112 protein-coding genes and 1 pseudogene (1 of these 113 only partly in view) are annotated in these 115,343 nt (G+C 43.6%); 53 read left to right on the top strand and 60 right to left on the bottom strand.

Annotated elements, in window-relative coordinates:
- Nucleotides 1–45: 45 nt before the first annotated feature.
- Nucleotides 46–552, bottom strand: coding sequence for a DUF4442 domain-containing protein (locus OCV36_RS04335; RefSeq protein ID WP_017073150.1), 507 nt, complete (start codon nucleotides 550–552; stop codon nucleotides 46–48).
- A 207-nt stretch (nucleotides 553–759) separates the two neighbouring features.
- On the opposite strand from OCV36_RS04335, the gene fcrX reads away from it, so the two are divergent.
- Both fcrX and OCV36_RS04325 read left to right on the top strand, forming a co-directional pair.
- The gene (gene fcrX / locus OCV36_RS04330; RefSeq protein WP_017073151.1) at nucleotides 760–1,209 is read left to right on the top strand and encodes a ferric iron uptake transcriptional regulator FcrX; all 450 of its coding nucleotides are present in this window, start codon (nucleotides 760–762) and stop codon (nucleotides 1,207–1,209) included.
- 43 nt (nucleotides 1,210–1,252) lie between these two features.
- A complete protein-coding gene (locus tag OCV36_RS04325) occupies nucleotides 1,253–1,879 on the top strand; it encodes a type II secretion system protein (RefSeq protein ID WP_135458050.1) in 627 nt (208 codons plus the stop codon).
- 112 nt (nucleotides 1,880–1,991) lie between these two features.
- Here the strand turns inward: OCV36_RS04325 and glnS are convergent, their stop codons facing one another.
- Both glnS and nagE read right to left on the bottom strand, forming a co-directional pair.
- Nucleotides 1,992–3,659, bottom strand: a complete 1,668-nt coding sequence (gene glnS / locus OCV36_RS04320) for a glutamine--tRNA ligase (RefSeq protein ID WP_135458048.1) — start codon at nucleotides 3,657–3,659, stop codon at nucleotides 1,992–1,994.
- Between the two features lie 302 nt (nucleotides 3,660–3,961).
- Nucleotides 3,962–5,479, bottom strand: coding sequence for an N-acetylglucosamine-specific PTS transporter subunit IIBC (nagE, locus tag OCV36_RS04315; RefSeq protein ID WP_029224793.1), 1,518 nt, complete (start codon nucleotides 5,477–5,479; stop codon nucleotides 3,962–3,964).
- A 515-nt stretch (nucleotides 5,480–5,994) separates the two neighbouring features.
- On the opposite strand from nagE, the gene nagA reads away from it, so the two are divergent.
- From nagA to asnB, 4 genes are all read left to right on the top strand, one after another.
- Complete coding sequence (gene nagA, locus OCV36_RS04310; RefSeq protein WP_135458046.1) at nucleotides 5,995–7,131, top strand: N-acetylglucosamine-6-phosphate deacetylase; 1,137 nt, start codon at nucleotides 5,995–5,997, stop codon at nucleotides 7,129–7,131.
- A 2-nt stretch (nucleotides 7,132–7,133) separates the two neighbouring features.
- Nucleotides 7,134–8,348, top strand: coding sequence for a DNA-binding transcriptional regulator NagC (gene nagC / locus OCV36_RS04305; RefSeq protein WP_135458044.1), 1,215 nt, complete (start codon nucleotides 7,134–7,136; stop codon nucleotides 8,346–8,348).
- Nucleotides 8,349–8,431: 83 nt separating this feature from the next.
- Entirely contained in the window at nucleotides 8,432–10,018 is a 1,587-nt protein-coding gene (locus OCV36_RS04300; RefSeq protein WP_135458042.1) for a cation:proton antiporter family protein, read from the top strand.
- A gap of 232 nt (nucleotides 10,019–10,250) precedes the next feature.
- Entirely contained in the window at nucleotides 10,251–11,915 is a 1,665-nt protein-coding gene (asnB, locus tag OCV36_RS04295) for an asparagine synthase B (protein WP_135458040.1), read from the top strand.
- A 104-nt stretch (nucleotides 11,916–12,019) separates the two neighbouring features.
- Here the strand turns inward: asnB and rfaH are convergent, their stop codons facing one another.
- On the bottom strand, nucleotides 12,020–12,526 hold the full coding sequence (rfaH, locus tag OCV36_RS04290; protein WP_135458038.1) for a transcription/translation regulatory transformer protein RfaH: 507 nt from the start codon (nucleotides 12,524–12,526) through the stop codon (nucleotides 12,020–12,022).
- Between the two features lie 502 nt (nucleotides 12,527–13,028).
- Between rfaH and OCV36_RS04285 the strand changes: the two genes are divergently transcribed.
- Complete coding sequence (locus OCV36_RS04285; RefSeq protein ID WP_135458036.1) at nucleotides 13,029–14,414, top strand: peptide MFS transporter; 1,386 nt, start codon at nucleotides 13,029–13,031, stop codon at nucleotides 14,412–14,414.
- 90 nt (nucleotides 14,415–14,504) lie between these two features.
- On the opposite strand, the gene hemH is transcribed toward OCV36_RS04285, so the two are convergent.
- The 3 genes from hemH to htpG form a co-directional block, all read right to left on the bottom strand.
- The gene (gene hemH / locus OCV36_RS04280; RefSeq protein WP_017073161.1) at nucleotides 14,505–15,467 is read right to left on the bottom strand and encodes a ferrochelatase; all 963 of its coding nucleotides are present in this window, start codon (nucleotides 15,465–15,467) and stop codon (nucleotides 14,505–14,507) included.
- Nucleotides 15,468–15,737: 270 nt separating this feature from the next.
- Nucleotides 15,738–16,382, bottom strand: coding sequence for an adenylate kinase (gene adk / locus OCV36_RS04275; protein ID WP_017073162.1), 645 nt, complete (start codon nucleotides 16,380–16,382; stop codon nucleotides 15,738–15,740).
- A 388-nt stretch (nucleotides 16,383–16,770) separates the two neighbouring features.
- Nucleotides 16,771–18,675: a molecular chaperone HtpG gene (htpG, locus tag OCV36_RS04270; RefSeq protein ID WP_135458034.1), complete on the bottom strand. Its 1,905-nt coding sequence runs from the start codon at nucleotides 18,673–18,675 to the stop codon at nucleotides 16,771–16,773.
- 269 nt (nucleotides 18,676–18,944) lie between these two features.
- Between htpG and OCV36_RS04265 the strand changes: the two genes are divergently transcribed.
- The 3 genes from OCV36_RS04265 (at nucleotide 18,945) to OCV36_RS04255 (ending at nucleotide 20,851) form a co-directional block, all read left to right on the top strand.
- Nucleotides 18,945–19,859 (top strand): winged helix-turn-helix domain-containing protein, encoded by a 915-nt coding sequence (locus tag OCV36_RS04265; protein WP_135458032.1) that lies wholly within the window; start codon nucleotides 18,945–18,947, stop codon nucleotides 19,857–19,859.
- Between the two features lies 1 nt (nucleotide 19,860).
- The gene (locus OCV36_RS04260; protein ID WP_029224794.1) at nucleotides 19,861–20,376 is read left to right on the top strand and encodes a regulatory protein ToxS; all 516 of its coding nucleotides are present in this window, start codon (nucleotides 19,861–19,863) and stop codon (nucleotides 20,374–20,376) included.
- A gap of 163 nt (nucleotides 20,377–20,539) precedes the next feature.
- Nucleotides 20,540–20,851 carry a SelT/SelW/SelH family protein gene (locus OCV36_RS04255; RefSeq protein WP_135458030.1) on the top strand — a complete coding sequence of 104 codons (312 nt, stop codon included), beginning with the start codon at nucleotides 20,540–20,542 and terminating at the stop codon, nucleotides 20,849–20,851.
- 43 nt (nucleotides 20,852–20,894) lie between these two features.
- Here OCV36_RS04255 and yfcE read toward each other — a convergent pair whose 3' ends face one another.
- Genes yfcE through OCV36_RS04230 form a run of 5 tightly spaced genes read right to left on the bottom strand, consistent with a single transcriptional unit; the run spans nucleotide 20,895 to nucleotide 23,757 of the window.
- Nucleotides 20,895–21,440, bottom strand: coding sequence for a phosphodiesterase (yfcE, locus tag OCV36_RS04250; RefSeq protein ID WP_135458028.1), 546 nt, complete (start codon nucleotides 21,438–21,440; stop codon nucleotides 20,895–20,897).
- Nucleotides 21,441–21,487: 47 nt separating this feature from the next.
- A complete protein-coding gene (locus OCV36_RS04245) occupies nucleotides 21,488–21,895 on the bottom strand; it encodes a CBS domain-containing protein (RefSeq protein ID WP_017073168.1) in 408 nt (135 codons plus the stop codon).
- Entirely contained in the window at nucleotides 21,892–22,242 is a 351-nt protein-coding gene (locus OCV36_RS04240) for a P-II family nitrogen regulator (RefSeq protein WP_017073169.1), read from the bottom strand. Before OCV36_RS04240 ends, OCV36_RS04245 begins: the two co-directional genes overlap by 4 nt.
- Nucleotides 22,232–23,026, bottom strand: coding sequence for a DUF1538 domain-containing protein (locus OCV36_RS04235; protein ID WP_017073170.1), 795 nt, complete (start codon nucleotides 23,024–23,026; stop codon nucleotides 22,232–22,234). The genes OCV36_RS04240 and OCV36_RS04235 overlap by 11 nt, the downstream gene beginning before the upstream one ends.
- The gene (locus tag OCV36_RS04230; RefSeq protein ID WP_102552192.1) at nucleotides 23,023–23,757 is read right to left on the bottom strand and encodes a DUF1538 domain-containing protein; all 735 of its coding nucleotides are present in this window, start codon (nucleotides 23,755–23,757) and stop codon (nucleotides 23,023–23,025) included. Before OCV36_RS04230 ends, OCV36_RS04235 begins: the two co-directional genes overlap by 4 nt.
- 297 nt (nucleotides 23,758–24,054) lie before the next feature.
- Between OCV36_RS04230 and OCV36_RS04225 the strand changes: the two genes are divergently transcribed.
- From OCV36_RS04225 to OCV36_RS04190, 7 genes and pseudogenes are all read left to right on the top strand, one after another.
- Nucleotides 24,055–24,969, top strand: coding sequence for a TIGR01777 family oxidoreductase (locus tag OCV36_RS04225; RefSeq protein WP_135458026.1), 915 nt, complete (start codon nucleotides 24,055–24,057; stop codon nucleotides 24,967–24,969).
- 43 nt (nucleotides 24,970–25,012) lie between these two features.
- Entirely contained in the window at nucleotides 25,013–25,840 is an 828-nt protein-coding gene (locus OCV36_RS04220; RefSeq protein ID WP_135458024.1) for an SDR family oxidoreductase, read from the top strand.
- A gap of 393 nt (nucleotides 25,841–26,233) precedes the next feature.
- On the top strand, nucleotides 26,234–27,088 hold the full coding sequence (locus OCV36_RS04215; protein WP_135458022.1) for a co-chaperone YbbN: 855 nt from the start codon (nucleotides 26,234–26,236) through the stop codon (nucleotides 27,086–27,088).
- 196 nt (nucleotides 27,089–27,284) lie between these two features.
- Nucleotides 27,285–28,109: pseudogene (locus tag OCV36_RS04210) on the top strand (SPFH domain-containing protein); the annotation flags it as partial.
- A gap of 231 nt (nucleotides 28,110–28,340) precedes the next feature.
- The gene (istA, locus tag OCV36_RS04205) at nucleotides 28,341–29,873 is read left to right on the top strand and encodes an IS21 family transposase (protein WP_135459315.1); all 1,533 of its coding nucleotides are present in this window, start codon (nucleotides 28,341–28,343) and stop codon (nucleotides 29,871–29,873) included.
- 10 nt (nucleotides 29,874–29,883) lie between these two features.
- On the top strand, nucleotides 29,884–30,624 hold the full coding sequence (istB, locus tag OCV36_RS04200; RefSeq protein ID WP_135459317.1) for an IS21-like element ISVch3 family helper ATPase IstB: 741 nt from the start codon (nucleotides 29,884–29,886) through the stop codon (nucleotides 30,622–30,624).
- A 191-nt stretch (nucleotides 30,625–30,815) separates the two neighbouring features.
- Nucleotides 30,816–31,265 (top strand): NfeD family protein, encoded by a 450-nt coding sequence (locus tag OCV36_RS04190; protein ID WP_135459287.1) that lies wholly within the window; start codon nucleotides 30,816–30,818, stop codon nucleotides 31,263–31,265.
- A 564-nt stretch (nucleotides 31,266–31,829) separates the two neighbouring features.
- Here the strand turns inward: OCV36_RS04190 and cueR are convergent.
- The 5 genes from cueR to zipA form a co-directional block, all read right to left on the bottom strand.
- Nucleotides 31,830–32,222, bottom strand: coding sequence for a Cu(I)-responsive transcriptional regulator (gene cueR, locus OCV36_RS04185; RefSeq protein ID WP_017073177.1), 393 nt, complete (start codon nucleotides 32,220–32,222; stop codon nucleotides 31,830–31,832).
- Between the two features lie 123 nt (nucleotides 32,223–32,345).
- Nucleotides 32,346–33,149 (bottom strand): DUF2057 family protein, encoded by an 804-nt coding sequence (locus OCV36_RS04180; RefSeq protein WP_017073178.1) that lies wholly within the window; start codon nucleotides 33,147–33,149, stop codon nucleotides 32,346–32,348.
- A 98-nt stretch (nucleotides 33,150–33,247) separates the two neighbouring features.
- The gene (locus tag OCV36_RS04175) at nucleotides 33,248–34,384 is read right to left on the bottom strand and encodes a porin (protein ID WP_135459286.1); all 1,137 of its coding nucleotides are present in this window, start codon (nucleotides 34,382–34,384) and stop codon (nucleotides 33,248–33,250) included.
- A gap of 535 nt (nucleotides 34,385–34,919) precedes the next feature.
- Nucleotides 34,920–36,932, bottom strand: a complete 2,013-nt coding sequence (ligA, locus tag OCV36_RS04170) for an NAD-dependent DNA ligase LigA (protein WP_135459284.1) — start codon at nucleotides 36,930–36,932, stop codon at nucleotides 34,920–34,922.
- Nucleotides 36,933–37,024: 92 nt separating this feature from the next.
- Nucleotides 37,025–38,065 (bottom strand): cell division protein ZipA, encoded by a 1,041-nt coding sequence (gene zipA / locus OCV36_RS04165; RefSeq protein ID WP_135459282.1) that lies wholly within the window; start codon nucleotides 38,063–38,065, stop codon nucleotides 37,025–37,027.
- Between the two features lie 229 nt (nucleotides 38,066–38,294).
- Between zipA and cysZ the strand changes: the two genes are divergently transcribed.
- The 5 genes from cysZ to crr all read left to right on the top strand — a co-directional run bounded on the left by cysZ (nucleotide 38,295) and on the right by crr (nucleotide 43,282).
- Nucleotides 38,295–39,053 carry a sulfate transporter CysZ gene (gene cysZ / locus OCV36_RS04160; RefSeq protein WP_017073182.1) on the top strand — a complete coding sequence of 253 codons (759 nt, stop codon included), beginning with the start codon at nucleotides 38,295–38,297 and terminating at the stop codon, nucleotides 39,051–39,053.
- Between the two features lie 223 nt (nucleotides 39,054–39,276).
- On the top strand, nucleotides 39,277–40,245 hold the full coding sequence (cysK, locus tag OCV36_RS04155) for a cysteine synthase A (RefSeq protein ID WP_135459280.1): 969 nt from the start codon (nucleotides 39,277–39,279) through the stop codon (nucleotides 40,243–40,245).
- A 302-nt stretch (nucleotides 40,246–40,547) separates the two neighbouring features.
- Nucleotides 40,548–40,805 carry an HPr family phosphocarrier protein gene (locus OCV36_RS04150; protein WP_004734263.1) on the top strand — a complete coding sequence of 86 codons (258 nt, stop codon included), beginning with the start codon at nucleotides 40,548–40,550 and terminating at the stop codon, nucleotides 40,803–40,805.
- Nucleotides 40,806–40,941: 136 nt separating this feature from the next.
- Nucleotides 40,942–42,666 carry a phosphoenolpyruvate-protein phosphotransferase PtsI gene (gene ptsI / locus OCV36_RS04145; RefSeq protein WP_017073184.1) on the top strand — a complete coding sequence of 575 codons (1,725 nt, stop codon included), beginning with the start codon at nucleotides 40,942–40,944 and terminating at the stop codon, nucleotides 42,664–42,666.
- Nucleotides 42,667–42,772: 106 nt separating this feature from the next.
- Nucleotides 42,773–43,282: a PTS glucose transporter subunit IIA gene (gene crr / locus OCV36_RS04140; RefSeq protein WP_004737851.1), complete on the top strand. Its 510-nt coding sequence runs from the start codon at nucleotides 42,773–42,775 to the stop codon at nucleotides 43,280–43,282.
- Between the two features lie 414 nt (nucleotides 43,283–43,696).
- On the opposite strand, the gene OCV36_RS04135 is transcribed toward crr, so the two are convergent.
- The 4 genes from OCV36_RS04135 to OCV36_RS04120 all read right to left on the bottom strand — a co-directional run bounded on the left by OCV36_RS04135 (nucleotide 43,697) and on the right by OCV36_RS04120 (nucleotide 47,833).
- On the bottom strand, nucleotides 43,697–44,830 hold the full coding sequence (locus OCV36_RS04135; RefSeq protein WP_132969903.1) for a flagellin: 1,134 nt from the start codon (nucleotides 44,828–44,830) through the stop codon (nucleotides 43,697–43,699).
- Nucleotides 44,831–45,127: 297 nt separating this feature from the next.
- Nucleotides 45,128–46,261, bottom strand: coding sequence for a flagellin (locus OCV36_RS04130; RefSeq protein WP_017073787.1), 1,134 nt, complete (start codon nucleotides 46,259–46,261; stop codon nucleotides 45,128–45,130).
- Between the two features lie 120 nt (nucleotides 46,262–46,381).
- A complete protein-coding gene (locus tag OCV36_RS04125) occupies nucleotides 46,382–47,305 on the bottom strand; it encodes a Dyp-type peroxidase (protein ID WP_135456096.1) in 924 nt (307 codons plus the stop codon).
- 66 nt (nucleotides 47,306–47,371) lie between these two features.
- Nucleotides 47,372–47,833, bottom strand: coding sequence for a DUF2919 domain-containing protein (locus OCV36_RS04120; protein ID WP_029224891.1), 462 nt, complete (start codon nucleotides 47,831–47,833; stop codon nucleotides 47,372–47,374).
- 109 nt (nucleotides 47,834–47,942) lie between these two features.
- Here OCV36_RS04120 and OCV36_RS04115 point away from each other — a divergent pair, with 109 nt between their 5' ends.
- Both OCV36_RS04115 and OCV36_RS04110 read left to right on the top strand, forming a co-directional pair.
- The gene (locus OCV36_RS04115; protein ID WP_017073790.1) at nucleotides 47,943–48,287 is read left to right on the top strand and encodes a DUF2956 domain-containing protein; all 345 of its coding nucleotides are present in this window, start codon (nucleotides 47,943–47,945) and stop codon (nucleotides 48,285–48,287) included.
- A 12-nt stretch (nucleotides 48,288–48,299) separates the two neighbouring features.
- Entirely contained in the window at nucleotides 48,300–48,632 is a 333-nt protein-coding gene (locus tag OCV36_RS04110) for a DUF4156 domain-containing protein (protein WP_017073791.1), read from the top strand.
- Nucleotides 48,633–48,728: 96 nt separating this feature from the next.
- Here OCV36_RS04110 and OCV36_RS04105 read toward each other — a convergent pair whose 3' ends face one another.
- Entirely contained in the window at nucleotides 48,729–49,016 is a 288-nt protein-coding gene (locus tag OCV36_RS04105) for a winged helix-turn-helix domain-containing protein (RefSeq protein ID WP_029223467.1), read from the bottom strand.
- Nucleotides 49,017–49,221: 205 nt separating this feature from the next.
- On the opposite strand from OCV36_RS04105, the gene OCV36_RS04100 reads away from it, so the two are divergent.
- The 4 genes from OCV36_RS04100 (at nucleotide 49,222) to OCV36_RS04085 (ending at nucleotide 51,803) form a co-directional block, all read left to right on the top strand.
- Nucleotides 49,222–49,569: an ArsC family reductase gene (locus tag OCV36_RS04100; RefSeq protein ID WP_135456094.1), complete on the top strand. Its 348-nt coding sequence runs from the start codon at nucleotides 49,222–49,224 to the stop codon at nucleotides 49,567–49,569.
- 158 nt (nucleotides 49,570–49,727) lie between these two features.
- Complete coding sequence (gene dapE / locus OCV36_RS04095) at nucleotides 49,728–50,864, top strand: succinyl-diaminopimelate desuccinylase (protein WP_135456092.1); 1,137 nt, start codon at nucleotides 49,728–49,730, stop codon at nucleotides 50,862–50,864.
- 46 nt (nucleotides 50,865–50,910) lie between these two features.
- Nucleotides 50,911–51,585, top strand: a complete 675-nt coding sequence (locus tag OCV36_RS04090) for a M15 family metallopeptidase (RefSeq protein ID WP_135456090.1) — start codon at nucleotides 50,911–50,913, stop codon at nucleotides 51,583–51,585.
- An 8-nt stretch (nucleotides 51,586–51,593) separates the two neighbouring features.
- Nucleotides 51,594–51,803 (top strand): DUF2897 family protein, encoded by a 210-nt coding sequence (locus OCV36_RS04085; RefSeq protein ID WP_004734277.1) that lies wholly within the window; start codon nucleotides 51,594–51,596, stop codon nucleotides 51,801–51,803.
- A 167-nt stretch (nucleotides 51,804–51,970) separates the two neighbouring features.
- Here OCV36_RS04085 and bamC read toward each other — a convergent pair whose 3' ends face one another.
- The gene (bamC, locus tag OCV36_RS04080) at nucleotides 51,971–53,017 is read right to left on the bottom strand and encodes an outer membrane protein assembly factor BamC (protein WP_135456088.1); all 1,047 of its coding nucleotides are present in this window, start codon (nucleotides 53,015–53,017) and stop codon (nucleotides 51,971–51,973) included.
- Between the two features lie 49 nt (nucleotides 53,018–53,066).
- The gene (gene dapA, locus OCV36_RS04075; RefSeq protein WP_135456086.1) at nucleotides 53,067–53,945 is read right to left on the bottom strand and encodes a 4-hydroxy-tetrahydrodipicolinate synthase; all 879 of its coding nucleotides are present in this window, start codon (nucleotides 53,943–53,945) and stop codon (nucleotides 53,067–53,069) included.
- Nucleotides 53,946–54,318: 373 nt separating this feature from the next.
- Between dapA and OCV36_RS04070 the strand changes: the two genes are divergently transcribed.
- Both OCV36_RS04070 and bcp read left to right on the top strand, forming a co-directional pair.
- Nucleotides 54,319–54,861: a glycine cleavage system protein R gene (locus OCV36_RS04070; protein ID WP_017073798.1), complete on the top strand. Its 543-nt coding sequence runs from the start codon at nucleotides 54,319–54,321 to the stop codon at nucleotides 54,859–54,861.
- A 12-nt stretch (nucleotides 54,862–54,873) separates the two neighbouring features.
- Nucleotides 54,874–55,344, top strand: coding sequence for a thioredoxin-dependent thiol peroxidase (gene bcp, locus OCV36_RS04065; protein WP_135456084.1), 471 nt, complete (start codon nucleotides 54,874–54,876; stop codon nucleotides 55,342–55,344).
- A gap of 148 nt (nucleotides 55,345–55,492) precedes the next feature.
- Here bcp and OCV36_RS04060 read toward each other — a convergent pair whose 3' ends face one another.
- Nucleotides 55,493–56,569: an AI-2E family transporter gene (locus OCV36_RS04060; RefSeq protein ID WP_017072633.1), complete on the bottom strand. Its 1,077-nt coding sequence runs from the start codon at nucleotides 56,567–56,569 to the stop codon at nucleotides 55,493–55,495.
- Nucleotides 56,562–56,801, bottom strand: a complete 240-nt coding sequence (locus OCV36_RS04055; RefSeq protein ID WP_017072634.1) for a sulfurtransferase TusA family protein — start codon at nucleotides 56,799–56,801, stop codon at nucleotides 56,562–56,564. Before OCV36_RS04055 ends, OCV36_RS04060 begins: the two co-directional genes overlap by 8 nt.
- Nucleotides 56,802–56,979: 178 nt before the next feature.
- Here OCV36_RS04055 and bepA point away from each other — a divergent pair, with 178 nt between their 5' ends.
- The 4 genes from bepA (at nucleotide 56,980) to OCV36_RS04035 (ending at nucleotide 59,943) form a co-directional block, all read left to right on the top strand.
- Complete coding sequence (gene bepA, locus OCV36_RS04050; RefSeq protein ID WP_102553616.1) at nucleotides 56,980–58,434, top strand: beta-barrel assembly-enhancing protease; 1,455 nt, start codon at nucleotides 56,980–56,982, stop codon at nucleotides 58,432–58,434.
- 124 nt (nucleotides 58,435–58,558) lie between these two features.
- Entirely contained in the window at nucleotides 58,559–58,909 is a 351-nt protein-coding gene (arsC, locus tag OCV36_RS04045) for an arsenate reductase (glutaredoxin) (RefSeq protein ID WP_135456082.1), read from the top strand.
- Between the two features lie 6 nt (nucleotides 58,910–58,915).
- Nucleotides 58,916–59,509, top strand: coding sequence for an NAD(P)H:quinone oxidoreductase (gene wrbA / locus OCV36_RS04040; RefSeq protein WP_135456080.1), 594 nt, complete (start codon nucleotides 58,916–58,918; stop codon nucleotides 59,507–59,509).
- Nucleotides 59,506–59,943: a DUF2069 domain-containing protein gene (locus OCV36_RS04035; RefSeq protein WP_135456078.1), complete on the top strand. Its 438-nt coding sequence runs from the start codon at nucleotides 59,506–59,508 to the stop codon at nucleotides 59,941–59,943. Before wrbA ends, OCV36_RS04035 begins: the two co-directional genes overlap by 4 nt.
- Nucleotides 59,944–60,072: 129 nt before the next feature.
- On the opposite strand, the gene OCV36_RS04030 is transcribed toward OCV36_RS04035, so the two are convergent.
- The gene (locus OCV36_RS04030) at nucleotides 60,073–61,359 is read right to left on the bottom strand and encodes a DUF2066 domain-containing protein (RefSeq protein ID WP_135456076.1); all 1,287 of its coding nucleotides are present in this window, start codon (nucleotides 61,357–61,359) and stop codon (nucleotides 60,073–60,075) included.
- Between the two features lie 278 nt (nucleotides 61,360–61,637).
- Between OCV36_RS04030 and OCV36_RS04025 the strand changes: the two genes are divergently transcribed.
- Complete coding sequence (locus OCV36_RS04025; protein ID WP_017072639.1) at nucleotides 61,638–62,876, top strand: uracil-xanthine permease family protein; 1,239 nt, start codon at nucleotides 61,638–61,640, stop codon at nucleotides 62,874–62,876.
- Nucleotides 62,877–63,022: 146 nt separating this feature from the next.
- Here the strand turns inward: OCV36_RS04025 and upp are convergent, their stop codons facing one another.
- Nucleotides 63,023–63,649, bottom strand: a complete 627-nt coding sequence (upp, locus tag OCV36_RS04020) for a uracil phosphoribosyltransferase (protein ID WP_004734318.1) — start codon at nucleotides 63,647–63,649, stop codon at nucleotides 63,023–63,025.
- A 169-nt stretch (nucleotides 63,650–63,818) separates the two neighbouring features.
- Here upp and purM point away from each other — a divergent pair, with 169 nt between their 5' ends.
- Nucleotides 63,819–64,859, top strand: a complete 1,041-nt coding sequence (gene purM, locus OCV36_RS04015; protein ID WP_017072641.1) for a phosphoribosylformylglycinamidine cyclo-ligase — start codon at nucleotides 63,819–63,821, stop codon at nucleotides 64,857–64,859.
- A 132-nt stretch (nucleotides 64,860–64,991) separates the two neighbouring features.
- Nucleotides 64,992–65,666 carry a phosphoribosylglycinamide formyltransferase gene (purN, locus tag OCV36_RS04010; protein ID WP_135456075.1) on the top strand — a complete coding sequence of 225 codons (675 nt, stop codon included), beginning with the start codon at nucleotides 64,992–64,994 and terminating at the stop codon, nucleotides 65,664–65,666.
- Between the two features lie 148 nt (nucleotides 65,667–65,814).
- On the opposite strand, the gene OCV36_RS04005 is transcribed toward purN, so the two are convergent.
- Together OCV36_RS04005 and lpcA are read right to left on the bottom strand one after the other, a co-directional pair.
- The gene (locus OCV36_RS04005; RefSeq protein ID WP_017072643.1) at nucleotides 65,815–66,660 is read right to left on the bottom strand and encodes a class II glutamine amidotransferase; all 846 of its coding nucleotides are present in this window, start codon (nucleotides 66,658–66,660) and stop codon (nucleotides 65,815–65,817) included.
- A 62-nt stretch (nucleotides 66,661–66,722) separates the two neighbouring features.
- Entirely contained in the window at nucleotides 66,723–67,301 is a 579-nt protein-coding gene (gene lpcA / locus OCV36_RS04000) for a D-sedoheptulose 7-phosphate isomerase (RefSeq protein WP_017072644.1), read from the bottom strand.
- A gap of 325 nt (nucleotides 67,302–67,626) precedes the next feature.
- On the opposite strand from lpcA, the gene fadE reads away from it, so the two are divergent.
- Nucleotides 67,627–70,092: an acyl-CoA dehydrogenase FadE gene (fadE, locus tag OCV36_RS03995; protein ID WP_135456074.1), complete on the top strand. Its 2,466-nt coding sequence runs from the start codon at nucleotides 67,627–67,629 to the stop codon at nucleotides 70,090–70,092.
- A 132-nt stretch (nucleotides 70,093–70,224) separates the two neighbouring features.
- Here fadE and OCV36_RS03990 read toward each other — a convergent pair whose 3' ends face one another.
- Both OCV36_RS03990 and dnaQ read right to left on the bottom strand, forming a co-directional pair.
- Nucleotides 70,225–71,472 (bottom strand): TIGR03503 family protein, encoded by a 1,248-nt coding sequence (locus OCV36_RS03990; RefSeq protein WP_135456072.1) that lies wholly within the window; start codon nucleotides 71,470–71,472, stop codon nucleotides 70,225–70,227.
- Between the two features lie 9 nt (nucleotides 71,473–71,481).
- Entirely contained in the window at nucleotides 71,482–72,270 is a 789-nt protein-coding gene (dnaQ, locus tag OCV36_RS03985) for a DNA polymerase III subunit epsilon (RefSeq protein ID WP_210114717.1), read from the bottom strand.
- A 56-nt stretch (nucleotides 72,271–72,326) separates the two neighbouring features.
- Between dnaQ and rnhA the strand changes: the two genes are divergently transcribed.
- Nucleotides 72,327–72,791: a ribonuclease HI gene (gene rnhA / locus OCV36_RS03980; RefSeq protein WP_135456070.1), complete on the top strand. Its 465-nt coding sequence runs from the start codon at nucleotides 72,327–72,329 to the stop codon at nucleotides 72,789–72,791.
- Between the two features lie 112 nt (nucleotides 72,792–72,903).
- Here rnhA and OCV36_RS03975 read toward each other — a convergent pair whose 3' ends face one another.
- The gene (locus tag OCV36_RS03975; protein WP_102553626.1) at nucleotides 72,904–73,686 is read right to left on the bottom strand and encodes a class I SAM-dependent methyltransferase; all 783 of its coding nucleotides are present in this window, start codon (nucleotides 73,684–73,686) and stop codon (nucleotides 72,904–72,906) included.
- Nucleotides 73,687–73,739: 53 nt separating this feature from the next.
- Between OCV36_RS03975 and gloB the strand changes: the two genes are divergently transcribed.
- The 3 genes from gloB to OCV36_RS03960 all read left to right on the top strand — a co-directional run bounded on the left by gloB (nucleotide 73,740) and on the right by OCV36_RS03960 (nucleotide 76,823).
- Nucleotides 73,740–74,498 (top strand): hydroxyacylglutathione hydrolase, encoded by a 759-nt coding sequence (gloB, locus tag OCV36_RS03970; RefSeq protein ID WP_017072649.1) that lies wholly within the window; start codon nucleotides 73,740–73,742, stop codon nucleotides 74,496–74,498.
- 70 nt (nucleotides 74,499–74,568) lie between these two features.
- On the top strand, nucleotides 74,569–76,140 hold the full coding sequence (locus OCV36_RS03965; RefSeq protein WP_135456068.1) for a LysM peptidoglycan-binding domain-containing protein: 1,572 nt from the start codon (nucleotides 74,569–74,571) through the stop codon (nucleotides 76,138–76,140).
- Nucleotides 76,137–76,823 carry a YIP1 family protein gene (locus OCV36_RS03960; RefSeq protein WP_017072651.1) on the top strand — a complete coding sequence of 229 codons (687 nt, stop codon included), beginning with the start codon at nucleotides 76,137–76,139 and terminating at the stop codon, nucleotides 76,821–76,823. Before OCV36_RS03965 ends, OCV36_RS03960 begins: the two co-directional genes overlap by 4 nt.
- A gap of 97 nt (nucleotides 76,824–76,920) precedes the next feature.
- Here OCV36_RS03960 and OCV36_RS03955 read toward each other — a convergent pair whose 3' ends face one another.
- The 21 genes from OCV36_RS03955 to rpsB all read right to left on the bottom strand — a co-directional run bounded on the left by OCV36_RS03955 (nucleotide 76,921) and on the right by rpsB (nucleotide 99,703).
- Nucleotides 76,921–77,763 (bottom strand): endonuclease/exonuclease/phosphatase family protein, encoded by an 843-nt coding sequence (locus tag OCV36_RS03955; RefSeq protein WP_135456066.1) that lies wholly within the window; start codon nucleotides 77,761–77,763, stop codon nucleotides 76,921–76,923.
- A gap of 61 nt (nucleotides 77,764–77,824) precedes the next feature.
- On the bottom strand, nucleotides 77,825–78,163 hold the full coding sequence (gene glnB / locus OCV36_RS03950; RefSeq protein ID WP_004738609.1) for a nitrogen regulatory protein P-II: 339 nt from the start codon (nucleotides 78,161–78,163) through the stop codon (nucleotides 77,825–77,827).
- Nucleotides 78,164–78,293: 130 nt separating this feature from the next.
- Entirely contained in the window at nucleotides 78,294–78,605 is a 312-nt protein-coding gene (locus tag OCV36_RS03945; protein WP_135456064.1) for a c-type cytochrome, read from the bottom strand.
- Between the two features lie 57 nt (nucleotides 78,606–78,662).
- Entirely contained in the window at nucleotides 78,663–80,009 is a 1,347-nt protein-coding gene (gene tilS / locus OCV36_RS03940) for a tRNA lysidine(34) synthetase TilS (protein ID WP_135456062.1), read from the bottom strand.
- Nucleotides 80,010–80,132: 123 nt separating this feature from the next.
- Complete coding sequence (accA, locus tag OCV36_RS03935) at nucleotides 80,133–81,092, bottom strand: acetyl-CoA carboxylase carboxyl transferase subunit alpha (protein WP_102553632.1); 960 nt, start codon at nucleotides 81,090–81,092, stop codon at nucleotides 80,133–80,135.
- A 45-nt stretch (nucleotides 81,093–81,137) separates the two neighbouring features.
- Nucleotides 81,138–84,617 (bottom strand): DNA polymerase III subunit alpha, encoded by a 3,480-nt coding sequence (gene dnaE / locus OCV36_RS03930; protein WP_135456060.1) that lies wholly within the window; start codon nucleotides 84,615–84,617, stop codon nucleotides 81,138–81,140.
- A gap of 159 nt (nucleotides 84,618–84,776) precedes the next feature.
- The gene (rnhB, locus tag OCV36_RS03925; protein ID WP_135456059.1) at nucleotides 84,777–85,397 is read right to left on the bottom strand and encodes a ribonuclease HII; all 621 of its coding nucleotides are present in this window, start codon (nucleotides 85,395–85,397) and stop codon (nucleotides 84,777–84,779) included.
- A 39-nt stretch (nucleotides 85,398–85,436) separates the two neighbouring features.
- Nucleotides 85,437–86,633 carry a lipid-A-disaccharide synthase gene (gene lpxB / locus OCV36_RS03920; RefSeq protein WP_135456057.1) on the bottom strand — a complete coding sequence of 399 codons (1,197 nt, stop codon included), beginning with the start codon at nucleotides 86,631–86,633 and terminating at the stop codon, nucleotides 85,437–85,439.
- Between the two features lie 130 nt (nucleotides 86,634–86,763).
- Nucleotides 86,764–87,552, bottom strand: a complete 789-nt coding sequence (gene lpxA, locus OCV36_RS03915; RefSeq protein ID WP_017072659.1) for an acyl-ACP--UDP-N-acetylglucosamine O-acyltransferase — start codon at nucleotides 87,550–87,552, stop codon at nucleotides 86,764–86,766.
- Between the two features lies 1 nt (nucleotide 87,553).
- Nucleotides 87,554–88,006 (bottom strand): 3-hydroxyacyl-ACP dehydratase FabZ, encoded by a 453-nt coding sequence (gene fabZ / locus OCV36_RS03910; protein ID WP_017072660.1) that lies wholly within the window; start codon nucleotides 88,004–88,006, stop codon nucleotides 87,554–87,556.
- 93 nt (nucleotides 88,007–88,099) lie between these two features.
- A complete protein-coding gene (lpxD, locus tag OCV36_RS03905) occupies nucleotides 88,100–89,131 on the bottom strand; it encodes a UDP-3-O-(3-hydroxymyristoyl)glucosamine N-acyltransferase (RefSeq protein WP_135456056.1) in 1,032 nt (343 codons plus the stop codon).
- A gap of 5 nt (nucleotides 89,132–89,136) precedes the next feature.
- Nucleotides 89,137–89,637: an OmpH family outer membrane protein gene (locus tag OCV36_RS03900; protein ID WP_029224713.1), complete on the bottom strand. Its 501-nt coding sequence runs from the start codon at nucleotides 89,635–89,637 to the stop codon at nucleotides 89,137–89,139.
- Nucleotides 89,638–89,664: 27 nt separating this feature from the next.
- A complete protein-coding gene (gene bamA / locus OCV36_RS03895) occupies nucleotides 89,665–92,070 on the bottom strand; it encodes an outer membrane protein assembly factor BamA (RefSeq protein ID WP_135456053.1) in 2,406 nt (801 codons plus the stop codon).
- A gap of 48 nt (nucleotides 92,071–92,118) precedes the next feature.
- Nucleotides 92,119–93,477 (bottom strand): sigma E protease regulator RseP, encoded by a 1,359-nt coding sequence (rseP, locus tag OCV36_RS03890; protein WP_017072664.1) that lies wholly within the window; start codon nucleotides 93,475–93,477, stop codon nucleotides 92,119–92,121.
- A complete protein-coding gene (ispC, locus tag OCV36_RS03885; RefSeq protein WP_017072665.1) occupies nucleotides 93,474–94,682 on the bottom strand; it encodes a 1-deoxy-D-xylulose-5-phosphate reductoisomerase in 1,209 nt (402 codons plus the stop codon). The genes rseP and ispC overlap by 4 nt, the downstream gene beginning before the upstream one ends.
- A 50-nt stretch (nucleotides 94,683–94,732) precedes the next feature.
- Nucleotides 94,733–95,575 carry a phosphatidate cytidylyltransferase gene (locus tag OCV36_RS03880; RefSeq protein ID WP_135456051.1) on the bottom strand — a complete coding sequence of 281 codons (843 nt, stop codon included), beginning with the start codon at nucleotides 95,573–95,575 and terminating at the stop codon, nucleotides 94,733–94,735.
- A gap of 15 nt (nucleotides 95,576–95,590) precedes the next feature.
- On the bottom strand, nucleotides 95,591–96,343 hold the full coding sequence (locus OCV36_RS03875) for an isoprenyl transferase (protein WP_029224714.1): 753 nt from the start codon (nucleotides 96,341–96,343) through the stop codon (nucleotides 95,591–95,593).
- A 98-nt stretch (nucleotides 96,344–96,441) separates the two neighbouring features.
- The gene (gene frr / locus OCV36_RS03870) at nucleotides 96,442–96,999 is read right to left on the bottom strand and encodes a ribosome recycling factor (protein WP_029224715.1); all 558 of its coding nucleotides are present in this window, start codon (nucleotides 96,997–96,999) and stop codon (nucleotides 96,442–96,444) included.
- A gap of 98 nt (nucleotides 97,000–97,097) precedes the next feature.
- On the bottom strand, nucleotides 97,098–97,829 hold the full coding sequence (gene pyrH / locus OCV36_RS03865) for a UMP kinase (RefSeq protein ID WP_017072669.1): 732 nt from the start codon (nucleotides 97,827–97,829) through the stop codon (nucleotides 97,098–97,100).
- 155 nt (nucleotides 97,830–97,984) lie between these two features.
- Nucleotides 97,985–98,830, bottom strand: coding sequence for a translation elongation factor Ts (gene tsf / locus OCV36_RS03860; protein WP_017072670.1), 846 nt, complete (start codon nucleotides 98,828–98,830; stop codon nucleotides 97,985–97,987).
- Between the two features lie 138 nt (nucleotides 98,831–98,968).
- Nucleotides 98,969–99,703, bottom strand: a complete 735-nt coding sequence (gene rpsB / locus OCV36_RS03855) for a 30S ribosomal protein S2 (RefSeq protein WP_004734351.1) — start codon at nucleotides 99,701–99,703, stop codon at nucleotides 98,969–98,971.
- A gap of 458 nt (nucleotides 99,704–100,161) precedes the next feature.
- Here rpsB and map point away from each other — a divergent pair, with 458 nt between their 5' ends.
- The 3 genes from map to OCV36_RS03840 all read left to right on the top strand — a co-directional run bounded on the left by map (nucleotide 100,162) and on the right by OCV36_RS03840 (nucleotide 104,424).
- The gene (gene map / locus OCV36_RS03850) at nucleotides 100,162–101,040 is read left to right on the top strand and encodes a type I methionyl aminopeptidase (protein WP_017072672.1); all 879 of its coding nucleotides are present in this window, start codon (nucleotides 100,162–100,164) and stop codon (nucleotides 101,038–101,040) included.
- Nucleotides 101,041–101,179: 139 nt separating this feature from the next.
- Nucleotides 101,180–103,801 carry a bifunctional uridylyltransferase/uridylyl-removing protein GlnD gene (glnD, locus tag OCV36_RS03845; RefSeq protein ID WP_102553642.1) on the top strand — a complete coding sequence of 874 codons (2,622 nt, stop codon included), beginning with the start codon at nucleotides 101,180–101,182 and terminating at the stop codon, nucleotides 103,799–103,801.
- Between the two features lie 239 nt (nucleotides 103,802–104,040).
- The gene (locus OCV36_RS03840; RefSeq protein ID WP_017072674.1) at nucleotides 104,041–104,424 is read left to right on the top strand and encodes a DUF3461 family protein; all 384 of its coding nucleotides are present in this window, start codon (nucleotides 104,041–104,043) and stop codon (nucleotides 104,422–104,424) included.
- 121 nt (nucleotides 104,425–104,545) lie between these two features.
- Here the strand turns inward: OCV36_RS03840 and truC are convergent, their stop codons facing one another.
- Both truC and OCV36_RS03830 read right to left on the bottom strand, forming a co-directional pair.
- Nucleotides 104,546–105,295 carry a tRNA pseudouridine(65) synthase TruC gene (truC, locus tag OCV36_RS03835; RefSeq protein WP_135456049.1) on the bottom strand — a complete coding sequence of 250 codons (750 nt, stop codon included), beginning with the start codon at nucleotides 105,293–105,295 and terminating at the stop codon, nucleotides 104,546–104,548.
- Nucleotides 105,295–105,609 carry a YqcC family protein gene (locus tag OCV36_RS03830; RefSeq protein ID WP_135456047.1) on the bottom strand — a complete coding sequence of 105 codons (315 nt, stop codon included), beginning with the start codon at nucleotides 105,607–105,609 and terminating at the stop codon, nucleotides 105,295–105,297. Before OCV36_RS03830 ends, truC begins: the two co-directional genes overlap by 1 nt.
- 86 nt (nucleotides 105,610–105,695) lie before the next feature.
- Here OCV36_RS03830 and OCV36_RS03825 point away from each other — a divergent pair, with 86 nt between their 5' ends.
- Entirely contained in the window at nucleotides 105,696–106,736 is a 1,041-nt protein-coding gene (locus OCV36_RS03825) for a DUF3549 family protein (RefSeq protein WP_135456045.1), read from the top strand.
- A gap of 57 nt (nucleotides 106,737–106,793) precedes the next feature.
- Nucleotides 106,794–107,102, top strand: a complete 309-nt coding sequence (locus OCV36_RS03820) for a DUF3301 domain-containing protein (protein WP_017072678.1) — start codon at nucleotides 106,794–106,796, stop codon at nucleotides 107,100–107,102.
- Here the strand turns inward: OCV36_RS03820 and OCV36_RS03815 are convergent.
- Nucleotides 107,068–107,586, bottom strand: a complete 519-nt coding sequence (locus OCV36_RS03815; protein WP_017072679.1) for a GNAT family N-acetyltransferase — start codon at nucleotides 107,584–107,586, stop codon at nucleotides 107,068–107,070. The genes OCV36_RS03820 and OCV36_RS03815 overlap by 35 nt on opposite strands.
- A 764-nt stretch (nucleotides 107,587–108,350) precedes the next feature.
- On the opposite strand from OCV36_RS03815, the gene OCV36_RS03810 reads away from it, so the two are divergent.
- From OCV36_RS03810 to OCV36_RS03800, 3 genes are all read left to right on the top strand, one after another.
- Entirely contained in the window at nucleotides 108,351–108,638 is a 288-nt protein-coding gene (locus tag OCV36_RS03810; RefSeq protein ID WP_102553645.1) for a hypothetical protein, read from the top strand.
- An 85-nt stretch (nucleotides 108,639–108,723) separates the two neighbouring features.
- Complete coding sequence (locus OCV36_RS03805; RefSeq protein ID WP_004734361.1) at nucleotides 108,724–109,167, top strand: YaiI/YqxD family protein; 444 nt, start codon at nucleotides 108,724–108,726, stop codon at nucleotides 109,165–109,167.
- 118 nt (nucleotides 109,168–109,285) lie between these two features.
- Entirely contained in the window at nucleotides 109,286–110,026 is a 741-nt protein-coding gene (locus OCV36_RS03800; RefSeq protein WP_135456043.1) for a MipA/OmpV family protein, read from the top strand.
- Nucleotides 110,027–110,131: 105 nt separating this feature from the next.
- Here OCV36_RS03800 and OCV36_RS03795 read toward each other — a convergent pair whose 3' ends face one another.
- From OCV36_RS03795 to OCV36_RS03785, 3 genes are all read right to left on the bottom strand, one after another.
- Nucleotides 110,132–111,718, bottom strand: coding sequence for an AbgT family transporter (locus OCV36_RS03795; RefSeq protein WP_016800687.1), 1,587 nt, complete (start codon nucleotides 111,716–111,718; stop codon nucleotides 110,132–110,134).
- A gap of 388 nt (nucleotides 111,719–112,106) precedes the next feature.
- The gene (gene ykgO, locus OCV36_RS03790; RefSeq protein ID WP_010436457.1) at nucleotides 112,107–112,232 is read right to left on the bottom strand and encodes a type B 50S ribosomal protein L36; all 126 of its coding nucleotides are present in this window, start codon (nucleotides 112,230–112,232) and stop codon (nucleotides 112,107–112,109) included.
- The gene (locus tag OCV36_RS03785; RefSeq protein WP_004734366.1) at nucleotides 112,232–112,492 is read right to left on the bottom strand and encodes a type B 50S ribosomal protein L31; all 261 of its coding nucleotides are present in this window, start codon (nucleotides 112,490–112,492) and stop codon (nucleotides 112,232–112,234) included. The genes ykgO and OCV36_RS03785 overlap by 1 nt, the downstream gene beginning before the upstream one ends.
- Before the next feature lie 124 nt (nucleotides 112,493–112,616).
- On the opposite strand from OCV36_RS03785, the gene tsaA reads away from it, so the two are divergent.
- The 3 genes from tsaA to OCV36_RS03770 form a co-directional block, all read left to right on the top strand.
- The gene (gene tsaA / locus OCV36_RS03780) at nucleotides 112,617–113,312 is read left to right on the top strand and encodes a tRNA (N6-threonylcarbamoyladenosine(37)-N6)-methyltransferase TrmO (RefSeq protein ID WP_102553647.1); all 696 of its coding nucleotides are present in this window, start codon (nucleotides 112,617–112,619) and stop codon (nucleotides 113,310–113,312) included.
- Nucleotides 113,313–113,413: 101 nt separating this feature from the next.
- A complete protein-coding gene (locus OCV36_RS03775; RefSeq protein WP_135456041.1) occupies nucleotides 113,414–115,132 on the top strand; it encodes a proline--tRNA ligase in 1,719 nt (572 codons plus the stop codon).
- Between the two features lie 202 nt (nucleotides 115,133–115,334).
- A protein-coding gene (locus tag OCV36_RS03770; protein ID WP_017072684.1) for a tellurite resistance TerB family protein crosses the window boundary here: on the top strand, nucleotides 115,335–115,343 show its 5' end (the start). It continues 687 nt past the right edge of the window; the window shows 9 of its 696 coding nt (coding positions 1–9); it begins with the start codon at nucleotides 115,335–115,337; its stop codon lies beyond the right edge, outside the window.

Below are 115,343 nucleotides of genomic sequence, written 5' to 3'. Positions count from 1 at the left end.
AAAAACCTCCTTATGGGAGGTTTTTTGCCATTTAATGTCTATCAATCAACATTCAGCTTCTAATACTTCGTCATCATCTCTAAATTGTGGCTTCTTTCTAACATACAGAGTTCGCTGAATTTCTGACACCACATTCCCCTGATTATCTTTTACGTGGATAATAAATTCTGGGAAACACTTTTCACCAAGCTGTGTCTGACGATAGATTTCATCAAGCTGCCCCTGACTTATTTCAAAATCCGCATACAAGTCAGACTGACCCGGTTTAATAAAATTAATACTCGCTTCTTTATCCCAAACATAATACCTCTCACCTAAGATCCCCATGAGCATCAGAGAATAAACAGGGTCAGTTAAGGAAAATATGCTGCCACCATATTGAGTACGATTGGCATTTTTGTTCCACCAACGTAGTTTCAGTATCGTTTTAACGACCCTAAAATCAGCGCTAATATGGGCAATTCTAATACCGGCTCCCCAGAAAGGAGGCCAAATATTGAGAGCGAATTTTACAATGTTCGGTTTATAGATTTTTGCGAGTTGCTTATTCATAACAACATTCCATGTTTATATCAGAAACACCACCACCTTGACTGGTCGTACCTCCACTATAAGTGAGATACCTCCATTTTACAAAACAGATTGTGATGTCGGTGAGTAACCCTTTGAAGTTCGTGGTTTATTGTTATGCCTGACTAAACTATAATGGTATTAATATTGAATTCTGTTAATTGCGGCAGATCATCAACAGGAAAGTATATGTCAGACAATAATCAAGCGCTAAAAGATGCTGGTCTTAAAGTGACCCTTCCACGGCTCAAAATTTTAGAAGTATTACAACAGCCAGACTGCCAACATATTAGTGCTGAAGATTTATATAAGAAGCTGATCGACTTAGGTGAAGAAATTGGTCTTGCGACCGTTTATCGAGTGCTTAACCAATTCGATGACGCTGGCATTGTTACTCGTCACCACTTTGAAGGCGGTAAATCTGTATTTGAACTTTCAACTCAGCACCACCATGACCATCTTGTGTGCCTAGACTGTGGTGAAGTTATTGAATTCTCTGATGACCTTATCGAAGAAAGACAGAACGAAATCGCGGAACGTTACAACGTGAAACTGACAAACCACAGTTTATACTTGTACGGAAAAAGCATCACTGGGGATTGCAAAGGCAACCCAGACGCACATAAAGCGAAGAAGTAACACAGAACGCTGGCTTAGGCCGGCGTTTTTTATGTGAGGCTCTATGAGTTACCCAAACAGAAAGATACAGACAATAAACGCTTTTACCCTAATAGAGCTGCTAGTCGTGATTGTGATTATTGCTGTACTTGCTGTTGTTGCCCTCCCCCGATTTTTGAACATCCAGAATGACAGCCGAATAGCTCTATTTGAAGGCGCCCAATCTCAATTCCAAAGTGCAATAACATTTGCTCATAGTAAATGGTTAGTCAGTGGTGGTGGGAATTCAGAAATGAACGATCTGCCTGGCTTTGGTGAAGATATTAATGGTGATCCACAACTCGACATCAATGATGTTGGCTATCCTTTAGGTGTAGATAAAGGTAATCCAATGGGTCAGCCCTATAATATAGGCCAAGGCGACCAAGGATGCGTTTCAATTTGGAACGCTATTATGAGTACTGATTTAACCGCCACGACAGATCCTAATCAATCAGATTCCTTTGATTTTATTACGCGCCGTCAGAATCATCAATTTGTAGCCAAAGATGGCAGCCCTCAAACAAAATTGGCCGTGTGTTACTACATATTTACTGGTATCGATTACAACAGTGATCCTGATGATGCTGGGTATGTATTCTGGTACAACTCACGAACAGGTGAAGTCACACAGCAAGATCCTAACTTATAAAATCGTTTCAGAAGCAAATGTCTATAAATACAGATAAAGCTCAGATACAAAAAAACCGGCTCAAAGCCGGTTTTTTATTGGGTTGCTTTTAACAAGCCAAGCACTTCAGCTATTAAGCCTCAGTTTTACCCCAAGTATCACGTAGACCAACCGTGCGGTTGAATACTAGTGCATCTGATTTAGAGTCTTTTGAATCTACACAGAAGTAACCAGTACGTTCAAACTGATACGCTTGCTCAGCCACACCGTCCACTAAGCTTGGTTCAACGAAACCGTTTAGCGTAACAAGCGATTCTGGGTTAAGTGTCGCAGTGAAGTCATCAGCAGCAGCTGGGTTTGCCACTGTGAATAGGCGATCGTATAAACGAATCTCAGCAGGCAGTGCTTTATCAGCCGATACCCAGTGGATAACGCCTTTCACTTTACGGCCATCTGCAGGGTTCTTACCTAGTGTTTCGTTATCATAAGAACAGAAGATAGTCGTAATATTGCCTTCTGCATCTTTCTCAATGCGTTCAGCTTTGATCACGTAAGCACCACGTAGGCGAACTTCTTTACCTAGAACCAAACGCTTGTATTTCTTGTTTGCTTCTTCACGGAAATCATCACGCTCAATCCAAACTTCGCGTGTAAACGGTACTTCACGAGTCCCCATTTCTAGCTTGTTTGGATGGTTTGCTACGGTTAGCGTTTCTACTGCGTCTGCATCGTAGTTTTCAATCACAACTTTAACTGGATCCAGAACAGCCATAGCACGCGGTGCATTTTCGTTCAGATCGTCACGAATGCAAGATTCAAGTGAACCGAACTCAATCATGTTCTCTTGCTTCGTTACACCAATACGCTTACAGAATTCGCGAATTGAGCTAGAAGTAAAGCCGCGACGACGTAAACCAGAAATAGTAGGCATACGCGGGTCGTCCCAACCTTGAACTAGGTTTTCAACCACAAGTTGGTTCAGCTTACGCTTAGACATTACTGTGTATTCAAGATTTAGACGGCTAAATTCATATTGACGAGGTTGGCAATCAATAGTGATGTTGTCTAGAACCCAATCGTACAAACGACGGTTATCTTGGAATTCAAGCGTACAGATCGAGTGCGTAATACCTTCCAATGCATCAGAGATACAATGAGTGAAGTCGTACATTGGGTAAATGCACCACTTATCAGCAGTCTGATGGTGATGAGCAAAACGAACACGGTAGATCACAGGATCGCGCATCACCATGAATGAAGAGCTCATGTCGATCTTAGCACGTAGACACACTTTGCCTTCTTCAAAGCCACCATCGCGCATTTTTTCAAACAGCGCTAGGTTTTCTTCTGGGCTACGGTCGCGGTACGGGCTCGCTTTACCTGGCTCTTTTAACGTGCCACGGTATTCACGGATCTGCTCAGGACTTAGCTCGTCAACATACGCTAAGCCTTTATTAATTAATTCCACAGCATAAGCGTAAAGCGTATCGAAGTAGTTTGATGAATAACAAATATCACCAGACCATTCGAAGCCTAACCAGCTTACATCATTCTTAATTGACTCAACGTATTCAACGTCTTCTTTTTCAGGGTTTGTATCATCGAAACGAAGATTACATTGTCCCTGGTAGTCCTGAGCAATACCAAAGTTCAAGCAAATAGATTTAGCGTGACCAATGTGCAGGTAGCCATTCGGCTCCGGCGGGAAACGAGTATGCACGCTACTGTGTGTACCATCCGCTAAATCTTTATCGATAATTTGGCGAATGAAATTCGATGGACGAGCCTCAGCTTCACTCATCTATAGCACCTCTATGTATTTAGTATTGTCAGAGAAAGTTATCTTTCATCTTTAAGGAAAAGGCCGCTTTCACTGCCAGTCAAAGATAGAAAGATCATTGTTGCTAATCATCCACAATTCTTCCCCTTTGCACAATAAGAACCATCAGTTAATTGTGATTATTTATGTTATTCGATGAAGAATAGAACGAACCTTGTTCACTGACCTTAAACGGTAAGCACAAAAAAGCCTCCCATGTGGGAGGCTTTCAATCTAAAACTTAGTTAAGAGCAGTTGTTACGTCTTAATAAGTACTTCCCTTACTATGGAAGTTTTACATCAGATAGGTCTTCACCGGCACCGATAGCTTTCATTTCGCCAGCTACGATTTCAGCAAGAGGGCCTAGAATAACTTGAAGGTTGTTCTCACCTAGTTTAACCACACCTTTAGCGCCAAGTTTCTTAAGAACAACTTCATCAGCGATAGAGCGGTCTTTAAGAGTTAGACGTAGACGAGTGATACAAGCATCAATTGAAGTCAGGTTTTCGTGACCGCCTAGTGCTTTTAGGTATTGGCGTGCAACATCACCTTTAGGTGCGTCGCCTGCAGGAGCAGTTACTGCTTCGTCATCATCTTCACGACCTGGCGACTTCAAGTTGAAAGCGCGGATTGCGAAAGAGAAAGTGAAGAAGTATAGAGCACCGAATGCTAAGCCAATCAATAGTAGAGTGAATGGTTTAGTTGCTAGACCCCAGTTCAAAACGAAGTCGATAAGACCAGCAGAGAAACCGAAACCGTGCAGAGTACCAAACATGTTAGCAACAACTAGAGACAGACCAGTAAATACAGCGTGCATTGCGTATAGCGCAGGAGCTAGGAATACGAACATGAATTCTAGCGGCTCTGTGATACCTGTTAGGAATGAACAGAATGCAACAGAGAACAGTGCGCCACCAACTTGGCTACGTTTTTCAGCAGGAGCAGCTAGGTACATTGCAAGTGCAGCACCTGGTAGACCGAACATCATTACTGGGAAGAAACCGTTCATGAATACGCCAGCGCCTTTATCGCCACCGAAGAAACGGTGTAGGTCGCCAGATTTAACTGTTTCAGTCACTTCTTTAACAACAGTAGTAATTTCTGGAGTTACTGAGTTAGCGAATGTGAATGTATGTTCTTGACCAACAACTAAAGTTTTAGCCAATGCAGGGTCAACACAAAGTTGAGTGATGTTAGCGAATGCGCCTTGACCAGCAACGATGATTTCTTGACACGTACCCATACCGAACCAGAAGTATGAGTTCAACACGTGGTGTAGACCTACAGGGATAAGTGCACGGTTAAGAGTACCGTAAACGAATTGGCCAACAGCACCAGACGTTGATACCGCGTGAGCTAATGCATCTAGACCAGATTGAATACCAGGCCAAACCACACCAGACACAGCACCTGCAACAAGTGCAAATAGACCGGCCATTATAGGTACTAAACGTTTACCCGCGAAGAAAGCCAGCCACTCAGGAAGGCGTGTTGCATGGAAAGCGTTGTAAGAGTGACCCGCGATGATACCTGCAAAGATACCGCCGAAGAATGACATGTTAACGTCAGCGTTGATTGTCGTTGCTGTCGCTGTTAGTACGAAGTAAGCAACTGCACCAGCAAGACCCGCTGCGCCGTTACCGTCTTTAGAAAGACCAATCGCGATACCTAGACCAAATAGCAGTGGTAGGTTACCGAAGATAGCACCACCAGCTTCTGCCATGAATGGAATATCAAGTAGATCGCCTTGACCTAAACGTAAAAGAAGCGCCGCAATCGGAAGCGTTGCGATTGGTAGCATTAACGCCTTACCAAGCTTCTGTGCATATCCTAGAATATTCACCAGTTGTTTCCCCCTATAGGATTTTTTAGAATTCGTTTGAGAAACTTATTTTAGTCGCTCAATTTAGTCCTATTCAGTGTATTCAATTAATTTTGCTCCGCAAATTAAAACCTTATCATTTGTGATCATAATCACCAGTTTTTACCAAATACAGAGGTTTTTGCTAGCGAGATCATAAAACTTATTTTATCATTCAAAAAAATGAACATTTATAGATAATATTCAAACCTAACTATTGGACTAATACACGATTATTTTAGTCGAAAAGACCGACAAATAATCGGTAATACTTAGCCTATACTTATATAAAAAACGAACTGTTCACATATTTTTCAAACACTTAAACTCGCTTCCCTTTTTGAAGCCGTTTGCCCATAAAAGATAAATCGTTACGTAAATGATGCTCGCAAACTAAGTCCACATTTAGGTAACGAAAAATTTAAAAGATCTCACGAAATAAGGATTAGCTGACTATGTACGCGCTAAGTAACTGTAAAATTTACACTGGTAGTGATGTTCTAACCGATCATGCTGTTGTAATCAAAAACGAATTGATCAAAAAAGTCTGTCCTATCTCTGAATTACCAGAAGGAATCGAGGTCCGTGACCTAGATGGAGCAAACCTAAGCCCGGGTTTCATTGACCTACAACTGAACGGTTGTGGCGGTGTAATGCTAAACGATGAGATCACTGCAGACACAATGCAGATCATGCACAAAGCAAACCTTAAATCTGGCTGCACGAGCTTCTTACCAACGCTAATCACATCTTCAGACGAAGATATGCGTGCGGTTATTACAGCAGCTCGTGAATACCACAACCAATTCCAAAACCAATCTTTAGGTTTACACCTAGAGGGTCCGTACCTAAACGTTGCAAAAAAAGGTATCCATAGCGTCAATCACATTCGTAAATCAGACAGCGAAATGATTGAGCTTATTTGTGAGAACAGTGACCTTGTTGCAAAAGTGACATTGGCTCCTGAGCTTAACGACCCAGAACATATCGAACGTCTACATAAGGCTGGCGTAGTGGTTTCTATCGGCCATACCAACGCCACTTACGCAGAAGCGCGTCAAGGTTTTGAGTCAGGTATTACCTTCGCGACTCACTTATTCAATGCAATGACACCTATGGTTGGTCGTGAGCCTGGCGTTGTTGGCGCGATTTACGACACCCCAGAAGTTTATGCAGGCATCATTGCCGACGGCTTTCACGTTGATTACGCAAACATACGAATTGCGCACAAAATCAAGGGAGAAAAGTTGGTATTAGTGACGGATGCCACAGCTCCTGCAGGTGCTGACATGGAATACTTTATTTTTGTCGGTAAGAAAGTATATTACCGAGATGGTAAGTGTGTTGATGAAAACGGCACACTGGGCGGCTCAGCTCTGACTATGATTGAAGCAGTTCAGAATACAGTTGAGCACGCTGGTATCGCTTTAGACGAAGCTCTTCGCATGGCTACACTATACCCAGCTACGGCTATCGGTGTAGAAAGCAAGCTAGGTCGAATCAAAAAAGGCATGGTTGCAAACCTCGCTGTATTTGACCGAGATTTTAACGTTAAAGCGACTGTTGTTAACGGACAATACGAGCACAATTAAGTATGAATGGCGGACAAATAGGTAACGTAGACTTAGTTAAACAACTAAACAGTGCGGCAGTATATCGACTAATAGACCAGCAAGGGCCTATCAGTCGTATACAAGTGGCTGATGTAAGTCAACTCGCACCGGCAAGTGTTACAAAAATTACCCGCCAACTTTTAGAGCGCGGCCTAATTAAAGAGGTTGCGCAGCAAGCGTCTACTGGCGGTAGACGCGCTATCTCCCTAACCACAGAAGTAGAACCTTTTCATTCTATTGCTGTACGCTTAGGACGAGACTACATTCAAATAAGTCTTCATGACCTAGGCGGTCATGAGTTGGCTTTCCAACAGCAAGATCTTAATTATTCGGACCAATCAGACCTTACTCAAGGCTTGGTCAATAACATGAAGACTTTCATTGCTGAGCACCAACCAAAGATCGACCAATTAATTGCCATTGGTGTCACCCTTCCAGGCTTGGTGAACCCTACGACAGGCGTCGTTGAGTACATGCCAAATACGGATATCGATAACCTGGCATTAAGCGACATTATTCGCGACACATTCCATGTTGCTTGTTTTGTGGGTAATGATGTTAGAGGAATGGCGCTTGCTGAGCATTACTTCGGTGCAAGTAAAGATAGCCAAGACTCTATTTTGGTCAGTGTTCACCGCGGTACCGGTGCTGGTATTATCGTTAATGGACAAGTTTTCCTTGGCCATAACCGCAACGTCGGTGAAATTGGTCATATCCAAATAGATCCACTGGGCGAACAATGCCAATGTGGTAACTTCGGTTGTCTTGAAACCGTAGCGGCAAACCCTGCTATCGTTGAACGAGTGCAAAAGCTGATTAAACAAGGCTACGAGTCTTCTTTAACAGAGCTTGAGCATATTACGATTCAAGACGTTTGTGACCATGCAATCAATGGTGACGAATTAGCGAAACAGAGCTTGGTTCGAGTAGGAAACCAGTTAGGTAAAGCTATCGCAATGACGATTAACTTATTTAACCCTCAAAAAGTCATCATTGCTGGTGAGATTACCAAGGCACAAGAGATTGTTTTCCCTGCAATTAAGCGCAATGTAGAGAATCAGTCGTTAACGGCTTTCCATAGTGGCCTGCCTATTGTAGCATCCCAGATCGATAAACATCCTACGATGGGAGCTTTTGCCATGATTAAGCGTGCCATGCTCAACGGTGTGTTACTTCAAAAGTTACTCGAAGACTAAAGAAAACAATTCTGATTTTCCGCGGGCCGTGTTTGTATGAACACGGCCCGTTTTTTTAAGCTAGGGAACTACAACAACAAGTTATGGAACTTATATTAATATCAACTGCGTTTATCGCAGGATTTATTGCTTTAAAGTGTCACCTTCCCCCACTCGTTGGCTTTTTGGTCGCAGGGTTTGGGCTATATGCTCTAGGCTTTGAAACTAATGACACCATCATTACCCTGGCTGACCTCGGCGTCACCCTGCTCCTGTTTACTATTGGCTTAAAGCTTGACATCAAAACCCTACTCTCTAAAGAGATCTGGGCTGGTGCTACAATCCACAACCTTTTATCAACTCTGTTTTTTGCAGCCGCCTTATTTGGTTTTAAGCTCCTAGGTATTTCATCGCTGGCAGCCATGTCGATGGAACAGATCGTTTTGCTCGGCTTTGCTCTCTCTTTCTCGAGTACCGTATTCGCGGTTAAGTCTCTGCAAGAGAAAGGGGAAATGAATGCGACCTATGGAACATTAGCGATTGGTATTCTGATCATGCAGGATATCTTTGCTGTGGTCTTTTTAACCGCATCCACCGGTAAAATGCCAGAATGGTATGCCATCGCATTATTTGCTTTGCCATTCTGTCGTCCAATATTCTACAAAGTCCTCGATTGGGTTGGTCACGGTGAGATGTTGGTTTTGTTCGGCATCTTCTTTGCGTTAGTGGTCGGTGCCGGTTTGTTCCAGTTTGTAGGTATGAAGCCAGACCTAGGTGCACTTATCCTAGGTATGTTACTAGCAGGTCACCCAAAAGCTTCAGAGCTATCGAAATCACTGTTTAATCTCAAAGAACTGTTCCTTGTATGTTTCTTCTTGAATATTGGCCTTTCCGAGCAACCAACCATTCAAGGCTTTATGCTTGCGATCTTATTCTTGTTGTTGCTACCCGTTAAAGGCATCCTTTATTTCTTGGTTCTCAATCGTTTCAAGTTCCGTGTTCGAACGTCTCTTCTCGCTTCTTTATCACTCTTTAACTACAGTGAATTTGGCCTCATCGTCGGCGGTCTTGCCTTTAAGATGGGTTGGATGTCTGGTGACATACTGGTTGCCGTGGCTATTGCAGTCTCGTTGTCGTTCTTAATTGCCGCACCTCTCAATCGAATTGGCCACAAACTGTATCAACAATCAGGAAAATGGTTAAAAGAGCACGCGGCAGAGAAGCTTCACCAACGAGATCAACTTATCGACCCGGGCCGTGCACAAGTACTCATTCTTGGAATGGGACGAATTGGTACAGGTGCATACGACGAATTACGCTCACGCTACGGGAAAGTCAGTTTGGGTGTAGAAGTTCGTGAAGAAGCGGCACACAACCACAGAAGCCATGGAAGAAACGTAATTTCCGGCGATGCAACTGACCCAGATTTCTGGGAAAGAATCTTAGATACAGCAAACGTAAAATTGGTTATTTTGGCGATGCCTCACCATCAAGGTAACCAAACTACTTTAGAACAATTAAAATCACGTAATTTCAAGGGTCAAATAGCAGCCATTGCTGAATATACAGATCAGTTAGAAACACTAAAAGAAAACGGCGTCGATGCGGCGTTTAACATTTACAGCGAAGCGGGTAGTGGTTTTGCTCGACACGTATGTGAGCAGTTAAACCCAAACATCAATAAAATTTAGTCTAAACACCCTCTTATAAGCCTCTTAAAATTGCTTGTTTTGGCACTTTTGAGAGGCTTTTGTATAAAAACCCAACGGCAATTAGATATCAATCACTAAAATAGAGTAATAATTAGATAATTTCTAACATAACACCCTTTATATTATTTTTTTGCTCACATCTGGTTGCTTTTTTTAGCCAGAATGGCAAATTGAATGCAGTTGATTTAGAAATTATTTAAAAGGAAGTTCTATGTGTTCAGTATTTGGCATTCTCGACATTAAAAGTGATGCCGCAACACTTCGCCCTATTGCTTTAGAAATGTCTAAAAAGCTTCGTCACCGCGGCCCAGACTGGTCTGGTATCTATGCTGGTGAAAAAGCAATCCTTGCTCACGAACGTTTAGCTATCGTTGGCCTTAACAGTGGTGCACAACCATTATACAGCCAAGACAAAAAGCACATTCTTGCAGTAAACGGTGAAATTTATAACCACAAAGAACTTCGTGCACGCTATGAAGACAAATACCAATTTCAGACAGATTCTGACTGTGAAGTCATCCTAGCGTTATACCAAGAGATGGGCGCGGACCTTTTAGAAGAACTTAACGGTATTTTCGCATTCGTTTTATACGACGAAGAGAAAGGCGAATACCTAGTAGGCCGTGACCACATTGGTATCATCCCGCTTTACCAAGGTTACGATGCCCACGGAAACTACTACGTAGCTTCAGAGATGAAAGCGCTAGTTCCTGTATGTAAAACAATCAGTGAATTTCCTCCAGGCAGCTTCTACTCTTCAAAAGATGCAGAACCTCAACGCTACTACATACGTGATTGGAACGAGTATGCAGCAGTTCAAGGCAACAGTACGAGCAAAGAAGAGCTGACTGAAGCGCTTGAAGCGGCGGTTAAACGCCAACTAATGACTGACGTACCTTATGGTGTGCTTTTATCTGGTGGTCTTGATTCATCAATCACTTCAGCGGTCGCTAAACGCTTTGCTGCAATGCGTATCGAAGATGATGAGCAATCAGAAGCTTGGTGGCCACAACTGCACTCATTCGCAGTTGGCCTAGAAAATGCGCCAGACCTCATCGCGGCTCGTGAAGTTGCTGATAAGATCGGTACTGTGCACCACGAGATGACTTACACCATTCAGGAAGGCCTAGACGCAATCCGTGATGTTATCTACCACATCGAAACTTATGATGTAACGACTATCCGCGCTTCAACACCGATGTACTTGCTAGCTCGTAAGATCAAAGCAATGGGCATCAAAATGGTATTGTCTGGCGAAGGTGCTGATGAGATCTTTGGTGGTTACCTGTACTTCCATAAAGCGCCAAACGCAAAAGAGTTCCACGAAGAGACAGTACGTAAACTTCTTGCTCTAAGCATGTTCGATTGTGCTCGTGCAAACAAATCATTGGCAGCATGGGGCGTCGAAGGCCGTGTACCATTCTTAGATAAAGAGTTCATCGATGTAGCTATGCGTCTGAACCCTGAAGATAAGATGTGTGGTAACGGTAAGATGGAAAAACACATCCTACGTGAGTGTTTTGAAGACTACCTGCCAGATTCAATTGCTTGGCGTCAAAAAGAACAGTTCTCAGATGGTGTTGGTTACGATTGGATTGATACGTTGAAATCGACAGCTGAAGAAAAAGTAACGGATCAACAAATGGAAGCTGCTAAGTTCCGTTTCCCTTACAACACGCCAACAACGAAAGAAGGTTACGCTTACCGCGAAATCTTTGAAGAGCTATTCCCTCTAGAATCAGCGGCGGAATGTGTACCTGGCGGTCCATCGGTTGCGTGCTCATCAGCAAAAGCGATTGAATGGGATGAATCATTCAAAAACTGTGTAGACCCTTCAGGTCGTGCTGTACAAACAGTTCATAACGACTCTTACTAAGAAATATCGAATCATAGCGTTTGAATAAATGCTAAAGACTAAAAAAGGCGCATAATGCGCCTTTTTATTTTTAAGCCTGTTTTTATTGCTTTTTATTACTGCACTTATGCGTGAGCTTGAAGCGCTTCGTTCTCAATACTGATCGGAACAACTTGGCTGATCATCTTAACCAGCATAATAGAGCGAGCTTCACCATCTTTTTGATGGTAAATAGCTTCAACACCAGCAAACTGGCCACTATTGATTTTTACTACCTGCCCTGATTCAAACTCAATACAGCAATCTTCGGCTTCGTTACTACAACATTTCTCAAACTCTTTAAGCTCATACACCAAGTCACCTTGGACTTCATGTGGCCTAGCGCCGAACTTAATAAAATCCACAACACCACGAGTTGAGCGAACAGTCGTAAAGCTAGGGCCCAGTTCGTAATCAAAGCGAACAAAGATGTAAGAAGGGAATAGCGGCTCTTTGACCTGCTTCTCTTTCCCTCGAACCACTTTTTCGACTTCTATTTGGGGGTAAAAGCACTCCACCCCTTGATTTTCTAAGTGCAACTGCGCGCGTTTTTGATCACCACGCTTACAGTAAAGTAAATACCAACGTTTCATTTTACTAGCCATTTTATATTTTTAGATATTTTACCACATGCCTAAACTGGTTGAATCGCCATTAATAAAATGAACCGTTGCAGCAAGAAATAATGCGTAGCAGACCAATTTATCAACAAAAAGTTATAGGTACCAACAGTGGTTAAGCATTGTACAGGGATCATTTTCAGATCAAAAGGCGCATTATTGTAAACGAGTGTATGCAACGATCATCATTCATGACATACCCTTTAAAATTCAAAACAATACACCCTAACAATGCATAATAACAAAATCATTAAAATTCACTCTTAAATTGCTCATTCCATGTTCAGCTCAAATCTGAAAAATTAGTTTGCAGCACGTATTACCAGGGTAACATTACAAATAAAAGTCATCAGTTTCATAAACTTATACAAAATAAGTTATCGTGACCATAAAAGACACCTATTGCAGATGGTTATTCCACTCTGTATACATAAGTAACTATAAAATCTTTTAATACCTAAAATTAGTAAAACTTATGCCAAGCAATCACAACATCTTTGGCCACCCTAGAGGCCTATTTCTACTTTTTAGCACAGAGCTATGGGAACGTTTCTCCTATTATGCAATGCGTGCAATCCTTGTTTTATTCTTAACTGACACCACACTCAGCGGTGGACTTGGTTGGTCAACGAAAGACGCACTTGATCTGTACGGTATTTACACCGGTTTAGTCTACATCACACCATTAATCGGTGGTTGGATTGCCGATAATTACCTAGGACAGCGTAAGTCGATCCTGATTGGTGGCCTACTAATGGCGCTAGGACAATTTACACTTGCTCTACCTAACGGTTTCATTGGATTAGACCAAGTGAATGCACTGTATCTTGGTTTAGCTCTGCTTATCAGTGGTAACGGTATGTTTAAACCTAACATCTCGACCATGGTTGGCGATCTTTACCAAGAAGGTGATAACCGACGTGATGGTGCTTTCACCATTTTCTACATGGGTATCAACTTAGGCGCACTATTGGGAGGCTTAATTTCAGGTGCTGCCGTCGATTCTTTCGGCTGGAAAGCAGGCTTCCTAGCCGCTGGTATTGGTATGGTGATTAGCCTGATTATGCAACTAACGATGGCTCAATCTTGGTTAGGTAACATCGGTTCAGTACCAGCTGCAGCGCGAGCAAGGGCACTGAACAAATCTAAAGAGAAAGCACCACTGACAAAAGAAGAGTTCGACAGACTAAAAGTTATTCTGGTTATGGGTCTTTTCGTGATTGTTTTCTGGGCTGGCTTTGAACAAGCTGGCGGCTTAATGAACATCTACACTCAGCAATACACTGACCGCATGATTGGTGGTTTTGAAGTTCCTGCTGCGTGGTTCCAATCTCTGAACCCATTCTTCATCATTACTCTTGCACCAATCATTGCTGCATTTTGGGTCAAGCTTGGTAAGCGCGAACCAAATTCTCCAGTAAAATTTGCCATGGCATTATTCTTCTTAGCTCTTGGCTTTGTGTGCATGATGGGCGCGGTAATGGAGCAAGGTGGTGACCTAACAGTGAAAACATCAATGCTGTGGCTAGTCGGTGCTTTCTTCTTCCACACTCTTGGTGAGCTTTGTCTATCTCCTATTGGCCTGTCGTTGGTCACTAAGTTAGCTCCGCTTCGTCTAGCATCGTTAATGATGGGTGCATGGTTTGGCTTCAATGCCGTTGCAAACTACGTAGCTGGCCTTGTGGGCTCTCACGTTGGTGAGCTTGGCGCGATGTCTATCTTCGGTGGTATCGCAATTACAGCGACAATCAGTGGCGTCTTACTGCTTCTTTGTGCTGGCAAACTTGTATCATGGATGCATGGTGTAGAAACCAACATGACGCTTGAAGCAGAACCAAAAGCAGAAACTTCGGTTGCTTAATAACTAGATCTACCTCAAGAAGAAACATCAAGATCAAAAAGGGCTGCTCAATGAGCAGCCCTTTTGCTATCTATTCAATCGACATATCAGTTAGCGATGAAGCGCCACTAGTTCAGCCATCATGTCGATGTGTGAGTCTCTGTCGTTGAGACACATAATGTAGCTAAAGTCAGAACCACCAGCCTCAATGAACGTCTCTTTACACTGGTCTGAAATCTCTTCTAACGTTTCTAAACAATCCACTGAGAATGCGGGCGCCATAATATCGATCTTCTTGATGCCTTTGCTTGGAAGCGTTTCAAGCGTTTCGTCGGTATAAGGCTTCAACCACTCCTCGCGGCCAAATCGAGATTGGTATGTCATGGTGATGTCTTCCGAGGATAACCCTAACTCCGCAGCAAGCAATTTGGTCGTCGCTTCACAATGTTGAGGGTAGATATCGCCTTCATCGGCTAACCTTTTAGGGATGCCGTGGAATGAACACACCAAGTGATCGCCTCTGCCATTTTCTTCCCAATGGCTACGAACACTTTCAGCCAATGCTTTCGCATAGCTAGGGTGAGAGTAATAATCTCGAATAAAGCGATAGCTCGGGATAACAGGCATTTGCTTGAAGGCTTTAGTTAAACCATCAGAAACAGCTGCTGTCGTTGTGCCTGAGTACTGGGGGTATAAAGGCAATACGATGATATCTTCAACACCCTGCTCCATCAATTGCTCAATACCTGTTTTAAGGCTTGGGCTACCATAGGTCATTCCCAAAGCAACAGGCAACTGTAATTTTTTCTGTAGCTTTTGCGCTTGTCTTTGCGAGTACACAAGCAGCGGTGATCCATCGTCCATCCAAACAGATTGGTACAGTTTAGCCACTTTCGGTGCTCGAATCGGTAAGATCACCCCATGTAAAATAGGGCACCAAAGCCAACGAGTTAGATTAACGACTCGCTTGTCGTGTAAGAATTCACTCAAAAATCGACGAACGCCAGCCGGGGTCGCCGAATCTGGAGTCCCTAAGTTCACCAGTAAAACGCCCTGCTTTTTATTATTTTCCATAGATACCTGAGACCAATGTGTGATTTTCTGGAAAGTAATATACTAATCTGAGTAAGTTGAAGATCATTACGCCTACCAAATGTTTGAATAATCATTCTGCACATTAGGTACCTCAAACTCTAAACTGCTACCCATCATCAAAGCTTAACAACCTTGAATTTTGCGCAATCAAACTTATTTAGATTGGTATCGTACTAAAAATTGAAACAAAAAAAGCGACCTATAAGGTCGCTTCTAATATATCAAATTCTAAAACTGGCTGTTAGCCAATTATGCTAATGCTTTCTCAAGTTCTGCACTAACTTCAGCAACTTGCTTAGTACCATCAAATTGAAGGTACTTAGTGTTGCCTGCTTCCGCTTCTTTACCGTAGTAAGAGATAAGCGGAGCTGTTTGATCGTGGTATACGCCTAGACGTGCACGAACTGTTTCTTCTTTGTCGTCATCACGTACAACTAGCTCTTCGCCAGTGATGTCATCTTTACCTTCTTCTTTAGGCGGGTTGTACACACTGTGGTATGTACGGCCAGAAGGAAGGTGAGCACGACGACCAGCCATACGCTCAACAATCACATCGTCAGCTACGTCGAATTCAACAACGTAATCAACAGCAATGCCCATTTCTTTTAGGCCATCCGCTTGTGGGATGGTGCGAGGGAAACCGTCTAGTAGGAAACCTTTCTCACAGTCATCTTGAGCGATACGCTCTTTGATTAGACCAAGGATAATTTCATCAGAAACTAGCTGACCAGCGTCGATTACTGATTTTGCTTGCTTACCAAGCTCAGTACCCGCTTTGATAGCAGCACGTAGCATGTCACCAGTTGAAATTTGAGGGATACCAAATTTGTTCATGATGAAGTTAGCTTGAGTACCTTTACCCGCGCCAGGAGCACCTAGAAGAATGATGCGCATGTTTAATCCTCTTATAAAAATTATGATTTATACCGAAGCTCACTATCCCGCCTTTCTGGTTTAATTTAGGTCAAACAAGAGAGGTTAGGTAACAACTGAGGCTAAGCACAACTGTAAACAGAAGCAAAACGGTAAGTTTCGGTATAACGTTTAAAAATCATACAACTGGAGACGATAGGTTCATAGTACCAGCTGATTAGGTCGAGCATTCTATCACATTAATATTCAATTTGGCTGAAATTAAGACTAAAGAATGTATCGACAGCGTTTGCGTTCGTCTTGTTAGCGACTTTAGCTACATTTCGATGAAGTTAAGCGACGTTCATAAAAAAAGCCCGCATTAGCGAGCTTTTATTTATAATTATGAGCTTAGCCCAAAGTCGAAAGACTAACGTTTTGTCAGTAGTTCGTTGATTGCACCTAAGAATTGTGACGGATCTTCCATTGAGCCTTTTTCAGCCAGCATAGCTTGGCCAAGTAGTAACTCAACCCAACGACCGAACGCTTGTTCGTCCGCTTCATCTGCCATTTGTTTAACCAGAGCATGTTCTGGGTTAATCTCAAAGATGTACTTAACTTCAGGAGCTGCTTGACCCGCAGCTTCTAGAAGTTTAGCCATTTGCGTGCCCATTTCGAAGTCGTCAGTGACTACAACCGCTGGCGTTGTCGCTAGCTTGAAAGTAGTACGAACTTCTTTAACACGATCACCTAGGTAAGATTGAGTGCGCTCAACAACAGATTTGAACTCTTCTTCTGTCTCTTTTTGCTTCTCTTTCTCTTCTTCGCCTTCAAACTTGCTCAAGTCCAAGCCAGCTTTGGTGATTGATTGGAATTGTTTACCGTCGAAATCCGTTAGGTAGTTCATTACGTACTCGTCAATACGATCGTACATTAGAACTACTTCGATGCCTTTCGCTTTAAACTGCTCTAAGTGAGGGCTGTTCTTAGCGGCTGCATAGCTATCAGCGGTTAGGTAGTAAATCTTGTCTTGGCCTCCCTTCATACGTTCAACGTAAGAAGCTAGGCTGATAGTTTGCTCAACAGAATCTACTTCCGTTGATGAGAAACGAAGTAGACCAGCGATTTTTTCTTTGTTCGCCATGTCTTCAGCCGGGCCTTCTTTCAGTACGAGGCCGAACTCATTCCAAAACTCTAGGTACTTATCATTGTCATTCTTCGCCATGCGCTCAAGCATAGTCAGAACACGCTTGGTACATGCACCACGAAGAGACTGAGTCACCTTGTTGTCTTGAAGAATTTCACGAGATACGTTGAGTGGCAGATCATTTGAGTCAATCAAACCACGAACGAAACGCATGTAAGATGGCATGAACTGTTCAGCATCATCCATGATGAAGACGCGCTGCACGTACAGTTTTAGGCCGCTTTTGTGGTCACGATTCATCATGTCCCAAGGTGCTTTAGCTGGGATATAAAGCAGACTTGTGTAGTCGTTCTTACCTTCAACTTTATTGTGGCTCCACGTTAGTGGATCAGCAAAGTCGTGAGATACATGCTTATAAAACTCTTGATACTCTTCTTTCTCGATATCAGATTTGTTGCGAGTCCAAAGCGCTTGGGCTTTATTGATCTGTTCCCAATGCTTCTCTTCGGTGTCTTTACCTTCGTCATCTTTAACAGCAGTGAAGATAGAAACAGGGATACCGATGTGATCAGAGTATTTACCAATCACTTCACGCAGACGCCATTCATTTAAGAACTCTTTGCCGTCTTCACGCATATGAAGAATGATGTCAGTACCACGAGACTCTTTTGTAACGTCTTCAATGGTGTAATCGCCTTCACCTGCCGAGTGCCATTGCACGGCTTCATTACTCGCTAGGCCAGCCGCACGAGTGCGAACGGTTACAGCATCGGCAACGATGAAAGCAGAATAGAAGCCAACACCAAATTGACCAATCAATTGAGAGTCTTTGCTTTGGTCATCAGACAGTTTTGAGAAAAAGTCTGCGGTACCTGATTTTGCAATTGTACCTAAATGCTCAATAACGTTATCGCGGCTCATGCCGATACCGTTGTCTGAAATCGTTAAAGTATTAGCTTCTGCGTTAAACGACAGTTTAACACCTAGATCAGCGTCACCTTGGTAAAGGTCGCCATTTGATAACGCTTGAAAACGAAGCTTATCAGCTGCATCAGATGCGTTAGAGATCAGCTCACGTAGGAAAATTTCTTTATTTGAATAGAGAGAGTGAATCATTAAGTGAAGTAGTTGTTTTACTTCAGATTGAAAGCCACGAGTCTCTTTATTTTGCGTTGCTGTTTCGCTCATTTTTACTCCAAAACATCTATACTTTATGTTGAATAACGACAGGGCGGAATACTGAATGCCACTCTTATGTTCATTAACATGAGGATGACAAATGTAAATTCAAGGTCAAAAATCATAAAAACACTGTTTTTTTTATCTGTTTTTATTATCCTTGAGCCTGATAAATATAAAAGAACATAAAAGAAGCCATAATTTGGTGAAGAATCAGCTGAACTTCACCTCTGATTTGTCTATTTCGCACCCAAAATCATCCAAAATAGAAGAATTCAATGAGCAATATCGGCACAAAGTTTATTCTCGCACAGCGGTTCGTCTTCGATCCAAATAGCAATTCACTTGTTGATCAACTGAGCGACGACGAAGTCGTGCGCCTTGGCAGCAATGAAAGCCGCATTCTCCTAATGCTGTCAGAAAGGCCCAATGAAGTTATCACTCGTAATGAATTGCACGAATATGTTTGGCGAGACCAAGGCTTTGAAGTCGATGACTCAAGCTTGACGCAAGCAGTATCAACACTAAGAAAGATGCTGAAAGACTCGACCAAATCTCCAGAATTCGTTAAGACTGTTCCAAAGCGTGGTTACCAGTTTATTGCCACTGTAGAGCGCTCTGCACCACTTTCTTCAAATGATCAATCGGTGACGGCTGAAATTGCAGAAATTGACGTAGAACCTATTTTAACGTTTGCCACTGCTACAACTACAACCAGTGAAGACGCTATTTCTGAAACTGTCGACCTTGCAGCAATCACAAAAGTTCAAGAGACTAGAGTTGAAGTAGAACCAACGACAACTTCTGTTTCAGCTCCAGTCAACAATACTAAATGGTTAACATTTGGGTTGTTGCTTGCCGCTATCATCATGCCAATCCTTGTTTTGACGTTTACTAATCCAGCTGAATCAGAGTTTCGTACTTTAGCAGAAGTTGATGGCGTGAAAGTGCAATCACCAATCAATCACCCTGACCTCACCAGTTGGCTGCCAGCGATAGAGAAATGTGTATTGCGTTATAACACCAATCACACAGGCATGTTAAAGCCGACTGAAGTGATTGCAACGGGTGGACAAACCAACAACCTTGCCCTCAACTACATTCACCCTCAAGAATATTCGAGCGAGAATGTAACCCTAAGAATTTATGCAAACCAGTCGGATGTAAACGACATTTGTAAAGGCGATGAGTAACATGAAATTAAAAGTATCCATTATTTTACTGGTTCTCTCTGCTTTCTTAAGTGGTTGGTTGTATTGGGGCAGCGATGCAAAAGTAGAGCGCTTGCTCACTCAGCATGAATGGCAATCGAAAATGGTGACTCTGATTAGCGATAACAAGCAAGCTGATTCAATCGGCCCACTTCGTAAAGTTGAATTGTCGTCAAATGCAAAATACCTACCAAACGGCACCTATCTAAGAATGTCGGTAGTTAGGTTATACAGCACCCAAACTGCGCCAGCGAATGTGATCAACATTTCTGAAACAGGCCAATGGGATATCAACGATAACTACTTACTCGTTTCTCCGACTGAGTTTAAAGATGTGACTTCGGCTCAACGCCAAGACTTCTCTGAAGAGCAATTAGACCTTATCACTCAGGTTATCAAGATGGATGCAGAACAGAGCCGTCGAATTGATATTGTGAATCCGAAAGCACTGCTGCTCACAAGCTTGAATCACGGTTCTACAGTGTTGTTTTCAAACTAAGACTGAATAGTAATTTACCGTATATCAATCGCGGTACAGCCTTAAACGAAATACCAATAGAAAAAGGAGCATGATGCTCCTTTTTTATTACCCGCAACATCGGTGTTGTTATTGAAACCGTGATATTGGGACTAGGAATTTACTCGCGCTTAAAGGATTACCCATGAGCAAAGAATCAGAGCAAACCGCTTCATCATTCACTAAAGCGTCTATATCCATACACTATTGCCGTCAATGCAATTGGATGCTTCGTTCTAGCTGGTTATGCCAAGAGTTACTGCATACTTTCAGTGAAGAAATAGAGCAAGTAAGTTTGCACCCCGATACGGGTGGGCGATTTGAAATCTTTTGTAATGGTGTGCAAATTTGGGAAAGAAAAGCCGATGGAGGCTTTCCTGAGGCGAAAGTTCTGAAGCAAAGAGTTCGAAACATCATTGCTCCAGATAGAGATCTTGGCCACGTAGACTCAAAGTAAGCCTTATCTGAAGGCTTTGATCTATTTACTTAAGACGACCAGTTTATAACTTGCCACTCACAAGCAACTCACCTTCCAAGCTAATTACTTTGAATGTGTTATTTTCATAGAGGCCATAGCTAGCGGCATGGCCATTTCTTGGAAATGTAACTGAGCTTGGATTGAAAATAAACACACCATCTTGGTATTCGGCAACAGGGATATGAGTATGCCCATGCGCAATAACATCACCCGCTTTTAATACAGGTCGCTTAGTCGTGTTATAAAGGTGACCATGAGTTAAGAAAATACGCGCACCTGACTCTAACAGTACCCACGAATAATCCATCATCATCGGGAAAAACAGCAGCATCTGATCCACTTCGCTATCGCAATTACCGCGAACCGCGATGATCTCTTGAGAGAGCTCATTTAACTTCTCTGCGACCGCTGGCGGATTATATCCTTCAGGAATCGGGTTTCTCGGACCGTGATTCAGAATATCACCCAGTAGAACTAAATATTGCGCACCGGACGCTTGATAGAGTTCTAATACCTTTTCTGTTGCTGGCAGCGATCCGTGTAGATCGGAAGCAAAAAATAATTTCACACGTACTTCTCCATAAAACTTATGTGTCTATTGTACGTATCGAAAGGCTACACGTCATCTCTCGCCATGCCGTTGATCACGATATTATTGTAACTAACCATACCGACGATTTGATTATTACTGACCACCGGAGCACGACTGATACCAAACCGCTCAAACAGTCGAGCGCAATACTTAACGTTCATATCTGCCGACACACTTAAGGCTGGTTTTGTCATGATTTCATAAACATTGGTTCGCTTTGGAGAACGGTTCTTAGCAAGCACTTTCTTAGCAATGTCATTCATCAATACAATGCCGTACTCATCATCCTCATGACGTTTATCTACGATAATGGCTTTTACCTTGTGTTTTCTTGCCATCTCAATCGCTTCTAACACGGTGGTCAACCCATCGATAATGACATAGGTATTGGCCATTACATCACTCACTCGGATTCTTTCACTGCTACTCATAGCTCATCCTCTACAATTTTAGTCAACGTCTCTACTTGGTGCGCAACCCCTACGGCATCTTCTACATCTATCTGTACCGCAATACCTTGCCCCGATTCTTGGTCAAACTCCCCCACCTCACTGATCCTTTCGAGAATATGTCTAGCTAAATGCTCTTCGACAACAAACAACAACACGTCTTTTTGAACCTCTAGCGTCAAGCCAAAGAAAGTGCGTTTCTGGTTTAAGCCCTGTCCTCTGGCATTATTAATCACCGTCGCTCCGGTTGCGCCAGCATCACGCGCGGCGTCAAGCACGATGTCTGTCTTGCTCTCTTCGACAAACGCTAAGATAAGTTTAAAGCGCATCTTTACTCTCCTTAGAGGTGTGTAAACGATTTAACCAATGTGTTATTTGGGCATAGCCCATTACAGAGATGATTGGAAATAAGCTGGCAAACGCAATCAAGCCAAAACCATCGATCACGGGATTACGTCCAGGTACGGTTGAAGCAAGCCCTAACCCAAGAGCCGTCACCAAGGGCACCGTCACCGTTGATGTGGTTACGCCACCCGAATCGTAAGCTAACGGAATAATTAGTTTGGGCGCGTAGAAGGTTTGAATCACGACGATGACATAACCAAAAATGATGTAGTAGTGGATAGGGTCACCTGCAACGATGCGATAACTCCCAAGGGAGATACCAATCGCGACACCGAGTGCGACAGCAATTCTTAAACCGTTGATCCTAATGCTGCCACCAGAAACTTGGTTCGCCTTAATTGCGACAGCAATCAAAGAAGGTTCGGCTATCGTAGTACTAAAACCAATAAAGAATGCAAACAGATAGACCCAGTAATAGTCAAACCACACCAATTCATGTCCTGAGCTGATCTTAAATTCCGACAAAAAACTTGGCTCGGTTAATTGCATCGCCATCGTCTCCCCTAAAGGAAACAATGCCAATTCAAGCCCCATCAAAAATAGAGAGAGACCTAAGATCACGTAGAAAAAGCCAAGTAGTACTTTGGCTAAATTAGTGACAGGCTTACGTAACACCGCTAACTGAAAACCAAAGATAATGACACCAATAGGAATAACATCAGTCACGGTACCAAGAAAAGTATCTATAAATTGCTGGAAGCTGATCATGTCACCACCATTCCATAAACCATCACAAACATCATCGGCAATAGTGAGGCAAACGCGATCAAGCCAAATCCATCAATCATAGGATTACGTCCCTTAATCGCAGAAGCCAAACCAACCCCTAAAGCAGTAACGAGAGGAACGGTGATGGTTGAAGTCGTCACGCCTCCAGAGTCATATGCGATACCGATGATATTTTCAGGAGCAAATGCTGTCAGCACCACAACACCAATATAACCACCGATAATCATGTATTGAATTGGCCAGCCTTTCAGGATTCGTAACACGCCAAGTAAAATCGCGATACCAACAGAAAGCGCCACAGTAAGCCTGAGACCATCAGCGTATTGTTCCATCTCATCTAAAGAGTTGGGGATAACGCCGCCTTCTGCCGCCACTTCAGCGGCCTCGGCAGCAACCGCAGTTAATGCGGGTTCTGCGATGGTGGTACCAAAGCCTAAACAAAAAGCAAAGGTCAGTAACCAGAACACACTCCCCTTGCGAGCAAATGCTTGAGCCATCGACTCTCCAATCGGGAAAAGTCCCATTTCGAGTCCGAAGATGAAAAAAGTGAGGCCTAAAACCACCAGCATCAGGCCAAACAAAATAGAAAATAGATGAGGAAGCGGCTCTTGGAGAACCGCGAGTTGGAAGAAAGCAATCACCGCGACAATCGGTAATAAGTCTCTCAGGCTACCTAACATAGCTCGAAACAAAGCAAGCACTGCTGTCATCGTGACTCCTTTTGTTTACGATTACGCTCGGTTATCAATTACTAATAATCATGGCAAATCATTATCGTTGCTTATGTGATAAATATTACGCAGTTGGTAACCTATCCGAGTAAAGTTCATAAGTGTGATAAAGGTATACATTCCGCTATCAACGATTAAATTCATATGTCTATTTATTAAGGGCATAATTTGGCTATCACACGATTGAAATCAACTGATCGTTATAGTGACTTTTTCGTATTGGTTGGATATTAAAAACAAGCCATGTCTATAATTATGTTTAATAGGGAGATTGGTATGAAGATATTGTTAACTGGTGGTACTGGATTTATTGGCTCTGAATTGATCAAGAGTTGGAACACTGACGACGTGACATTACTGACGCGGAGCCCAGAAAAAGCAAAGCAAAGCCTGAACCATCTCAACCAAAACAATCTTCACTACATACAGTCTCTTGATGATCTCGACGACCTCAATAATTTCGACGCAGTGGTCAACCTCGCGGGAGAACCCATTGCCGACAAACGTTGGAGTGCAGAACAAAAAGAGAGGATTTGTCTTAGCCGCTGGAATATCACAGAAAAAATCGTCGAGCTAATCCACACCAGTACAAATCCACCACAGACTTTTATCAGTGGCTCAGCCGTCGGTTACTATGGTGATCAACAACAAAGACCGTTTGATGAATCATTACAAGTAGAGGATGAAAGCTTTCCTCACAAAGTCTGTGCTCATTGGGAAGACATCGCTAAACGAGCTCAATCAGATAACACTCGCGTTATATTGCTCCGGACAGGTATTGTTCTTGGCGAAAATGGTGGAGCGCTAAAGAAGATGCTGATGCCATACAAACTTGGTGTAGGTGGACCACTAGGCTCAGGAAAGCAATACATGCCATGGATTCATATGCTTGATATGGTTAGGGCCATCAACCACTTATTATCGATCCCTCACGCTCAGGGGGAATTTAATCTATGCGCCCCTCATCCCGTCACCAACAAACAATTTAGTAGCACATTAGCCAAACAGTTACGACGTCCGCATATTCTCTTCACACCCAAATGGGCGATGTCGCTGCTCATGGGCGAATCTTCTTGTCTACTATTCGATAGCATTCGTTCTAAGCCAAAGAAATTGACCGAGATGGGTTTTATATTCAGTTACTCAAGAATCGAACCTGCTCTGAAAAACTTGTTACAACATCAAGACTAATTCTTTACTCTAGAGAGATAGAGACTCTAATAAAGGATTAAGTGTGAACAAGTCGATTCTTATCACTGGCTGCTCAACGGGTATAGGCTATACATGTGCTCATGCACTGCAAAAACGTGGTTTTAATGTCATTGCATCCTGTCGCCACCCACGAGATGTAAAACGCCTTCAAGACGAAGGACTCACTTGTATTCAGTTAGACCTTTCCAATCAAGAAAGCATCGAGCAAGGGGCGAAGCGAGCGATAGAGCTCGCGCCTAACGGGTTGTATGGTTTATTCAATAATGGGGCTTATGGTCAAGCTGGCGCGCTAGAGGATTTGCCAACCCAAGGGCTCAGAGAGCAATTTGAAACCAATTTCTTTGGTTGGCATCACTTAGTTTGCCAAATCCTTCCGCACATGCGTGAACGCGGTGAAGGACGCATTGTACAAAACAGCTCAGTATTAGGTTTTGCCGCCATGAAATATCGTGGCGCATATAATGCGTCGAAGTTCGCTCTCGAAGGGTGGACAGACACATTACGCTTAGAGCTTCACGGTAGTGGTATACACATATCATTATTACAGCCGGGGCCAATTGAGACTCAATTCAGAACCAATGCCCTCAAAGCATTCAATAAATGGATATCCATTTCAGGCAGTGCTCATCAAGAAGCTTACCAACAACAAAAAGACCGTCTCGAAAAAGAATCATCGAACAACGCTTTTGTTTTGCCACCTGAAAGCTGTATTGAGCCGGTTTTCCATGCTCTCACTGCTGGTAAACCTAGGTTGAGATACCGTGTGACTACCCCGACCAAGGTATTTGCTGTATTGAAAAGAATTCTACCTAGTCGTTTGCTAGACCCTATTTTACGAAAAGCTGCATAAATTACTAACTTTGCATGAACAGTCTCAAACTTTAATGTAACGATGTAATTTATTCGTAACAATAAGGTGTCATGATTTAGCCTATCTCATCAGTTATTCCCAATTGATGAATATACTTTGGAAATTTCATGACTTTAAATCGCCTTAATTGGGTAGGTGTAAGTCTGGCTATTACGTTGTTTATTCTGTTTTGAATACCTCTCGCAACGCCTCACTGACCACTGAAATGATAACGCTATGCCTTCTATGTTGAGATAAACATCCTAACAACATCGAAGCATGGCGTTTTTATTTGTCTCTTTTTATCTGAGATAACCCAGTTAGATCTTGAAGTTACCGACTTATCCCCCCATATTTGCAACGTATCCATAAAACAAACCTCAAGGAACGTAAATGCAATCTCCGCATATTGTTGAACTTAATGAGCAGAACTTTCGTCAAGTATTAGAAGGTTCGATGCAGACACCTGTACTCATCCATTTTTGGGCACCAATGAGCCAAGAGAGCGCCCAAGTCATTCCTGAACTACAAACACTAACTCAGCAATACAATGGCGCTTTCACCCTAGCCCTGTTGAATTGCGAGCAAGAGCAAGCCATTGCTAGCCAATTTGGGGTTCAAGCACTGCCGACTATTGCACTTTTTGTTAACGGTCAGCCTGTCGATGGGCTTGGTGGCCCTCAGAGCTTAGAAGCGATTGTTGAAATGCTAAGCAAGCACCTTCCTAGCCAAGATGAACTTGCATTACGTCAAGCTCTGGAGCAAATGCAAGCAGGTGAGCACACGCAAGCACTGGCAGCAATGCAACAACTTCCAGCTACGCTAACAAGCAAAGGCGAAATAAAACTGGCGATCGCAGAGTGTTTGTTAGAAACGCAACAGTTTGATCTTGCTGAAACTCAGCTAGCCACCATTCCTCTAGAGTACCAAGACAACTACTACAAAGGCTTAGTCGCGAAACTGGAGCTTCACAAGCAAGCAGCAGACAGCCCTGAAATACAGGCATTAGAAACCGCTCTGCAGCAAGACCCAAATGACGCTAAGACTGCCTCTGAGTTAGCATTGCAATATCACCAAGTGAACCGCAACGAAGAAGCGATGGAGCTATTGTGGTCTTTCCTAGCAAAAGATCTAAATGCTTGCGATGGCGACATGAAAAAAGAGTTCATGGACATCTTAAGTGCGCTTGGGCAAGGAAACCCTGTTGCCAGTAAGTACCGTCGACAACTGTACTCTCTGCTTTACTAACAAAAGCCTAAAATCGTTAGATTAAACATCGAAAACTGACAATTCAATCAATTAGCTTATCGAATGAATAATATAAAATGGGCCATAAAATCAATATTTTATGGCCCATTTCTCGTTTATAAATTTGCTCAGGATTTAAATATGAGCCAGTATCAATAGTGAACTATCAAAAACTTAAACTTGCAAAGGATTTTGTATGGCTATTGATACATTGATTACTATTGGCGTCTTTACTGTCGTCGCACTACTGTTCATTTTCGCTGGTGTCAAAACCGTTCCACAGGGCAACAACTGGACTGTCGAACGCTTTGGTCGCTATACGCAGACCCTCAAACCAGGCTTGAACCTGATTATTCCATTTATTGATAAAGTCGGACAGCGAATCAGCATGATGGAGCGTGTACTCGACGTCCCTGCTCAAGAAGTCATCTCTAAAGATAATGCTAATGTCATGATTGACGCAGTCTGCTTCGTACAAGTTATCGATGCTCCGAAAGCGGCTTATGAAGTAAATGACCTTGAGCATGCGATCCGTAATTTAACCCTAACTAACATCCGTACCGTACTTGGCTCTATGGAACTGGATGAGATGCTTAGCCAACGAGACATGATCAATACTAAGCTGCTAAATATCGTGGATGAAGCAACAAACCCTTGGGGTGTAAAAGTTACTCGTATCGAGATCAAAGACGTGCAACCGCCAGCCGATCTGACCGCTGCAATGAATGCCCAGATGAAAGCTGAGCGAAACAAACGTGCCGACATTTTATCGGCTGAAGGGGTAAGACAAGCTGAGATCCTAAAAGCGGAAGGTCATAAGCAATCAGAAATCTTAAAAGCGGAAGGTCAAAAGCAAGCAGCAATTCTGCAAGCAGAAGCTCGTGAGCGTGCAGCAGAAGCAGAAGCTAAAGCGACAGAAATGGTATCGACAGCCATCGCTCAAGGTGACATGCAGGCGGTAAATTACTTTATAGCACAAGGTTATACCGACGCATTGAAGTCTATTGGCCAAGCTGAAAACGTGCATATTTCGGAGCATTCCGATCAGTCATTTCGGGATTATCCGATCACCCATTTCGGTTTAAACCGATCACTGATTCCGCGATTATCCGATCACTTTTAGTCAAACTCCGAAATCGGTGATCGGAATAGCGAAAACCGCGATCGTAATGGCCGAAATCCTTCCTTTTTCTCTTTTAAATCAATAGCTCGCTATTCTTTACTTCTTAAACAAGAAGGAAAGGAAGCGACAATGGCCAAAAAGAGAACTCCAATGAACAAAATCAAAGAGGTATTACGCCTTAAATACGACTGCGGTCTCTCAAATCGTGGTATCGCTTCTTGCCTTAAACTCGGCCCGTCCACCGTATCAGAACTCCTTACTCGCTTTAAACAAAGCCAACTTGGTTGGCCTCTACCCGACAGTTGCAGCGATGCAGATCTCACACAGACGCTGTATCACGGCAAGAAAGTCAGTCGAGATAAAGTTATGCCAGACTTCACTCAATACGCAGTCGAACTCAGGCGTAAAGGTATGACAAAGATGCTGCTCTGGCAGGAGTATCATGAGCAATATCAAGAGCAAGCTTACGCTTACACTCAGTTCTGCGAGCACTTCACTCGTTGGTTCAAAACCCAAAAACGCAGCATGCGCCAGCTTCATGTTGCAGGTGATAAACTGTTTATCGATTACTGTGGGCCTCGGCTTCAGGTGGTCAACCCTGACACAGGCGAAGTGCGCGAAGCGGAGGTGTTCGTCGCGACTTTAGGCGCGTCCAATTACACTTATGTTGAAGCCTTCCCCAGCCAAGGGAAGCCCTACTGGTTAGAGGCGCATGCGAATGCGTTCGAACACTTCGGTGGCGTACCACAACTCTTAGTTCCCGATAACCTACGCAGCGCAGTCACCAAAGCCAATCGTTATGAGCCGAGACTGAACGACAGCTATCAAAAGCTGGCTAATCACTATCAAACAGCCGTGATGCCTGCTCGCCCCTACAAACCGAAAGACAAAGCCAAGGCAGAGAATGCCGTGCTCCTAGTAGAACGCTGGATCATGATGCGGTTGCGACACCAAGCCTTCCACACTTTTAAAGAGTTGAATCTCGCCATCCGTGAACTCATGAATGAGTTAAATCAGCGTGAGATGAAACAGTATGGCGCCAGCCGCCAAGCGCTGTTCGATAAACTCGACAAACCTGCATTAAAGCCACTGCCTAGGCAGCGTTACCTGTATACCGAAACTAAACGAGCCAAAGTTGGCCCTGACTATCACATCGAATATCGCCGTCATTACTACTCGGTTCCCCATCAACTTGTTGGTCACCATGTCGAGTTGGAAGCCTCTAATCGCCTGGTGCAGATCTACCATCAAGGTAACTTGGTGGCCCAGCATCCACGTAGCCAAAGAGAGCGAGGAAACAGCACCCAACCAGAGCACATGCCAAGCAACCATCAACATCAGAAGTGGTCGCCAGGGCGCTTGCTTAGCTGGGGAGCCAATATCGGCCCAGCCACACGAGAAGTCGTCAATAAGATGCTGAACTCCAAGCCTCATCCAGAGCAGTCTTATCGTTCCTGCCTTGGCTTGCTCAGCCTCAGTAAAACCTATGGCGAATCGCGCCTAGAGCAAGCCTGTAAAGATGCGCTGATGCTGACAAAATCCAATTACACCTTCATCAGCAATTTGTTGAAAAACAATCGTGAAGGACAACTGAGTAAAGACAACACGAGTACGCCAAATCTTGTTCATAGCAATGTTCGTGGCCCGAACAGTTATCACTAGGAGAAAGGATATGAATGCACTGAACGACCAACTCAAAACCCTACGCTTGAGCCATGTAGCGAAAGCATTAGAGCAGCAGCAAGAGCAACTGACCACCTACGCAGAACTGGACTTCGAGGAAAGGCTAAGCCTACTTCTGGAAAGCGAGATCTTGAATCGCAATCAGAGCAAAATCCAACGCTTAAAACGACAAGCCAAGCTGAGAGTAGATGCGCAGCCGAGCCAACTCATCTATAAGGAGGGACGAAACCTCAATCGTAAACAGATGAGCGAACTTCTGACGGGCAGTTATCTATACAAACACCAGAACATCTTGGTTACAGGCCCAACAGGCGCAGGCAAAACGTATCTTGCCTGCGCACTGGCAACCAGCGCCTGTGACCAACAACAAACGGTTAAGTACTACCGATTAACTCGCTTGCTTGACGACCTGACCGCTGGTCGTCTGGATGGTAGCTATCAAAAGCAACTCCAATCGCTGGCTAAGAAAACCTTACTGATCCTCGACGACTGGGGGATGGAAAAACTCACTCAAGAGCATGCGGGTCACTTATTAGAAGTGCTGGAAGAGCGTTATCAAAACAGCAGCACAATCGTCATCAGCCAGTTACCTGTAAGGGAGTGGTACAACATGATCGGCAACGCCACCGTCGCGGACGCGCTAATGGATCGGTTAGTACACAATAGTCATAGAATAGAACTGGGAGGTGAGTCAATGAGAAAACTGGCGCAATCCGATCACTTAGAGTAAAAATAAGAAGAGAGAAAAACGGTAGGATCAGGTGATCGGAATAAACCGAAACGAGCGATCGCAATCACCGAAATACGCAAAACGGCAAGATCATCATGCTACCACTCGAAGCGACTGGCCTAATGGGCTCTATCGCAGGTATCGCAGAGATGTTTGCACATAAGAATGATAAGGGTAGTAAGGACTAACTTATGTTCGAGTTACTAGAGCAAGTAAACCATTGGCATTGGTTAGCATTTGGTCTAGCGCTGCTAGCCCTAGAGCTGGTTGGCACCGCTGGTTACTTTTTGTGGATAGGCATATCTGCCATGTTGGTCGGAGCGCTATTAGGCGCGCTACCAATCGGCTGGCAGATGCAATGGTTGTCCTTTGCGAGTTTCTCGCTTATCACCACTTGGTTGTGGTGGAGAAGACAGTTATCTAACGACAAGCAATCAGATGCTAACAGAGACCTGAATCAAAGAGAAAAGCAGCTAGTTGGGCAAACGGTTCGTTTAACAGAAGATATTCAACGTGGGAATTGCCGTATTAAAGTTAGCGACTCATCTTGGTCAGCAAGAGCGAGTCAAGATATCCAATCTGGTACCGAAATTAAGATTGTTGCTTTAGACGGAATAATTCTAATAATAGAGCCTTTATAATTAAAGTGCATATAAAGCCTACATTAACGATAAATGTGGGCTTTGGCAGCTTCAAACGACAAATAACATTCGAATTATCATTGCGATAGATCGAACTGAATAAAAAATAAGTTCTTATTTCGTAAAACTAATTTATCTAATAAGACTAAAAAGATATAAGAAACCCTAGTTTATACACCAATATATATATGAATTAGAAGCCACTAGCTCGCTTAATTATAATTAATAAAAATGTTAAGCTCGTCAAATTTTTGAAATTTTCCTCTCCTTGTCCATACTTTCATTTATCTCAATCAGAGATAAACCTAACGGAGTTCGTATGAGACATATTTTAATAATTTTAACAGCTATGTTCAGCCTGTCGTTTGGAAGCGCTATTGCAGGGACTCAGTCTCCGGGCAATGGAAATATGGGGCCTATTGTTAAGTGTTCAGATGGTAACTCGGTCACTCATGTGCCACTGCTGATCTGTAAACATTACGGCGGAAAAGTGCTGTGATAAGTGAGTAAAGTCAGGCTAATAATATAATTTGCGGCCTGACGATTATTTATAACTGAAACAGCCTAACTACGGCCAGATAGATTATTTAGAATCGGACATTCGGTAGAAGTGTCGCCTGGGCAATCATGCACCCAAGACTGTAACTGAGCCTTCATTTTATTTAACTCAGCAAGTTTCAATTCAATTTCATCTAACTTCTGAGTGGCCTTCTTCTTTACTTCGTAGCTTTGTCTGTTCGGATTCATTGCCAACTCGACAAGCGACTTACACTCATCGAGAGTGAATCCAACCATTTTAGCTCTCAGTACGAACTCTAATTGGTCGATATGAATCTCGCCGTATTGCCTGTAACCATTTTCTGATCGGTGTGGTGGGCTCATCATGCCTTTACTTTCGTAAAAACGAATGGATTTAGCTGTTGTACCAACACGTTTCGCTACTTCACCAATATTCACTCTATTACCTTCAATTCAAATTGTTACCTAAAACAAAGAGCGCGACCTAAAATGAAAAACCGCAGTACTGCTGTTATACAATACTGCGGTTGAAAAACATAGCTAGAGACTTACGTTAGAGGGTTACTCTTGCTCTAACAGCCAAATCATAGTTTGAGATTTTTCTTCACTGTCTAGCTTATTGAACCAATATGAAACCATCTCGATTTCTTTTGAGCCTTCAATTGATGCTGGAGAAGCGTTCTTACGATTTTTGAATGCCCAATCTGTCACTGCGGACTGCTCTTCTTTTGTCGCTTGTCCATACCAGTAGTTAACCATCTCTTGAGCTTGTGAAGCTTTGGGTTCTTCAGCAACAACCGCTGCTACAGGTACCGCGACTGGAGCAACCGCGATCGCAGTATGATTATTCGCACCATTGTAGATCGTGTCGATATACGCTTTCGGCACAATGAAAGTTGTACTCATTACTGAGTTTTGTCCATCAAGCGTAAACTCTAAGTTCTTTTCTCTTGCCTGCTGAATATCAGCTTCGCTTAATGGAAATTTAATATATTGAGTCTTTGTGCAGTGTTCGCTGCAGCTTTCTCTTGGAACTTGTCTGTCTTCTAGCTCAAGTGTCTTACCGAAAAAGCTCACTGTTTCGTATTCTTTATAGCTCTGGAAGTAGCTAACATCCATGATAATTGAAGATTCTGGAGCTGAGTTCTGTGTTACTTCTTTGTTGTACGTAAAGTAAAGTGACGATTTCAGGATGTCCGCCCCTACATTCGCTTTACTTTCGGCAACGTAAGATTGTCCAGTTACCTGAATATAACCACCTTTGGGCTGCACATCTGCAACTGAATCTGCAAAATTACTTTGTGAATCGAGTGAACTACAAGCTCCCAAAAATAATGATAATACAACTACACTAACTTTATTCATTATGACTAATTCCTTATGTTCACTATGGAAAAACGCTGGCAAAATAATTTACCAGCGTTTTGATTCTATTTAACTATTTTTAAGCTGATAATTTTAGCTTAGAAACCGTACTCAAGACCAACGCGAGTTACGATATCTGTATCAGCGTCACCAACAGTACGACCCGCTACACGTAGGTAAGGTACGAAACCGTTGTGAACAGCCATTAGCTGACCAGAGATAGTGTTGCTATCTGAGTTAGCTTCTTTCTTACCGTTAAGTTCAGATTCTAAGTTCGCTGCGTAACCCAGTTTAAAGCCGATTGGACCGTTCCAGTATTGACCAATAATTGAGTAAGAATCTTGTGTTTGCTTACGGATGCCGTTATCTAGCTCTTCGCCTTTAAACGCAGCTGCAAAACCGAAGCCTGCTGGCAGGCTCGCTTCGAAGCCAACGATATAAGCAAATGTATCATCATCGTATCCAGCAACTACGTCAGATTGATATTGGTCACCAGCTTTAACAACCGTACCGTCAGCAAGTTTAACTTCTTTTTGAGCGATCAGGTATTCACCACCAGTTTGAGCAACTACACGAGTACCAGACTCTACCGCACCCATGAATGTAATTTTTTCGAAGCTGTACTTAGCACTTGCGCCAACAAAGTTAGCATCACGAGTCGCAGCACCGCCACCGTTGTCGTTATCATCACGACCAACAGAAGCTGCAAAAGAGAAACCACCAAATTTAGCTGAATCGTAACGTACTTGGTTAGATTGACGATCGTAGTGACCGTTGATGCCGCCCCAATCGAATACAGAACCTAGACCCGGGTTAGAGAATGGCCAATCGACGATTTCGTATAGTGGTGTAAGAACACGACCCACACGTAGATTACCCCAAGAACCAGAAGCACCAACGAACGTATCACGGAAACCAAGCACACCGCCTGAAACACCACCATGAGACCAGTCTGTGCTATCTACGTAACCAGATTCAATCTGCATTGTGATTAATACGTCATCAAACATATCTTTATGTGCACGGAAGCCGATACGAGATTCGTTCTCTACAACAAAGCCGTCACTATTGTTGCCATTATCAGTAGTGTTGTAGTTAACCATTGAGATAGCTGCAACACCGTATACGTCAACGTTGAAGTCAGAGTTAATACCAACTTCTTTCGCCATTACGCCTGTCGATAAAAGTGCAACCGTTGCACCTAGTAGAGTACGTTTGAAAATTTTGTTTTCCATGGAATAAAACTCCTAAAAATGGATATAGCTGTTTGAATATTCCCCGCCTAAAGTTGGCCGCCGTAGAGAGAAATACCTTTTCTTGTTTGAGAACCCTAAATTCTGAATTCTCTATTTCCTTTCTGGTTATGCACATCGTGTGCATCCATGGCATTAAGACTAACTTCGCCCTCAAAAAGATCAATGAGAACTTAATTTTCATCTAAAAAAATATGAGTTGGTGCAAATTTAGTAGGTACTTAGTGATCCAGATCTACAAATTGAAAAACTCGCACAGAAAAACAATAAAAACCATTAAAAACCATTAAAAACAACAAGTTAAAACAACAAGCCCTTCATAAAAATAGAAGTGACTCGCATTTCTGACACAACTAGAACGGCATTTCATTAATGTTGAGCGCCATCACTGTCCTGATTTGATAGTTCGTATAGGTACAAAATTCTCAACAATTAAAAAGCTCATAAATTTATGACAAACACAAAAAAGGCACTCCTTTAAAAGGAGTGCCTTTGAGCTTTTTTTACCTGAATTTACTTATGAAATAAGAGAAATTAGATCTTCTTCAGTTCTTATTTCGATACCTAAATCTTGTGCTTTGGTTAATTTAGAACCCGCAGCTTCACCGGCAAATAATATGTCGGTTTTCTTAGAAACACTGCCTGTCACTTTTGCACCTAAAGCTTGTAACGCAGCTTTAGCTTCACTTCGACCAAGTTGAGATAGAGAGCCTGTTAATACAACCACTTTCCCCTCTAACGGTAGCTCTTGATCATCTGCAGCTTCTTCGATTGCAGGCCAGTTCACACCTAGACCTAACAACTGTTCGACTACGGCTCTGTTTTTCTCTTGTGAGAAGAAACTTGTGATATGGCTTGCAACAATGTCACCAATATCTGACACATTAACCAATTGCTCATGAGTTGCTGCTTGAACTAAATCGAGAGTCTTGAAGTGTTGCGCTAAGTTCATCGCAGTCGCTTCGCCCACTTCACGAATACCCAATGAATAAAGGAAACGTGCCAATGTTGTGTCTTTGGCTTTGTTGAGAGCACTCACTACGTTCTGTGCTGACTTAGGCCCCATACGATCAAGCACCGTAATCACACCAGCGCTCAACTTAAACAAGTCAGCAGGCGTTTCGACCATTTCGCGGTCTACGAGCTGCTCTATCACTTTGACGCCAAGGCCATCAACATCCAGAGCCTTTCTAGACACAAAGTGCTTAAGCGCTTCTTTACGCTGTGCCTGACAGACTAAACCACCTGTACAACGCGCTACAGCCTCTCCTTCAACGCGCTCTACTGCAGAGTTACATACTGGGCAAGCATCAGGGAATACAATGTCTCTCGCGGTATCAGGTCGACGATCTTGAACAACAGCGACAATTTGAGGAATTACGTCGCCAGCACGACGAATAATAACGCTATCCCCAACCTTTACACCTAAACGAGCAATCTCATCGGCATTGTGGAGCGTTGCATTACTCACCGTTACACCACCGACAAAGATAGGTTCCAGTTTAGCAACCGGTGTAATCGCGCCTGTGCGACCAACCTGAAACTCAACATCATTCAGCAGAGTAATCTCTTCTTGAGCTGGGAACTTATAAGCAATAGCCCAACGCGGTGCTCTTGCGACAAAACCAAGCACTTCTTGTGCGGCGATATCATCAACCTTAATTACTACGCCATCGATTTCGTAAGCCAAAGCATCGCGGCGAGTCATAATATCTTGATAATACGCTTTCACATCCTCAAGCGAGGTTAGTTGCTTAGTCTCTGGGCACATTGGTAGACCCCAGCCTTTAAGCTGTATAAAGCGCTGGTAGTGGCTATTTGAAAGCTTAGCTCCTTGTACCACACCAACACTGTACGCATAAAACGCCAATGGACGCTTCGCTGTGATACGAGAATCAAGCTGGCGTAAACTGCCTGCGGCGGCATTACGTGGGTTAACAAATACTTTATCGCCTTTCTTCAATGCCATTTCATTCAGTTTGTCGAAACCGGCTTTTGGCATAAACACTTCGCCACGAACTTCAATGCGCTCTGGCCAGCCTTCACCTTGTAATTTAAGCGGAATAGAACTGATCGTACGCACATTTTCGGTAATATTTTCACCCGTCGCGCCATCACCACGAGTAGCAGCTTGAACTAAGGTGCCATTAACGTAGAGCAAGCTCACCGCTAAGCCATCAAGTTTAGGCTCACAACAGAAGGTCTTAAGGTTGGCCATTGGTGCTCTATCAGACATACGCTTATTAAATGCATCCAAATCTTCATCAGAAAATGCGTTGTCCAAAGAAAGCATCGGGATCTCGTGAGCCACTTGAGTGAAGCCGTCTAACGGTTTCCCGCCAACACGTTGGCTTGGTGAGTCCACAGTCACTAGCTCTGGGTGCTCTTCTTCGATCTTTAACAACTGTTGCATTAATCGATCGTACTCGACATCAGGGATCTCAGGGCTATCTTCTACGTAATAACGAACGGCATGATAGTGCAGAGTTTCTCTTAACTGCTCTAAGGTAACTTGAATCGATTCTTTCATATCATTCTCTGTCGTGATTGAAATACCAAAAAGGGCTCCCTTAGGAGCCCTTTTCTATAAATATAGATTACTTACAAGGCTAAACAATGCGCTTAAGCATTCGCTGCCGTCATAAAGTCTCTGATTTGCTTGCGGCAGTCAGACAAACGGTTTGGTGTCATTAAGTTACGTGACTCATCCAAAACGTTTCCACCCAGGTCATCAGCAATTTTTTGCGCTGCACTCAGCATTACGTTGAAGTTTTGATCAGCTTGGCCGTAACATGGCAGCGTCATAAAGAACGAAATGCCTTTCGTTGTAAAGTCAGCAGGATCGTCATGTTCTAGCGTACCCGGCTGCATCATGTTCGCGACACTGAAAATAACTTTTGGCTCATCACTAGATTGTGCAAAGCAATGGTAGATAGACATTTCACCATAAGTTAGACCATTATTTTCCATGCTACGGAAAAGTTCAGTCCCCACAAATGGGATCTCTCCGGCGCAGTGAACATTAAGAACAATCACTTCAAGGCCAAGCTCTTCATCTTGCTTAGCTTCTTCAGTAAGCACTGCGCTTTGTGGAGCAATAGTTTCTTTCGAAACGAGCGGCTCATTTGGAATTAGGCGTTCGCTTTGAATTAATAGTTCTTCAATCGTTTCTTCTGACTTGTTATCAAACGAACCGTATTGCTCTTGAAAACCAGCGTGACTTTCTTTTTGCTCTTCAGTCAACTCAAAGCTTGGTACTTCAGGTTCAACCGCTTCTTCAAGCACTTCAGGATCTTCAACCTTAACTGGGTCTTCCACACTGAAAGAAGGTAGATCATTCAGTTCAATATCATCTTCGCGAATTTCTTTCTCTTGTGGAGCGATTAGCGGATCCGAGTCAATCAGTGGATCGGTCACAGATGGTGAAACAGCAAAATCCGGCTCTTTACGTTCTTTCCGGATTATCTCAAAATCATCTTCTGGGGCGAATGAACGGTTTGGGATCGTTTCTGCTTCATCTAAGCTATCGTTATCAAGCTTACCAAGCGGCTTATCACCAAACTTTGCTTTCCCTTCTTTTTTACTCGTCCACAGACCGTGGAACAATAATGCGGCGATAGCTAATGCGCCAACAATAATGAGTACAAATCGCAATTCCTGCATTTTTCGCTCTCAGCTTTCTTAGTCAACTAGCTATAAAGACGCTGTCACTAAGTTGGGTTAATTTGGCCAATATCACTACTCTATCAAAAGTAGCCACTGTTTTAGAACAACTTAATACAATTAGTTCCTTACATGGTGTGATTTTCGCCACGCTTTTTTTCTTAATTTCGGTCTAGTACACTAGGGATGTTTGCTATTTAACCAAATTCACATGTGACCTAATTTAAATATGACTATTGAATCTGTTCCCCGCTCCGGCTTTGGCTACTTTATTTTCGGAATAAAGATCGCTTTGTCACCGAGCATTCGTAAGTTTGTACTGCTTCCTCTTATTGCTAACGTATTACTTGTTGGTGGTGCCTTGTTTTATATTTTCTCCAACCTAAACACTTGGATTGAAGGCTGGATCGGTGCATTGCCAAGCTTTCTGTCGTGGTTATCATATATTTTATGGCCACTGCTTGTGTTGACCGTCTTGGCCACGTTTTCGTATTTCTTTAGCACGCTCGCTAACTTCATTGCAGCTCCCTTCAATGGTTTGCTCGCTGAAAAAGTAGAAGAGCTGCTTAGCGGCAAGAAAGTTAACGACGATGGCTTGCTTGATGCTTTAAAGGACACTCCACGTATATTAGCGAGAGAATGGCGTAAACTTGTCTACATTCTGCCAAAAGCGATCGGTTTATTCCTGCTTTTGTTAATTCCAGCACTAGGGCAAACTGTTGCGCCGTTTTTATGGTTTATCTTCACCGCATGGATGCTAGCCATTCAATACGCTGATTACCCGTTTGATAACCATAAAATCAAATTTGATGACATGAGAAACAATTTGAAACAAAAACAAGGCAAGACCTACAGCTTCGGCGCGCTTGTTTCTGTGTTCACCACAATTCCAATTTTAAATCTGATCGTCATGCCGGTGGCCGTCTGCGGCGCTACCGCTATGTGGGTTGCTGAGTTTAAAGATCAAGCTCTACGTTCTCGTCTTTAGCCTTCCAACACTTCCTCACTGCGCCTATCTTTTTGAAGCTCTGATTTCAATAAAGATAGGCGTGAATTCTGCTACATATCTATATGATATAACTTTTTAATCCTTTTACCTTTTTTTCAAGTTGTTTAATCTAAATTCAAGCTGAACAAACATCGAAAGACACTAGACGGTAAAGTGATTGATATACTACGTTTAGTTCTGTCATTAAATGAAGGAATATCGCATGAGCAAGATCTACGAAGACAACACCCTAACGATTGGTAACACACCTCTGGTCCGCCTTAACAAAGTAAGCAAAGGTAATGTACTTGCTAAGATTGAAGCTCGTAACCCAAGCTTCAGTGTTAAATGCCGTATCGGTTCAAACATGATCTGGGAAGCAGAAAAAGCAGGTACTCTTAAACCAGGTATTGAGCTTGTTGAGCCTACCAGTGGTAATACCGGTGTTGCTCTTGCATTCGTAGCAGCCGCTCGCGGTTACAAACTTACGCTAACTATGCCTGAGTCAATGAGCCTAGAGCGTCGTAAACTACTTAAAGCATTAGGTGCAAACCTAATCCTTACTGAAGCACCAAAAGGTATGAACGGCGCAATTGCTAAGGCAGAAGAAATTGTCGCTTCAGATCCAGAAAAGTACTTGCTACTTCAGCAATTCAACAACCCAGCGAACCCACAAATTCACGAGAAGACAACTGGCCCTGAAATTTGGGAAGCAACAGACGGTGAAATCGATGTATTTGTAGCGGGCGTAGGTACAGGCGGTACGCTTATTGGTACAAGTCGTTACATTAAAGGTGAGAAAGGCAAAGCGATCACTTCTGTAGCGGTTGAACCGGCAGAATCTCCAGTGATTGCACAAGCGCTTGCTGGCGAAGAAATCAAACCAGCTCCGCACAAAATCCAAGGTATTGGTGCAGGTTTTATCCCCGGCAACCTAGATTTAGACCTAATTGACCGTGTAGAGCCAGTAACTTCTGAAGAAGCGATTGAGATGGCTCAACGTCTAATGAAAGAGGAAGGTATCCTCGCAGGAATCTCATCTGGCGCAGCAGTAGTTGCGGCAAACAGAATTGCGGAACTACCTGAATTTGCAGGAAAGACCATCGTAACTGTGTTACCAAGCTCAGGTGAACGTTACCTAAGTACTGCCCTATTTGCCGACGTCTTTACGGAAAAAGAGAACCAACAATAATATGTAGTCAAATCAATTTTTCGTCCAAAAAAGCCCCGTTTAGGGGCTTTTTTGTTGATCCTTGCCCCACCTTTGGTAATATCGGGTCTGTTTTATTTTTCGCTTCAAAATAAAAGAAGCAATAAACAAATTCTTAAAGTCATGAGTACTCAATAAAAGACGACCATGGCTGGATAAAATTTTATAATCAGTCTAAGTTCTAACACGAACATGCCGTACTAGGCTCTAGCGCATTTGGGCTAAAGCAGTTAAGCTAAACTGGTTACAAACTTACAAAAAATAAATTAATTGGGGTATATCAAATGTACGAGAAGCAAGTAGAAATCACAGCAGAAAATGGCCTTCACACTCGTCCAGCTGCACAGTTCGTTAAAGAAGCAAAATCTTTCGATGCTGACATTACAGTGACTTCTAACGGCAAAAGCGCTAGCGCGAAAAGCCTGTTCAAGCTACAAACTTTAGGCCTAGTAAAAGGTACTAACGTTACTATTTCAGCTGAAGGCCCTCAAGCTCAGCAAGCAGTAGACCACCTAGTTGCTCTTATGGATCAACTACACTAATACGGTCTCCTTCTTTCCAAGCCATTTTGCATAGCAAAGTGGCTTTGTTCGAAATAGATAGCAATAAGCGCGACACTAGTCGACGACTTAAAGTCACACATTCTCCCGTTTACAGTTGAACAACTAAGGTAAGGCTATGATTTCAGGCATCCTAGCATCTCCTGGTATTGCTTTCGGTAAAGCACTACTACTTCAAGAAGATGACATTGTCCTAAACACTCAATCTATCTCAGACGATCAAGTTGAAGCAGAAGTTCAGCGTTTTTTTGACGCTCGTAACAAATCTTCTCAACAACTTGAAGTTGTAAAGCAAAAAGCACTTGAAACTTTTGGCGAAGAAAAAGAAGCAATCTTTGAAGGCCATATCATGCTGCTTGAAGATGAAGAGCTAGAAGAAGAGATTTTAGCACTCATCAAGAAAGACAAAATGCACGCAGACAACGCGATCTACACAGTGATCGAAGAGCAAGCTGTTGCACTAGAGTCACTTGATGATGAGTACCTAAAAGAACGTGCGACTGATATCCGTGATATCGGTACTCGCTTCGTTAAAAATGCACTAGGCATCAACATTGTTTCTATAGCAGATATCAATGAAGAAGTTATCCTAGTTGCTTACGACCTAACGCCATCTGAAACTGCACAAATCAACCTAGACTACGTTCTTGGTTTTGCTTGTGACATCGGCGGTCGTACATCTCATACTTCAATCATGGCACGTTCACTTGAGCTTCCTGCTATCGTTGGTACTAACGATATCACTAAGCAAGTTAAGAACGGCGACATGCTTGTGCTAGACGCGATGAACAACAAGGTCATCATCAATCCTTCTGATGCTGAATTAGCAGAAGCTAAGAAAATCAAATCTGATTTTGAAGCAGAAGCGACTGAGCTAGCAAAACTTAAAGACCTACCAGCTATCACTCTTGATGATCATCAAGTAGAAGTTTGCGGTAACATCGGTACAGTTAAAGACTGTGACGGTATTCTGCGTAACGGTGGCGAAGGTGTTGGTCTGTACCGTACTGAATTCCTATTTATGGACCGTGACGCACTTCCTACTGAAGAAGAGCAATACATTGCTTATAAAGAAGTAGCGGAAGCAATGCACGGCGAGTCAGTGATTATCCGTACTATGGATATCGGTGGCGATAAAGATCTACCATATATGGATCTTCCACAAGAGATGAACCCGTTCCTAGGCTGGCGTGCAGTACGTATCAGCTTGGATCGTCGTGAAATCCTACGTGACCAACTACGTGGCATCCTACGTGCTTCTGCACACGGTAATCTACGTATCATGTTCCCAATGATCATTTCTGTTGAAGAGATCCGTGAACTGAAAAAAGCAATCGAAGAGTACAAAGTTGAACTTCGCGCTGAAGGCCTAGCTTTCGATGAAGAAATCGAAATCGGCGTAATGGTTGAGACTCCAGCTGCTGCTGCAATCGCACACCATTTAGCGAAAGAAGTATCTTTCTTCTCTATCGGTACTAACGATCTAACGCAATACACTCTTGCAGTAGACCGTGGTAACGAAATGATTTCTCACCTATACAACCCACTATCTCCTGCTGTACTTACAGTAATCAAGCAAGTGATCGACGCATCACACGCTGAAGGTAAGTGGACTGGTATGTGTGGTGAGCTTGCTGGTGATGAGCGTGCAACGCTACTTCTTCTTGGTATGGGTTTAGATGAGTTCTCTATGAGCGGTATCTCTATCCCTAAAGTTAAGAAAGTAATCCGTAACTCTAACTTCGCAGAAGTTAAAGCGATGGCTGACGAAGCACTATCTCTACCTACAGCTGCTGAAATTGAAGCTTGCGTAGAAAAATTCATCGCTGAGAAAACTCAGTAATCGCCAAGAGCTTAATAAGATTGGACGGCTAAAAATAGTCGTCTAATTTGTTAGATTGGTATAGTATATTCTACAGAATAAAACTAAACGTTAGGAGCATGACACAATGGGTCTGTTTGACAAACTGAAAAAGCTTGTATCTGATGACAGCGCTGATGCTGGTGCAATCGAAATCATCGCACCTCTTTCTGGTGAAATCGTAAACATCGAAGATGTGCCAGATGTAGTTTTCGCTGAAAAAATCGTTGGTGACGGCATCGCTATCAAACCAGCTGGCGACAAAATGGTAGCTCCAGTTAACGGTACTATCGGTAAGATTTTCGAAACTAACCACGCGTTCTCTATTGAGTCTGACGACGGTGTTGAGCTTTTCGTTCACTTCGGTATCGATACTGTAGAACTTAAAGGCGAAGGCTTCACTCGTGTAGCTGAAGAAGGTCAATCTGTTAAAGCTGGTGACACTATCATCACTTTCGATCTAGCGCTTCTTGAAGAGAAAGCTAAATCAACGCTTACTCCAGTTGTTATCTCTAACATGGACGAAATCAAGGAGCTGAACAAGCTTTCTGGTTCTGTAACTGTTGGCGAAACTCCAGTTCTTAAAGTAACTAAGTAATTTCGATTACTTATCTGCTTTAATTAAAACGCTACCTAAGGGTGGCGTTTTTTGTGCCTGCTATATTTGTCTAGTTCCTTAAATCACAGTACTGACAGTCCGACTAAAAGCCCTTATCAACAAGCCCTCTGTAAGCTACCCGCCCCCTTAGATGTCACTAACTCCCCCCTACTTTCTTATTAAACAGAGTTAAACGCTATGCTCATCCACCTCCATCATTCCCTAATACCAACTCAGTACTTTTCTCAGCACACCTTTCGATAAAGAACAGGCAATAAAAAACCCAGCCGAAGCTGGGTCTGTTTAGCGCTCATCTCTCACCACGAGCTAATTTGTGGAAGCCTAACGTTAACGTTTATGATCAACTGCGCTTATGATAAACAGCGCTTATAACCAACGTGGCCTTTCAATCGATTAACCTAGTAGGCTAAGTGCCGAGTTCGGTGCTTGCTTCGCTTGAGCAAGAATAGAGCTTGAAGCTTGAGAAAGGATCTGAGACTTAGTCATCTGAGTCGTTTCTTTCGCGAAATCGGTATCTTTAATACGGCTCTTAGATGCGTTAACGTTCTCGTTAATGTTGTCTAAGTTGCTGATAGCGTGGTCGAAACGGTTTTGGAAAGCACCCAGTTCAGCACGGTGGCTGTCTACATACTTAAGTGCCGCATCGATGACTGCTACAGATTCTTGTGCGCCACCAACTGATGTCACGTCGATAGTATCAACCGTTACATCTTTGCTAGGTTGCATGCCTAATTCGCCAGCAAGGCTGCCAGAGAATGCCACTTCGCCTTCAACTTTGTTGTTGCCAGTAAACATCTGTAGCTTACCGTCTTCAGTTACAGACGCTTTAACAGAGTCTTGTTGACCGTTGATGTACGTTGCTAGCTCTTCGATGTCATCGCCCGCTTTCGCAGACACATCGATTTCTTGTGCTTGACCGAAATTATCAGTGAACGACATTTTTAGGTCGTTAGAACCAGCTTGAACGTTCCAGTCTTTGTCTTTCGCGTTCTCAGTTTGGTAACTCTTACCACCCATCTGAGCATTATCAGAGCGCATGTCTTTCAGTTGAAGCATTACCGCTTCACCGTTATCCGCACCGATTTGGAATGATTTAGTACCGTGAGTACCGTTAAGCAGCTTGTTGCCACCAAAAGACGTGGTTTCCGCAATACGGTTCAGTTCGTCGTTCAGTGCTGTTACTTCTTCTTGAATCGCTACACGCTCAGATTTTGAGTTTGAGCCGTTTGAAGATTGTAGAGACAAATCACGCATACGTTGCAGGATGTTAGTAGTCTCGTTCATTGCACCTTCAGCAGTTTGTGCAATAGAGATACCGTCGTTTGCGTTACGTACAGCAACATCAAGGCCGCGGCTTTGAACGTTCAAACGGTTCGAGATTTGTAGGCCCGCAGCGTCATCTTTCGCGCTGTTGATTTTAGAGCCTGAAGCTAGACGCTCCATTGATGTTTGTTGTGCGCTGTTTGCGTTGTTTAGGTAACGTTGCGCTGTCATCGCTGAAACGTTTGTATTTACATTTACTGCCATGGTGATTTCTCCAATTGATTTTCCGGTATAGCGGTTTCCGACGTCTCGGAAAACCAAGTAGTTATCTCTAAGTTACTTTTAATAACGGCGCGAATGCTGAAACCTTTAGAAAAAAAACAACAAAATTAAAGAAATAGCGATAAACGAGAAGAAAGTGTGACTGGCAGTAAAATTATCAAAAAAAGATGAGAAAAAGGTTAAAGTCGCAGAGAAGTTGGCCGAACGGAAAGTTGTATTTTTATTAACCAAAGGGCTTTAGTTAAGCTGAAATACCTTTATAAGATTCGAAGTGATTTATTAACCTAACAAGGTTAAGGCAAGATTCGGCGCTTGTTTGGCTTGAGCCAGTATTGTGGTGCTCACTTGCTGCAATATTTGCTGTTTGAGCATTTGAGTGGTCTCTTTGGCGTAGTCGGTATCTTTGATTCGGCTGTTGGATGTCGCCAAGTTCTCATGAACGTTTTCAAGATTGTTTATTGCATGGTCAAAGCGGTTTTGCATTGCGCCGAGTTCGGAACGATGACTGTCCACATACTTCATCGCTGTATCCAAAATAGAGACAGCACGCTGCGCGCCTCCCACATCGGTCACATTGATGTCATCGACTGATTCGTAAGAACCCGCCGACATCGAAAGCTCACTCGCTAACGAACCTGAGAAAGAGATCGTGCCCGCCGTGTCTTCGCCAGACATATAGATCTGAAGCTGACCTTCATCATTAACTGAAGCTGAGACCAGGTCCGTTTGACCATTAATGTAAGTCGCTAACTCTTCAATATCATCACCCGATTTCGCGTTAATAGTGATCTCTTGTGGCTGACCAAAACGATCAGTAAACGACATTGTCATATCATTCTGGTTAGACTTCACTTCCCATGAGTCACTTGCCATGCCGTTGGCAACATAGCTAAAACCACCCATGTTGATGTCGTCAGTACGCATGCTTTTTAAGCCGATCTGCACCGCTTCACCAGAGCTACCACCGATTTGAAACGAGGTATGCCCAAAGCTGCCATTGAGTAGCTTTTTCCCACCGAATGAGGTGGTTTCTGCAATTCGATTCAACTCGTCATTTAAAGCGGTCACTTCTTCTTGAATAGCGGTTCTTTCCGATTGGCTATTCGAACCATTACTCGCCTGTAGTGACAAATCTCGCATGCGTTGCATGATATTAGTGGTTTCATTCATCGCCCCTTCTGCAGTCTGCATAATAGAGATGCCATCGTTAGCATTTCGAACGGCGACATCAATACCACTCATCTGTGCTTCTAATCGATTCGAGATTTGTAAACCGGCAGCATCATCTTTTGCACTATTAATACGACTCCCTGAAGCTAGCCGCTCCAAAGATTGGTTCAGCATGTTATTGGCATTAGAAAGATTCCTCTGAGCCACTAACGCTGAGACATTTGTATTAACAGTTATAGCCATAGACCTTCACTTACAAAAAGATGAATAAAACTCACGATTGCTCTTATATCGACCAGTACATATAAAGCTTTAATAAAAAGGAGCCCTGAGGCTCCCTTTGTTGACTATCTTTAAGACGATTTACTTAATCGTTAATACACTCAACATGCCAGTTGAGGGCGCAAAGTAGTAAGCGCCAGTTACTGCTTTAGTAAAGCGAAGCAGTTGGTCTGTTTTACCATCTGTTGCGCCGTACATGCTCTCTAACATCGCATCAAAGTTATGACGAACATTACAGTAAGCAATGAACAATAAGCCGTGATCGCCTGTCGCTGTGCCGTAAGGTAGGCTGTGACGAACAATCTTAAGGCCCTTGCCTTCTTCTTTGATATCAACACGGCCTACGTGAGACGCAGCAGGAACATCATCAAGTTCAATTGAATCAGGCTTAGTTCGACCAATCACTTTCTCTTGTGCCGACACATTCAATCGATTCCAAGCTGGCAGGTTGTGCACAAAACGCTGCACCATCACATAACTACCACCAGCAAACTCACCCTCAGGAACAATCGCTACTTCGGCGCGTTGTGCATCTTTCGGGTTCTCAGTGCCATCTACGAAGTCCGTCATGTCACGAGAGTCTAGGAAGCGGTAACCGTAGGTTTCATCAACCACTTCAACATCAGCTGCCACTTCAGATAGCAATTTACGCAGAATAAAGAAGTGTAGATCATGTCGGTTTGAATGACAGTGAATAAGAACATCAGACAATGTGCTAGGTGCCGTAACATCACCTTCACCAAGCGCAGGGAAATCAATTAGGTCAGACGGGGCTGCTTGCTCAAACTTATCCCAAAATGCCTTTGAAAACGCAACCGATGACGTTAAGTTCGCATCGGGTTGAGTTTGGTTTAGCTCATCGATTAGGTTCGGAAGCTTTTGAAGTTCAGCTAAGACGTTTGCAGCGTTAGCATTTACTTTTAGTTGAACATAAAGAGCGAAAGGCCCAACTTCTGGCAAAATAGCGCTTTGAATTTGAGACTGCTCATTTGAGATGTTAAGCATAGATTAATCCTTTCATTTTTAAGCTTCTAAGTATAATTGTGAACGGGATAAATGTTTTGATGAGAATCAGTCTTCGTGCTCGACCACTTTAAAGCAATCTTTGGCGGTATGACTATTGGTTAGGTAAAGTGCTAACCATAAGAGCAACAATAAAGTTACCCCATTCGACCAACGAAACCATCCGTTGTCCAAATAGATCAAATACAGTGTATGAGTTCCTTGTGCCAAGATGGCTGTCATGGTGACCCAGCGCCCCCAAGACACGACTTTATTCAGACGTTTTCTATCTGGAGATCTTAGTCCAAACAACCACATAACAAGTAGACTAGGAATGCTCAATGCAATCCCAACATAGAACATGTAATGATCTGGATAAATAATTTCGAGGATATCGGTTCCCGACTCTCTGCTCGCTCCAGCAACAATGAAAACGACTAGAGCTTTCGCCAAAAATAACCAACCCAACCATAATAAGATTGGGGCTTTCAAAAAACCGTTCTTATCGTATTGTTCTATGGAGTACCGCACAAATCTCACTTTAACTTATCTTCAAACCAACACTTTAACGCAAATCATTCATACTTAACTAGGTTTGCGTTATCTTATTAGCTAATCCGTTTTAATTATCGAACTCAGCATGAAAAAGAAAACTAATACGCCGTCTGTTGAATCTCAACAAGAAGCACTGAAGATAGCCAAAGCGACTCAAAAGCCAGCTCAAACCAAAGAACAAACTAAGCTGATCGCTCAAGGTATCGAAAAGGGCATCGCTCTCTATAAAAAACAACAAAAAGAACGCAGTCGCCAAGCAGACAAAGCTAAGAAGCGTGTGCAGAAAGATAAACTGACTCAACAAGTTACCCAAGACCAAGATCATGATGTCTTGCCAACTGTTGAGCCATCATCAAATCACTCGAATAAATTACCGTGGTTGCTATTGATTGCAAGTTGGGTGGGCTTCGCAATTTATTTGATGAGATAGCAGGATAAACGTATGAAAAAGGAATTGGTTGCTTTGGCTATGAGTGGGTCTCTTTTGGGATGCACTACGCCGACTTCAGCCCCTCACAATGAAGCGGACAAAGTGCAGATGGATTTCCACGGCCTTATCAATATTGATCAGTGCGAGTATAAAGGGGAAGTCACGGGCAGCGAAGGCCACTGGTATAGTTACCTATTTTACCCGAACGACACCCTGATTCAGGGCGCCATGAATGAACTCAAATCGAATACGATTGAACTAGGCGCAGATACGGTGATATTTACACTTCCCCAAGACTTTAGCACTTCTGTCACTATGCTTGGCACAGCCTATCTGTGTGAGTAAGCAGATAAACAAATAAGCAAATAAACAGGTAAGTAAATTGGCATATCTGCATGCTCTGATTTTACGACGCCCAAAAGAAAGCCAGCTTTCGCTGGCTTATGCACTAAATCCAAGGCTTGTTGCTATATCGCCTTTACGTTCGATAACCCATTGACTATCAAATGGCCCCCAGTCGGATAACTGGTAATAACCATCATTATGACGTCGCCCATCTTGAACAAACATAAGTTCGATACCGATCCCCGGTAACGCCTTGAGTACATCTTGAATCGTACGACGAGGCCAACCCGTTTTTTCGATGAGTTTAGGCACATTTGGCCTATCAAGGCTTTCCACTAACAATGCTAAATATAGCCGCCTTGCAAAAACAGGACTCAACTCCATTGACACCTCCTATATATGTGCAGCTCAATTATTTCTTTTTTCGCTGACAACATGTTGAGGCTGATCAATAAGTCTCCAATAGTGACATTTTCTTACTGTTTTTTTTCACTCTATGAAATATTCCTCACTCTATTTTGTCTGAGTTGCTGCTTCCTGATAGGATTCAACTCATAACAATGAAATAAAATCACCCAAAGGAAGAATAATGACTATCACTATGTTCGGTATCCCAAACTGCGACACCATCAAAAAAGCGAAGAAATGGTTGGAAGCGGAAGGCATCGAGTTTGAATTCCACGACTATCGTAAACAAGGCATCAATGAAGAGTTGGTTACTGCCTTCTGTTCAGAGCTTGGTTGGGAACTTGTGCTAAACAAACGTGGTACGACTTATCGCCAACTTTCTCAAGAACAAAAAGATACGCTAACGGAAGAAAAAGCCATGACTTTACTGATTGAACAGCCAGCAATGATTAAGCGCCCTATCTTGAAAGTCGATGGCAAGCTTCATATTGGCTTCAAAGCCGACCAATACGCCGCTATTTTTGCTTAAATCGCGGCTTTGAGTAAAAGGGGATATTTACATAAATCGCCGTATTTACTTAGATCACGCATATTTAACTAAATAAACAGATATCAAGGCGTTGAACCTTCTCAATGCAGCGCCTGACAATTATTGACTAGACGTTTTATTAAACAAGGAATTCAAGGATGACAGATAGCCCAACTTTGGCTCTGGCAAAAGACCTCATTAGCCGCCAATCAGTAACACCTGAAGATGCCGGCTGCCAAGACCTGATGATTGAACGCTTAAAAGCACTCGGCTTTGAAATCGAAGTGATGGTATTTGAAGATACAACTAACTTTTGGGCTCGTCGTGGTACAGAAGCTCCTTTGTTTGCTTTTGCTGGACACACTGACGTCGTGCCAGCAGGCCCTGTTGAGCTTTGGGATACCAAGCCATTCGAACCGACGATCGTCGATGGTTTCTTACACGGGCGCGGCGCAGCAGACATGAAAGGTTCTCTGGCTTCAATGGTTGTTGCTGTTGAACAGTTCATTGCAAAACACCCTGACCACACAGGCTCGATTGGTTTCCTTATTACTTCTGATGAAGAAGGCCCTTTCATCAACGGTACAGTACGTGTTGTTGAAGCATTGATGGCTCGTGGTGAGAACATCGACATGTGTATTGTTGGTGAACCATCAAGCACTGAGTATGTGGGTGATGTTGTGAAGAACGGCCGTCGTGGTTCTATCACTGGCGATCTAACGATTAAAGGCACACAAGGCCACGTTGCTTACCCTCATCTAGCAAACAACCCAATTCATAGCTCTCTGCTTGCAATCAATGAGTTGGCAACGACTGAGTGGGATAAAGGTAATGACTACTTCCCGCCAACGAGCTTCCAGATCCCAAATGTAAGTGCAGGAACCGGAGCTTCGAATGTAATTCCTGGTGAGTTTAATGTTCAATTTAACCTGCGTTTTAGCACAGAACTAAATAACGATATTATCGTTGAACGAATCACAGCAATACTCGACAAGTACGATTTCGAATATGACCTAAAATGGACATTCAATGGCGACCCGTTCTTAACAGACGCAGGCTCACTGCTTGATGCTATTGTTGATGCCGTTGGTCACGTTAACGACGTAAAACCAGCCTTACTGACCACAGGTGGTACATCTGACGGACGCTTTATTGCACGCATGAAAGGACAAGTCGTCGAACTCGGCCCTGTGAATGCAACCATTCACAAGGTTAACGAATGCGTGAAAGTGGCTGACTTAGAGAAGCTAACCGACATGTATGAGAGAACATTAGTGAACCTGTTCGCTAAATAGTTCTTTCATCAGCGATTCATAGCATCTAATTATTGAGAGACGCGTTATGACACCAGAGCAGCTTACCGGACAATCCGATTCTCATCTGGAACCTAGCCTCATAGGTACCAAGACATTTCTGGTTCACAGTGATGTTAAAGATGACCTAAACAGTTTGATTGAAGCTGCTCAAGTCGCTGGGTTTAAAATGGAGGTTGCCAGTGGCTTTCGCGACTATGAAAGGCAATCTCTGATTTGGAACCGTAAGTTTTCTGGTGAAGCACCGATATTAGACTCAGAAAGCCAGCCACTTGATGCTTCAAGACTCAGTGAACATCAAAAGTTGTCGGCTATCTTAAGGTGGTCTGCGCTTCCTGGGGCGAGTCGTCACCATTGGGGTTGTGACTTTGATGTCTTTGCTCGTAATCACTTACCTGAAGGCACACAGCTTCAATTAGAACCATGGGAATACCTTACTGGCCACCAGCAGGCGTTTTACCAATGGCTATCTGTTCATGCTTCGCAATTTGGGTTCTTCTTTCCGTACAGCCAAGACCTTGGTGGTGTTGCAATAGAACCGTGGCATATTAGCCACCGTAAAGTTTCACAGTCGTGTTTATCACAGTTATCTCCCACTTTACTTGGCAAGCAACTGCAATCTAAGCCAATATTAGGGTATGAGATTATTGTGGAGCAGCTAGACGAGATCTACGCGCGCTTCGTAGCGAATATCAGTCATTAGGAGCGCTTATGTTGGAGTGGCTTACAAACCCTTGGGTTATCATCATCATAGTGGTTAGCGTTGTGGTGGGTAACATTGCCGCTCTTAAACAAACCGCGAATATGGATCTGACAGGTCGTAACAAAACAGAGAAAGACTTAGACAAGCTCAATCAATTGGATAAACAGAACCAAGAGAAAGCTCAAAAAGATGAGTCTACGGACAACAAAGACGCTTAATTTTGTAGCTCTAAGGAGTCAATCTAATTTGCTAATAATCCGCTGATGACTAATCAACGAATACAAAAAAGAGGACACAATGTGTCCTCTTTTTTATTGGCTTTAGCTAACCACAGGGCTGATATGACTTACTCTGTGGTTTTTCAGCTATGCTCACTCAGTTTTACTTACTCTGCATCAGCTTCTTTGTCATCTTTGGTTTGGTCAGCAACATGTGCCAATACCGGTACCATAGACTTAAGTAACGCTTCTTCTACTGGTTTACCTGATGCATCCGTTACGTTAATTGACGTACGGTTGCCAAGGTCACCAAACAAGAAGGTGTAAGTACCTGGAGCCAAATCAATGGGTTGTAGGCCAATTGTTTCCCAGAATTCATCATCTGGCGCTGCATACTTAGCTTTTACAGTACCTTGAGACTGGTTACGCTCTTCAAGCTCAAAGCCCATCGTCGGTAGCAAGGTAGGCAAACGCTGCCACAATACATTGTATGGAGTACGAGCAATGATCACAGGGAAGCCACTGCGATCCGCACCCATTGAAATTGGAATGCGTTTCACCAATTCTTGCGCTTTCAACGCCGCTTCAGCACGAAGGTTCTCATCGTACTTGGCCATGACTAAGTTAGTTAAGAACGCGTTGTAACGCTCTTTATTGGTTGCCGATACAGGTTTCTCTTCAGAACCTTCACGCCAATCAATAAGGTTAATTTTGAAACCATGGCGGTTGTTCGCTTGGAAACGAGAGAGAGAATAACGGCTGCCAATCTCTACTTCTTCGTCTTCAGAAACCCAAGTAACCCAGTCGGTCTCAATATCATTCTCTGATTGCTCACGAATGCCAATACCACGCTGAGCCAACATATCTACAGCAGTTTGCCACACTCGATCGGCTTCTTCTGCACGAAGGAGCCACAGAGTCACTTCACCATTTTGACGCTCAGCACGAGCCCCAGGGATCAGTTCAAGCACCTGTTGAGGTGGACGAATATCCACCTCACGACCTGTACCACCGCTAAACTCACCACTTGGGATATCAAAGTTTGGGTAAAACTGAGGTTGAGCATCTTCAGGCAATTGCCATTGTGAAAACTCAGGTGTTTCTAAGTATTCGAAATCATCTTTGGCTTGGCGACGTTGAGTCGGGCTGCCAGAACATGCTGTAAGAACGAAAACAGCCAGTGATCCAATCACTAGCTGGTGAGAATACTTCATTTACACTCCTAAATGCCGAAGGTTCGCTTCGGCATCACTTCATACGTTTTTAGTAAATGCACGCTTCAGTCATTGCTTGAGCAACAACAGGTCGAGCTGGTTCTGACAATTCAATCAGCGGTAGACGTAAGCCACCTTCAGCAATCAGACCCATTTTGTGAACCGCCCACTTTACGGGAATAGGGTTAGACTCAACGAACAAGTTCTTATGTAGAGGCATCAAGCGCTCATTGATCGCTTCAGCTTCTTCAAACTTACCTTCTTTCGCTAGCTTAAACATGGTCGCCATATCAGCAGCTGCAACATTGTTCGTTACAGATATCACACCATCGCCACCACGCTTAACAAATTCTAGGCCTGTTAAGTCATCACCACTTAGTAAGATAAAATCTTCGCCACAAAGTTCACGGTGAATTGCAATTCTGTCGAGATCACCCGTCGCATCTTTCAGTGCAACGATGTTTTCAATCTTAGCAAGGCGAGCAACTGTTTCTGGTAACAAGTCAACAGCAGTACGACCCGGTACATTATATAGAATCTGTGGAACGTCGCTTACTTCAGCAATTGCTTTGTAGTGTTGGTACAAACCTTCTTGAGTCGGCTTGTTGTAGTAAGGCGTTACGCTCAAGCAACCAGCAATACCAGAACCATTTAATAAACGGCTGAATAACACTGACTCGTGAGTTGCGTTCGCGCCAGTACCTGCGATTACAGGGATACGACCATCTGCAAATTCAACGATCTTATTGACGACTTTGACATGCTCTTCAATAGTGAGTGTTGAAGACTCACCAGTTGTGCCAACCGCAACCAGACCATCACTACCTGCAGCAACATGGTACTCAACTAGCTTTTTAAGGCTGTCGAAATCCACTTCACCATCTGTATTAAATGGCGTAACTAGCGCAACGATACTTCCTGAAAACATGTCTATCTCCCTTAATTTATTCTTTTTGCATGTTACTGTAAGCCAATCAATAAACACAAGACATTAAAGTGGCTTACTGGCAACATCTGCATTAAATATTGTCGTATGTTTGAGGTAAAACGACTTATAACAGCGTTCGACCTAAAATTTGGGTAACCTGCGTTCAATCTAGCGGATACCGCATTGCTAGATGTCAGTAGCAAGTAAGCTGTGCCCTATCTTCAATTTCTTGTTTTTCACGCTCTAGATATTCCTATCATTTACGGCGCATTAGAAGCGAAGCGCCTCATAAAAAGCCCCGTTCACACGCTTATTCCTCGTTCTAACTGTGCTAACATGCATGCATCAATGGAATATATAGAGACGTGATTTTATGACTCAACATCTAGTAATCACAGCTGTGGGAACTGATCGCCCAGGTGTTTGTAACCAAGTGGTACATTTAGTCACCCAATCAGGCTGTAACATTATTGATAGCCGTATCGCCCTATTTGGCGAAGAATTTACGCTTATCATGCTGCTGTCTGGAAAGGCAAACAACATCACCCGCGTTGAAACAACTCTGCCCTTGCTTGGCCAAGAGCACGACTTGATTACAATAATGAAGCGAACCTCAACTCATGATGTTATTGAGAACTCCTACACTGCAGAGGTATTCGTTGAGTCAGACGATAAAATCGGCCTTACCGAACAGTTCACTCAGTTCTTTGCCGACCGTAACATCGGCCTCAACTCACTGAGCGCACAAACCATCAATAAGTCCAAGGTTCAGCTCGATAACGACCAATTCCATATCTCTATTACCGCTTCTGTGCAATCAGAATGTAACTTGATGCAGCTACAAGAAGAATTCAATTCGCTGTGTCAGAGCCTATCAGTCCAAGGCTCGCTCAATTTTATTAAAAACAGTCTTTAAAAAGGAAATGTCATGAATACGCTGACAGCTGGTGTTCCAGCACCTGCTTTTTCTCTTCCCGATCAAGATGGCAATATCGTATCTCTTGATGACTTCAAAGGTAAAAAGGTACTTTTCTACTTTTACCCAAAAGCAATGACCCCTGGTTGTATTGTACAAGCTGAAGGCCTGCGTGATATCAAGGCACAACTTGACGATCTTAACGTTGTCGTTTTGGGTGTAAGTGTTGATCCAGTAAAACGCCTACCAAACTTCGTTGAGAAGAAATCTCTGAACTTCACACTGCTATCTGATGAAGACCACAGCGTTGCTGAACAGTTTGGGGTTTGGGGTGAGAAAAAATTCATGGGCAAAGTCTATGACGGTCTACACCGTATTAGCTTCCTGATCGATGAAGAAGGTCAAATTGAACACGTTTTCAACAAGTTCAAGACTAAAACTCACCACGAAGTGGTTCTAGATTACTTTAATCAAGACGCTTAATATCGATGTTGGTGAGTTGATTGTTTAAATTCACGACTAATTAAAACAAATGCAAAAGGCCGAATATCATGGATATTCGGCCTTTTTTTAATTATTCAAATTGATAGCAAGTTCAATTGCTATTGGTGTGCAGGCCTACGCTTCATGGCTACGATTGATGTTCGAGGTCATCGTCTAGTGCGTGGCTTGGCAAAGCATTCCAAACCGCTTTCACTAAGGTCGCAAGTGGGATGGCAAAGAATACGCCCCAGAATCCCCACAATCCACCAAAGACTAATACCGCAACAATAATTGCGACAGGATGAAGGTTCACCGCTTCAGAGAACAGAACAGGCACTAACACGTTGCCATCTAGCGCTTGAATTATGCCGTATGAAACTAGTAGCCAGTAGAATTGAGGCTCAAGCCCCCATTGGAACAAGCCCACAATGGCGACAGGTACAGTCACCGCAGCAGCACCGATATACGGGATCAACACCGAGAAACCAACCGCTACAGCCAGCAATGCAGAATAACGTAAATCCAGAATCGCGAAGGTCACGTAGCTGACACCACCGACGATTAGAATCTCTAACACTTTACCGCGAATGTAGTTAGAGATTTGTTGGTTCATCTCAACCCAAACCTTAGTCGCTAAACGTCGGTTCTTTGGTAGTACGCCACTCGCCATGTTGATCATCTCTTCTTTATCTTTCAGTAAGAAGAAGATCAGCAGAGGTACAAGAATCAGATAAACCGCAAGCGTAGCCAAACTCACTAATGAAGCTAAAGAACCTTTAACAACACTTTCACCAAAGCCTAGAGCTTTGTTTTTCGCGTTCGACATCACCGATTCAACAATCTGTAGATTAGCTAATTCTGGGTAACGATCTGGAATCGTCGCAATGAATTTTTGCAAACTCCCGTACATACTCGGAATGTCATTAATAAGGTTACCCACTTGTTCCCAAATCGTTGGTACTAAACCAAACAACGCAAACAACATCAGGCTAAAGAACATCATGATAACCAACATCACCGAAGGCGTTCTTGGCACACCAAGTCGTTGAAGTTGGGTAACGGGCCACTCTAATAAATACGCCAATACAATCGCAACCAAGAGTGGCGCAATTAAATGACCGAAGAAATAGATCGTAATAAAGCCGAAGAGAATGATGGCAACCAAACTGACAGCATCGGGATCAGAGAAACGTCGTTTATACCAACGATTGACCATTTCAAGCATCTGACTGCAATTCCTTTTTAGTGACGAGGAGGTGATGATAACTAGAACAAGCATCTATAACGACGACGTAAGCTTGCTTAGACAAAAAACTAACAATATCTTTCATCGAGCTGTGGTCAGAGACATAAATTGACAATGATTGCCCTACTTCTAACTTTACACTGTGACGCTTGGCTAATAATAATGCCATTGGACATCGCTCTTGGCGTAAATCTAGAATATTAGGTGTCATTCTGGAGCTCGATGCTTATTATAAGGGTCGTATTGTAATCTGTTTTTCAAAACGCGCCATCATTCATTCATCTTCCTTTATGATAGCGCACGTACTTGGCAAAGGTTAAATCAGATCAAGAACCAATTTGCATTGCACTTGTCTTACTGTCAGAAGAAACGGAGTATTACTGACTAATATGTTTAAACGCGCTCGTTCAATTGCTTGCTTATGCATCGCAGCTACATTAAGTACCCCAACCTTGGCAAACACCAATGGTTTGGAGCTACCGGATATCGGAACCGCTGCTGGCGGCACACTCACTATCGACCAAGAACTTATCTATGGTGATGCCTATATGCGCATCATTAGAAGCAGCCAGCCCATCGTTAACGACCCTGTATTAAACCAGTATATTGATACACTTGGCCATCGCCTTGTGGCGAATGCCAACGACGTAAAGACCCCCTTTCAGTTCTTTATGATTCGAGACCGCAATATCAACGCCTTCGCTTTCTTTGGTGGTTATGTTGCGTTGCACTCAGGACTCTTCCTCCATGCACAATCTGAAAGTGAACTGGCTTCGGTATTGGCGCACGAAATCGCACACGTTACGCAGCGTCACTTAGCGCGTAGTATGGAAGATCAAGCGCGTCGTTCTCCAGCGACCATCGCAGCGCTAGCGGCCTCTGTATTATTGGCTATTGCAGCACCTGAAGCCGGTATTGCAGCTCTAACGGCCACAACCGCAGGTAACATGCAGAGCCAGATCAACTACACTCGTAGCAATGAAAAAGAAGCGGATCGCTTTGGCATCAACACCCTTGCAAAGGCAGGATTTGATGTGAATGCCATGCCACGCTTCTTCGGTCGCCTAGCTGATGAATACCGTTATGCCAGCACACCACCACCAATGCTGCTCACTCACCCATTACCAGAAGATCGAATCACAGATTCACGTGCTCGTGCTCGTAGCTATCCGCCACTTAAACTGGCACCTTCGCTAGACTACCACCTAGCGAGAGCCCGCATTGTCGCGCGGTATGCCGGCATTAATAACGATGCTGCTCTCGACTGGTTTGCACGCCAACTAAAGAAAGCACCTAAAGCACTAGTACCATCACTAGAGTATGGCCAGGCGTTGGTTTACCTAGATTCCAAAAAACTGGATAAAGCAGAACCTATTCTGACCAAGCTCATCAATAGCGACCCGACCAATCTGTTTTATTTGGATGCGATTTCGGATCTGCACATTGAACAGAAACAACCTGAAATTGCGATTAAAGAACTAAAGTCTGCACTGAGTCGTCAACCAAATAACTCGGTACTGACCATCAACTACGCCAACGCACTGATTGAAAACGAAGATCTACAAGAAGCCGTTCGCGTGTTGCAACGTTACACACACGATAACCCGAACGACACCAATGGCTGGCACCTACTTTCAAAGGTAAATACTAGCCTTGGTAATAGCGACGAAGATCTTGCCGCTCGCGCAGAAATCTTGGCACTGCAAGCCAATTGGAACAAAGCGATTCAGTACTATACGCAGGCTAGTCAAATCGCAGAACTAGGCAGCCTGAAACAAGCACGTTACGACGCACGAATTGATCAGTTAATGATTCAGCGCGAGCGTTTCTTGTCGCTGCAATAAATCTATTTGCTAGCAGTAACTCTGTCATTGAAATAAGAAAGAAAGCTCAACATTAAACAGTGGAAAAGCCACTCGGATGGCTTCAACTAAAAATTTAAATAAAAAATAATAATGAGGAAGAACCATGTCTGTCGTGATTTACCATAACCCACGCTGCTCAAAAAGCCGTCAAACCCTAGAACTACTTGAAGCAAACGGCGTACAGCCAGAGGTTATCAAGTACCTACACACTCCACTCACTGTTGAGCAACTTAAAGTACTTTTCTCTCAACTAGGTTTTGACAGCGTTCGAGACATGATGCGCACCAAAGAAGCGGATTACAAAGACGCAAACCTTGGCGATGCATCGGTGACTGATGAGGATCTTTTCTCAGCAATGGCTACTAATCCAAAACTGTTTGAACGCCCAGTTGTTGTTGCTAACAACAAAGCAAAGATTGGTCGTCCACCAGAGCAAGTATTAGAGATCCTGTAAGCCAATATGAGCATTAACATTCTTGTTCTCTACTACAGTCGCCACGGCAACACTCAGGCTCTAGCAAGACAAATTGCACGAGGGGTTGAATCCATCCCGAACTGCGAAGCCATGCTAAGAACGGTGAACGACGTGTACACGGTAGAAGAACAGCCTGACTCGCGTTATCAACCAACCGATCCTATTGCGACGTTACAAGAACTTCGATGTTGCGATAGCTTAGCGCTAGGAAGCCCAGTTTGGTTTGGCAACATGGCTGGGCCTATGAAGCACTTTTGGGATAGCACTACATCACTTTGGATCAATGGTGATCTGATCGATAAGCCAGCTTGTGTATTTACCTCTTCTTCATCGCTGCATGGCGGCCAAGAAACCACACAGCAAAGCATGATGTTGCCACTGCTTCACCATGGCATGCTAGTGGTGGGAATCCCTTATTCCGAGCCGGCGCTGCATACCACTCAAACCGGTGGCACACCTTATGGTGCAAGCAGTACTGGAGAGAGTGCTTCATTAAGCAAAGAAGAAATTGAGTTGGCGCAAAACCTAGGTAAACGGCTAGCGCGCATCGCTATAAACCAGAAAGGAATCTCTCAATGATGTATATGCCAGAGAAGGCGATGTCTCCCAAAACTAAGCTGTTTCGCTACCTTGCATTGGCGGGCAACTTGTTGCTTTTACTGTGGGTGGTTGCTTGGCAGATGACACTTTCGCCGCACCCTCATCTAAGTAATGTAACGCTTGCGATTGCTTGGGCTGTTCCTCTTTTATTGCCATTACCGGGGATTTTAGCGGGCAAACCCTATACGCATGCTTGGGCAAACTTCGTCTTAATGCTCTATTTCCTGCACGCCTTAACTATCTTGTATGTAGACGGTGGCGAACGCCTTCTGGCGGCAGTAGAACTGCTACTAACAACACTAGGCTTCGCAGGTAATATTTTATTTACCCGCTTTCGTGCCAAAGAGTTGGGTATCAAGCTTAAGCGCCTTTCTGAAGTAGAAAGGAAAGAGAAAGCTAAGTTCGAACAGTAACCTAGATTAGGTTGTCCTGAGCTAGTACCAATAGAAAATAGTGACAATAAACAAAAAGCCCTGCGAGATTACTCTAGCAGGGCTTTTTTTCATAAATTCATTTCAATCGGTCATGTCAGAAGACAATCACTAGCGAACCCATTCGTATACTAAGCTTGGCTTAGCATGCACTGGTGCAGTAGCTGTTAGTTCTACAGCGTCAGATTCTTCTAGCGTTACGTCAGACGTGTTCGTTAGCTCAACATCCGCTTCAGTTGATAACTCGCTACCTTTGATGACTTGAATACTTGAGTCCGCTTCGTTAGCCGTCGCTTCTGCGTCATTGTTCACTGTCGCATCAGTAGCAGCTGCTGAATCATCGCCTACAGACATGGTGTTGTCTTGCGTTTCAAATTCAGGGCTCACTTCAGGTTCAATGTAAGACTCTTCAACCTTCGCTATTTGACGAATGCTTTCAACCTCTTGCTCAAACTCTTGTTGAGTCGACAATAAGTGAATTCGGAACGTAACTTCATTATTTTGAATCTTCAGAATATCTAAGCTTGCAACTGAATTTAGACGCTTAAGTGAATTCTCCAGTTTGAAGAAGTCCTGAGCGTTATTCAGGCTAATAAACTGCGTTAAAATAGACTCTGATGATTCACTGGCTACAGTGACAGCACTCTTACCTGCGTAGTAGTTACTGATTTGGTCAACTAACTTCTTAGAAGTCGTCGCGCTGTTACCCGATAAAGAACCACTTACTGGTGATGTTGGTGCACTCGTCAATTGACTTGGCTTTTGATCATACAAAGTCCAACGCAATCCTGAAGATTGAGCTTTTATCACCAATACGGCATCAACAGGGTAACGTTGACTCGCTTTGCTGATTGGCGTGACGAAGCTGCCCCACAAATCAGACGTCGCAATACCCGTAATATCGTCAAAATCCCCAACAGGTAGTGTCAGTGGTAAACCTCGCTCTTTTGCATTCGCTTGTAAGCCAGAAGCCAACTGAGAGTTAGAGTGTTCCCATACTATATTCTTGTCGTAGTTATCCTCTTCTACCAGCCAAACAAGAATGTTTGAACGAGTATCAGGCCAGTACGGTAATTGTGCTTGGGTCAATAGAGAACGGATTTGAGCACCGTTAAAACGCATGCGCAATGTTGCTTGGTCATTGCTTTCACCAAAACTCATTTGAGACATGTACTGCGAACTTTTACGCATCGCCTTTTGAATGGTTTCATTCGAAGCAACATCGGTTTGGCCAGTCGCTCGAATCAACACCTGTTCCATACCGGTATTTCTTGCCACTTGTTCTGGCTGTTTGTTTTCAGCGTTAATCGCAACTTCAGCACTAAAGATATCTACTTGAGTTAATGCATAACTCGGAGAGGCTAATAGTGCCATTAACAACAATGCTATGTAGCGCATACTGATCCTAATATTCAAATCTTGTGCCTAGATGATAAGCAACTATGGATTGTGGGGCAAGGTCGATAGCGCTCACTGTGTTTAATAACCACAAAATATCACCTAGCCATGATAATTCGTTCACTTCAAAACTGAATTTTTCTTGCTTTGAAAGAGATAAAACATCACTAAGATAAATAAATTTGATCTATTTGGTGTGGCAATCGATTGCTAAGTGATAGAATCCCGCGAATTTTATTTTTCACTTTTCATATAACGACCATTTTTAAGGACATAACATGAAGAATGCTCTGCAAGGTGCGCAAATGCTGTTTGTAGCTTTTGGTGCACTTGTATTAGTGCCGCTACTGACTGGGCTCGATCCCAACGTTGCACTCTTTGGCGCGGGTATCGGTACCCTTTTATTTCAACTTATTACACGCCGTTCAGTGCCAATCTTCTTAGCGTCTTCTTTTGCATTCATCGCGCCTATCATGTTTGGTATTCAAACTTGGGGTGTAGGTGCAACCATGGGCGGCCTAATGGCAGCAGGTGTTGTGTATGTGTTAATGGGTGTATTGATTAAAGTGCGTGGTGTAGCCTTCATCCATAAACTGCTTCCACCCGTCGTGGTTGGCCCTGTGATTATGGTGATCGGTTTAGGCCTTGCACCTGTTGCGGTAAACATGGCGCTAGGTAAAACTGGCGATGGTGCGGTTCAACTTATCGATGCAGACGCAGCGTTATGGATCTCGTCTATTTCATTACTAGTGACTATTGTCATCAGTGTATTCTCGAAAGGCTTCCTTAAACTATTACCAATCTTTGGTGGCATTGTAGCGGGTTATGTAACGAGCTTGGTATACGGCGTAGTTGATTTTACCCCCGTAGCTCAAGCAGCTTGGTTAGCACTACCAAACTTCACTGCACCAGAATTCAACATCAACGCTATCTTCTTTATGGTGTTTGTTGCAATTGCGCCAGCCGTTGAGCACGTGGGCGATATGCTTGCTATCTCTAACGTAACCGGTAAAGACTACCTTAAGAAACCAGGTTTACACCGCACTATTGCTGGCGACGGTGTAGCAACGATTGCAGCTTCTATGCTGGGTGCGCCACCCAATACAACTTACAGTGAAGTAACAGGTGCTGTAATGCTGACTAAAGCATTCAACCCTGTGATCATGACTTGGGCTGCGGTAACAGCCATTGTTTTAGCATTGGTTGGTAAGCTAGGCGCACTACTTCAAACGATCCCAGTTCCTGTAATGGGCGGTATCATGATTCTACTGTTTGGTTCAATCGCAACGGTAGGCTTAAACACGCTAATTCAGAATAAAGTTGACCTACACAAATCACGCAACCTTGTGATTGTGGGTATTACGTTGGTCTTCGGTATCGGCGGCATGGCATTTGGCATCGGCGACTTTAGCCTACAAGGCGTAAGCTTGTGCGGTATCGTAGCGATTCTACTTAACCTAGTCCTTCCTGAAGAATTAGGCGACAACACCGTAGTAGACAAAGCTCAAATCGATTAATTTATCGATAAGGCTGGATTCAAAAGAATCACAACCTAACAAGATCAAAAAAGGGAGAGCATCGAATGCTCTCCCTTTTATTTATACGGCTAATTAAGCAGGTAAAGTTTAAATCACTATTTAAATGAACTTAAACCGAAACCTAATTACTTAGTACCGAAGATCTTATCACCAGCATCGCCAAGACCAGGAACAATGTAGCCCTTGTCGTTTAGCTTCTCATCGATTGCAGCCGTGTATAGCTCAACGTCTGGGTGCGCTTTTTCTAGAGCAGCAATACCTTCAGGCGCAGCAACAAGCACAAGAATCTTAAAGTGCTTACAACCTTTCTCTTTCATAAGATCGATAGTAGCAATCATAGAACCACCCGTCGCAAGCATTGGGTCTACAACGAGAGCAATACGCTCGTCGATGTTAGATGCAAGCTTGTTGAAGTATGGTACTGGTTCAAGCGTTTCTTCGTCACGGTAGATACCCACGACGCTGATACGCGCACTTGGGATGTGCTCTAGAACACCGTCCATCATGCCTAAACCAGCACGTAGAATTGGCACTACTGTTACTTTTTTACCCTTAATTTGGTCAACTTCTACTGGACCGTTCCAACCATTAATAGTTACACGCTCAGTTTCAAAGTCTGATGTCGCTTCGTATGTTAGAAGGCTACCCACTTCTGTCGCTAGCTCACGAAAACGCTTAGTGCTAATGTCACCTTCACGCATCAGGCCAATTTTATGTTTTACTAGCGGGTGTTTCACTTCAACAACTTTCATTTCCAACTCCGGCAATATTTAAACAAACCTGTAGATTATACACGAACTGTGTGGTTATTTCAGAATCTTTATTCTAATAAAAAAAACCGCGCAAACGTTTGCTCTTGGTAATCAAGCCCTGTTAGAATAGCGCCGTTTTCACATCCAACTTAAGTTCGAGGACTATCCCGTGAGTGGTAATACTTCTTCTCTAAGCTACAAAGACGCTGGTGTTGATATCGACGCAGGTAATGCACTAGTAGACCGTATTAAAGGTGCAGTTAAACGCACTCGTCGCCCTGAAGTAATGGGCGGTATTGGTGGCTTTGGCGCCCTATGTGAACTTCCAACGAAATACAAAGAGCCAGTACTTGTTTCAGGTACTGATGGTGTTGGTACTAAACTTCGCCTTGCCTTGGATCTGAAAAAACACGACACCATTGGTATCGACCTAGTGGCAATGTGTGTGAACGACCTAATCGTTCAAGGTGGTGAGCCGTTATTCTTCCTAGACTACTACGCAACAGGTAAGCTAGATGTAGATACAGCTGCAGACGTTGTTTCGGGTATCGCTGAAGGTTGTGTTCAAGCTGGTTGTGCACTAATCGGTGGCGAAACGGCTGAAATGCCAGGCATGTACGAAGGCGACGACTACGATGTTGCTGGCTTCTGTGTTGGTGTTGTAGAAAAAGCTGACATTATTGATGGTACTAAAGTAGCAGCAGGTAACGCACTTATCGCTGTTGGCTCAAGTGGTCCACACTCAAATGGTTATTCTCTCATTCGTAAGGTACTCGAAGTTTCTGGTGCCGATAAGAGTGAAGAGCTAGAAGGTCGCACTATCGGTGAACACCTACTAGAACCAACTAAGATTTACATAAAGTCAGCACTTAAGATGATCGCTGAGCATGATATTCATGCTATTTCGCACATCACAGGTGGTGGTTTCTGGGAAAACATCCCACGCGTACTTCCTGAAGGCACTAAAGCAGTGATTGATGGCAAGAGCTGGGAATGGCCTGCTATCTTCAGCTGGCTACAAGAGAAAGGCAACGTGGAAACATTTGAAATGTACCGCACTTTCAACTGTGGTGTTGGCCTAGTTGTTGCTCTACCTAAAGATCAAGCAGATGCTGCTGTTGAACTACTGAAAGCTGAAGGCGAAAATGCTTGGGTTATCGGTGAGATCGCAAACGCTGAAGCAGGTGAAGAGCAAGTAGAAATCAAATAAGTGATACGCTCACTGACTTAGTTAATAAATGAGGACCTATTGGTCCTCATTTTGCTATTTAGCCCGCAGAAAACCTTAGTTTATGTAGGTAAATTGTAAACTCTCTCGTTAATCAACCGCATGACCCACTCTATGAAAAACAATCAATCGAAGAAAATCAGTCAATCTAAGAAAAACATCGTTGTGTTAGTTTCAGGAAGCGGAAGCAACTTACAGGCAATTTTAGATGCTTGCGATAACAGTATGATTGATGCTTCTGTTAACGCTGTCTTCTCAAACAAAGCGGATGCTTTTGGTCTAGAGAGAGCAAAATTAGCCGGTGTTGACGCTCACTCGGTGAATCCCAAAGAATTTAACTCGCGTGAAGAGTTTGATCATGAATTGATGCTTCAGATCGATACTTACCAACCAGACCTGATTGTACTCGCTGGCTATATGCGAATTCTGAGTTCAGAGTTTGTTCGTCATTACGCGGGAAAAATGGTCAACATCCATCCTTCGTTGTTACCTAAATACCCAGGTCTGCACACTCACCAACGTGCTATTGACGCGCAAGATGAAGAACACGGAACCAGTGTTCACTTTGTTACCGAAGAACTCGATGGCGGCCCTGTGATCTTGCAAGCTAAGGTACCTGTATTTGAAGGGGATGATGCCGATATACTAGCAAGCCGAGTTCTCACCCAAGAACACTATATTTACCCTATGGTCTGCAAGTGGTTCGCTGAAAATCGTCTATCAATGGTCAACGGGCAAGCGATCTTAGATGATAAGATATTAGGTAAGCACGGTTACGCAGAGGAATAGATCTTCAGACCGTTCTCGCTAAACAGATCGCTGAAAAACAAGTCGTCAAACACAAAATCAGAAAACAAAAAGGCCGCTAACTGACTTAGTATCAGTACAGTAAGCGGCCTTTCGTTTGTCCGGTTCAAAATAGTATTATTTGGTCGCTTTAGCTCAAAGCCTCTGTCGGCGCCTGACTTGCGACCTTTTTCGGTGCGTAAGCGACATCTTCCAGCTCTTGATGGTTATTGCCAATCAACTCACCAAAATGAAACAGCGCGTATTCGCCCGGCTTCATTCTAAACCACTCTTCATTGCATGTTAGAGGTTGAGTTGCCACTACCGTAACCACATCATTGGGCGTTGTTTCTTCTTGGAAGTTAATCTCAACGTCTTCATCAATTAAGCTCGCATTCCCAAAAGGAGCGCGTCTTGTTATCCAATACAAGTGGTTAGTACAGTAAGTCATCACATACTCACCATCACTCAACAACATGTTGAAGACACCTTTTTCTCGTAGCTGGTCACAACATTCCGCAACATAGCGAAACATCCCTTCCATGTCTTGAGGCGGCTCAGGAAAACGGTCTTCGAGCTGCTTCACTAACCAACAGAACGATAACTCGCTGTCTGTTTCTCCTACGGGTCTAAAACGTCCACTGTGTAGGTCATCGTAATCCGTCAATTGGCCGTTATGAGCGAAAGTCCAATATCGCCCCCAGAGTTCACGCGTAAAAGGGTGGGTATTTTCTAGATTAACGCCACCACGGTTAGCTTGGCGGATATGACTGACAACAGCTTGGCTTTTAATTGGGTAGTTTTGAACCAACTCGGCAATCTTTGATTCACAGCTAGGGTTAGGATCTTTGAATGTTCGAAAGCCCTTCCCTTCATAAAAGGTAATTCCCCATCCATCACGATGCGGACCGGTATTCCCTCCACGCTGCATCAGGCCGGTGAAACTAAAACAAATATCAGTTGGCACATTCGCGCTCATACCAAGCAATTCACACATGGTTTAATCTACTCCCTATTAAAACCCATGGAGCCTAATCAAGGCTCCAAATATCTGTAAAACTATTCTTCCATCTCTTTTTCAACAAGCTGAATCACAATATGAATGATCTTAATGTGAACCTCTTGAATACGGTCAGCGTAACCAAAGTGAGGCACTCGAATTTCGATATCAGCACAACCTGCCATTTTACCGCCATCTTTGCCGGTCAATGCAATGGTCTTCATGCCTTTTGCTTGAGCTGCTTCAATCGCTTTTAGAATATTGCCAGAGTTGCCAGAAGTCGACAGACCAAACAACACATCGCCCTTGCGACCCACGGCTTCTACATAACGAGAAAATACGTGATCATAACCAAAATCATTACTCACACAAGATAAGTGGCTAGGGTCTGAAATCGCAATACCAGCATAACCTGGGCGATTTTCTCGGTAACGGCCAGTAAGCTCTTCCGCAAAATGCATCGCATCACAGTGCGAACCACCGTTACCACAAGAAAGCACTTTGCCTTCTTGTTTAAATGAGTCAGCAATCATTTTTGCCGCAGCTTCGATCTGAGCGATGTTATGGTCATCGCTCAAAAACTTGTTAAGAACGTCAGCAGCTTCGTTCAATTCACTTTTGATTAGGTCTTGGTACATAAGGCTTATCTCTTATATTTTTTACGCAACTTAAAGTACGTGAAATGAGAACTGAGGTTTCCCCCCTCTTTTACCTGAGTTTACCCACAAACATGAAATAGTGTCGATACTTAAGCCAAAAGATTGCCACCTTAATTAATATCTCATGGCAGAACCGTCCAATTATTCACCACCAACCTCTCACAATTAGAATTTTAACTCTATTAAGATCACTTTTTACCCAATTTAGAGTTTTACAAATATTTAATATTTTGTTTACACTTAACTGGTTAGACCTCTTACCTAAATTCATAACAATAAGTGATCTCTGAAAAGGAAATCGATCATGAACATATTGCTCTCCCTACTTGCCATGACAACTATCTTTGGTGTCTGCCTTTACCATAGAGTTAGTCTGGTACGCGCTTTAGTCATCCTTACCGGTTCAATGGTTGTACTGACATTGTTTGGCGGCGTCGCTGTCACTGGCTGGCTTTGTTACCTATTGGCCGTTGCATTGCTTGCTGTACCTGCCATCCGCCAAACCATCATCAGTCAAAAAGCACTGTCTTTATTTAAGAAAGTCCTACCAGCAATGTCTCAGACAGAAAAAGAAGCATTGGAAGCTGGTACCGTATGGTGGGAAGCCGAGCTGTTCAAAGGCAAACCAGAATGGAAGAAGCTGCAAGACATTGCAGACCCTAAGTTGTCTGAAGCTGAGCAAGCCTTTTTAGATGGTCCGGTTAATCAGGTTTGTGAAATGGTTAACGATTACCAAGTGACACATGAACTTGCCGACTTGCCACCAGAAGTATGGCAATACCTGAAAGACCAAAAATTCTTCGCCATGATCATCAAGAAAAAATACGGTGGCTTAGAATTCTCGGCTTACGCTCAGTCTTTAGTGCTACAGAAGCTAACTGGCGTTTCTAGCGTATTGTCATCAACCGTTGGCGTACCTAACTCGTTAGGCCCCGGTGAGCTATTGCAGCACTACGGTACAGAAGAACAAAGAAACCACTACCTACCCCGCTTAGCAGAAGGTAAAGAGATCCCTTGTTTTGCCCTAACTAGCCCGGAAGCTGGCTCAGATGCAGGCTCAATCCCTGATTACGGCATTGTATGTAAAGGCGAATGGCAAGGCGAAGAAGTCTTAGGTATGCGCCTCACTTGGAACAAGCGCTACATTACCCTTGCACCTGTCGCAACAGTATTGGGGCTTGCGTTTAAATTACGAGATCCAGACGGCCTGCTTGGCGACAAGCAAGAGCTCGGTATCACTTGTGCGCTTATCCCTACCGATTTAAAAGGCGTGAAGATTGGTAATCGTCACTCACCACTTAACGTACCGTTCCAAAATGGCCCAACCCAAGGTGATGACCTCTTCGTCCCTATCGATTTCATCATTGGTGGCCAGAAAATGGCAGGACAAGGCTGGCGCATGCTAGTTGAATGTTTATCGGTTGGGCGTGGTATCACACTTCCTTCAAACTCGACGGGTGGTATCAAGTCGGCAGCATTAGCGACGGGGGCATATGCTCGTATCCGTCGTCAATTCAAACAACCAATTGGTCGTATGGAAGGGGTGGAAGAACCACTTGCACGCCTAGCCGGGAATGCTTACGTAATGGACGCGGCAAGTAACCTAACCGTTGCTGGCATCGACCTTGGCGAAAAACCTTCAGTTATCTCTGCAATCGTAAAATACCATTGTACTCATCGTGGCCAACGCAGCATCATTGATGCGATGGATATCGTCGGTGGTAAAGGCATCTGTTTAGGTCCATCAAACTTCTTAGCTCGTAGCTACCAAGGCGCACCAATCGCGATTACCGTGGAAGGTGCTAACATCCTAACTCGTTCGATGATCATCTATGGGCAAGGCGCAATTCGCTGTCACCCATATGTTCTAAATGAAATGGAAGCCGCTTATTCAGAAAGCAGCGATGCACTGGATAAGTTTGATTCTGCGTTAGCTGGACATGTTAGCTTTACACTAAGTAACTTAGTTCGTAGCTTCTGGTTCGGTTTAACCGATGGCCGAGGTTCTGATACTCCAACTCCAGCAAGTAAAACTGATCAACAAACTAAGCGCTACTACCAGAAACTTAATCGCTACAGTGCAAACCTAGCGCTACTTTCTGATATTTCAATGGCCGTTCTAGGTGGCTCACTGAAACGCAGAGAACGCCTATCAGCAAGATTAGGTGATATCTTAAGTCAACTGTATTTAGGTTCGGCAACACTAAAACGCTTTGAAAGCGAAGGCAGCCATGCTGAAGATCTACCGTTAGTTCATTGGGGTATGCAAGACAGCTTGCGCCAAACTGAAGTCGCTATTGATGAGTTCTTAGCAAATTTCCCTAACCCTGTGATTGGTCGTTTACTTCGAGTTGTGTTGATGCCATTTGGTCGTATTCGCCGCGCACCAAATGACAAACTAGATAGTCAAGTTGCTCATATTCTACAAACGCCAAGCGAGACACGTTCACGTATTGGCCGTGGTCAATATTTAGAAGCAACCGAATACAATCCAGTAGGTAAGATAGAGAAAGCACTAGAAGTCATTCTTCAAGCTGAACCGCTATTCGACAAAGTCTGCAAAGAAACGCACCAAAAACGCGCTTTCTTACGACTAGATCTTGTTGCTCAATTAGGGCTAGAGAAAGGCATCTTGATGCAAGAAGAGGCAGACCTGCTGGTTAGCGCCGAGCAACACAGACTGTACACGATCAACGTTGACGACTTCTCTCCAGAGGAGCTAGCAGCAAAGTCTGAGTATCCAGACCAATCGATTGAGAACGTCGCTTAAGGTCAGAAAAAGAAACAAAAACGGGGCTCCTATGAGTCCCGTTTTTTTTGTTCATGACATCGTTATCACAAACTCTATAGCTTGCTATCTTGAAGTTTGTTCTCTCAAGACAACTCTAATTATATAGGCGAGTTACTTTGGCGCCTTAAGTTGCATCTCTGGTTGAGCTTTTTTCTTCGCCGTCACTTTACGAATCACAAACCAGATCAATAAGCCCAATAAAATTGCGACCACGTTACCCACCGCGATAATGATAATGCTGCGTTGCCTATCATCCTCACGCTTCTGAAGTATCATTAATTCTGCTGCGATCCGCTTCTGTTCCGCAAGTGCTTGCTCTTGAAGGCGTCGTGACTCCGCTAAATCGATATCTTCAACAACACTGTACGACTGCTCTGTAATTGGAAAAATCAGTGGACGTTGGCTTGAAGCATCAGTGGCATAAATCATCCCCGACCAGTTATAAATACCCAATTCACCATTATAAGGCACCTCTAAAGACACTTTCATCGCATCGACTTCGGCTTGGCCTTGCTTGTACATGACGTAATCATCAGGAGCCTTGTGCTCAACATGAACCGCCAAAGAACTCTGTGCAATCATGCCCTGCTCACCTGACACCACTATGGTATGAGGTAAACCTTCTTTGCGAGACTGAATGAAGGTGGTGGTGATTGGCGTGGGGTACACCAAGACTTCTTGCTCTTGTGCTCTCAAAAACACGCCATTACCAGAGGTTATACGAGCTCGGTATTTACCCGGCTCAATATCAATAGGTAACGATACTGTGAACACGCCATCTCCGGCTTTTTCATCAAAGTCTGCGCCATCGTCAGCAAACTCGCCCATCACAACAGGACCCGGGCGCGCTTCTCTTACTAAAGACTCTTCGTTTTCCACAAACTTAGTAAACGTGACTTTAAGTTTCACGCGATCAAGAAAATCACGCAGTACGAGAGGCTTACCATCTGATGTCAAACGAGCGGTGAATTTGATGTGTTCTGTTTGGTACAACTTGTTCGGAAATTCATTGGCGTCCAAAACAAGATGCGATAAGAGTTTAATGTTGTTCTTAGGTGAGACTTTGCCTACCGCTTGCCAAGGGCCTGGCATCGGCTTGTCGATAGAGATAATGTCCATTGAGGATTCTTCATACCAACGGACATTATCAGCATTGCGCCAAGAGTAATATTTCTTACCGTCAGGACGAACCAAGACGACGGGTTTAGAGTTATCGGCTCGATAAATCACAAAGGTGACTTGTTCAATGCTGGGATCAACTCGAAATCGGTTGTCCAATAAACTCATTACGGACTCTGTTGCTGCGTGTAAGCTAAAGCTCAACAACAATAAGTAACCGGTAGCCAATACCCTTAACATACTTTCTCCCTACTGACGCCAGAGGCAGCTTCCGCTTTTCTCGACGAGATCTAAACGACTTTGATGCGCTTCTACTTCATCGGCCGTAGCTCGTAAAACCTTTAGGGATTTTCTGCCACTTTCTGCTCTTCGTATACTTTCGCCTTCACCTTCCTTTTGGCCTGCGTTAAATTGCAGCGAAGTTTGGCCACCCGTCATCAATAAGTAGACGTCGGCTAGGATCTCGGCATCGAGTAATGCGCCATGGAGAGTACGGTGTGAGTTATCAATACCATAACGATCACATAAGATATCGAGGTTATTTCTCTTACCTGGAAATATCTTCTTAGCCATCGCCAAGGTATCGGTAACTTTACAGTAGTCATCCGTCTTACCAATCGCTGGGTTAAGCTTCTCAAACTCATAGTCCATGAAGCCAGTATCGAAGGGCGCGTTGTGAGCCACCAGCTCAGCACCTTTGATAAAGTCGAGAAACTCTTGATGGATATCTTGATACTCAGGCTTGTCCACCAAGAACTCATCGGTGATACCGTGAACGCCAATCGCCTCTTCTTGAATGGCACGATCGGGCTTAATGTAGGCGTGAAAATGGCGCCCTGTCAATCTACGGTTGATGATCTCGACTGCGCCGATTTCTACGATGCGATGACCCATGTAGTGAGGGCCACCTTCCGTATTCATACCTGTTGTTTCGGTATCGAGTACAATGATGCGCTTGTTTTCTGCGTTCGCCCCATTTTCTGATTTGGAGTTCGCTGCTGCGTCAACGCTTTGTTCTGGAGTGCTACTGGTATTCATAAGGATATCTGTGTCAGACTATGCCGATAATGTGCTTGGGATAATAGTATCAAATCATGACGAAACAAGTTGAAATTTTCACTGATGGTTCTTGTTTAGGCAATCCAGGTCCTGGTGGCTATGGCATCGTACTTCGCTATAAAAAAGTCGAAAAGACACTTGCAGAAGGCTTCACACTAACGACCAACAATCGAATGGAAATGCTCGCCGCAGTCATTGCGCTTCAAGCACTCAAAGAACCATGCTCTGTGATTCTAACAACAGACAGCCAATACGTACGTCAAGGTATCACCCAGTGGATCCATAACTGGAAAAAGCGTGATTGGAAAACAGCTGATAAGAAACCGGTTAAAAACGCCGACCTCTGGCAAAGGTTAGATAAAGAAACCGCGCGCCACACCGTTGATTGGCGCTGGGTAAAAGGACACGCAGGACACAGAGAAAATGAAATGTGTGATGATCTCGCGCGTACCGCAGCCGAAAACCCAACGAAAGAAGATACTGGTTACCAACCAAGTTAACGATCTTTTTTAAACAAGAAGTAAGATTTGAATCTGAAGTAAGTTTTTGAGTTTAGAGTTCTCGTTATATACGCTTCTAAACCCGAGCTAAAAATGAAAAGCCGCCCACTAGTTAGTCGGTTTTTTCTGTTTTTAACGGGTATATAGCCTTAATAGAATTCAGCGTACAACGGCTGTTGGTTCTAAAACTGGCTCCAACAGGAGAGAAACGTCGTTTAAGGTGCCAATGTGGCTTGATAGGCTTCAGCGGGTAGGTGCGCTTGCGAGCGACAATAAAATACTGACTTCCGGCAAAGGATGCACAACCACCTAAGCTGTTTTCCAACCATGTCCACATCGCTTGATATTTACTCATCGGGAACAGCGCATAGGTATCGCAATGAATAACTTCATAGTTCAGTACACCTAACCAGTCTTTTATTCGACTTGTCGTGTACATACGACCACTCCAGGGTAAGCTGTTCTTACGCCAAGGCAATAAACTCGCCAAGCCTGTCACACTAAACGGATTAAAACCGGTGATGATAATATAGCCATCGTCCATCATCACTCTGTCGACTTCTCTCAATAACCTATGCGGGTCATTGCTATAATCTAATTGATGACTGAGCACTACAACATCAAAACTTTTCTCCAAAAAGGGTAAATTATAACCATCCGCTATCACATTATGTAATGGGTTCTGGATATCTAGGTTTACTTGATGTTGAATGTTGCATGTGCAGCTAGAAATCTCACTACTGAGGCCACCGAGCTTGAGCATGTGGTAACCAAAAAGCTTTGGGCACCACTCATCGAGTCGAGTTTGAATAGATTCTCTCAACCAGTCCCCATTGTGCAACTGTGCCCAAGTATAAGGACGCTCAAACTTCTTTCTGCTACGCGCTGGCTTCATCAATAATCTATCTCACTTATTCTGTCTCACTAAAAGTGACTGGAGATCCAATAATGTTACATATCAAAAGCATACCTGCATTTAACGATAATTACATCTGGCTGATTGAAAATAGCGATCGCCGTTGTGCTGTCGTCGACCCTGGTGATGCCGCTCCAGTATTAGAGTACTTAGCACATCATGAGCTAACTTTAGATGCAATCTTGATTACACACCACCACCATGATCACATTGGTGGCGTTCCAGAATTAGTAAGGCAACATCCTGGTGTTGATGTGGTCGGTCCAAAGAACGAACCTATCCCCACTCTGACTCACCCTGTCGACGACGGTGACCAATTAGAACTGTTTGGTGAAGTCTTTTTAGTGCTAGGACTCAGCGGGCACACTGCAGGCCACATCGGTTATGTTGGTGATGCAAAACTATTTTGTGGCGATGTATTGTTCTCAGCAGGTTGTGGCCGAATTATGGAAGGCACACCACAACAAATGTTTGATGCGTTGAACAAAATCACTGCGCTCCCCCAAGAAACAGAAGTCTATTGTGCACATGAGTACACAGCTGCCAATATCGCTTTCGCACTTGCAGTTGAGCCGGATAACCAACACCTAAAGCAATATCGTGACCAAGTGAATCGACTGCGCGCTCAAAATAAGTCGACCATTCCCACAAATTTGAGACAAGAGAAGTTTGTTAATCCTTTCTTGCGCTACACCGAACCAAGTGTAGTTAAATCAGTGTCTAATCGTACCGAACAGACCGATCCTTTATCAGTCTTTACCGCTTTACGTGCGTGGAAGAACGAATTTTAACAAATACAGACTTGTCACTCATAGGGGGTGGCAAGTATTATCATCGGCCGTTTATTAAAAAGGCTGTAACATGCGAGTTAAGTACAGCTGGGCTTTGGTACTACTACTTTCTGGTTGCCAATTAACTCAGTCAGAGAATCCAGACCAAGCTTCCGAGCAAACCAACACATCTCCTACTAAAGAAGTTTCTCAAGCGAACGTTTCATCAGAAGCGACCAAAGAAGAACCCAAAGTTGACGCACCTGTCGTTACGCCACAAGCACAAGAAGACGTTTGGAAACGCATTGCGATGCAACTTGAAATGGAAGTGCCCGACCAAAAGAAAGTCGACTACTACCGAACTTGGTATCTAAAACATCCTAGCCATCTAAAAACTGTCTCACAACGTGCTGAACCTTTCCTTTATCTGATCACGACTAAGATTGAAGAAAAAGGCTTGCCGTTAGAATTAGCACTACTGCCTGTTGTAGAAAGTTCTTTCGATGCGTTTGCCTACTCCCATGGTAGCGCTGCAGGTCTATGGCAATTCATTTCTGGCACAGGCAAAGACTACGGGCTAGAACAGAACTTCTGGTACGACGGTCGCCGTGATGTTGCCGCCTCAACTGACGCCGCATTGGATTTCCTATCAGATCTCAACAGACGTTTCGACGGTGATTGGAACCATGCCATTGCTGCCTATAACAGTGGCGGAGGCCGAGTAAACAGCGCAATTCGTAAGAACAAAAAACTAGGTAAACCAATCGACTTCTTCTCTCTGGATTTGCCAAAAGAGACCAGCAGCTATGTACCTAAGCTACTAGCATTGGCTGACGTGATTGCAAATCAAGAGAAGTATGGCATCGACATTCCAGCGATTCCGAACAAACCCGTATTAACTCTGGTGAACCCAAATGAGCAGCTAGATCTAGCCATTGCCGCTAGCTACGCGGGAATTCCAGTTAAAGAACTGCAAGGTTACAACCCGGCTTATAATCAATGGGCAACGGCACCAGAAAAACACCAACAATTATTACTACCTCTAAGCGCTGTTGAGAAATTCAACAAAGAAGTGGCGGCCAACAAAGGCAAAGGTATGAAGTTGGTTCGTTACAAGGTTCAGTCTGGCGACAGCATCAGCGTACTGGCAAGTAAATATAATACCACCAGCAAAGTAATCCGCTCTGCAAACGGTTTAAGCAACAACAACATTCGTATTGGTCAGCACCTATTTATTCCAACATCAACCAAAGATGACAAGACGTATGCACTAAGCGCTTCAAATCGCCTAGCCAGCACACAATCGAAGAGTCGTGGTCAATATAAGCTCAGTCATACAGTAAAAAGTGGTGACAGTCTATGGACGATTGCACGTGCAAATAAAGTATCCCACCAATCACTGGCTAAGTGGAACGGTATGGGACCACGTGACACACTTCGAATCGGTCAAGAACTGGTCATCTGGAAGAACGGTTCAGATGGTGCCATCATCCGCACTATCTTTTATAACGTCAGATCAGGTGACACAGTCAGCGGTATTGCATCAAAGTTCAAAGTAAAAAGTGCAGATGTTGTAAAATGGAACACTTTGCAGAACAAAAAATACCTGCAGCCAGGACAAAAACTGAAGCTGTATGTTGATGTAACTAAGGTAAGTGTATGAACCCGTCAAGTAACCCACTCGTCATGCTGTTGGATATTTTCCGATCACCAACAGCTTGTTTCTTAGCGCTTTACGAACGAAGCGCTTGGGGGTGGCAACCCTACGTCGTATTAATTCTGAGCCCGTTCTTATTTTGGGGTGCCTATTTTTCGAATGTAGATTTTGCATGGTTAAGTGCTGAGTTGTCACAACAACTGGCTCAAACTAACCCTGACCAATTGGCGTTACTTGACAGCGATACCCTACTCGCGAGCGAAATCATCAGCGATGTGTTTGGTCGCACGCTAAGCATCGCCCTACTGGCATTCTGGTTTAACCTCGCAACAAAACCAAGCCAACATCAACACAGTTACTGGAGATGGTTTGCAGCCTCATCGGTCGTGATGTTTCCTGCTGTTTTAGGTGATGTAGCGAGCTACGCGAGCCTAATACTAAAACACGGACAAGTGATGAGCTACGCTGCTGACTTGAACAGCTTAAACGGCTTAATCAAGTTACCGCTAACCAATGACTGGTCACAGTTTGCAAGCTCATTACCGCTACTGCTACCTTGGTACATCGTACTCGGTTATGCAGCAGTGCTAACGTGGACCGAATTTGAACGCGGCCAAGCCCTCGTCATTTCGGGTTTGCCATGGGTTGGCTATTATCTAATCTGGGCACTCTACATTTTAATATTTTAAGCTGAAGAAATAAGGCTAGCGAACATTCACTCGCCTATTTATTCCATTAGCTTATTTATTCAGAGTAACCAAAATGTTAGCAGCTACTGGCTTATTACTATTTAGCCTTAAAGGTAACTAACATTGGATTATGATCAGAAGCGTCCGTAATGGGCGCTTTTGCTTTTTCTACTTCTAACCCTCGATAAAACACGTGGTCGAGCACTAACCCTGTCATAAACTGAGTTCGATTATCAGGTTCAAAAGCAACCTCATTCAAACCAACCTTTTCCAACGCACTTTTTAACACTGAAAAACGAGCTTCGCTCCAACTGTTAAAGTCACCAGCAAAGATGATAGGCCCACGATATTTCTGCAAATTATCAGTTAAGCTCTTAAGTTGTGATTCGTAATCTTCGGTACCAAACGTAAAGTTCACCGCATGAATATTGATGACTGCCAATTCTTCCCCATTACTCAACTGGTAACGAGACCAAAGTGCTGATTTTGGCAATTGAAGCCAAGGCTCTTCATGAGTATAAGCACAAGCTTCGATCGGCAAATGGGTCGCTAGATTGAGTACACCCGCACTTTGTTTAAAGGCTTCAAATGCATTAACACGAGTGCTGCCCCACTGGCCACTTGTCACCCACCGCCTAAGCCCTTCAGTCATACTTGCTTCTTGCAACAAGACTAAATCGCTTCCCGCGGATACTTGATTCAGTTCGCTCTGCCAGTTACTGCGGTTTTGCTTGTAGATATTCCACACTGTAAGACTTAATCCGTCTGAAACGTCAATCGCTTTTGGTGCTGAATTTTGGTAGCAACTATAGATATCATTACTGGTGTTTTGAGAAGATGTGATCAGGCTTGGTTTCTGAGGGATCACGAAGATAATATGAAAGCTAGCAACCGCGAGCGTTATCAATAAGGCGATAACAAAAATGGTTTTCTTAAACATACAGCACCCTACCAGAAATGAAAAAGGAGCGATAAACGCTCCTTTTAGGGTAATAGTTTTTTTATACGGCGTCTTCGTCTTCTTCGCCAGTACGAATACGTACCACACGTTCAACATCAGTAATGAAGATCTTACCGTCACCAATCTTACCGGTTTGCGCCGTTTCGATGATGGTATCTACGCATTGGTCAGCGACTTCATCAGTCACGACAATTTCTAATTTCACTTTAGGCAAAAAGTCGACCATGTACTCTGCGCCGCGATATAACTCAGTGTGACCCTTTTGACGTCCAAAGCCTTTCACTTCAGATACGGTCATACCTGTAATACCTACTTCTGCAAGCGCTTCACGTACATCATCAAGCTTGAACGGCTTGATAATGGCTTCAATCTTTTTCATGTTCATCCCTTAAACTGTGCGAATAGCTCATTATCGGCTAGCTATTGTAAACATTCAATGAAAAAAGCCAGAGCTTTAAAGCTCTGGCTCGTAATTTATCATCTTGTTTAATCAGCGCTTTAAGAAGGTTTTACTTAAGGCTTGCGTAATAAGCAGCTAGATTAGCGATATCTTCGTCACTCAGCATTGAAGCTTGAGCTTGCATCACAGCAGCTAAGCCACCATTACGCTGCTTTGTTTTGTAAGCATTAATTGACGAAACAATGTACTGCTCGTTCTGACCTTTGAGGTTTGGGTAACCAGGGATCACCGCGATTCCATCTGCACCATGACATGCTGCACAGATTGCTGCTTTTGCTTGACCTGCAGCAACATCACCCGCCAACGCGTTACCACTCAATAGTCCCAAGCCAAGAACTAATCCTAGTGTAATTTTCTTCATTGCATATTCCATTGATTATTTTTATTAAAGTAGCCTAAATTGTGACACAAACTTTTTCTACTTGCTCCAAAGCGCTTCACAATCTTGACCTTCGTAGTTTTTATCTACGAATAAGCCCAAAACAGCGATCACTCGATCGCCCTCCATCAATATGGGTGTTCTGCGCCTTAGCCAACTTGGCACCTGATATTCCTGGAAGAGCTTTTTGAGTTTTCTGCTATGCCCACGCCCAACAGGATGCGCAGATAACCCTTCAGGATTAAAGATAACTCGTAGTGTTTCGCTTGTATCCGACAAACTAAAGCTTTGCACATCACGGTTGTTAGATACGCCATCACTCAGCGCTGAATTTAAGTGTAGATCCCCTAAACCATCAGGCAGAACCAAGCTCTGACCCATCGAGATATCACTTTGCCAGTTCGACAAGTCTTTGGTCTCTTTCACGAGATAGAGCTGATGATTAAAGCGTCGAACTTCGGCATTATCCAACACCAGCTTAGGGTTAGCGTCTGCTTGAGCGCATGCGACTTCATCCCAAATCAACTTAAGTTGTTTTTGGCTCGGCATCGATTGCCCACAATAACTCAGCCACATTCTTAACAAGCGTGCACGCAATAAAACAGAATACTCAGATAACACCTCAATGCTTAGGCTTTGGCTCTTGATCTCACTGCCACCTAAAGCTTTGAGAAAGTGAGGCTCAATCAATTCATCAAGTAACGACTCTTGCTCTGCACACAGTAACGCGCTACGACTGACCGATTCACGGAAACTAGGCCAACGATTGATTAATGTTGGAGTCACCTGGTGTCGAATAAAATTACGGTCAAAGCGAAGATCCTGATTACTCTCATCTTCAACCCAGGTTAAGCCCATATCGCAAGCAGCTGCTTCAATATCCGGTCGAGTTATTGACAGCATAGGACGAACGATAAAAGCTTCTCCAAACGGCATAAATCTCGCCATAGAGGAGAGTCCTTTCGGGCCGCTTCCACGCTTTAACGCAAGTAAGAACGTTTCAAGTTGGTCATCTATATGCTGACCCGTAACCAAAACATCACCCTGTCTTACATGTTGCTTAAAAGCTTGATATCGAGCATCTCGAGCCAACTTTTCAATGCTCTCACCGCTATTGATATCCAAAGATACTCTTTCTACTGCTAGAGACACAGATAAAGCATCGCACCATACTTTACATTGATTTGCCCAGTCGTCAGCATTGTCACTTAGGCCGTGATGAACATGTACCGCAAGGCACTCAATGTCATGTTGTTTGGAATATTGAGCAGCCAACTCCAACAACACTCGGGAATCGACACCGCCACTGAAAGCAACGATCAGTCGGCATGGCTTGAGTGCGCTTTGATGAAGTACAGATGTGAAGGTTTCGATTAAGTGAGTCATGAGCGAGTGAACCATGAGAGTAGGTTTGAAGGGAGAATATTTTAATAATAAAAAAGGGTTGGCACTGAGTCCAACCCTTTCATCATCTTGTTACTCAAAGCTGACCTTATGCAGGCAAATTTATCAGCAGTAACCGTAGCTCATTAGGCGCTGGTAACGACGCTCTAGAAGCGCTTCGTTATCAAACTGCTCTAGTTCTTCTAGCTGTTTAACTAGCATGTCTTTCATATTCTGAGCAGTTTGTACTGGATCGCGGTGTGCACCACCTAAAGGCTCAGGAATGATTTCATCAATAAGCTCTAGCTCTTTAAGACGAGGAGCAACTAAGCCCATAGCTTCCGCAGCTTGTGGCGCTTTATCTGAATCACGCCATAAGATTGAAGCACAACCTTCTGGAGAGATTACTGAGTACGTAGAGTACTGAAGCATGTTCACGTAGTCGCCAACACCGATTGCTAGTGCACCACCAGAACCGCCTTCGCCGACAACGTTACAGATAACTGGCACAGATAGGCCTGCCATTACTTTTAGGTTTTTCGCGATAGCTTCAGACTGGCCGCGCTCTTCAGCACCAACACCTGGGTATGCACCCGCTGTATCGATGAAAGTAATGATTGGCATGTTGAAACGCTCAGCCGTTTCCATTAGGCGAAGTGCCTTACGGTAACCTTCTGGCTTTGGCATACCAAAGTTACGGATCACTTTTTCTTTAGTCTCACGACCTTTTTGGTGACCAATAACCATAACAGGACGACCATTTAGACGAGCCATACCACCCACAATTGCTTTATCGTCAGCGTAAGCGCGATCGCCCGCTAACTCTTCAAACTCTGTGAATGCATGCTCCAGGTAATCTTTGGTGTACGGACGTTGAGGGTGGCGAGCAAGTTGAGCTACCTGCCACGCACCTAGGTCACTAAAGATTTTCTGTTTAAGCTCTAAGCTTTTTTTCTCTAGCTGTTCAATTTCTTTGCCTAGATCTATCGCGGTATCACCACCGTGACGCGAAACGTCACGTAGCGCTTCGATTTTTGCTTCAAGTTCAGCGATAGGCTTTTCAAATTCTAGAAAGTTCAGGCTCATCTATGAATCCTTGTTGATTCAGCTCCACAGTCATGGAGCTAAATTTTAGTTAAATTCGAGTTCTACTTGGCTATTTCCAAGCAGCTGTTTTAATTCGTCTAGTAATGTATCACTTGGCGTCACACGCCATTCTGTGCCCAATGTTAACCGCGCTCTGGCGTCGGCACGTTGGTAGTATACATTGACTGGGACCGTTCCTGCTCTATAAGGTTCTAAGATTTGACTAAAGCGTTCAAAAAATTGACCATTAATTTGGGATTGTTCAATAGATATCGACACCCCACGAGCATATTTCTCACGGGCGCTTCCTAAGTCCATGACCTCACGCGCGGACATTTTAAGCCCACCATTGAAATCATCAAAGCTGACCTGTCCAGAAACAACCACAATTTTATCTTTTTCGAGCAATTCTGCGTAGCGATCGAGTGCATCCGAGAACAACATCACTTCCATCCGGCCTGATCGGTCATCAAGCGTCATCAAACCAATTCGTGTGCCACGTTTCGTGGTCATTACCCTAGCAGCAATCACTAAACCTGCAATCGTTAATGATTGGTCACGACGTGTTGGTGTGGCATCTTTCAAACGACAGCTGGTGTATTTAGCTAACTCTTTAATATAAGCATTAACCGGGTGACCCGTTAAATACAAGCCTAGCGTTTCACGCTCACCTTCAAGCCAAACCTTTTCAGGCCATTTAGGCACTTGAGTATACTTGTGCTCAACCTCTTCTGGAGCGTCAGTCAACACACCAAACATATCTGATTGACCAAAAGATTCGGCATGATGATGTTGGCTTGCAGCCTTAACCGCATCTTTCAATGATGCCATCATTGCAGCTCGGTGAGGACCTAATCTATCTAAGGCTCCAGATAGAATCAACTTTTCGATAACACGTTTGTTTACTTTTTTCAGATCAAGGCGCGCACAAAAGTCGAATAAGTCTTTAAAGTGCCCCCCCTTATTTCGCGCTTCAATGATCGCTTCAATAGGACCTTCACCAACCCCTTTAATTGCACCGATACCATAAACAATGGCACCATCTTCATCCACATTAAAACGGTATAAGCCTGAGTTAATGTCTGGTGGAAGAAGCTTGAGCTTCATACGGAGACACTCATCAACAAGGCCAATAACTTTTTCAGTGTTATCCATGTCTGCGGTCATTACCGCCGCCATGAACTCAGCTGGATAGTGCGTTTTCAACCATAGTGTTTGATAAGAAACCAGTGCGTATGCAGCCGAGTGAGATTTGTTAAAGCCGTAGCCCGCAAACTTCTCTACCAAGTCAAAGATCTTCATAGACAGTTCGCCATCAACACCATTGGCTTCAGCACCTTCCTTGAAGGTACCGCGCTGTTTTGCCATCTCTTCAGGCTTTTTCTTACCCATCGCACGACGCAGCATATCGGCGCCACCAAGCGTATAACCCGCAAGGATCTGAGCGATTTGCATTACCTGTTCTTGATACAGGATGATGCCGTAAGTCGGTTCTAGTGTTTCTTTTAGCGATTCGTGTTGCCACGTTTCATCAGGGTAAGATACTGCCTCTCGTCCGTGTTTACGGTCGATAAAGTTATCTACCATGCCTGATTGCAGAGGCCCCGGACGGAACAGAGCTACCAATGCGATAATATCTTCAAAGCTGTCAGGTTGTAGACGCTTGATCAGGTCTTTCATACCACGTGATTCCAGCTGGAATACCGCCGTCGTTTCAGAATTTTGTAATAAGTTAAATGACGCTTGATCATCCAGAGGAATCGAGTCGATGCGAATCGGAGCTTTACCCTCTTTTGCCAAACGTGGGTTCACTAAACCCAACGCCCAGTCGATGATAGTCAGGGTACGTAACCCCAAGAAGTCAAACTTAACCAAACCGGCCGTCTCAACGTCATTTTTATCAAATTGCGTTACCGGGAAGTTACCTTCCGCATCGGCATAAATTGGCGCAAAATCGGTAATCGTGGTTGGTGAAATTACAACACCACCCGCGTGCTTACCTGCATTTCGCGTACAACCTTCTAAGATTCGACATTTATCAATCAGCTCACGAACTTCTTCATCACCATCGTAAAGCTCTGGCAATGCTGGTTCAGCAAGGAAAGCTTTCTCTAAGGTCATGCCAGGATCAGGTGGGACAAGCTTAGAAATACGATCAACGAAACCAAATGGGTGACCAAGTACACGGCCTACGTCGCGAATTACGGCTTTTGCCGCCATGGTACCAAAGGTGATGATCTGAGACACGGCATCACGGCCATACATTTCAGCAACGTGGTCAATAACTTGATCACGCTTATCCATACAGAAATCGATATCGAAATCGGGCATCGATACACGTTCTGGATTCAAGAAACGTTCGAAAAGCAGGTCATATTCAAGTGGGTCAAGATCGGTGATATCAAGCGCATAAGCCACCAAAGAACCAGCACCAGAACCACGACCAGGACCTACAGGTACATCGTTATCTTTTGACCACTGGATGAACTCCATTACGATCAAGAAATAACCGGGAAAACCCATATTATTGACAACTTCGAGTTCGATTTTTAGTCGATCGTCGTATTCAGGCCTGCGCTCAGCTCTTACTTTCTCGTCAGGGAATAGGAACGCCAAACGACGCTCAAGACCTTCTTCTGATTTCTTAATCAGGAAATCTTCAATCGCTAAACCTTCGGTTGGAAAGTTAGGTAGGAAGTATTCACCCAAACGAACGGTTACGTTACATCGCTTAGCAATCTCGACGCTGTTTTCTAGTGCTTCAGGGATATCCGAGAACAACTCGCACATCTCTTCTTCACTGCGAAGGTACTGTTGCGCGCTGTAGTTTTTAGGACGACGAGGATCGACCATCGTAAAACCATCATGAATCGCTACGCGAATTTCATGAGCGTCAAACAGGTCTTCGGTCAGGAATACTACTTCGTTGGTCGCGACAACTGGCAGGTCTTCTTGCTCAGCAAGCTCTAAAGCAAAGTGCAGGTAAGATTCTTCATCCGGGCGTCCAGTTCGAATCAACTCAAGATAGAAACGATCTGCGAAATACGTTTTGTAAAACTCAACGCTGCTTGCGACCAATTCACGATTACCTTTCAGCAACGCTTTGCCTATCTCACCTTCTTTTGCACCCGATAAAATAATCAGGCCTTCTGCATGCTCAATTAGCCACTCTTTATCAATGACAGGCTGATGTTGCACATGACCTCGAAGGTAAGCTTTTGAGATAAGCAGTGTAAGGTTGTTATAACCTTTGTTGTTCGTGGTAATGACGGTGAGCCTAGTCAGCTCATCACCGAATTCTAAAGACTGCATCAAGAAGTCAGCACCAATAATTGGTTTAACCCCGCACCCATGAGCCGTACCGTAAAATTTAACCAAGCCACAAAGGTTGGTAAAATCGGTAAGTGCTAGAGCAGGCATACCCATTTCAGCGACTTTCTTAACTAATGGTGGCACCTTAGAGAGGCCATCCACCATCGAAAAATCACTGTGTACGCGTAGGTGAACAAATTTTGGATCTGACATTATTTTTCCTGAGTTCTAGGTTTGAGCCTAGGGTTACAACTGGGTGTATTTTATTTTTATCTACCGCAAGTAGGCAACTTTATTCGATAGCCGGTTCCAATCAATAGGAAGCCACTATCAATAAGAAGCCAAGGCAATATAAAGTTTAATCGATTCGCTTTAATCGATACCAAGGATCCGCTTTACGGGTTTAAAGCTTTTACGATAATGCTCGGTCACACCATGTTTTTCAATCGCTTCGAAATGTGCTTTCGTCGGGTAACCTTTGTGTTTAGCAAAACCAAATTCAGGATGAATCTTATCAAGCTCTTCCATTTCTTGGTCACGAACTACTTTAGCAATAATAGACGCCGCACTGATTTCAGCGACTCGCAAGTCCCCTTTCACGATAGCAAGACCGTCCATCGGCAATTCAGGAACACGGTTTCCATCGATCAATGCCATATCAGGTTGAATGCTAAGACCAGCAATAGCACGCTGCATGGCGACCATGGTCGCTTGCAGAATATTCAATTCATCAATTTCTTGTGGCGAGCAACGACCCACTGACCACGCCAGTGCTTTTTCTTTGATTTCAGGCAGCAGTGCAAGACGCTTTTTTTCAGACAGTTTTTTTGAGTCATTTAAGCCTTTAATCGGATTGCTGGGATCTAGGATAACCGCAGCCGTCACGACATCACCAACTAATGGCCCACGCCCGACTTCATCCACACCAGCAAATAATTGGTAACCTTGAGGATACTCAAAAGGAGGAAGCTCTTTTTTCTCTTTTACTGCCATAATTATTCTCTTAGTACTCTGTAAATCTATATGCGCGTATTACGCTTCAACAAACGGTCTATCAATTAGGTTCAGGACAGCGTTGGCGGCTTGTTTGTCCGCATCCTTACGGATCCAGTGATGCATCTCAGTAAAGCGCTCGATCAACGCACTGTTGTCCGCTGAGAGCATCTTATCGACAGAGGGGAACAAAAAGTCTGGGTGACACTCTTCAAGGATATGTTCTTTTACGATTTCTTCACCTGCCAAAATGTTAGGCAGTGAGACGAACTCGGTAATCGACAACTTCTTCACAATATAGCCCGTCAGCTTATTTACTTTATAGCCAACGACCATCGGACGTTTCAGCAACATACACTCAAGAGCGACGGTCCCTGAAGCTAATAGCACAGAGTCGGCAGCTGTAATCACGTTTCTCGCAGTATCTTCCACTAAGGTGAATTCAAGTTCAGGCGCCGTTGATTGCCAAATTTCAGTGAACTGTTTTTTACGCTGTTCATTAACGAGCGCAACAACAAAATTGATATCAGGGTATTTCTGCTTAATGCGCTGACAAGTTTCAATAAATGGTTGAGCAATCAAACTCATTTCACCACCACGGCTACCCGGTAATACAGCTAACCACGGCTTGTCTTGCTCTAAACCTAAAAGATCACGAGCTTCTTTTTGACTTGGTTCCAAGGGAATCGCGTCTGCCAATGTGTGGCCAACAAATTCACAGGCAACGTTGTACTTATCGTAAAACGCTTTTTCAAATGGTAGAAAGGCCAATACCAAATCGGTTGCCTTGTCGATTTTAAAGATACGTTTTGGACGCCAAGCCCAAACTGAAGGACTAACATAATGAACGGTTTTAATACCTGCTTTCTTAAGATCTAACTCAAGCCTCAGGTTGAAGTCAGGAGCATCAATACCAACAAAGACATCTGGCGGGTTTTGAGTGAAATATTTAACCAGCTCCGCTTTCACTTTTAACAAGCGAGGCAAACGGCCCAGCACTTCCACTAACCCCATTACGGCAAGCTCTTCCATTTCGAAAAGAGATTCACAACCCAGAGCCTTCATTTTTGGCCCACCAATACCAACGAATTCAGCATTCGGGTACTGTGACTTAATCGCTTTAATAAAGCCCTCACCAAGCGTGTCACCAGAAAGTTCTCCGACAACGATACCTACGCGTAGTGGTTCATTCGAAACAAAGTCCGAGTTATTGGTTTGTGTTTCTTGCTGTGCCATATTCTTCCAATTCCCTTCTTACCTAAAACAAAAAAGATCGCCTAACAAGTAGCGATCTTTTTGTTATACCAATCTGATGAAGTAATTATTGGTCATACTCACGTTGATTGGTACATAACCACATCAAGTATTAACGAATAATGCCGCGCTCAGAGTTCTCTAGCATTTCTAGCATAGGTGCAACTGAAGTAAACTCTTTCGCCATTTCAACTAAAGCTGCTTTAGCTTCTTCAAGTGTTTTACCTGAACGGTATAACTCTTTGTACGCTTTCTGTAGTGCACGAATTTCTGGTTTCTCAAATCCGTTACGCTTCAAGCCCACTAGGTTAAGGCCAAATGGCGCCGCATGGTTTCCCTGTGCAAGTACGTACGGCAGTACATCTTGAACAACAGCAGAACAGCCGCCAATGTAAGCATAAGCGCCAATTGAACAGAATGGGTGAATCGCAGAAAGTGCCATTACACCAGCGTAGTCACCAACCGTTACGTGACCACCAAGGATAGCGTTGTTACCGATGTGAGTGTGGTTACCAACAACAACATCGTGTGCTACGTGAGCATTAACACAAAGTAGGTTGTCATCACCAATCACTGTGGTTGCTTTATCTTGAACCGTGCCACGGTGGATTTGAACCGCTTCACGAATCACGTTGCGATCACCGATCACTACTGTCGTATGTTCGCCACCGTATTTCTTATCTTGGTTTTCTTCACCGATAACAGCGTGTGGAAAGATGCGATTTTCTTTACCAATGGTTGTGTGACCTTTGATCACAACATGCGACATCACTTCAGTGTCGTCACCAATTGTCACGTTACCAGCAATGTAAGTGAAAGGCCCAACCGTCACGTTAGCACCGATAGTTACATCACCTTCGATTACTGCTGCCGGGTGAATTTTCGCTGTTTCATGAATCATATTAAAACTCTCTACGAGCACATTTAAGTTCAGCTGAACAAACTACAACGCCGTCAACTTTAGCTACGCCATTAAATGATGCGATACCACGGCGTTCTTTCAAGAATTCAACTTCGATAACTAATTGGTCACCAGGGATAACTGGCTTACGGAATTTTGCTTTATCTACGCTTGCAAAATAGTAAAGCTCATTGCCAGAAGGTGCACCAAAAGATTTAAATGCTAGGAGACCTGTTGCTTGCGCCATTGCTTCTAAAATCAACACACCCGGAAATACAGGAAGTTGTGGGAAATGGCCTGTGAACTGAGGTTCATTGACAGAAACATTCTTAATCGCGGTCAATGTTTTTTCTTTTTCAAAGCTAGTCACACGATCAACCATTAAGAATGGGTAGCGATGAGGTAATAGTTCCTGAATTTCAGTAATGTTCATCGTTGTCTGTTCAGTAGTCAAAGTCGTATTCCTATATGTATTCTTTATTTAATTAGAAGGATTATAAACGAAAAAGACTCGCTGTACGCGAGCCTTTTATTAGAAATGCTGGAATTATGATTCCGCGCTCTTCTCGATAAGTTTTTCAACGGTTTTCAGACGCTTGTTCATTTCATCAATGCGATGAACACGCGTCGCTGTTTTACGCCAATCTTTGTTTGGCTGTAAAGGAATACCAGAGGAATACATACCTTTCTCAGTGATGCTGCGCATTACCATCCCCATACCGGTGATTGTAACGCCATCGACAACTTCAATGTGACCATTAATCACACAGCCACCACCAATAATACAGTACTTACCTATCGTCGTGCTGCCAGCAATAATAGTACCACCAGCAATCGCTGAACCATATCCGATGTGAACATTGTGAGCAATTTGAAGTTGGTTATCTAAGATAACGTTATCTTCAATGACTGTATCGTCTAATGCACCACGGTCGATAGTAGTACATGCACCAATTTCTACACGATTACCAATGCGAACCGAACCAACTTGAGGGATCTTAACCCACTCGCCTTTTTCGTTCGCATAACCAAAGCCATCAGAACCAATCACTGTGCTCGATTGAATCAAACACGCGGTGCCAATAACCACTTCATGATAAATGCTGACATTAGCCCATAGCTTAGTACCAGCGCCAATTTGAGCATTTTTGCCGATAAAACAACCAGCACCAATGATCACATCATCACCAAGGACCACACCAGATTCAATCACAGCATTTGCACCAATAGACACGTTTTGTCCAATGGTCGCATCACCTGAAATTGAAGCTGAAGCCTCAATAGCCGAAGCCGGTGCAGGAGTAATATCCAACGCTTGAGCAACTTTAGCAAAAGCAACATAAGGGTCATTAACCACTATTACATTGGTTTTACACAGTTCACGTTCACTCTCTTTAACCATAATAGCGGATGCTTTACAGTCACCTAGGTGCTTGCTGTACTTAACGTTAGAAAGGAACGTAATGTTACCTTCTTGCGCTTTATCCATAGGGGCAACAGCTGAAACAGTAATCGTACCGTCTCCGTGTAACTCTCCCCCGGTAATTGTTGCCAATTCGGCTAAAGTCAGGTTCTTCATAAAACTTATTTCAGTGATTTAATTACTTGCTCAGAGATATTGTATTCAGGCTTACCGTATTGCAGAGCTTGAATATCAACAATCATGTCGTAGCCTTCTTTCTCTGCAACTTTTGTTACAGCATCTTGAATCACTTTGAACAGCTTCTGCTTCTCTTGTGCTTCACGACGTTGGCTTGCTTTTTCTAGTGCTTGAGCTTTGATTTTGTATTTGCTGTCTAGTTGACCTACCTCAATACGAAGCTTCTCAACTTCATCAGGGCCTAGCAATTCGCCATCACGCTTAAGCTTTTCAATCTTAGTTTTAGCTTCTGCTTGAATGCTTTGTAGCTCAGCCGCTTTATCTTTGAACTCTTCCTGCATTTTTTGAAGAACAACTTCACGCTGAGGTAGAGCCTGGAATACTTGTGCAGTGTTTACATAACCCACTTTTTGTGCAGCTTCTGCAGCAGTAGCAAAGAAAGAAGAGCTAATAACTACAAGGCCTAAACCTGCTGCTTTAATCATATTTTTCAAAATATTGTCCTTTAAATATTAGAAGGTTCTACCAATGGTGAATGTGAAGAACTCTTCATCATCACCTTCGTAAACTTTAATTGGTTTCGCTAGAGAGAAAACCAGTGGGCCCATTGGCGACATCCATTGAAGAGCGGCACCATAAGATGAACGATAATTTGTTGGATCAGAATAATCGTAGTAATACTGACTGCCGCTGCTCGGTTGATTGCGGTCTACGAACTCGGTATCCCATACACTTGCCATGTCGAAGAAGACACTGGTTCGAATCTGACTGCGCGCTTCATCAGAAGCAAACGGCGTCGGTACAATCAGTTCTAAACTAGCCAAAGCAACCGCGTTACCACCAACTGAATCATCAGTTGCGGAGCTGTAAGTTGGGTTATTACCCGTGCTGCTTCCGTAAACGGCTTTTGGACCTGCCGAGTTAGAACCAAAACCACGCAGCGTAGTGAAACCACCCGCATAGTAGTTTTCATAGAATGGGAACAAGTTATCGTTACCATCTGTTTGACCATAACCATTACCATAGCCTAATCGGCCACGCATCAATAGAGTGAACTCATGCTTTTTGGTCAGCGGGATGTAATGTTTTACGTCGTATTGCGCTTTGAAGTACTTGGCATCAGAACCTGGTACCGTTATTTTAGCGAAAGCACGTTGGTGGTTACCCTCAGTTGGGAAGAAACCACGGTTAAGATTGTTACGTGTCCAAGAAATATTGATATCGAAATCATCAGTTAAGATATGTTCGTCACCATATTGGTCAATACTTCTCGCGAACTGCTCAACTTGAATATAGGTCGGAACGTTACCGATTTTGTTGTGCGTATAACCAAAACCAAATTCCAGACGATTCAGCTCATCCACAGGGAAACCCCATGTAAGGCTGGTACCATAACTTTGGTTGGTATAGTCGACGATACCCGCTTCAGATGCTTCGAATTCGTTATAGAAGATCTTACCGCCTAAACTCACACCATCAAGGTTCCAGTATGGGTCACGGTAGTCTAAGCTCACGTTCTTCTGGTAATCGTTCATCATGGCACTAACGCCAACACGGTTACCTGAACCGGCGAAGTTATCCTGTTGCAAACCAACTTGGAAACTAACACCAGACTCAGTACCGTAACCAACACCAAAGTTAATACTGCCCGAGTTCGCTTCTTTAACGTTGTAGACCAAATCAACTTGGTCGTCACTGCCTGGAACACGGACCGTTTGTACGTCCACAGTTTCGAAGTAACCTAAACGGTTCAGGCGACTCTTACCCGTATCTATTGATTTCGAGTTAAGCCAGCTACCTTCCATCTGACGCATTTCACGACGTAATACTTCATCTTTAGTCGAGTTGTTACCCGTAAAGCGAATATCTCGAACGTAAATACGACTGCCCGCTTCTACATTAATGACTAACGAAACTTCTTTCGTTTCATCATCAAATTCAGGGATAGTACGAACTTGCGGGTAGGCATAACCTGCTTCACCAAGAATTCGTTTAACGTTCTCTTCCAGTGAAGTCACCGAAGAACCGTTATAAGTATCGCCATCTTCAAAAGGAACTAATGCTTCAAAATCAGCTTCACGACCGATTAACTCACCACGAAACGCCACATCTTTAACTGTGTAAGCTTCGCCTTCATCAATACCAAGCGTGATGTAAACGCCTTTCTTGTCTGGAGAGATCGCTACTTGTGTTGAATCAACCTTAAACTTAAGGTAACCACGATCAAGGTAGTAAGATTTCAGTGCTTCAATATCGCCAGCCAATACTTGCTTCTGATACTTTTCATCCGCAAGGAAGTTCCACCACGCAACATCTACGTTTAGGTTAAAGCGGCTAAGCAGTTCAGCATCAGAGAAAACTTTGTTGCCGATAAAGTTGATTTGCTGAATCTTGGCGGATACGCCTTCAGTAAATACAAACTTAAGGTCAGAACGGTTACGCGGCAAAGGCGTAACAACGGCTTTTACTGTCGCGTTGTACTTACCAACACTGTAGTAAAAATCTTCAAGACCTTTCTCAATGTTGCTCAGCGTTGTACGGTCAAGAGCTTCACCTTCACGAACACCAGACGCATCTAGGTTTTGTTGAAGTTGTTCTTCTTTGATCGCTTTATTCCCTGAGAATGAGATGCTTGCGATAGTTGGACGCTCTTTAACTTGAACAACCAATACACCCTCATCGCGAAGTACTTTAACGTCCTCAAAGTTACCTGAAGCATATAATGCACGAATGATCTCAGATACATCGCCTTCATCCACTTCATCGCCAATACGCACTGGCATTTTCAGTAGAGCTGCACCTAGTGCAACACGCTGTAAACCTTCGATCTTGATATCTTGAACCACAAAGTTTTGTGCCCCGTTCGCAGCCACACTAGTGGCCAATAGACTTGCGAACAGAATTTGCTTAATCGCCATACTTATTCTAATTATTCCTTGCTACTACCAATGCCTGTAAGAAACCATTTACAGACGAGTAAAATCATTAAATATTGCCAGAGCCATCAAAGAGAAGAGGATTGCCCCTCCCACTCTATATCCAATCTCCTGAATTTTCTCAGGGACAGGTTTGCGAGTAACAGCTTCAATAGCGAAAAAGAGCAAATGTCCGCCATCAAGCATAGGCAGCGGAACCAAATTAATAATACCTAAGTTAACACTAATCAGAGCCAAAAAGCCTAAGAAGTAAACCAGACCGTAATCAGCGGTTGTACCTGCGCCTTTCGCTATTGAAATAGGGCCACTCAAGTTATTTAAGCCTACATCACCAACGATGAGCTTTTTAAGCATTGTCAGCGTCAAACCAATGATTTGACCTGTTTTATCAAATGCTTTTCCTACAGACTCAATTACACCAAATTGTAACTCAAAGCGATAGTCTTCTGGCCATTCTGCGACTTCTGGAGCAATACCCGCGTAGCCAATTGTAGAACCATCAGAAAGCTCTCGACTTTTTGGCGTCATCACCAAGGACTGTTCAAGACCATTTCGTAAGACGACTAGGTCTAATGATGTCTCCGGGTTTGCACGAATTAACTCAACAACCGACAGCCACTGTTCAATGGACTGACCATTAATCTCAATAATTTTATCGCCAGCTTCTAGCCCTGCAGAGTATGCAGCACCGTCGTCAATCACTTGAGCAAGCACTGTCGATATCTCTGGAGAGTAAGGCCTAAAACCAAGCGTTGTCATTGCAGATTCAGTTTCTGGATTAAACGACCAGTCTGAAATATCCAATGTCATTTTTTGTTCAAAGCCGATATCGTCTTGAGAAGAAACCGTTACTGTCATGGATTGGTCACCAATATGGGATATCAAACCCATATTAACGGATTCCCAATCTGCGGTTTTGATTCCTGAAACAGATTTAAGTTCCATCCCACTTTCAATTCCGGCTTGTGCAGCAATAGATTGCGGAGTGACTTCACCAATAACGGGTTTGACCGCCGGTACACCAATCAAAAACACCAACCAATATGCAAAGACGGCAAAGATAAAGTTAAATGCTGGGCCAGCACCTACAATCGCCGTTCGTTTCCACAACGGCTTCTTGTCAAAAGCATATTGTTGCTGTTCTTCAGTGATATCGTCAACACGACCATCGAGCATTTTAACGTAGCCGCCCAGTGGAATCATTGACAGACTATATTCCGTGCCATCACGACCAATTTTGCTCCAGATTGATTTACCAAAACCAATCGAGAATTTTTCAACTTTCACACCACAACGACGAGCAACCCAGAAGTGTCCAAACTCATGAACAGCGACCAGAATGCCAAGCGCTACGATAAAAGATGCGAAGTTCCACAGGATTCCACTCATGTTAGCTGCTCTTTAATAAATTGAATGGCTATTTGACGTGACATATTATCTAGCTCGAGAAGGCTTTCCAAGCTATCTAGGCCCTCAGAGTTATGTTGTTCACATACTTTGCTCATAACATGTTCGTTAATGACAGCAATATCGGTAAACTTCACTCGATTGTTCAAGAAAGCATCGACTGCAATTTCGTTTGCAGCGTTAATTGCAGTGGTTGCATGCTGACCTAGGTAGCATGCTTCAATCGCTAATCTTAAACATGGGTAACGGCTAAAGTCTGGTTCCAAAAAGGTAAGTTCACCTACTTTAGTGAAATCCAGAGGCTTAACACCCGCTTCAATACGCTCAGGGTAAGACATGGTCAGCGCAATTGGCGTCGCCATATCAGGCTCGCCCATTTGAGCAAGCACGGAGCCATCCTTGTACTGCACCATTGAATGAATAACAGATTGAGGATGAATAATGACTTTTAACTGTTCTTCAGAAGCATTGAACAACCATTTCGCTTCAATATACTCTAGGCCTTTATTCATCATTGTTGCTGAGTCGACCGAGATTTTAGGACCCATAGACCAATTAGGATGAGCAATGGCACGCTCAGGGGTCACTGAATCGAGTTCTGCAACGTCGCTATAGCGAAAAGGACCGCCAGAGCCAGTCAAAAGAATATGGTTAATACCGTTAGCTTCAAGCTCACAACGGCCTAAATTAGTTTGTACGTTTTTAGGCAGGCATTGAAAGATAGCATTGTGTTCACTGTCAACAGGAAGTAGCTCAGCACCGTACTTTTCTACAGCATCAATAAACAACTGCCCAGACATCACCAAGGCTTCTTTGTTCGCAAGCAAAATACGCTTACCAGCCTTAACCGCTGACATCGTTGGAAGTAAACCGGCAGCACCAACAATAGCAGCCATTACCGTATCAACTTCTTTTAGAGAAGCGACCTGACACATACCTTCAGAACCTGAAAGCACCTGAATTTCTGGGTAATTAACTGACAACACTTCAGCCAGTTGGGACGCCGCATCTGGGCATGCCATAGCAACATAATTCGGTCGCCACTTTTCAACTAACGCCAGCATCTTTTCAACATTTGAACCCGCAGCCAGTGCAAAGACTGAATATAAAGCTGGGTTTTGCTCAACGACTTTTAGTGTACTTGCACCAATTGAGCCGGTAGCGCCAAGGATAGTTAGATTTCGCATCACATATGACCGTAGAAATGTAATAAAGGGCAGAATCACTGCCCTTTTTATTAGAATGCTAAATAAAGCAGAGCAAAGACAGGGAATGCAGCCGTTAAGCTATCTATTCTATCAAGTATACCACCATGACCAGGAATCAGATTACTACTGTCTTTCACCCCAGAAACACGCTTAAACATGCTTTCAACAAGGTCTCCAAGAACAGAGATAACGACGGTCACAAGAGTAATAACAATCATGTGAAGAGGACTTGTAAATTGGATATCAAACAAGTCAGCAAAGATCCAAGCCACGATCACCGCAGTAATAATTCCACCAATGAGACCTTCAATCGTCTTATTGGGGCTTACCGCTGGCGCCATTTTACGCTTACCAAAGATCTTACCTGAGAAATATGCACCGCTATCTGCAGCCCACACTAGCAAGCAAACAAACATTACGAGCTTTGCACCATGGTAAGGATCAGCATCGATACCATTAGCACGCAGAATAACGACACTCCAAAAGAATGGTAACAGAGTCAGAACGCCAAATGCGTGACGAAGAATAGAAGAGTCTTTCCATGCAGGCATCGACTTAGGATAAGTCACAGCCATACCACTCGCGATAACCCACCAAATTGAACCGATGCTCAGAATGGCATAGTGAACGCTAGATAGGTTATTAAGACTAAATGCATCAAAAGGGATAACAGCAAAGCTTGCAGCACTGACCACAACCGTTGGAATCAATGCCAAATAACGCGATTTACTTTCAATAAACTGAGTCCACTCCCAAAAACCAAGCAGAGTGATTACCGCCAATGAAAGAATAAACGTGGGAAGTGATAACTCAAAAATACCTAGAATAACTAGGGGAGCCAAAATCAACGCCGTAATAATTCGTTGTTTCAAACCAAGAAATCCTTATTAACTGTCCATCAGAGCTTTAATTTGCTCACCGGTGCATCCAAAACGACGCTCACGATTTACAAACCAAGTCACAGCTTCTACTAAGCTGTCTTCATTAAAGTCTGGCCAGAATTGTTCAGTGAAATACATTTCGGCGTAAGCCAACTGCCAAAGCATAAAGTTACTAATGCGACACTCACCACTAGTGCGGATCAATAGGTCGACTTCAGGGATATCTGCCATAGTCAGGTGTTGTGTAATCATAGCTTCATCAATGTCTTCTACATTAATATCACCAGACTTTACCTGTTGAGCAATCGAAGTCATAGCTTGCTGAATATCCCACTTGCCGCCGTAGTTAGCCGCAATATTAATAACCATACCGGTATTGGTGCGAGTTAAAGCTTCCGCTTCTTCTATCTTCTTTTGTAGTCGATCATTAAAACGACTTTTGTCACCAATAACACGAAGCTGTAGATTATTTTTATGAAGTTTTTTTACTTCACTCGAAAGGACTGAAATAAACAGTTCCATCAAGATACCGACTTCTTCTTCAGGACGACGCCAGTTCTCACTACTAAACGCAAAAAGTGTCACGGCTTTAATGCCAAGTCTGGCTGCAGAAGAGATGGTTTTTCGGACGGCTTGAACACCGTTTTTATGGCCAAATACGCGAGGCTTGCCCTGAGCTTTTGCCCAGCGACCATTACCATCCATAATGATAGCAATGTGTTTAGGAAGAGAGTCTGTGAACGCTTGAGAATTATGCATAAAAGAGTGAATCAAATTCTAATAGTCGAACAGAGTAGCATAAAAAAACGCTGAACAGTGAGTACAGCGTTTTTCCGGAAAGAAAAGAATATGGAAAATTAAACTTCCATCAACTCTTTTTCTTTAACTGCTAAAACTTCATCTACGTTCTTAACCGCAGTGTCAGTCAGCTTTTGAATTTCATCTTGTGCTTTACGATCTTCGTCTTCTGAGATTTCTTTATCTTTAAGAAGCGCTTTTAGATCGCCATTCGCGTCACGACGGATGTTACGGATAGCAACACGGCCACCTTCAGCTTCGCCACGAACGATTTTAACTAGGTCTTTACGACGCTCTTCCGTTAGCGGCGGAAGTGGAACGCGGATAACCGTACCAGCAGACATTGGGTTTAGACCTAGGTCAGACGTCATGATTGCTTTTTCAACTAGAGGAGTCAGTGTTTTATCAAACACTGTAATTGCTAGTGTACGCGCGTCTTCAGCGATAACGTTAGCTACTTGAGTCAAAGGCGTTGGCGCACCGTAGTACTCAACAGTAAGACCAGAAAGTAGGCTCGGGTGAGCACGGCCTGTACGAATTTTTTGTAGGCTGTTTTTTAGTGCATCAACACTTTTTACCATGCGCTCTTGAGCGTCTTTTTTGATTTCGTTAATCACAATTTCACCTTGATTATGTTCTTTCTTCAAGAAAGCTTTTTATTTGGAGTGATAAGGATAAGCTTACCAAAGCACGAAGCCTCAGTAAGCCCGAAAAATTAGTCAGCGTCGCTGATTAATGTACCTTCAGTTTCACCCATAACCACGCGACGCAATGCGCCTGGCTTATTCATGTTAAATACGCGGATTGGCATTTTGTGATCACGTGCTAGCGTAAATGCAGCCAAGTCCATTACTTTCAATTCTTTCTCAAGAATTGTGTTGTAAGACAAAGTATCATACAGCTCTGCGTCTGGGTTTGCTACTGGGTCTGCAGTAAATACACCATCTACTTTTGTCGCTTTTAGAACTACGTCAGCTTCGATTTCGATACCACGTAGACATGCAGCAGAATCCGTTGTAAAGAATGGGTTACCAGTACCAGCAGAGAAGATCACAACGCGACCTTGACGTAGTTGGCTGATTGCATCTGCCCAGTTGTAGTCGTCACACACACCTTTAAGAGGAATTGCTGACATTACACGTGCGTTTACGTAAGCACGGTGTAGAGCGTCACGCATTGCAAGGCCATTCATTACCGTTGCAAGCATACCCATATGGTCACCAACAACGCGGTTCATGCCTGCTTCAGCAAGACCTGCACCGCGGAAAAGGTTACCGCCACCGATAACAACACCTACTTGAACACCTAGTTCAACCAATTCTTTTACTTCTTGAGCCATACGATCAAGGACCGTCGCGTCAATACCAAAACCTTCTTCGCCTTGTAGTGCTTCGCCGCTAAGTTTTAACAGAATACGTTGATACGCCGGTTTAGGGTTCGTAGTCATGGAGTTTACCTTCCAAAGAGTTGATGATTAACAGTCATGGATAAAAACTGATTAGTTCAGTTCGCATTCATAACAGCTAAAGCCAAAAATAATTCACTATTCATAAAAAGACCGCAGCATTTGCCACGGTCTTTTTTCAATCAATACGCTAAGGATTAACCTTGTTGTACCGCTGCAACTTCGTCTGCGAAGCTCATTTCAGCAGCTTTCTCGATACCTTCACCAACTTCTAAACGAACGAAGGTAGTAACTGATGCGCCTTTTTCTTTAAGAATGTCAGCAACAGTTTTCTTAGGTTCCATGATGAAAGCTTGACCAGTAAGAGATACTTCGCCCGTGAATTTCTTCATACGGCCGATAACCATTTTCTCAGCGATCTCTTGAGGCTTGCCTTCGTTCATAGCGATTTCAACTTGAACAGCTTTTTCTTTTTCTACTACGTCAGCAGGTACGTCAGATGGGTTAACGTACTCAGGCTTAGAAGCAGCAACGTGCATAGCGATGTGCTTAAGCGTTTCAGCTTCGCCTTCACCAGCAACAACAACACCGATTTTCTCGCCGTGACGGTAAGAAGCAAGTGCAACACCTTCGATTAGCTCAACGCGACGGATGCTGATGTTTTCACCGATTTTAGTTACTAGCGCAATACGTGCGTCTTCAAACTTAGCTTGAAGTGCAACGATATCTAAACGCTCTGCTAGAGCAGCTTCAGCAACTTCGTTAGCGAATGCAAGGAAACCTGCATCTTTAGCTACGAAATCAGTTTGGCAGTTAACTTCAAGAAGAGCAGCAACGCCAGCGTCTTCTTTAATAACGATTGTGCCTTCTGCAGCAACGTTACCAGCTTTTTTAGCTGCTTTCGCTGCGCCAGATTTACGCATATTTTCAATTGCTAGCTCGATGTCGCCTTCAGCAGCAACAAGCGCTTTTTTACATTCCATCATGCCCGCAGCTGTGCGTTCACGAAGTTCTTTAACTAGAGCTGCAGTTACAGTTGCCATTCTCTATTCCTCAGTTAATTCTAAAAAAGATAAAAAACAGGGGCCTCATTAAATGGCCCCTGATATTGACTGTATTTAGCTTGCTTCAAATATCAATATGACACCTGAATATGAACTAAATATGGCTCAGAGCCGCTATTATTCAGCTTCTACGAAACCGTCTTTTTCAGCAGCAGCAGCGATAACAACGTCTTTGTTACGGCCTTCTTTAACCGCGTCAGCAGCAGCGTTAAGGTAAAGCTGTACTGCACGGATTGCATCGTCATTACCAGGAATGATGAAGTCAATGCCGTCTGGGTTAGAGTTAGTATCAACTACAGCGTAAACTGGGATACCTAGGTTGTTAGCTTCTTTAACTGCGATGTGTTCGTGATCAGCATCGATTACGAATAGAGCGTCAGGTAGGCCGCCCATGTTCTTGATACCACCAAGAGATTTCTCTAGCTTCTCCATTTCGCGAGTACGCATTAGAGCTTCTTTCTTAGTAAGCTTGTCGAAAGTACCGTCTTGAGCTTGCGCTTCAAGTTCTTTCAGACGCTTGATAGACTGACGAACAGTTTTGTAGTTCGTTAGCATACCGCCTAACCAGCGGTTGTTAACGTAGAACTGGTTGCTGTTGATAGCAGCTTCTTTAACAGCTTCAGATGCAGCACGCTTAGTACCAACAAAAAGAACTTTACCTTTCTTCTCGCCAACTTTAGCAATTTCAGCTAGAGCTTCGTTGAACATTGGTACAGTTTTTTCTAAGTTGATGATATGAACTTTGCTACGAGCACCAAAGATGAATGGCTTCATTTTTGGGTTCCAGTAACGAGTTTGGTGACCGAAGTGAACACCAGCTTTAAGCATATCGCGCATTGATACAGTTGCCATTTTAAAATCCTCTATGGGGTTAGGCCTCCACACTCCCCATGAATCCGACCCCTAACAACTAACCACTTTTCAGCCGTTATCTGTGTTGTTGAGGCACCCCGGAACATGTGTCGGAATGTGTGTGATTTAAAGAAATAAGTTAGTAGACACAAAGCTTGTTTCGCCAAATGGAGAAAACAGTCCTGATGTCCGGCGCGCTTTATACCATATTTTGTCTATCTATGGCTAGAAAAAAATCTACAAATGGCGACTGCTATACTGATCCCTAGCGGTGAATTTTCTCTATAAAATAGTGTCCTATTCAAATCGCGTCTGCGTCATTAAACCGAACATTATCTACTCAGATTGAGCAGTATCCACCAACATTGTACGGACATGGGAATGTTGCGCTAAAATGCTGCACTGATAGAATAGCCCCAATATGCACACTTAGGTGCTACCAAATTAAGAGATATGCAATGGCTGTAAAAATTAAAACTGCTGAAGAAATTGAAAAAATGCGCGTTGCCGGCAAGCTGGCTTCTGAAATTCTAGAGATGATTGAACCTCACATCCAAGTAGGTACAACGACAGAAGAACTGAACAAAATCTGTCACGAGTACGCTCTAGAAAGAGGCGCATATTCAGCACCACTTGATTACCACGGTTTCCCTAAGTCAATCTGTACGTCTATCAACCACATCGTGTGTCATGGTATTCCAGCATCACAAGATGAGACTGGCAGCACAGGTCAATTCAAACCTGCAGTACTAAAAGACGGCGACATTCTGAATGTTGATATCACTGTGATTGTTCCTGATGACGAAAACGCAGACCTAAGCGTTCGCCCACAAGGTTACCACGGTGACACTTCTAAGATGTTCCTTGTTGGTGAAGTTTCACCTGCAAACAAGCGTCTATGTATGGTTGCTCAAGAAGCACTTTACGAAGGTATGCGTCAAGTTAAGCCTGGGGTTCAACTTGGTCAGATCGGTACTGCTATCGAGAAGTACATCAAGACAAACAACAAGAACAACCCACGCGCTAAGTTCTCGATTGTAAAAGATTACTGTGGCCACGGCATTGGTTCTGAGTTCCACGAAGATCCACAAGTCGTACACTACAAGAACAACGACCGCACAGTGCTAAAATCGGGAATGTGTTTCACTATTGAGCCAATGATCAACGCTGGTAAGTTTGGCTGTCGTCTAGATGACGAAGATAGCTGGACAGTATACACAGCAGACAGCAAGAACTCTGCACAATGGGAACACACATTGGTTGTTACCGATACTGGTTGTGAAGTACTAACCCTGCGCAGCGATGATACTATTCCACGTATCATGAAGAACGCTTAGTTCATCAAACTGAACGCATCAGCCTTTTAAAAATATCCTCGCATTGTCGAGGATATTTTTTTATCTGCTCAATTTCGATTTTCCATCAGCATCTGTTAAATTGTTTACTATTCTCATTTGCTTGCACGGATAGCAGACTATGCCTTATCAATGCCCTCTTACGTTCAATGACGAACAAATTGAAATCTGCGAATTAAAAAATCAGCTCGAAATCTTCACGCAGTATCAAAAAAGTGAATTTCTGAATCATCACCCAGTTACCGACCTGGTACTGCTGCGGTCCGAATACATGGACTTACTTCTCAATCGATTATGGGAGCACTTAGGATTCAACAAACTGCCTCATATTGCCCTTGTCGCGGTAGGTGGTTATGGTCGAGGTGAGCTTCATCCTCTATCTGACATTGATATTTTAATCGTCTCGCAAAAAACACTACCACCAGCACTAGGCGAAAAGGTCAGTCAATTCATTACCCTACTCTGGGACTTGAAACTCGAAGTTGGTCACGCCGTGCGTACCATTGCAGAGTGTCTTGATATCGGCACCGATGATTTAACCGTTGCCACTAACCTGCAAGAGTCACGCTTATTGTGTGGCAGCGAAGACACCTTTCAAGAACTTAAGCTAAAAATCCATTCTGATTCATTTTGGCCAAGTGAGACCTTCTACAAAGCTAAGATTCAAGAACAAAGAGAGCGTCATGCTCGCTACCACGACACCACTTACAATCTAGAACCTGATATCAAATCAACCCCTGGCGGCTTACGAGACATCCACACGTTAAGCTGGGTAGCACGTCGACACTTCGGTGCGACATCTTTACTAGAGATGAGTAAGTACGGCTTTCTTACCGATGCCGAGTATCGTGAGTTAGTTGAATGCCAAGATTTCCTATGGCGTGTTCGCTTTGCATTGCATATTGAACTGCGCCGTTACGACAACCGTTTAACGTTCGCACACCAAGCTCAAGTCGCCGAACATCTAGGTTATACCGGTGAAGGAAACCGTGGCGTTGAAATGATGATGAAGGAATTCTACCGAACACTTCGTCGCGTAGCAGAGCTCAATAAGATGCTGCTTAAGTTGTTTGATCAAGCGATCATCAATGGCGGTGAGACGCAAGAAGCGGAAATTCTCGATAACGACTTCCAGCGTCGAGGTTCACTGATCGAAGCCCGTAAGCCCGCCCTATTCCAAGCTCGTCCGGAAACAATTCTCGATATGTTTATCCATATCGCTAACGACTCTTCCATCGAAGGGGTCAGCCCACCAACCTTGCGACAACTGCGTACGGCACGTCGCCGATTAAACCGCTTCCTGCATACCATCCCTGAAGCACGTGACAAATTCATGGCACTGGTTCGCCACCCGAATGCTCTGCACAAAGCCTTTAGCTTGATGCACAAGTTAGGCGTGCTATCAGCGTATTTGCCGCAGTGGAGCCAAATTGTTGGTCAGATGCAATTTGACCTTTTCCACGCTTACACCGTTGATGAGCACAGTATTCGTCTTCTCAAGCATATTAACCGTTTCGGCCAAATAGAAAACCACGACAAACACCCTATTTGTTGTGAAGTGTATCCACGCGTTCAGAAGAAAGAATTACTGATTCTTGCGGCTATCTTTCATGACATCGGTAAAGGCCGTGGTGGAGACCACTCAGAAATTGGCGCCGTCGAGGCTTACTCTTTCTGTATTGAGCATGGATTATCGAAACCAGAAGCCAAACAAGTATCATGGTTGGTACAAAATCACCTGTTAATGTCTGTTACCGCTCAGCGCCGTGATATCCATGACCCAGAAGTGATCACCGAATTCGCCAAGAAAGTTCGCGATGAAGAGTCGTTGGAGCTGCTCGTTTGCCTAACCGTTGCAGACATTTGTGCAACCAACCCTGAACTATGGAACAGCTGGAAGCGCACTTTGTTGGCTGAATTGTTTCATTCAACACAAAGAGCACTGCGCCGTGGTTTAGAAAACCCGGTCGATGTAAGAGACCGTATTCGCCACAACCAACAAATGGCCTCAGCATTGCTACGTAAAGAAGGCTTCACTGCGCGTGAAATTGAAGTGCTTTGGCAGCGTTTCAAAGCTGACTACTTCTTACGTCATACACACAAGCAAATTGCTTGGCATTGTGAACATCTGCTTCGCTTAGAAGACCCAAGCCAACCTTTAGTACTGATCAGTAAGAAAGCCACTCGTGGCGGTACTGAAGTCTTTGTTTACTGTAAAGACCAAGCCGCACTGTTCGCGACTGTGGTTGCCGAACTCGATCGACGTAACTTTAACGTTCATGATGCGCAGGTGATGGTCAGTAAAGACGGACATGTTTTGGATACTTTTATTGTTCTAGACCAACATGGTAAAGCGATTGATGAAGCAAGGCATAAAGCCGTCGCCAAACACCTGACCCATGTTCTAGCCGATGGTCGCCCAACTAAGATCAAAACACGTCGCACACCTCGTAACTTACAGCATTTCAAAGTGAAGACTTTGGTTGAATTTCTACCAACCAAGAGTAAAAAACGCACCTTGATGGAGTTAAGAGCGCTCGACACACCGGGGCTGCTGGCTCAAGTAGGTGCGACCTTTGCTGAATTGGACATTAATTTACATGGTGCGAAAATCACCACCATAGGTGAACGTGCAGAAGATTTATTTATTCTAACCAGTGAAGCTGGAGGAAGGCTTTCAGAGGAACAGGAACAAGCGTTAAGAGAAAGGTTAACTGAGCATGTTTCTGAACTCGCGCCCTAGAAAAAGGATTTGGCGATAGAAATCAATTTAGATCAGGGAAATACATTCAGATCTAGAAAATAAGTTTGACCTTATATAACAGGTTTAATAGCCGAGTAAGTGTGGGTAAAGATAGAGAGCGATCTTGCCCACAACTTACAATCAATTCCCATATATCAACTATCTAGCTCGTCATTAGGCTGCTACATTGATTAAGTCAATTACATAAAAGTATTACATTCATAAACTAGAGGTCGCTTATGTATCCAAACCTCACTGGCTTAGGTATCCACGAACCTAAACAGATTGAACGTTACTCCCTTCGCCAAGAAGCACATAAAGATATTCTCAAGATTTACTTTCGTAAACAGAAAGGCGAATTGTTCGCGAAAAGCGTCAAGTTCAAGTACCCACGACAAGTGAAAAGTGTGCTTGTTAGTGGTGGCAATAATCAATACAAAGAAGTGACTGAGATAAACCGCAACCTCACTCTTGTGATTGATGAGCTAAATAAGATTACCAAACCTACGCCAACCACTGAGGTGGATGTGAAGCAGAAGATCCTCACCGACTTGCGCCACTTAGAGAAAGTGGTTTCGAGCAAGATCTCCGAGATCGAAGCGGATCTAGCAAAGCTGAAATGATCCTGCGATAAACGAAATCGCTATTAAATTCTAGCTATTTCATTCAAATTGCACAGAAATCAAAAAAGGGCTGATATCACTATCAGCCCTTTTTTTTTGTTCTACTTTCTATTTTGATCTCTTACTTGAAACAGCGAAATTCAGCATTAAGTAAATCTATATTCCACTCAAAGGTTTCAAATAATCTTAACCACGTTTCATCTAGGTTAGCCTTCATCACTAACTCTTTTTTTGTAAAAGGGTGGATGAAGCGCAACTCAGAGGCGTGCAATAACAGACGGTGCGAGTCTAAATCATCACGGAACAGTCGATTGTGTTTGCCGTCACCATGTGAAGTATCACCAACGATAGGGTGTCTTAGGTGTGCCATATGGCGACGTAATTGATGTTTTCGCCCTGTCTTTGGCATCATCTCAACCAAACAGTAGCGACTGGTAGGAAAACGGCCTGTTGAGTATGGCACTTCAACTTTTGCTAGCGGCTCGTAAACGGTTACCGCTTCTTGTGGTTCTTTATCTTCTTTTGCAAATTTGTCTGCAATCTTATCTAGCTCTACCTTGAGTGCGTAATCTAAAGTGTCACCCTCTTCTATCCAGCCACGAACAATCGCATGATATGTTTTTTGCATCTCATGGTTCGCGAACATCGGCATCACCTGTGAAGCAACCTCGCTCGACAACGCAAACACCAACACACCGGATGTTGGGCGATCTAAACGGTGCAGTGGAAATACGTGCTGACCAATTTGGTCACGCAGTGTTTGCATCACAAATTGTGTCTCATGTTTATCCAACCATGAGCGATGGACCAACATGCCCGCAGGCTTGTTCACTGCGACAAAATACTCATCTTGATAAATGATCTCTAGCATTACGCACATACCTCATCAATGCTCTGAATTGTCACTAGCAATTCGGCTTTGTCTGCCTCATTTTTCCACACTTCACTAAAATAAGGATAGATAGCAAAACCTTTTGGTAAATTCATTTGCGCATCCATCATTGCGTTGATCTTAACGATAAAGATCCACTGCAACCACTCTTCAGGTGGTAACAAATCAATAGCAAAAGGTTCAACGCTCGCCAACGCTTCTTCCGATGGAGGAGAACTGCTCCATAAAGAACACTGGCGCATTTGTCGTTCTAATTGTTGAAGTAAAAGAGGTAACTTTGTGGCAACTGTCATTTTTCACCAAGTTATTTATCTAGTGACCTTGAAATTGGGGCATAGAGTACCATCTATTGAGGAAAGAAAGTTAGGAGCTTATTACTATGGAAACGATTCACACGCTCACTCAGTTGCTGAAAAATAGCGCTTGCCAATACGATATCTACGACCTCGGTCGCCGTATCCAGAAAATCGACAACACCCTATTCTCTGATGTTGAGCAAGGGAAACAGCCATACCCATTCCCACTGCAGAAACAGGCTCACTTAGCGATTAGCTACTGGAATGAACACAAGCAGCCGTGGATTTGGTTCCTAAAATTCAAACTCGATGAAAGAGGCCTATTACATCAGGGTGATGTTGGTAATTTCTTAAAGTTTGTTATCGAAGCAATGGGCACTCGTTTGAACGGCGAGATCAGCGAAGAGCAACAACAAAAGCTGTCAAACAACCCATACACTTTCAAGCCTTCAGAAGACAAAATGGCAGTATTCCATAGCCAGGTAAGAGCAGGATTAGACCTTACGACCAGCCAATACTATGAACACGCTCAACATTACTTCACGGGTGAGCTAGATTGGAACAACTGGAAAACCGTTGGTCTTCAAGGCATCACAGATATGTGCGCTCGCTTAAGCCACAAACAAAACGGTGTAGCGATTCGCAAAGCACTTCATAAGCTGCCATCAGAACCTCTTTACGCAACGTTATGCGCGCTTGAGCATACGCAAATCAATGACAAGCTCGCTCAGCAATTACAAGAAATGGCAGAGAATGAAATCACAAGTAAAGAGCCAGATCTGTTCTTACTTTCAGCATTGATACGTGCCCTTTCTGGCGCAAAGCAAAGTACAACGAATGCCGTGATTAACAAAATTTTGGCTAGTCCACGCTTAAGCCACCAAGAGGTGTTGATTGGTATAGCAGGCCGCAGTTGGAGCGCCTTACAAGATCCGGTCATTGCTGAGCAATTCTTGCTGCGTCTCGCACAAACAGGCAATCAAAACCTATTCAATCAATTATTTGCTGATTTAGTGATGATTCCAGCGTTAAGAATGGTATTTTTACCGCTATTGAACTCGAACCCATCACCAGAACTCGCCAACGCACTTGTTGAGTTACAACAAGCGGCAAAAGCTCAATAAGTTAATAGCTTAATAATCACGATTGAGATTAAGAGATAAAAAGGAAGTATCGATTAAATGATGGATAACTTATTGGCTATTTTGTTTTTGTGCTTCTTTTGCTTTTTATTTTGGCAACAGCGCAGGCAATCCGAACTAGCAAAAACGGCCATTGCGAGAAAATGTAAAGAGCTCGACTTGCAGTTATTAAATGTTGCCTTCAGTGGTCATAAGCTTAAGATGCGCCATGAGTTGACCACAATTTGGCGCTGGCACACGGTGTACCAATTTGAGTTTTCGGCTTTAGGAGACGACTGTTATAAAGGGCAACTGACAATGGTGGGGTTTCGCTCTATGCGCTTTGAGCTACAGCCTCATAGAATGTAACATCACAATAATTGGTATAACGATATTCATGATAGGGGCCAAACTGATCTTGTTTGGTCTCTTTAAATGCAAAGCCTAACTTTTCGAGTAACTTAATGGATGGGTTATGACCAACATTGACCGTCGCAATAACACTCGTTAAGTGCTTTTCAAAACAAGCCAAACCAAAAAATGGCTTCAACACCTCACTCGCTAGCCCTTGATGCCAATGTTCTTTATCCAGAATAAAACCCAGTTCATGTTTCTCACCTTCAGATGAAATAAACAGATGCCCAAGGTACTCCCGGGTTTGGTTATGGATAATAGCCCGACAAAAACCAACATTATCGTTCAATATGTCTTGAAATAAGTGTTTTGCAGAAGTGATCGAGTGCGGCCCATTCATTTCAGCACGATTAATGGGGCTGCAATTCAACTTGATAAAGTCATGTTCTAACTGCTCGGTATAAGGTACCAACAGCGTTCTTGAAGTTGCTATTGTCATAAAACACTCCTTGTGTTGACCATTAGCAGGAAAGCAGATGCAAGGCTTTTAGATAAAAATCTCTTAGATAAAAAGCGCCCAGGTAACAAAGTGCCTAGATAAAGAAAAGCCCCGACACCGAAGTGTCAGGGCTAGGGTCTTACTCGCAGCAGTCCGGCTACTAATTAATGCTCCATGCATCATCCATAATAGTGGCTGTAATCCTTCAGCTCTTTCCTTTACTTCGCCGTCCTAGCGGTGTCCCAATCATCCTGAAAGCTAACAATCCTAGTTAGCGCACATCACTTGTTCCGTGAGCGGTGTCCTTTACATCATCCTGATGCTAATCCAACCCTTTGTCCTAAAGGTGTCCATTGTCATTCCGTTGCAGCTAACTTCCTGTTAACTGTCTGTATCCCTACAATGTCCTTACGCTCCATGCTTGATCACTCAATCCTAAGTAACCAAATCTTCATCCTGAAGATAACCAAATCCTTGGTGCTTTCCTGTTCCGTGTCAGAATCCTTCCGACAAGGTTTAATTTACGCGATTTAAGATTTTGGACAATAGATTTGCATCACACTTTTAATTCAACCAAGTTGTTAATTAAATAAAACAACTAAAAATCAGAGCCTTAACCATATGCACATCAATCTCTCTAAAGATATATTCGTGTTATCTCACAACCTTTGTAAGAGATCTCTCACAAGCCATAGGCGCTTTTATGATTCGCTATCATTCACTCGAGCGAGTAAAATAGAAAAAGACTAAAAATGGAGGTCAGCATGCTCACTAAAGATGTGTCTGAAGAGTTAAAATCGGTGCTTGAAGGACTACAAGCACAAGGGAAAGAGCCGACAGTTGCTTTAGTTAAGGCTCGCATGAGTACATCCGTTCCTATGCCCGCTTTAATCACAACCATCAAGAGCTGGAAAACAGCCAATCGCGTCCCTAAAGTGGAAGTTGCGACACAAGAAGCGCCAGCACTCGATCGTGTTAGCCAACTAGAAAAGCAAATTCTCGAACTTACCGCTCGCGTTGCCACGCTTGAAGCCAAATTAACTGAACAATAAGTTAACGGCGCAATAGGCTAACTGGTCAATAAGGCAACAGAGCAATAAATTTACAGATAATAAGCCAACAGAGAAATAGAACACTATGAAGATATGGGTTGATGCGGACGCTTGTCCCAAGGTTATCCGTGAAACAATTGTACGCGCAGCTGAGCGCACGGGTGTGGAATGCACCTTTGTCGCAAACCATTTGGTTCCCGTTCCCAAGCGCAACAACATACATTCAATTCAAGTGCCGAGTGGATTTGATATTGCAGATGATGAAATCGTAAAACGCACTGAACCGGGCGATCTGGTGATTACATCCGATATACCTCTGGCTGACGAAGTGATCACCAAAGGTGCGCTTGCTTTAAGCTCTCGCGGCGAGCTTTACACCAAAGAGACCATCAAAGCGCGTCTCAACATTCGTGACTTTATGGATACCATGCGTTCAAGTGGCATTCAAACTGGCGGACCAAGCACCCTTTCTCAAACCGACCGTCGTGAGTTCGCAAACCACCTCGATCGCCTGCTAGCTAAACGCTAAACGCAGTCTTTCTAATGACGACAGCTTTAGAAGTCGTCACTTAGTCAATACAGCCCCGATGAAATTTTAATCGACCTACTCCGTTCTTGATATTTATTACAATAACGGAGTATTGCTTATGATTCGTCGAATCGCCCTCTCGCTATCCATTGTTTTTGGCAGCACCCAACTTTCTTTTGCTGATGAAGGCTTTGCTGATCAAGAGTACGGAATCATCGGAGGCAGCATCACCTATGGTGAAAGTGTTTTCTCGACTAAAAGTGCCCCTCAATTTGGCGCGACACCAAACCTATTCTACTCAGGTCCAAAAGGTTTCATCGATGGCAGCCTAGCCAATTGGCAGCTGTTACCCTATGTTGGGCTATCTGGAAACTGGCGCTTTGCTGAAGTATCAGACACCGTTGTTGACCTACCTAACGGCATTCAAGACCGAGATGGTAATGGAGAGCTGGGGATAACTTTAGGCACGGTAGGGGCACGCCTCACCTACTTACACGATGTGACTTCAGAACATGACGGCTACGAAGTTCAGCTTCACTTAGGCAGAACATTAGAAACCTGGACGCAACCATTCACCATTACGCCCTACCTAGAAGTCGATTATCGTGATAAGAAACTGTCCAATCACCTGTATGGTATTTCTAACACCGAATCTTCTGCCTCAGGGTTAAACCAGTTTGATGCGGGATCGACGCTTGTTTATCAAGCAGGGTTAATCGGGCTTTATGAGTTCACGCCAACCTGGATTGGTATCGCACGCGCAGACTTAATTCATCACGACAGCGACAGCGCATTAATACAACAAGATTTGGGCTGGTCATTGGAGTTTGGCGTCACCTATCGGTTTGCAGGATTGTAAATTTACTGGCTCATACAAAAAGAGCCTGCATCAATGCAGGCTCTTGGGTATATCATCTTTTATTCAGTTAATAAGCGAATCAAAATGTTCGCCCATCACTGTTAACTAAGGCGTGTAGAAAGTTGCAGCACCTGGACCTACTGGTAGACCAAATACGAATACCCATAAGTAGAACAAGATACTCCAACCGAACATGAATACCATTGAGTAAGGCAGCATTGTCGCAATCAGTGTACCAATACCTAGGTTCTTCATGTAACGAGTCGCTACTGCAAGGATAAGACCGAAATAGCTCATCATTGGTGTAATGATGTTCGTTGTTGAATCACCGATACGGTAAGCCGCTTGAATCGTTTCTGGTGCATAGCCTACTAGCATAAGCATTGGAACGAAGATTGGCGCTGTTACTGCCCACTGTGCAGACGCTGAACCGATCATCAGGTTAATGAAGCCACACATTAAGATAAATGCGAAGAACAACATTGGACCCGTTAAGCCAATATCTTGTAAGAAGCTAGCGCCACCTACAGCAACGACTTGACCAAAGTTCGTCCACTTAAAGAAAGCAACAAACTGTGCAGCAAAGAAGACAAGAACAATGTACATGCCCATTGAAGACATAGACGTCGCCATTGCATTAATCACATCACGGTCATTCTTCATTGAACCGGTAACTTTACCGTAAACAAAACCAGGAATAGCAAAGAATACAAAGATAAACGCGACGATACTTTTCAGGAATGGAGAGCCTGAAATCGTGCCCGCCTCTGAACGCAGAACACCGTCAGCAGGAACAACAGTCCAAGCTAAAAGCGCACTGACGATTAATACTGCAACACCCGCAAACTTAAGGCCTTTCTTCTCAGTATCATTGAGCTTACCCATTGAGTCATTTGAAAGGTCTTCAGACGCGTCTTCGTCGTTGTATTTACCCAGCTTAGGTTCAACAATCTTCTCTGTTACAAATGCACCTGCAATCGAGATAAAGAAGGTCGAAACAAACATGAAGTACCAGTTTGATTCAGGACCAACAGAGTAAGATGGATCAAGCATTTGTGCTGCAGTTTCGGTAATACCCGAAAGCAGTGGATCAACCGTACCGATAAGTAGGTTGGCAGAATAACCACCAGAGACACCAGCAAATGCAGCCGCTAAACCTGCAAGAGGGTGACGACCTAAAGAATGGAAAAGCATCGCTGCAAGTGGGATAAGAACTACATAACCAAGCTCAGATGCAGTATTCGAAATAATACCTGCAAAGACGACAGTTACTGTCACCATGCGCTGAGATGCGCCCATTACCATGCCGCGCATTGCAGCAGATAAAAGACCAGAATGTTCAGCAATGGCTACACCTAGCATGGCAACAAGCACGGTGCCTAAAGGAGCAAAGCCAACAAAATTTGTAACGAGATTTGTAACGATAAGTTGTAGGCCTTCTGCATTAAGCAGGCTTACAACGTGGATCATACCATCAGCAGCACGACCACTAGCACCTTCGGGGCGAGGGTCCATTACAGACACTTCAAAGTAACCAGCAATACCTGAAGAAACTAGGATTGCGACACAGAAGATTGCAAAAAGAGTGATTGGGTGGGGTAAAAGGTTCCCCAAATATTCAACGCTGTCTAAAAAGCGTGTGAAAATAGGTTTCTTTGGTGCGTTGTTTTTTATTGAAGCAGATGAACTCATCTGTTCCCTCCTTGTGTAGTGATTCCTGTGCAATTGTGACAAAAATGTTCAAATTGCCAGCGAAGGGTACGCGACAAAATTATCAATTAGAAATTCAAAATGTTACAAGATGTGTAACAAACGACGACTTTCAACTCTATTTGAACAATTAATTAGCAAATAAATCTACATTAAATACAAAAACTAGATTTATAATTCACAATTACACATTCACTACAGATATAACTGATGATATAACTCATTGATTCATTTAAAAACAAAGCACAGCGTACTTTAAATAAGCACTCAATATTCAGCAAGGTTCCTCTCGAAGGAAAAGAAAAACAGACAAATGAATGAAGTTTGACTTTCCCCTCGTTTTTACACACGTGTCACATCATATTGACGGTTATTTTTGAACCGCTTTAAATCTTGGATTGGATTTACAGATCACATAGTGACGCCCTCTACGCTTAACTATCTGGCAATCAGGGTGACGGCTTTTCGCACTTTTAAGTGATTTAACAACTTTCATTATTTAGCTCCCTTACCTAATTGACCAAAGCGACGAGTGAAGTTAGCAACGCGTCCCTCTTTATGTAGCACTCTCTGTTTACCCGTATAGAAAGGATGCGATTTTGCAGACACTTCAATCGTGAAATAAGGGTAAGTATTGCCATCTTCCCATTCGATAGTACGTTCTGTTTTCAACGTTGAGCCAATCAAGAAGTATTCATCAACACTGGTGTCATGGAACACCACTGTGCGGTAGTCAGGGTGGATATTCGGTTTCATTGTATTTCCCTAAAGATTTAAATTGATACGTTATAACGTATCAAATGATAATTATTATCAAAAGAAAAACAAGCGATTTTATGATATTTTTCAGCCATAGATTGTAATCCGAGAACCTTCCCTCATGTACTCCATTGAACCTATTGGCTTTATAGAGTCTCCCTATAAAGAGAAGTTTGCAGTACCAAGGCAGCCTAGGTTGGTACCAACATCTAGCTCAAGAGTTAGGCTTGCTGACGCAGCAAACTGTCTTGAATCCGTTCGTGGTATTGAGCAATTTAGCCATGTGTGGCTGCTGTTTCTGTTCGATAAGAACCTTGAAGCAGGCTGGAAACCAACAGTAAGGCCACCTCGACTTGGCGGTAATGAACGCATTGGTGTCTTCGCATCGCGTGCCACTTTTAGGCCGAATGGAATAGGCATGTCTGCAGTTGAGCTCAAAGGTGTATCTCAAGAAAAGGGACAAACTTGGTTAGAGCTAGGCAGCGTTGATCTCGTCGACGGCACGCCTATTATCGATATCAAACCTTATATCCCCTACTCAGATTCAATTCCCGATGCACTAGGAGGGTTTGCCGCCGATGAACCTGAAGTGTTAGATGTGAACTTCTCGCAGCAAGCCCAAAGTAAGCTGTCTGGTCACCCACAGGCGCGCCATATCATTCAGGTGATCAAAGAAGTGCTAGGCCAAGATCCAAGGCCCGCTTATAAGAAAGGCAAGCCAGACAGCAAGGAATATGCGGTAAATTTGTTCGATCTTAACGTGAAATTCGTTGTTGAAACGCTTTTCATCAATGTTACCGACATTGAACGCTTTTGAGATCCCAAATAGGCTGATATTATATGCGGCTATATCAGATTTGCTGTCGTCACTCACTGCAGCAAATTTTCTTTTATCAATGATGAAACGGATACCATAGAATGCGTACCAGTAACTACCTTCTTTCTACTCTGAAAGAGACTCCAAACGACGCAGAAGTTATCAGCCACCAGCTGATGCTACGTGCAGGTATGATCCGTAAGCTAGCTTCAGGTTTATATACTTGGCTACCTACTGGTCTACGTGTACTGCGTAAAGTCGAAAATATCGTTCGCCAAGAGATCGATAATGCAGGTGCCGTTGAAATCTTGATGCCCGTAGTTCAACCGTTTGAGCTTTGGGAAGAGACTGGCCGTTCTGAAAAGATGGGTCCTGAGCTACTTCGTTTCACAGACCGTCACTCTCGTCCATTCGTTCTTAGCCCAACAGCAGAAGAAGTGGTAACGAGCCTAGTACGTAATGAGATCAGCTCTTACAAACAGCTACCTCTAAACCTGTACCAAATCCAGACTAAATTCCGTGATGAACGCCGCCCTCGTTTTGGCGTAATGCGTGCACGTGAATTCTCTATGATGGATGCGTACAGCTTTGATCTCGATAAAGAAGGCTTAGAAAAGTCTTACCAAGCGATGCACGATGCTTACTGTAAAGCATTTGACCGCATGGGCCTTGAGTACCGTCCAGTATTGGCAGACTCTGGCGCAATCGGCGGCAGCGGCTCTCAAGAGTTCCACGTTCTTGCTGAAAGCGGCGAAGACCTAATCGCATTCTCTTCTGAATCTGATTACGCAGCGAACATCGAGAAAGCAGAAGCACTAGCTCCTACTGAAGAAGTTGCAGCACCAACTCAAGAGATGGAACTGGTTGATACGCCAAACGCTAAAACAATCGCAGAACTTGTAGAGCAACACGGTCTAGCAATCGAGAAGACAGTTAAGACTCTATTCGTTAAAGCGTCTGATGAAGTAGATGCAGATATCATTGCACTGATCATCCGTGGTGATCACGAGCTTAACGAAGTGAAAGCAGAAAATCTTCCACAAGTTGCTTCTCCGCTAGAGATGGCTTCTGAAGAAGAGATCCGCGCACTTGTTGGTGCTGGTCCTGGTTCACTTGGCCCTGTTGGCCTAGAGCTGCCATTCATCGTTGACCGCTCTGTTGCTGTAATGAGCGACTTCGGCGCTGGCGCAAACGTAGACGGTAAGCACTACTTCGGTATTAACTGGGGTCGTGACGTTGAGCTTGCTCAAGTTGAAGACCTACGTAACGTTGTTGAAGGCGACCTTAGCCCATGTGGTCAAGGTACTATCCAGCTTAAACGTGGTATCGAAGTTGGTCACATCTTCCAACTAGGTAATACTTACTCTAAAGCAATGAACTGCAACGTGCTTGGTCCTGATGGTAAGAGCGTAATCCTAGAAATGGGTTGTTACGGTATCGGTGTTTCACGTGTTGTTGCATCAGCTATCGAGCAAAACCACGATAAATTTGGTATCACTTGGCCAGACGCACTAGCACCGTTCCAAGTTGCTATCGTACCAATGAACATGCACAAATCTGAGCGCGTTAAAGAAGCCGCTGAGAAGCTATACGCTGAATTAACAGCTATGGGTATCGAAGTACTATTTGATGACCGTAAAGAGCGTCCAGGTGTTATGTTTAAAGATATCGAGCTAGTGGGTATTCCTCACACTATCGTTATCGGTGATCGCAGCATGGACGAAGGTAACTTCGAATACAAAAACCGTCGTACTGGTGATAAAGAAGCTATCGCTATGGATACGGTTATCGAGCACCTTAAAGCTCAACTAGCTAAGTAATCCTATTGCTTGTGCTTTTGCAAGCTGATAGATAAACATTGAAAGGCTGCCATTAGGCGGCCTTTTTTGTGCCTGTCGTTTCTCTTCAAACTCCTATCTATTGATCAGTAGAGTAAATAACGTAAGTTAATCCCCGGTTCATCTTCAAGTCCGTATATTGGTTCTAACAACTCTTTAGACACGTTTACCATTGGAGGTATCGATGGACATC

This window comes from Vibrio echinoideorum, from assembly GCF_024347455.1.
GTDB classification, from domain to species: Bacteria; Pseudomonadota; Gammaproteobacteria; order Enterobacterales; family Vibrionaceae; genus Vibrio; species Vibrio echinoideorum.
Note: the sequence above shows the minus strand (reverse complement) of the source record. Positions and strands in the feature narration are given on the sequence as shown.

Coding starts and splice junctions, on each gene's coding strand:
- wrbA (WP_135456080.1), top strand. CDS start 58,916: ATGAGCATTAACATTCTTGTTCTCTACTACAGTCGCCACGGCAACACT.
- OCV36_RS04150 (WP_004734263.1), top strand. CDS start 40,548: ATGTACGAGAAGCAAGTAGAAATCACAGCAGAAAATGGCCTTCACACT.
- OCV36_RS03800 (WP_135456043.1), top strand. CDS start 109,286: ATGATTCGTCGAATCGCCCTCTCGCTATCCATTGTTTTTGGCAGCACC.
- ptsI (WP_017073184.1), top strand. CDS start 40,942: ATGATTTCAGGCATCCTAGCATCTCCTGGTATTGCTTTCGGTAAAGCA.
- glnB (WP_004738609.1), bottom strand. CDS start 78,163: ATGAAAAAGATTGAAGCCATTATCAAGCCGTTCAAGCTTGATGATGTA.
- dapE (WP_135456092.1), top strand. CDS start 49,728: ATGACAGATAGCCCAACTTTGGCTCTGGCAAAAGACCTCATTAGCCGC.
- OCV36_RS04215 (WP_135458022.1), top strand. CDS start 26,234: ATGCAATCTCCGCATATTGTTGAACTTAATGAGCAGAACTTTCGTCAA.
- bamA (WP_135456053.1), bottom strand. CDS start 92,070: ATGGCGATTAAGCAAATTCTGTTCGCAAGTCTATTGGCCACTAGTGTG.
- OCV36_RS04230 (WP_102552192.1), bottom strand. CDS start 23,757: ATGACAGCAGTGCTTGCTTTGTTTCGAGCTATGTTAGGTAGCCTGAGA.
- rseP (WP_017072664.1), bottom strand. CDS start 93,477: ATGAGTGGAATCCTGTGGAACTTCGCATCTTTTATCGTAGCGCTTGGC.
- nagA (WP_135458046.1), top strand. CDS start 5,995: ATGTACGCGCTAAGTAACTGTAAAATTTACACTGGTAGTGATGTTCTA.
- OCV36_RS03775 (WP_135456041.1), top strand. CDS start 113,414: ATGCGTACCAGTAACTACCTTCTTTCTACTCTGAAAGAGACTCCAAAC.
- OCV36_RS03975 (WP_102553626.1), bottom strand. CDS start 73,686: ATGAAGCCAGCGCGTAGCAGAAAGAAGTTTGAGCGTCCTTATACTTGG.
- OCV36_RS04260 (WP_029224794.1), top strand. CDS start 19,861: ATGAAATTAAAAGTATCCATTATTTTACTGGTTCTCTCTGCTTTCTTA.
- OCV36_RS04335 (WP_017073150.1), bottom strand. CDS start 552: ATGAATAAGCAACTCGCAAAAATCTATAAACCGAACATTGTAAAATTC.
- OCV36_RS03830 (WP_135456047.1), bottom strand. CDS start 105,609: ATGACAGTTGCCACAAAGTTACCTCTTTTACTTCAACAATTAGAACGA.
- OCV36_RS03945 (WP_135456064.1), bottom strand. CDS start 78,605: ATGAAGAAAATTACACTAGGATTAGTTCTTGGCTTGGGACTATTGAGT.
- OCV36_RS04070 (WP_017073798.1), top strand. CDS start 54,319: ATGACTCAACATCTAGTAATCACAGCTGTGGGAACTGATCGCCCAGGT.
- asnB (WP_135458040.1), top strand. CDS start 10,251: ATGTGTTCAGTATTTGGCATTCTCGACATTAAAAGTGATGCCGCAACA.
- OCV36_RS03875 (WP_029224714.1), bottom strand. CDS start 96,343: ATGCATAATTCTCAAGCGTTCACAGACTCTCTTCCTAAACACATTGCT.
- hemH (WP_017073161.1), bottom strand. CDS start 15,467: ATGGAAAATAATAAAAAGCAGGGCGTTTTACTGGTGAACTTAGGGACT.
- OCV36_RS03900 (WP_029224713.1), bottom strand. CDS start 89,637: ATGATTAAAGCAGCAGGTTTAGGCCTTGTAGTTATTAGCTCTTCTTTC.
- glnD (WP_102553642.1), top strand. CDS start 101,180: ATGCCTTATCAATGCCCTCTTACGTTCAATGACGAACAAATTGAAATC.
- rpsB (WP_004734351.1), bottom strand. CDS start 99,703: ATGGCAACTGTATCAATGCGCGATATGCTTAAAGCTGGTGTTCACTTC.
- glnS (WP_135458048.1), bottom strand. CDS start 3,659: ATGAGTGAAGCTGAGGCTCGTCCATCGAATTTCATTCGCCAAATTATC.
- OCV36_RS04255 (WP_135458030.1), top strand. CDS start 20,540: ATGAGCAAAGAATCAGAGCAAACCGCTTCATCATTCACTAAAGCGTCT.
- istA (WP_135459315.1), top strand. CDS start 28,341: ATGGCCAAAAAGAGAACTCCAATGAACAAAATCAAAGAGGTATTACGC.
- OCV36_RS04190 (WP_135459287.1), top strand. CDS start 30,816: ATGTTCGAGTTACTAGAGCAAGTAAACCATTGGCATTGGTTAGCATTT.
- bepA (WP_102553616.1), top strand. CDS start 56,980: ATGTTTAAACGCGCTCGTTCAATTGCTTGCTTATGCATCGCAGCTACA.
- upp (WP_004734318.1), bottom strand. CDS start 63,649: ATGAAAGTTGTTGAAGTGAAACACCCGCTAGTAAAACATAAAATTGGC.
- rfaH (WP_135458038.1), bottom strand. CDS start 12,526: ATGAAACGTTGGTATTTACTTTACTGTAAGCGTGGTGATCAAAAACGC.
- truC (WP_135456049.1), bottom strand. CDS start 105,295: ATGCTAGAGATCATTTATCAAGATGAGTATTTTGTCGCAGTGAACAAG.
- OCV36_RS04100 (WP_135456094.1), top strand. CDS start 49,222: ATGACTATCACTATGTTCGGTATCCCAAACTGCGACACCATCAAAAAA.
- fadE (WP_135456074.1), top strand. CDS start 67,627: ATGAACATATTGCTCTCCCTACTTGCCATGACAACTATCTTTGGTGTC.
- adk (WP_017073162.1), bottom strand. CDS start 16,382: ATGCGCATCATTCTTCTAGGTGCTCCTGGCGCGGGTAAAGGTACTCAA.
- lpxD (WP_135456056.1), bottom strand. CDS start 89,131: ATGAAGAACCTGACTTTAGCCGAATTGGCAACAATTACCGGGGGAGAG.
- lpxA (WP_017072659.1), bottom strand. CDS start 87,552: ATGATTCATGAAACAGCGAAAATTCACCCGGCAGCAGTAATCGAAGGT.
- OCV36_RS03810 (WP_102553645.1), top strand. CDS start 108,351: ATGCTCACTAAAGATGTGTCTGAAGAGTTAAAATCGGTGCTTGAAGGA.
- dnaE (WP_135456060.1), bottom strand. CDS start 84,617: ATGTCAGATCCAAAATTTGTTCACCTACGCGTACACAGTGATTTTTCG.
- OCV36_RS03965 (WP_135456068.1), top strand. CDS start 74,569: ATGCGAGTTAAGTACAGCTGGGCTTTGGTACTACTACTTTCTGGTTGC.
- ligA (WP_135459284.1), bottom strand. CDS start 36,932: ATGAAAGAATCGATTCAAGTTACCTTAGAGCAGTTAAGAGAAACTCTG.
- OCV36_RS04175 (WP_135459286.1), bottom strand. CDS start 34,384: ATGGAAAACAAAATTTTCAAACGTACTCTACTAGGTGCAACGGTTGCA.
- OCV36_RS04300 (WP_135458042.1), top strand. CDS start 8,432: ATGGAACTTATATTAATATCAACTGCGTTTATCGCAGGATTTATTGCT.
- OCV36_RS04180 (WP_017073178.1), bottom strand. CDS start 33,149: ATGAATAAAGTTAGTGTAGTTGTATTATCATTATTTTTGGGAGCTTGT.
- bcp (WP_135456084.1), top strand. CDS start 54,874: ATGAATACGCTGACAGCTGGTGTTCCAGCACCTGCTTTTTCTCTTCCC.
- lpcA (WP_017072644.1), bottom strand. CDS start 67,301: ATGTACCAAGACCTAATCAAAAGTGAATTGAACGAAGCTGCTGACGTT.
- nagE (WP_029224793.1), bottom strand. CDS start 5,479: ATGCTACCAATCGCAACGCTTCCGATTGCGGCGCTTCTTTTACGTTTA.
- OCV36_RS04005 (WP_017072643.1), bottom strand. CDS start 66,660: ATGTGTGAATTGCTTGGTATGAGCGCGAATGTGCCAACTGATATTTGT.
- OCV36_RS04090 (WP_135456090.1), top strand. CDS start 50,911: ATGACACCAGAGCAGCTTACCGGACAATCCGATTCTCATCTGGAACCT.
- OCV36_RS04060 (WP_017072633.1), bottom strand. CDS start 56,569: ATGCTTGAAATGGTCAATCGTTGGTATAAACGACGTTTCTCTGATCCC.
- OCV36_RS03815 (WP_017072679.1), bottom strand. CDS start 107,586: ATGACAATAGCAACTTCAAGAACGCTGTTGGTACCTTATACCGAGCAG.
- OCV36_RS03820 (WP_017072678.1), top strand. CDS start 106,794: ATGATGGATAACTTATTGGCTATTTTGTTTTTGTGCTTCTTTTGCTTT.
- gloB (WP_017072649.1), top strand. CDS start 73,740: ATGTTACATATCAAAAGCATACCTGCATTTAACGATAATTACATCTGG.
- OCV36_RS04130 (WP_017073787.1), bottom strand. CDS start 46,261: ATGGCTATAACTGTTAATACAAATGTCTCAGCGTTAGTGGCTCAGAGG.
- OCV36_RS04110 (WP_017073791.1), top strand. CDS start 48,300: ATGAAAAAGGAATTGGTTGCTTTGGCTATGAGTGGGTCTCTTTTGGGA.
- OCV36_RS04030 (WP_135456076.1), bottom strand. CDS start 61,359: ATGCGCTACATAGCATTGTTGTTAATGGCACTATTAGCCTCTCCGAGT.
- htpG (WP_135458034.1), bottom strand. CDS start 18,675: ATGAGCGAAACAGCAACGCAAAATAAAGAGACTCGTGGCTTTCAATCT.
- cysZ (WP_017073182.1), top strand. CDS start 38,295: ATGACTATTGAATCTGTTCCCCGCTCCGGCTTTGGCTACTTTATTTTC.
- dapA (WP_135456086.1), bottom strand. CDS start 53,945: ATGTTTTCAGGAAGTATCGTTGCGCTAGTTACGCCATTTAATACAGAT.
- OCV36_RS03990 (WP_135456072.1), bottom strand. CDS start 71,472: ATGTTAAGGGTATTGGCTACCGGTTACTTATTGTTGTTGAGCTTTAGC.
- istB (WP_135459317.1), top strand. CDS start 29,884: ATGAATGCACTGAACGACCAACTCAAAACCCTACGCTTGAGCCATGTA.
- OCV36_RS04035 (WP_135456078.1), top strand. CDS start 59,506: ATGATGTATATGCCAGAGAAGGCGATGTCTCCCAAAACTAAGCTGTTT.
- ykgO (WP_010436457.1), bottom strand. CDS start 112,232: ATGAAAGTTGTTAAATCACTTAAAAGTGCGAAAAGCCGTCACCCTGAT.
- OCV36_RS04055 (WP_017072634.1), bottom strand. CDS start 56,801: ATGACACCTAATATTCTAGATTTACGCCAAGAGCGATGTCCAATGGCA.
- tsf (WP_017072670.1), bottom strand. CDS start 98,830: ATGGCAACTGTAACTGCAGCTCTAGTTAAAGAACTTCGTGAACGCACA.
- OCV36_RS03805 (WP_004734361.1), top strand. CDS start 108,724: ATGAAGATATGGGTTGATGCGGACGCTTGTCCCAAGGTTATCCGTGAA.
- OCV36_RS04105 (WP_029223467.1), bottom strand. CDS start 49,016: ATGGAGTTGAGTCCTGTTTTTGCAAGGCGGCTATATTTAGCATTGTTA.
- nagC (WP_135458044.1), top strand. CDS start 7,134: ATGAATGGCGGACAAATAGGTAACGTAGACTTAGTTAAACAACTAAAC.
- OCV36_RS04135 (WP_132969903.1), bottom strand. CDS start 44,830: ATGGCAGTAAATGTAAATACAAACGTTTCAGCGATGACAGCGCAACGT.
- OCV36_RS03955 (WP_135456066.1), bottom strand. CDS start 77,763: ATGTTTAAGAAAACCATTTTTGTTATCGCCTTATTGATAACGCTCGCG.
- OCV36_RS04285 (WP_135458036.1), top strand. CDS start 13,029: ATGCCAAGCAATCACAACATCTTTGGCCACCCTAGAGGCCTATTTCTA.
- bamC (WP_135456088.1), bottom strand. CDS start 53,017: ATGAAGTATTCTCACCAGCTAGTGATTGGATCACTGGCTGTTTTCGTT.
- OCV36_RS04325 (WP_135458050.1), top strand. CDS start 1,253: ATGAGTTACCCAAACAGAAAGATACAGACAATAAACGCTTTTACCCTA.
- ispC (WP_017072665.1), bottom strand. CDS start 94,682: ATGCGAAATCTAACTATCCTTGGCGCTACCGGCTCAATTGGTGCAAGT.
- rnhA (WP_135456070.1), top strand. CDS start 72,327: ATGACGAAACAAGTTGAAATTTTCACTGATGGTTCTTGTTTAGGCAAT.
- purN (WP_135456075.1), top strand. CDS start 64,992: ATGAAAAACAATCAATCGAAGAAAATCAGTCAATCTAAGAAAAACATC.
- crr (WP_004737851.1), top strand. CDS start 42,773: ATGGGTCTGTTTGACAAACTGAAAAAGCTTGTATCTGATGACAGCGCT.
- OCV36_RS04245 (WP_017073168.1), bottom strand. CDS start 21,895: ATGAGTAGCAGTGAAAGAATCCGAGTGAGTGATGTAATGGCCAATACC.
- fcrX (WP_017073151.1), top strand. CDS start 760: ATGTCAGACAATAATCAAGCGCTAAAAGATGCTGGTCTTAAAGTGACC.
- OCV36_RS03785 (WP_004734366.1), bottom strand. CDS start 112,492: ATGAAACCGAATATCCACCCTGACTACCGCACAGTGGTGTTCCATGAC.
- OCV36_RS03795 (WP_016800687.1), bottom strand. CDS start 111,718: ATGAGTTCATCTGCTTCAATAAAAAACAACGCACCAAAGAAACCTATT.
- OCV36_RS03840 (WP_017072674.1), top strand. CDS start 104,041: ATGTATCCAAACCTCACTGGCTTAGGTATCCACGAACCTAAACAGATT.
- lpxB (WP_135456057.1), bottom strand. CDS start 86,633: ATGGCACAGCAAGAAACACAAACCAATAACTCGGACTTTGTTTCGAAT.
- tilS (WP_135456062.1), bottom strand. CDS start 80,009: ATGACTCACTTAATCGAAACCTTCACATCTGTACTTCATCAAAGCGCA.
- OCV36_RS04025 (WP_017072639.1), top strand. CDS start 61,638: ATGAAGAATGCTCTGCAAGGTGCGCAAATGCTGTTTGTAGCTTTTGGT.
- OCV36_RS04240 (WP_017073169.1), bottom strand. CDS start 22,242: ATGCGCTTTAAACTTATCTTAGCGTTTGTCGAAGAGAGCAAGACAGAC.
- pyrH (WP_017072669.1), bottom strand. CDS start 97,829: ATGACTACGAACCCTAAACCGGCGTATCAACGTATTCTGTTAAAACTT.
- OCV36_RS04115 (WP_017073790.1), top strand. CDS start 47,943: ATGAAAAAGAAAACTAATACGCCGTCTGTTGAATCTCAACAAGAAGCA.
- OCV36_RS04225 (WP_135458026.1), top strand. CDS start 24,055: ATGAAGATATTGTTAACTGGTGGTACTGGATTTATTGGCTCTGAATTG.
- OCV36_RS04265 (WP_135458032.1), top strand. CDS start 18,945: ATGAGCAATATCGGCACAAAGTTTATTCTCGCACAGCGGTTCGTCTTC.
- zipA (WP_135459282.1), bottom strand. CDS start 38,065: ATGCAGGAATTGCGATTTGTACTCATTATTGTTGGCGCATTAGCTATC.
- OCV36_RS04235 (WP_017073170.1), bottom strand. CDS start 23,026: ATGATCAGCTTCCAGCAATTTATAGATACTTTTCTTGGTACCGTGACT.
- rnhB (WP_135456059.1), bottom strand. CDS start 85,397: ATGGCAGTAAAAGAGAAAAAAGAGCTTCCTCCTTTTGAGTATCCTCAA.
- OCV36_RS04125 (WP_135456096.1), bottom strand. CDS start 47,305: ATGCTTAACATCTCAAATGAGCAGTCTCAAATTCAAAGCGCTATTTTG.
- map (WP_017072672.1), top strand. CDS start 100,162: ATGGCTGTAAAAATTAAAACTGCTGAAGAAATTGAAAAAATGCGCGTT.
- cysK (WP_135459280.1), top strand. CDS start 39,277: ATGAGCAAGATCTACGAAGACAACACCCTAACGATTGGTAACACACCT.
- tsaA (WP_102553647.1), top strand. CDS start 112,617: ATGTACTCCATTGAACCTATTGGCTTTATAGAGTCTCCCTATAAAGAG.
- OCV36_RS03825 (WP_135456045.1), top strand. CDS start 105,696: ATGGAAACGATTCACACGCTCACTCAGTTGCTGAAAAATAGCGCTTGC.
- accA (WP_102553632.1), bottom strand. CDS start 81,092: ATGAGCCTGAACTTTCTAGAATTTGAAAAGCCTATCGCTGAACTTGAA.
- arsC (WP_135456082.1), top strand. CDS start 58,559: ATGTCTGTCGTGATTTACCATAACCCACGCTGCTCAAAAAGCCGTCAA.
- dnaQ (WP_210114717.1), bottom strand. CDS start 72,270: ATGAATACCAGTAGCACTCCAGAACAAAGCGTTGACGCAGCAGCGAAC.
- OCV36_RS04085 (WP_004734277.1), top strand. CDS start 51,594: ATGTTGGAGTGGCTTACAAACCCTTGGGTTATCATCATCATAGTGGTT.
- OCV36_RS03960 (WP_017072651.1), top strand. CDS start 76,137: ATGAACCCGTCAAGTAACCCACTCGTCATGCTGTTGGATATTTTCCGA.